This is a genomic window from Frankia sp. R43 (genome assembly GCF_001306465.1).
In the GTDB taxonomy this organism is placed as follows: Bacteria; Actinomycetota; Actinomycetes; order Frankiales; family Frankiaceae; genus Parafrankia; species Parafrankia irregularis.
Genome location: NZ_LFCW01000015.1, coordinates 1 through 115343 on the forward strand (window position 1 = coordinate 1; position 115343 = coordinate 115343).

Consider the following 115343-nt stretch of genomic DNA (forward strand, 5'->3'; position numbering starts at 1 on the left):
CCCGCCGCCCGACCAACTATTGCCGTCGCCAGATGATGGAACGGCCCGAGCCGGTTCCCGTTCAATTCGTCAATTGGTGACCCTTAACCGCCGGGAGAATCAGACAAACCAAGATTGAAAAGGCTCATCGTTCTGCGGGCGATGGACGTCATCGTTCACAAATTCGGCCGCAAGGACGTGAGTGCCGCCCTGCTCGGCTTCGGCGACTGCCTGGAGGAGCTGCGCAGGTTGTGCACCGAGCTCGATCTCGACGACTACGTCACGTTCACCGGCAGGGCTGACGCGAACATGATTCGGGACTATCTGTCCACCGCCGCGGTCGGTCTCAGCCCTGATCCATACAACGAGCTGAACGACATTTCCACGATGAACAAGACCATGGAATACATGGCGCACCAGCTCCCGGTCGTGACCTTTGACCTCGCGGAGACCCGGGTCTCCGCGGCGGACTCCGCCGTGTACGTCGAACCGGGTGACATCACCGCGTTCGCCACCGCCGTCTGTGAGCTCCTCGACGACGCGGACCGGCGCAGCGAGCTGGGCGAACGCGGCCGCCGCCGGGCAGTCGAAGTGCTGGACTGGGCCGCCCAGGCCAGGGCCTACGTCAGCGTGTACGACCGGCTGCACGGCATCACCCGCTCCGACGGGACGTCCGCCGTGCCGGCGCCATCCGTGCGGGTTCCCACCCCGGCCCGCGTGTCGAAGGGCTCCGAGGTCGAGGCGGCCGGAAGCTCCGCCGGGCAGGCGCTGCGCCCATGAGCATGGCGAGGAACGTCCGCCGACTCATGGTGGAGTCGCCGAACTCGCTCGGCGCGCGCAGCCGCGGCCGCCGCTGGGAGCGAGTGCGTGAGTTCTTCCCGAGCATCGATGACATGCGGGTCATCGATCTCGGTGGGACCGTCGACTTCTGGCTGCGGCTCGACCGCCGGCCGGCGCACGTCGTGGTGATCAACCTCGACAAGCCCGCCGAGCCCGCGCCACCCGACATCACGGTGATCGTCGGCGACGCGTGCAACCCACCGCCCGAAGCCCTCGTCGGGGACTTCGACCTGGTCTTCTCGAACTCGGTGATCGAGCACGTGGGCGGGCATGCCAACCGGCTCGCCTTCGCGGACGTGGCCCGGCGGGTCGCGCCGATGCACTGGGTGCAGACACCGAACCGCTACTTCCCGCTCGAGCCGCACTGGCTCTTCCCGGGCTTCCAGTTCCTGCCCGTGGCGGCGCGGGCCTCCGTCGCGCAGCACTGGCCGCTCGCGCACACGAAGTCGCGGACCAGGCAGGACGCGCTGAGCGCGACCATGTCGACCGAGCTGATCGGCCGGACCGAGCTGAAGGCGTACTTCCCCGACTCCGACATCGTCGAGGAGCGGACGGGGCCGCTCACGAAATCGATCATCGCAGTCCGCCCGGAGGTTCCCGGAACCGGCAGCGCCACGCGCACGACGGCAGACCCTGGTGGAGGCCCGGCGCGGTGAGACTGCCGGAAGGACGAGCTCGGCGTGGTGCGGCCATCGGCGCCGTGCTCTGCGTCGTGCTCGTGGGTGTCCTGATCGGCGCGCGTCTCGCGGGCGTCGGAACGGGCGATGACAACGAGGGCGCCTCGAGCCGACCACAGCTGGTGGTCGGCTCGACCGGCGCGCTCGACGACGCGCTGGTCGCCGACCTGTACGCGCGGGAGCTCAACGACCACGGGCACAACGCGGTCGTCCGCACCTTCGAGAGCCGTGACCAGCTGATGTGGGCTCTGGAGGAGGGGACCGTCGACCTCGCGCCGACCTATCTCGACGAGCTGCGCGACGGCCTCGCCGAACAGGCCGGCAGCGGGGTGCAGACGACCCCCGCCCTCGGCTCGAACGTCGCCGAGGTCACCGGCCTGATGCAGGCCCTGACCCAGCGGAAGCTGATCGCCTACCCCACCGCCCCCGGCGGGCGTACGCCAGCGTTCGCGGTAACCGCGGCGACCGCCGAGCAGGCCCACCTGAGCACCCTGTCGGACCTGGCCGCACCGGGCGTGGCGAGCGGACTGACCCTCGGCGCGCCGGCAGCCTGCCAGGCCTGGGCGGGATGCCTGCCGGCGCTGCGGGACTCCTACGGCGTCGGCTTCGGGCAGGCGAAGGAGCTTGACGACGGTGGGCCCGGCACGATCCGCGCCCTGCTCGACGGAACCGTGCAGGTGGCACTCGTCTACGGCTCGGATCCCGCGGTCGCCGCGAACAAGCTGGTCCTGCTGCAGGACGACCGGCACCTGCTCCCCGCCAACAACCTGCTGCCGCTGGTGCGCATGGACGTCGCCAACCTCGAGCTCCAGGGCCTGCTGTACCAGGTCACCCAGACCGTCACCACCGCGAACCTGCTGGAGCTTCAGCAGCAGGTGAACGCGGCACCCGACGGTCGCGCCCGCGCCATCGAGAGCTATCTCGACAAACACGTCCAGACTGGTTGATCGCCAGATGACCAGCGGCAGGGAACCAGTCATTCTGGTCGCGGCCTCCGGGCTGGCCAGGGAGACCGCCGAGGCCGTCCACGCGGCGGGCGGCTACGAGCTCGCCGGGTTCGTCGACGACAATCCGCAGCGGTGGGGCACCGAGGTCGATGGGCTGCCGGTCCTCGGCGGCCTGGAGGCCATCTCGGCACGGCCGTCGGCCCGGATAGTGCTCTGCCCCGGGCCCGGGTGGGCTCGCCGACGGCTGGCGCACCGGCTCGCCGCGGCGGGCGTCCCCGAGGAGCGCTACGCGACGATCATCCATCCGACGGCGGCCGTGGCGAGATCCTCGGAGATCAGCCCCGGATGTGTCCTGCTCGCCGGGGTCGTGCTGACGGCGTCCGTGCGGCTGGGCCGACACGTGGTGATCATGCCGAACACCGTTCTCACCCACGACGACGTCGTCGACGACTACGCCACGCTGTGCGCGTCGGTCTCGCTGGCCGGGTCGGCGCGAGTGGGATCAGGCGCCTATGTCGGGGCCGGGGCGCTGGTGCGGGAGGGCGTCGCCATCGGGGCCTGGTCGACGCTGGGCATGGGCGCCGTCGCCCTGCGGGATGTTCCGGATGGCGAGGTCTGGGTCGGGAATCCGGCCCGCTTCCTGCGGCGGGCGGCGCTCCCGGGCGACCAGCCCTCGGCGACCAGCCCCTCCTAGCCCTCCAGCAGGCCCTGCAGATAGACGCCGTAGCCGCTCTTCGCCAGCGGCGCCGTCAGCGCCCGCAGCTCCTCGTCGGTGATGAATCCCTCACGCCAGGCGACCTCCTCGACACAGCCGATCTTCAGGCCCTGCCGTTCCTCGATGACCTGGACGAACTGGGCGGCCTGCATCAGGGAGTTGAACGTGCCGGTGTCGAGCCAGGCGGTACCCCGGTCGAGCAGGTGCACGTTGAGCTTGCCGCGGCGCAGGTACTCCTGGTTGACCGCGGTGATCTCCAGCTCGCCCCGCTCGCTCGGCTTCGTCTCCTCGGCGATCTCCAGCACCGAGTTGTCATAGAAATAGAGACCGGTGACGGCGTACCTGGACTTCGGTGCCACCGGCTTCTCCTCGATGGAGATCGCACGCCGCCGGCCATCGAACTCGACGACGCCATAACGCTCTGGATCCGAGACGTGATAGGCGAAGACCACGCCGCCGTCCGGATCGGTGTAGCGCTTCAGCTGGTCACCGAGGCCGACCCCGTAGAAGATGTTGTCGCCGAGAACGAGGGCGACCTTGTCGCGGCCCACGAAATCCGCGCCGATAATGAAGGCCTCGGCCAGGCCTCTCGGCTCGTCCTGGATCGCGTACTCGAACTGGCAGCCGATCCTCGACCCGTCGCCGAGCAGCCGCTGGAACTGAGCCTGGTCCTGCGGAGTGGTTATGACCAGGATCTCACGGATCCCCGCGGCCATCAGCGTCGAGAGCGGATAGTAGATCATGGGTTTGTCGTACACCGGCATGAGCTGCTTGCTGACCGCGTGGGTGATGGGATACAGCCGGGATCCGGTGCCGCCCGCGAGAATTATTCCCTTCATACCAGCTGCCGCCCGCCTTTCGGCGCCGATCCCCACTGATCGGCGCGAGGTCCTCCGCGCATTACCCGCACCTTCACGCCGACGCCTCGAACGGACGCGCGTCCGCCAGCGGCACGTGCCCGCGGTCCCGCTCCGAGATCACGGCCTTGTCCAGCGGGATCGGCCAGTGCACGCCGACCTCCGGATCCGCCAGGTTGACAAACACGTACTCGTCGTACTGATCGGCACTCCAGTGGCGGTTCACACTGTAGAGGTAGTAGGTGTCGTCCACCAGTGTCTGGAACGAGTTGGCCACCCCCCGCGGCAGGAAGACCGCACGGCCGTTATCGATCTCCACCGTGACGACCCGCCCGAAGTTCTCGCCCCGCCGCAGGTCGAGAAAGGCGCAGAAGACCTGGCCGGCGACCACCGAGATATATTTGTCCCACGGCTCGGCGTGAAAGCCTCGGGTAACCCCGGCCTGCCGGTTGTACGAGACGCTGGTCTGGACCACCTCGAAGGATTCCGGCAGCCCGGCGGCGACGAGTTTGGCCCGATGGAACTTCTCCTGAAACCAGCCACGCTCGTCACCGATGCTCGTGATATCGAAGACGAGCAGCCCCGGAATCTCCGTCTCCCGGGCAGTGAACTCGGTTGTTGCCACGGCCATGCGAAACTCCCCCTCGCGTCGTCGGTCGCACCACGAGAGCAGCCTGCCTGGCCGAGACTCTCCGGGTGCGAACCGTCCCCCTGACGCTTGCCTGGCGAATCATAAACCGGCTCGCCAGCCGGATGCCGGCGGGACGACGCACCGGTGGGACCATCGGTTCTTCCGGGACCGCTCCTTTGTTCGGACGTACCTGATGGGACCGAGCCTGGTGGGACGGACCTCGGTGCCCACCGCTCCAGTGTCCCGTGCGGGGCCGCTGCCGCCGGGTGTTTCGCCCTGGCGCGTCTGGCCACCGGTTACCGCTCAGCTCTCGACAGCCGCCTCGGCCTCGGCCTCGGCATCGGAGTCACGCGTCGCGATGACCGCGTCGTAGACCTGGCGGGGTGTGACGCCGTTCTCGGCGGCGACGGCCTTGCGCGCCTCCTTCGGCGCCATGCCACCGGCGATGAGACGCGCGACGGCGGCGGCCAGGGCCGCAGGCCCCACCGCACCCCCGCCCGCGCCTTCCTCCACCGCACCCGCACCCGCGACCCCGGCCGCTCCGCCGGCGCCACGTCCACCGCCACCGCCGCCTGCACCGGCACCTGCGATCACCAGAGTGAACTCACCGCGGATCACCCGACCGTCGGTCGCCCACTCCACCAGGCCGGCCAGATCGGTCCGGACGATCTCCTCCCAGGTCTTGGTCAGCTCCCGGCACAGCGCCGCACGCCGGCCACCACCGAGGACGTCCGCGAGGTCGCGCAGCGCCGCCAGCAGGCGGTGCGGGGACTCCAGGAAGACCATCGTCCGGGGTTCCGCGGCCAGTCCACGCAGCCGGGCACGGCGCTCACCGGCCTTGCGGGGCAGGAATCCCTCGAACGTCCACCGGTCCGAGGGCAGCCCGCTGACCGCCAGCGCCGCCGTCACCGCGGACGGGCCGGCGACGACCGTGACCGCGACCCCGGCCCGCGCCGCCGCGGCCACCAGGCGGTACCCGGGGTCCGAGACACCCGGCATGCCCGCGTCGGTGATCAGCGCGACGGTGCGGCCGGCGAGCAGCTGCTCGGTGAGCATCTCGGCGCGTGCGCCCTCGACCGCGTCATAGCAGGAGACCACCCGCCCCCCGATGGTGATCCCGAGCGTGTGCGCGAGGCGGCGCAGCCGCCGTGTGTCCTCGGCGGCGACGATGTCCGCGCTCGCGAGCACCTCGCCGAGGCGTGGACTGGCATCCCGAGGGTCGCCGATCGGGGCACCGCACAGCACCAGGGTCCCGGACACCCGACCAGTCTGCCAGGACCCAGGACCTAGGCTGATCGCGTGACGGCGACGACGGCGCAGCTTCCCCGACCCGAGACCGGGCCGTCCGGGTCGCCCGGCCCGGGGGGACCGGCCGGGCGCGCGCGGGTCACACCCGATGGCTCCGCGACGCCCGGTGTCACCGCGCGCGAGCGGCTGTACCGACCGATGCCGACCGACCGGTTCGTCGGCTGGCTCGCGCCGGTGCTGCTCGCGGTGGCCGCCGGCGTCCTGCGCTTCTGGCGCCTCACCGAGCCCCGCGGGATGTACTTCGACGAGATCTACTACGTCAAGGACGCCTGGGGTCTGATGACCGCCGGCTACGAGATCGACTCGAACACCTGCAACGGGCCCGCGTACGTCGTCCATCCACCGTTCGGCAAGTGGCTGATGGCCGCGTCGCAGTGGCTGTTCGGCTACGTCGACTGCGGCGGCGCCGCGCACGGCAGCCCCGAGCTGGGCTGGCGCTTCTCGTCCGCGCTCGCCGGGACGCTGGCCGTCCTGGTGCTCGCCCGCACCGCCCGCCGGATGTTCCGCTCGACGGTGCTCGGGTGCTTCGCGGGGCTGCTGCTGGCGCTGGACGGGCTCGAGTTCGTCCAGAGCCGGATCGGCATCCTCGACATCTTCCTGATGACGGGCATCGTCGTGGCCCTGGCGTGTCTGGTGCTCGATCGCGACCACGGCCGCCGGCGGCTGGCCGACCGGCTCGACCGGGTGGCGGCCGGCGCGGCCGGCGCGGGCTCGGCGGCCGATGCCCGGTACGGGCCCAGACTCGGCCTGCGCCCCTGGCGAGTGGCCATGGGGGTGGCGCTCGGGGCCTCGCTCGGGGTCAAGTGGAGTGCCCTCTACACCGTGATCGGTTTCGCCGCGCTCGCCCTGGCGTGGGACATCGGTGCCCGACGCACGGCCGGGGTGCGCTCACCCGTTCTGGGCGCGCTGCGCCGCGACCTGCCCGGCTGGCTGGTGGGCTTCGTCATCCTGCCGATAGTGACCTTCCTGGCAACCTGGACGGGCTGGTTCGTCACCGACGGCGGCTGGAACCGCCACGAGCACGGTGACGGCTTCGTCAACGCCTGGTGGAGCTGGTGGGACTACCAGCGGGACGTGCTCAGGTTCCACGAGGGGCTCTCGGACAGCCACCCGTTCCGCTCGACGCCGATGAGCTGGCTCGTGCTCGGCCGCCCGATCGCCTACTTCTACAGCTCCCCCGCGTTCGGGGCCGAGGGCTGCACGGCGCCCGGCGGCTGCTCACGTGAGGTCATCGCCCTGGGGAACCCGGCGATCTGGTGGGGCGGCACCGCGGCCCTGGTCGGCTCGCTGGCGCTGTGGGTGCGCCGCCGCGACTGGCGGGCGGCGCTGGTGCTCGTCGGCTTCGGTTCGGCGTTCCTGCCCTGGCTGCTGCTCCCCAGCCGGACGATGTTCTTCTTCTACGCGCTGCCGAGCCTTCCGTTCCTGGTGCTGGGGCTCACCGCGATGGCAGGCCTGGCCCTTGGGCCGCGGGACGCCACCGAGGCCAGGCGGCTCGGCGGCGCGCTCTCGGTCGGCGTGTACACGGTCATCGTGGTCCTGTTGTTCGCCTACTTCTACCCGATCCTGGCGGCAGAGGTGATTCCTTATTCATCCTGGCGAATGCGTATGTGGTTCCCGGGGTGGATCTGACCCGGTTTCGGCAGCGTTGCGTTCCAGGCCCGGCACGCAGCGCCCCGGACACCCCCGCACGGGCGGCGCCACCCGGCCGCATTACGCGCCAGATCGACCGGAACAGACCACAGCCGTGTCCCAAGTCACCTTTACCGAAAACTCGCCGCCGTGCTGACAACGCCCCGAAGTGGGAGCATCACCCAGAGATGACACCGGCTGAATCGGGTCGACACGGGGGAGACACTTTCAACCATGGGAAGTCACCGAAAGTCCATGCCGTCCGCGACTAGCAGCATCGCCTCACCCGAGAAAGAGGGGGGTCACGAACGAGCCGACAACCCGATCAGGGATCGTGGATCGGTCACCACGTCCCTTGGCCGCAAGGACGGGGATGCCCAGACGGGTCCCCGCGGCACGATCGGCCACCGGCCACGGGTGTCCGGGGGACCCGAACTGGGAGGAAAGACCATGGCGGATGTGTCGGTACGCTTCGCAATGACCGATGACAGCGAGATCGTCCTGAACCTCTCGCTCACCCAGGCGATCCGGCTCACCGAAGCCATCGCGTCGAAGGTCAGCCAGGCCATGACCGAGCAGCCGCGCGCGGGCATGAACGGCAACGCCTACGGCCCGGGAGTGCGCCCGGGGCCGTACTCGACGTCCTGATTTCTCCTGGCGCCGTCGGGGCGCCCGAAAACCGCGTCCGGTCGCAGCTCCGGGCGACGCTCCGGCACACCCGGCACACCTGGCCCGCCCGCCGACGCCACGACGACGGCGTCGGAGCCTGGCGGGCCCGGCATGGTGTGCCGGGCCGCTGACCCGACCGTGAAGTCGGAGCCGACGACCGCGATCCCGTTTCCGGCCAGCGGTGCGCCGGCCGGTCGGCCGGGGCGGGCCGGTACGGGCGGGCTCTGGATCGGCGAACTCTGATTCGGCCTCACCTGGCCTGGCTGTACCTGGCCGGGCTGGGTCTGGCCGGGCTGGGTCTGGCCGGGCTGCGCCGACGGCCCGGGCTGCGCCGACGCCGATGCCTTCGTGTGGTCGGGCCCGGTGAGCTCCGCGATCAGCGCGTTGAGCAGCTGGAGATCCCGGCGGCGCAGCTCGGCCAGCGAGGCCGCGTCGGAGTGGCCTGGCGTGAGAGCGGCCCGCACCCTGCTGAGCGCGCTGCGCAGCGCCCCCAGTGCCTCGGGGGCGAGCAGCCCCTCCCGCAGCACCAGCACCACCTGCCCGCCGTGATCGACGACGTCGCAGGGCTGGCTCATCTGCATCGTGACGACACGCAGGCCCATCGGCGCCTCCTGGTCATAGACCAGGCAGAGCTTGTCCTCCGCCAGCACCTCCGCGGATCCGTCGTCCCACAGCACGGTCGCGCGGGCACACGGCGACGTGGCCACCGGCATGGCGTCGACACGAACGCCGTCCTGGGCCGCCGGCGCCTCCTGCCGCTGCACCGGATGAACCGACAGCACGGTCCCACGCCGGGACCACACTCCACCGCCAAGGTCATCCACCGGGAAGACCCGGTCGCCGCGAGCGAACATGACAAGGCCGGCTCGACCGTCCTCGATGGTCGGCCACTGCTTGGTCATGCGGCGATCGTAGGGCGCGCGCTCCGGGCCTGGATACCCGAGACCCCGGGCAACACCGCCACGCCGGCGTGACACCACATCGCACCAAGATCGACCAAGGGCGACTTCACTGTCAGAACAGGTATTTCAGGTGATTCCGCGCAGTTGCGCGACCCGGCCGCGCGCCGGCACCGCCGACAACCCCATCGGGTAGTCGGCGGCACCTTCGGCGCCCCCATCCGTCCCGGCATGCGGGGTGGTTCGGCCGCCCGGGCGAGGTACCTTCGGCTGACCCCGCCGATGTGGACCGAGGACCTCCCGCACCCGCCCGCCGCTCCGGCCACGCCCGGACCTCCCACGCGCGGAGAACTGCATGCCCGGATCCGACCATCCACCGAGCAGCTACCCATCGAACGGTTACCCGCCGATCGAGGAACACGCGGTCATCGGCGACCTGCGCACCGTGGCCCTCGTCGCCACGGACGGCACGATCGACTGGTACTGCCCGCAGCGTTTCGACGGTGCCTCCGTCTTCGCGAGCCTGCTCGACGCCGACCGCGGCGGATCCTTCCGCATCCACTGCTCCCGGTCCAAGGCCAAGCAGCTCTACCTGCCCGACTCCAACATCCTGATGACCCGCTTCCTCACCCCCCATTCGGTGGGCGAGGTGGTGGACTTCATGGTCCCGGTCGACAACGACCTCACCGAGACGCCTCACGTGATCGTCCGGCAGGCACGCGCCGTGCGCGGCACCGCCGGGTTCAACCTGCGCTGCGACCCCCGTTTCGACTATGGACGGGCGTCGCACACGGTGACCCTGGTGCCCGGGGCCGGGGCGGTCTTCGAGTCGGCCGCCGGCACCCTCGTCCTGCGTACGGCTCTGCCGCTGCAGGTGGAGGGCACCGCGGTCACCTGCGCGTTCGAGCTGGCCATGGGCGAGACGTCCGAAATCGTGCTGGAGTGGAACTCGCGGATCCGGCCGCTCGCGCCCGGCGAGGCGGACGAGATGTTCGCCCGGACGCTGTCGTACTGGCAGACCTGGCTGCGCAGGGGCCGCTACCAGGGCCGCTGGCGGGAGATGGTGCTGCGGTCCGCCCTGGTCCTGAAGCTGCTCGTGTACCGCCCGACCGGGGCACTCATCGCGGCCCCGACCACCTCCCTGCCGGAGGAGCTCGGCGGGGTGCGCAACTGGGACTACCGCTACACCTGGATCCGCGACGCCGCGTTCACGACCTACGCGCTGATGGCCCTCGGTTTCACCGACGAGGCCGCGGCCTTCATGGACTGGCTGGAACAACGCTGCAAGGAGGCACCTCCGGGCCGCGGGCTGCGCGTGCTCTACAGCGTCGACGGCAACGCCGACCTGGACGAGATCGTGCTGGACCACCTCGCGGGCTACCGCGGATCCAAGCCGGTCCGGATCGGGAACGGCGCCGCCGACCAGCTCCAGCTGGACATCTACGGCGAGCTGATGGACTCGGTCTACCTGTACAACAAGCGGGTCCCGATCTCCTTCCAGCTCTGGGAGGCGCTCGGGCGCCAGCTCGACTGGCTCGGCCGGCACTGGGAGCAGCCCGACGAGGGGATCTGGGAGACCCGTGGCGGGCGGCAACGGTTCACCTACTCCGCCGTCATGACCTGGGTGGCGTTCGAGCGGGCATGCCGGATCTCCCGGCAGCGCGGCCTGCCCGGCCCCACCAACGACTGGAAGGAGCACGCCGGCCGGGCCTACCGCTTCGTCCAGAACGAGGCCTGGGACCCGCGCAACGGCGCCTACATGGAGTTCCCAGGCTCACCACGGCTGGACGCCTCGCTGCTGTGCATGCCGCTGGTGAAGTTCTCCGGCCCCACCGACCCCCGGTTCCTCTCGACGCTGGACCGGGTCGGCACCGAGCTCGTCAGCGACAGCCTGGTCCGGCGCTACGCCGCGGACGGCAGCGACGGCATCACCGGTGACGAGGGCACGTTCAACCTGTGCTCGTTCTGGTACGTGGAGGCGCTGACCAGGGCCGGGCGCATCACCGAGGCCCGCATGGTCTTCGAGAAGATGCTCACCTACGCCAACCATGTGGGCCTCTACGCCGAGGAGATCGGCCCGTCCGGCGAGGCCCTGGGCAACTTCCCGCAGGCGTTCACCCACCTGGCGCTGATCAGCGCGGCGATCCATCTGGACCGCGCACTCCCCTAGCCGCCCACCACCGCGCCTGGCGGTTGCCACCGGGCAAGATCATGGAATTTTGGTCGTCAGGACGACCAAAATCCCTTGATCTTCCGATTCTTCAGCGCCTCCAGCTCCCCATGGTCGCCGGGCGACATCGGATGGTGGCCAAATCCCGTCAATGCCCCCATGGTCCGTGGCCACGCCAGTAGTTGGCCGAGACCGGGCCTCGCGGGATGGACCGCGCGGGCGGCGTGCGCGGGCGGCGCGGGCCCGTGTGTTGTCTTACCACGGACATCTCGCCGGATTCCGCGGTGAGGTCACCTATCGTGACATCCCGATCGGGCAGTGCGCTCATGCCCGGCAGGCGCCGGTCCGCCGGCTGGACGCGTCGGACCGAGGAGGCCCAAGGGTGAACCGCGCGCACTTTCCCGGCGACCGGGATCCGCGCCACGGCGGTTTCGGCAGCGGCAGCGGTTTCGGCAGCGGCAGCGGCAGCGGTCCAGGCGATGGTTCCCACGGCGGCTCCGACGAGGCTGTCGACGGGCCCACGACCGTGCTCGGCGGCTCGGCGACGCCCGGGGCTCCGCCGGACCATGCCCGCCCCGCCCAGCCGCCCGGCCGGGCCGCACGACCCTCAGCCCGCCCAGCCCGGCCCGGGCCGGCTCCAGCTCCGGCTCGGCCAGGGCCGCCACCGGCTCTGGCTCCGGCTCGGCCAGGGCCGCCGTCGGCTCCGGCGCGGCCGGTGCCACCTCCGCCCCGCCCGGCCGCGCCGCCGGCACCGGCACCCGCCGCGGCCGGGTCTGCACGAGTCGGCGAGCCGCCCGTCCGCGGTGACCTCACTCCCCAGCTGCTCGAGACGTCGGTGTGGACGGATCGCATGCTGGCCGAGGCGGGCATCCCCGTCCACGACACGTCACTGGTCACGGTCGGTGGCGGGATCGGCTCGTTCGTACTCGTGGACTATCTGCGTATCGCGGGGGCTCCGACCTCGGCGATCCGGGTGCTCTCCAACATCGACCACCCGTGGCAGACCTACCGTTACCTGACCCGGGTGTCCCAGATCCCCGACCACGAGCGGATTCGTTCGGATTCGGGGTCGACCCCGGACAACATCTGGGCCTTCCCGTCCTACGCCGTGCGCGAGGCGTTCGCCGCCCGCAGCCTGCGGGGCTTTCTCGCGCCGCTGTGGCAGGTGGCCACCGAGCCGGTGTTCTCGGACTACTTCACCCCGAGAATCGGCTCGGTCTTCGAAAGCATGGCGCGGGAGGCGGACCGGATCTCCTACCGGGAGATGCTGGTCTCCGGTCAGGTGCGCATGGTGCGCCGCCGTGCCGATGGCGGCTACCTGACGATCATCACACCGCCCAAGGGCCACGCCTCGACCCGCCGGGTGGCGTTCCGCAGCCAGCACGTCCATCTGGGCGTCGGCTACCCGGGCCTGAAGTTCCTTCCGGACCTGCAGGAGTACCGGTCCCGCTACGGGGACGTCCGGCGGGTCGTCAACGCCTATGAGCCCCACGAGCATGTCTACGACGAGCTCATCCGGCGGCCGGCGACGGTGGTCGTCCGCGGGGCCGGCATCGTCGCCTCGCGCATTCTGGACCGGCTGATCACCGACCGCGACCGACACCAGGCCGGGACGCACATCGTGCACCTGTTCCGGACCTACGTCCGGGGCTCCCACGGCCCGAGCGTGTTCATGCGCCGCCGCGGCGGCGACGGGTGGGCCTACCAGGGCTTCAACTATCCGAAGTCGGTCTGGGGCGGCCAGCTCAAGGCCCGCATGCGAACGCTCGAAGGCGACGAGCGCAAGGCGCTCTACGACACGATCGGCGGGACGAACACCCCCCGGCGGCGCCGGTGGCAGGCACAGCTCGCCCGCGGCCGGCACGAGGGCTGGTACGTCACCAGGGTCGGCGAGGTGGAACGGCTCGCCCCCGGAACGGACGGGACGGTCGTCACCCGCGTCCGCACCGCCGACGGGATGCTGGAGATCCCGGCGGCCTACGTCATCGACGCCACCGGCCTCGTCGCCGACATCCGGGAGCACCGGGTCCTGGCGGACCTGCTCGACCACTCCGGCGCCGGCCACAACCCGCTCGGGCGCCTCGATGTGGAACGGACCTTCGAGGTCCGCGGCACACGCAGCGGCCCGGGGCGGCTCTACGCGTCGGGCGCGGCGACCCTCGGCGGCTACTTCCCGGGCGTGGACACCTTCCTGGGACTGCAGATCGCCGCCCAGGAAATCTGTGACGACCTGGCTTCGCAGGGATTCGTACCCCACCTGGGGGTAGCACGTTCGGTGTCCCAATGGGCGCGCTGGATGCGCAACCAGCCGGTCTGACGTCGTACCCGATCGGAGAAATCGAACCATGGTGCCGACACTGGCCGGACGACTTCAGACCCGGCTGTTCCTGCTCGCCACTGTCGGCGTTGTTCTGACAGTCCTGGTCACTCCTTTGCTGCCCGTCGACGCACCGCTCGGCACCGCCTACCGGGCGAGTTTCGGTGTGCTGTTCGCTGTCGCCCTGCTCGGGCTGGGCTGGGAGCTCGCCTACCACGGCCTGCAGCAGTTCCGGTGGGAGAAGGACTGGCCGACGATGTTCGGCCTGCTCACAGCCCTGAACGAGGGACTGCTGGTCTGGCTGGCGGTGCGGGCGGACGCGGTACCGGGCGCGGCCGGGCTGGCGGGCAGCGCCTTCGTGATCCATTTCGGGGTCGTCTGGGTCGGCGTGTGGCTCTGTGCGAACGGCCCGATGCGCGTCCCGTTCCTGCGGTGGCGCTTCCACGGCGGGCGCCTGCTCTGACCACCGTCCCGTCGACATCCACAAATGTGGCCCTTCAGGTGCTCTGGCGATTACGTCGCGCCCGGCCAGGTCGCGCTACCACGGCGGCCCGCCGGGCCGCACAGACGGCCCGACCGAGCGTGCAGAAGAGACATATCGGGTTCCCGCGGCGGTCAACGCGGCAGGATAAGTACCGTACGACGCGCGCGGGTGCCGCTAGTCTGAAGATCGGTACCGTTTGCACCACGCGGGTAAGCGGCGAAGGGCGAGGCAATGGCGGGACTAGACCGTTTCCGGGTCGTGGTCGGGGCAGGCAACAGTGGGCAGCCGGGCGTGGTCGTAAGGCTGCCCGGTGTGCTTGTCGTGGCCTCCGTGGCCCGGCCCGAGACCATCGAGACGACCAAGCGGCTGCTCGCCCTGTGCGCGGACGCCGCCGGTGAGGCCAGCGCGACGGGTACCGCGCTCGTCCGTCAGGCCGGCGCGCTGCTGTTCAACACCGAAGCCGAGCGGGTGCCCGCCTTCGGCCTGCTCACGACGTCCAACAACCGCATCCTCGTGCTCATCCACGGAGCCATGGACGTCGTCGCCACCGGCCCCACACCGGTCGCCCTCTCCGGCATGGACTCCGCGATCTGGGTCGACCGCCTGCTGCCAGCCGAGATCTCCCGGGTGGACATCGGCCCCACCGACACGCTGCACGGCGCGCCCCGCTCCGGCTTCACCGGTCTCGACGACCTCGGCTTCCCGCTGGATCTGCGGATCGGCGCGGTGCCCGGCATCGGGGTCAGCCTGATCTCGGCCGACGCCAGCCCGCTGACCGCGTCCTCCGCCGCCGCGGGCGCCGACGGGTTCCTCGCCGGGTTCGACTCACCGCGCGAGCCGATGACGGGGGCCGCCCCCATCCCCACTCCGGGCACTCGGCTGCCCGACCCGCTGTCGACCGCACCGCCCCCGCTGATCCCGCTGCGCAGCCAGGACGACGAGGTCCACCGCAGGCTCGTGGCGGCGGCCGAGCCGACGCAGGCGGCGGACTTCGACGAGCTCGACGAGGATCCCCCGACCGCGCTCGCGGAACACGAACTGCTCGCGCGCCGGCAGCGGCACGACGATCTCACCGACGACCTGGACGACGACCAGGACGCCGTCACCCAGCTGCCCGGCGACCAGAGCTTCACGGTGTCGGATCTGATCGAGGACGACGACGCCGCGACGATGCTGCCCGACGCGGCGCAGCCGCAGGTCGAGGGCATCCTGTGCGCCCACGGTCATTTCAACCATCCGCTGGCCCCGTACTGCGCCGAATGCGGTATCTCCCTGGCTCAGCAGACGAACCGGACGGTCCTCGGCCCGCGCCCGCCGGTCGGCGTCCTGGTGTTCGACGACGGGCAGACCGTCAACGTCGACATGGACCTGGTCATCGGGCGCCAGCCCGACCGGGACGAGGCGGTGCGCGCGGGCAACGCCCGGCCGCTGCCCGTGGAGGACGGTGAGAGCGCGGTCTCCCGGGTGCACGCCGTCATCACGCTGAACGGGTGGGACGCCGTGATCACCGACCGTGGATCGGCGAACGGGACCTACATCGCCCCGCCGGAGGCGACGGTGTGGACTCCGCTGAGCCCGCACCAGCCCGCGCCCCTCGTGCCCGGCACCCGGGTGCAGGTCGGCAAGCGGACGTTCGTCTTCAACTCGCACATTCAGATCTGAGGGCCGTCCGGCCCGTGGCAGGCAGGCCGTCGGCCCGCCCGCCACGGGCCGGGTGACCTGCCGCGCTCCTGGCGCTTCGCCCGTCACCCATGCCCGCCCATGGGTCACACTGGATGGCGATGAACCGAGCCGACGAGGACCGAGGCGCGTCCGCCATGCCACCAGCGAGCAAGACCACCGACGGAGCGACCGAGGGTTCCGAGGTCACCGATGCCGAAGGGCCGGCGGCTGACCTGCCGGCCGATCCCGCGGCTGGCTCCACGGCCGACACCGCGGCTGGTTCCACCGCCGGCACCGCGGCTGGTTCCACGGGCGGCACCGCTGCTGGTTCCGCGGTCGCCGACTACCGCGCACCCGTCTGGGTCCGGCTTTGGTGGACTCCGCTCGTCCTCTTCGCGGTCGTCGGTCTGCTCGCCGCCGGTGCCGGCATCCGCGCGCTGATCGACCGGCCGCCGGCCGACAGCTCGGTTGACGTCGGCTTCGCCCGGGACATGTCCGAGCACCACTCGCAGGCCGTGCAGATGGCGATGGTCGAGTTCAGCCACGGCGGCGACGCCGCGATCCGCAGCGTGGCGCAGGACATCGCCCTGGGCCAGCAGCGGGAGATCGGCATCATGGCCACCTGGCTGTCAGGCTGGGGCCGTACCGAGACCGCCGCCCGCGAGCCCATGGCCTGGATGGCCGGTGACAGCGGCGACGGCGGCCACAGCGCGCACGAGGGCATGGACATGGGCGCCGGCGCCGAGGCTGACGCCGGTTCCGCGGACATGTCGGTCCGGATGCCGGGGATGGCGAGCGAGGCCGAGCTCGCCCGGCTGGCGGGCGCGAGCGGCCGGGATCTCGACATCCAGTTCCTGACCCTGATGATCCGCCACCACCGCGGTGGCATCGAGATGGCCCAGTACGCCTGGTTGCACGCGGACAGCGACAAGGTGCGCGCACTGGCTCGGGCGATGGTCGGCAACCAGGACAGGGAGATCACCCAGATGCAGGCCGACCTCGAGCGTCTCGGCGCTCCCCGGGCCTGAGTGGCCTGAGCGGCCTGAGCGGAGGGCCCGTCCACCCGTTTTGCGGGCACTTTGTATCGTCATATCTGACCTACCGGAAGAGTTGGGCACCCGCTTCCGATCCGGGCGCGCCGCCGCACGGACCGACGCCCGGCGACCGGTCCCTCCTCCCCAACGGTGTGAGACCTCAGCGTGCCTGACATGTCCCTGGGCCAGCCCTCGCCGGCGACCCGTCTCCCGCTTCTCGCGCGGGCACGGTCGCGGGCAGGGTCACGCCCGCGGGCACGGTTTTCCGGGATCGCCTGGCCCGGGTCGCGCGTGATCCGGATCGAGCTGCTCGCCGGCCTGGTCACGGCGCTGGCGCTCATCCCGGAGACGATCTCGTTCTCCGTCGTCGCCGGGGTGGACCCCAAGGTCGGCCTGTTCGCCTCCTTCACGATCTCGGTGGTCATCGCGGTGACCGGCGGGCGGCCCGCGATGATCTCGGCGGCGGCCGGGTCGATGGCGCTGGTCGCGGCTCCGCTGGTGCGCGACCACGGCCTGGACTACCTGCTGGCGACCACGATCTGTGTCGGTGTGACGATGTTCGTCCTCGGCCGCCTGGGCGTCGCGCGGCTGATGCGCTTCGTGCCCCGCACCGTGATGATCGGTTTCGTCAACGCGCTCGCGATCCTGATCTTCACTGCGCAGATGCCTCATGTGCTCGGCGAGTCCCCCGCGGTGTACGCGCTGGTGGCCGCGGGTCTGGCCATCCTGCTCGTCGTTCCCCGCCTGACCCGGGCCGTCCCGCCGCCGCTGGTGGCGGTGGCGCTGCTGACGCTGACCACGGTCGCCTTCGACCTCTCCGTGCCCACGGTCGGGGACGAGGGCAGCCTGCCCAGCTCGCTGCCCGTGCCAGGGCTCCCGTCGGTGCCGATGACCTGGGAGACGCTGCGGATCATCGGCCCGTATGTCGTCACGCTCACCGCCGTCGGCCTGTTGGAGACCCTGCTCACGGCGCAGATCGTCGACCGGATGACCGACAGCACCCACGACGCGAACCGGGAGTCCTGGGGCCTCGGGATCGCCAACATCGTCAACGGGTTCTTCGGGGGCATGGCCGGCTGCGCCATGATCGGCCAGACGATGGTCAACGTCTCCTCCGGCGGACGGACCAGGCTTTCCACGTTCTCCGCTGGTGCGTTCCTGCTCCTGCTGGTGGTCCCGCTGCGGGCGATCGTCGGTGTGATCCCGATGTCGGCTCTCGTCGCGGTCATGATCCTGGTCTCGGTGATGACCTTCGAATGGCGCAGCGTGGCCCCGGCCACCCTGCGGCGGATGCCACGCTCCGAGACCCTGGTGATGGTGGCGACCGTGGCGGTGGTCGTACCGACCCACAACCTCGCCTACGGCGTGCTGGTCGGGGTGGTGCTGTCGGCGTTGTTGTTCACGCGCCGGGTCGCCCACCTCGCCAAGGTCACGAGCGTCCTGGACCCGGAGGGCGGCGAACGGATCTACGCCGTCAGCGGCCCGCTGTTCTTCGCGTCCTCGAACGACCTGGTGACGGCCTTCGACTACGCCCACGACCCGGCGCGGGTCGCCATCGACCTGTCCGAGGTGCAGATCCTGGACTCCGCCGGCGTCGCCGCGCTGGACGACGTCCGGCAGAAGTTCGGCGACCGCGGGATCACGGTCCGGTTCGCGGGTGCGAGCGGAGCGACGGCGACCATGCTCACCCGCTTCTCGGCGACGGAACCCGCCGCGCTCGCCACCGCACCCGGCCGCACCGAGGGCGCTGAGGCCGCCTCCACGGCAGCGGCCGCGCCCGCGCCCGCGCCCGAAATGACATCCGACGCGAACAGGGACGTCCCGGACGGCGGGCCGGATCCGGGCTCCGCGCGCAGGTAGGCCGATCCCGAACCGCCGCGCCCTCGACACGCCCCCGACGCGGCGCCATCAGGTTTTACTCAGGTTGTATGTGCAACATTGCCGCCAGCGACAGTCGGACCTGACAAGGCGGGTGCTCGGTGGCAGAAAGTACGCCCCACAGAAAGCGGCGCTGGCCGCTTCTCATCGTCGGCGCGGTGGTGGCCGTGGCCGTTCTGGTCGTTGGCGGCACCGCGTTCTACATCAACGTCATCAAGGAGGACGCGCCGGAGGAGTTCTCGCTCGATGACCAGTCCGCCGGCACCTCGACCGGCAGCGGCTCGGCGTCCACCGGAGGCGGCACCGCCGTCTCGACCGCACCCGGCGCCGCCGACGGCACCTGGAAGGTGACCGACGGATCCGAGGCCGGCTACCGCGTCGAGGAGGTCCTCTTCGGCCAGAAGACCACGGCTGCGGGCCGCACCTCGGACGTCTCCGGAACGATGACCATCGCCGACGACGAGCTCACCGAGGCGGCGTTCGAGGTCAAGATGGCCACGGTGCGCAGTGACGAGGACCGCCGCGACAACCAGTTCCGCAACCGGATCATGGATGTCGACGCCTACCCGACCTCGGAGTTCACCCTGACCAGCCCGGTCGATCTCGGCTCGCTGCCGGCCGCGGGCGAGAAGCGCACATACAAGGCCACCGGAACCCTGACGCTGCGCGGCAAGCCGCGCGAGGTGACCATGGACCTGCAGGCCCAGCGCTCCGGCGAGCAGATCCAGATCGTCGGCCAGATCCCGGTGACCTTCGCGGACTGGGACATCCCGAACCCGAGCGTTCCGGGCATCTCGACCGAGGACCACGGAATCATGGAGGTCTCGCTGAAGCTCGCGCGCGACGAGGCGACCCAGTAAGTCCTACGCGAGCACGCCTCACCCGATTACCGACCTCACGGCACCTGACAGCACAGCACCTGGCCGCACAGCACCTGGCCGGGCCGCACGGCTCACGCCTCGGCGGCGATCGCCGTCCGCTCGGGCTCGGCGCGGCGCTGCTCGGAGACGGCCAGGGCGGCTGCCGCCTGGCGGTTCGGCAGGAGCACCGCGATCAGGCAGGCGAGAATCAGCAGTCCGGCAGCGATCCAGAATCCAAGCGCATACCCCGAGGTCAGCGCCTCGGCCGGCGTCACACCGGCGGCAAGGCGGCCGTCGGTGTGATGGTCGGCGATGGTCGTCAGCGCCGCCAGGCCGACCGCGGCACCGATCTGCCTGCCGGTGTTGAGCAGCCCCGAGGCCAGGCCGGCGATCTGCGGCGGCACACCGGACGTCGCCGCGGTGGTCACCGCGACCATGTTCACGCCCATGCCGAGGCCGATCAGCACGAGTGGCCCGAAGACCTCCGCCCAGTAGGAGCCGCCGGCGGACAGGTTGCCGAGCCAACCCATGCTCAGCGCACCGATCGCCGAACCCATGATGATCAGTGGCCGTGGGCCGACGCGCCCGATGATCCGTGAGCTGAGCTGCGAACCACAGATGATCATGATCGGCATCGGCAGCATCGCCAGGCCGGCCTCCAGCGGGCCCATGTTCTGGATCCGCTGGAGATACAGGGTGAGGAAGAAGAACAGCCCGAACATGACGGTCCCGATCACCATGATGATCAGGTTCGCGTAGCGCAGGGCCCGCCGGCGGAAGACCCCCAGCGGAACCAGTGGGTTCGCCGTCCGCGCCTCGATGGCCACGAAGACGGCGAGCAGGACAGCGGCGGCGATCAGGCAACCGACGGTGACCGGCGAGCCCCAGCTGCTGGACTCGGTGCGCACGATGCCGTAGACCAACGCCACCAGACCCGCCGTGACGGTGATGGTGCCGGGAATGTCGAGATCCTTCGCTCCGCGGGCCTGGCCGCGGGACTCGGTGAGCGCCACCCGCGCCCCGACGACCAGCGCCACCCCGATCGGGACGTTGACGAAGAAGACCCAGCGCCAGTCCGCGATCTCGGTCAGCACTCCCCCGGCCAACGCACCGAGGGCACCACCACCCGCCGCGGTCGTGCTCCACATGCCTAGGGCGCGGGTCCGCTCCCGCGGATCCGGGAACGAGGTCATCAGCACGCTCAGGGTGGCCGGCGCCAGCACCGCCCCACCCAGCCCCTGCACCGCACGCGCGACGATCAGCGTGACCTCGCTGGTGGCGAGACCACCCGCGAGGCTCGCGAGAGTGAACACCGCGAGCCCGGTGATGAACGTCCTGCGCCGCCCGAACAGGTCCGCGGCACGCCCGCCGAACAGCAGCAGACCCGCGAACGCGAGGGTGTACGTGTTTAGAACGTCGTAGCATCATGGTATGGAATTTCCCCCGCTGGCCCCCTTGCCCCAATGGCCCGATGCCGACCCCGCCCTGTGGTACGGACGGATGTCTGACCTCGACAAGGACGCCCGTATTCCGGACCAGTTCGCCCGAGGCCAGAAGTACGCCGCCGTGACTGGCGAATACTGGATCGCCGGGGCGTGGGCCGATGACGGCATCTCAGCGTGGCGGGAAGACGTGGTCCGGCCCGAGTTCGAGCGGTTCCTGTCCGTCCTACGCGCCGGGAAGTATCAGCTGGTCGTGGCGTGGGAGGAAAGCCGGATCACCCGCGATCCGGTCGTCGGAGCCGAGTTCGGCAAGATCATGCAACGGGTCGGTGGCCGCCTCATCGTGACCGATGGGGAGAAGGCCACGACCTACGATTTCCGCAGGCAACGCGACCGTGACTCATGGCACGGCGCCGTGGGGAAGTCCGTCAGTGATTCGGGGCTGAAGTCCGAGCTGATCAAGCGGAAGTTGGACGCGAAGCGCGAAGCCCTGGAGTTCATGGGTGGCCCCGTGGGGTTCGGGTGGTCCCAGACGATCACCCGGAAAGGCAAGAAGATCGTCACGGTGTGGTCCGTCGATGAGGAGCAGGCCCGCTGGCTACGTGAGGCCGCGCAGCGTATCCGTGAAGGTGAGGCCGTTCTCAAGGTCTCGGATGACTTCTACGATCGTGGACTACGGATCCCGCACCGGCGCACACGCCCGGATGACACGATGGAAGCCGGCAGCCTGACGCGCGCCAGCCTCTCCGCGATGCTGCGTAACCCGAGGATCGCTGGTCTGTTCGCGACGGGAAACGTTCACACAGGGTGGACCGTGGTGGGCCCGATGGTGAATTTCCCCGCGATCCTCACCGAGGAGGAGTGGCGGGAGACGTGCGCGGCGTTGGAAGCGGTCACGACCCGCAAGGGCACCGGTACGGCCGTCAAGCACACGTTCGCCGGGTACTACGTGTGCCACAAGTGCAGGCGTTCGCTGGTCAGGAACTCACCCCGCGCGTACGCACTGTGGCGGCATCGTCTCGGGAAGAGCCGTGAACACTTCGAGTGTGACCAGTCGTTCCACATCAACGCCGCTGATGCCGACGACCTGATGACCCGTCTGGTTGACGAGTACCTACGCCGCCGCGTGTGGGAGAAGACAGGCGACGTCGCGGACGGCGACGAGTTGAAGGCCGAGCGGACCGAGAAGGAACGCGAACTGGCCGACCTTCCCCGCGCGATCGCCGCCAAGGAGATCAGTCTGCGGTTGGGTGGCCAGCTCGAAGCCCAGTACGAGACCCGGCTACGGGAGATCGACGCCGAGCTGGCCCGCCGTGCGCGTCTCGTGACCGTGCTGGACGGAGCGGAAGCGCTCCGGTTGTGGCGCGGCGGCACGCTCACGGAGAAACGCCGCGTGCTGTCGACGATCATCGTGAAGATCGTTGTCATTCCCGGGAAGGAGCTTCCGTTGCGGGAACGGCTGGACCCGCAATGGCGCTATCCCGGACCCGCCTGAGGGCCACCGTCGATGTTCCGCGCGGGTTTCGGTGCGAGTGCGGTCACGATCGCCGCCGCCATCAGCGCCGATGGTTCCGGAGCCCGCGCGAGTTGAGCCGCGATCCACCGCGCATCCGCCTCAGCCTCAGCGTCACGGTCGGTATCTGGAGTACCGGCCGAGGGCCTGGAGACCGACCGGCCCGAGGACCGACCACGCCGCCGCCCAGCAGCACCAGGCCCACGACCACCATCCGTCCCCGACTCACACGACGTCACCCGCTCAGCCCCGATATCCCGCCGACCGCCCTGCGACGACGCCCGTCGACGTACAGCCCACCCACCCACCCCCGCCACCACCGTGTCCGTCGTCTCACTCGCACCCCCACCGGTCGTGAGCAACGACGAAGAACAATCGGCACCTTCGGTGCTCGTCTCCTGGCCAGCCACCAGCCCACCCGGGACCACCGGCCCCGAACACGCATCGTCGAGGTCATCGAACAGCGACGGCTGAACAGAACCTCCGGAACTCATCGTTCGGCCCGCCACGTGCCCACCGGGCCAGCAGCCGCCCGTGACGATGGCAACTCGGGAGGGTCAGCCCCGTACCCGCCGAGATGCAGCCCCCGACCGGCATACGTCCACGCCCCGAGAACGATCGTGTTCTCATCACCCTCCAACCGGCCGAAAGCGTCCACCGGGATCCGGCCCGCCATCGCCGCGCCGATCGTGCGCGACCACACCCGCCGCACCGTCCGCAACGCGGTGAACGTCGTCGAGTACCGCCGGGACTTGGTCAGCCAGTGGCCGCCGAACCCGAAGCTGTGCGACCAGCGGACCAGCCGGGGCACATCGCCGGATTCCCGACCCAACGCCGCGTCCAACGCAGCCGCGAACACCGCGTCACGACCCAGCCGCCAGCAGGTCTCCACCAGCCGCCGCAGGTGCGGGGGCAGCGTCAGCCGTGCCAGCGCGGCGAGCGACCGTACCGGACGATCCAGAGCGCCGCCGGCAGCCGCCGACTTGGTGATGTACTTCGCCAGATAGTTCGCCACCGCACCGCCGGCCGCCGCCCCGTCCAGCGTGATCCGACGGATGTCGACCTGCGCCCCCCAGCGCACCGCCCACCCATCGGCACGCCCGTCGAACGTCCCGGCGTCCGGATCGGGAGCCGGTACCGCAACCGACCCGACGACGCCCCGCAGAGCATCCGCGACCAGCTCACCGGCCGCCCACCCCGGAGGAGCAGAGCCGGGCCCGCCGGGACCGTCGACCCGGACGACCACATGCAGGTGCACCACACCCCGCGCCTGCATTTCCGCGACCTTCACGAAGCTCATCCGGGCCGAGCGGCGTAGCCCCGCCACGGTCAGACCGGCCGCCGCCGCCACCGCGGATTCCGTCGCGTCCCGCGTGACCTTCCACAGCTTCGGAACCAGCGCGTTCCACACCACCGACCGGCCGTAGCCGTAGCAGTCGCCGCACAACGGCGACCCGAGCCGGGAATCCGCCTCATGATGCCGCTCATGACAGCCCGCCGGACGCCCGTGCGGGCACAGGCCCCGCCGGGGGTGACACGCCCGCACCGGCCCGGCCTTACCGCCCTTCTGACGGCGGGAATGCACCGGCCCGAAGGACGGCGCCGTCAACGTCACGAACCACGCCGGATGCCCAGTGACCGTGTCCGGCACGCCCTTGCCACCCGCGAGCCCGGCCAGGACCAGCCGCCGGGCGTCCCGCTTGTACACCGCCGAACAAGCCGGGCACGCGGACTCCCGCCGGTTGCCGCACCGCACATGCAGCACCCCGCCGGGTTGATCCGAGCTGGTGAACGACCGGCGGATCTCACCGGTAGCGGTATCGACATGGTCGACATGTCCCGACAGGCGAATCGGACGGGAACAGCCACCCGCGACCGGCCGGTTTTCGGGCAGGCTCACGCCCACATCCACGGAAAACACACCGCGCCCTTTCGCCCGCACAGCCCCCACCAGCCCAGACCCGGAAACCTCACAGGTCAGGCCAGCCGGAGACACACGGAAAGAAAGCAGGAACGAGAACAGGGGAAACCAGAACGGAAACCGAACCCGGCGGGCTTTCCGCCGTACACCCATCCCACACCGAAACGCCGGCACCATGCCACACACACAAACGTGCTAATAGTCGGCACACGAATGGCACACGAAAAGGCATTCCGACCGGCACCAGACCGGCACCGGCACGGGGAAACAGGCGAACGCGCGGACAAGCCCGCGCAGGCTCAGCCGCCCCCGGCTACCCGCTCACCCCACAGGCAGCAGCAACCCAGGACAGCAGCAGAACACGGCACATGCGCACCCCAGACGGAACATCAACACGACTGGACGCAGGCCACCGACGGTGACCCACGGTGCAGCAGCCCGAGCCCGGTCCGTGCCGCTCCCAGGCGGCGCAAGGTGGACAGCCCGACAATGTGGCGTACTGCCGTACAAGAGAAAGATCATCGCGGCGCAGGGTTCAGAACCCCCGAATGCCGTCATTTACGATACCACCCCGGCGCATTGGATGCCAGGGGGCATGGCGACGACCCCGGGGCACCTCCACCCGAGGGAAGGATCGGGAAGGCCGCGGGGTCGCCTGGCGGGGGTGGGACGGGTAGGGATAGTTCCGCGAGAATCGTTGCTCTACCGGTCCGGCTCGACGGCCTGCCGTACCGCAGACGGCCCCGGGAAGTCGGCGGGTATCGCGTCCATTAGCGTTTCGTTGGCAAGCTTACCCAGCCAATATCCGGAGTTTCGACGCTCCCCGATCCTGCGGAAACCAGCCTTCTCGTAGGCCCGGATCGCAGCCAGGTTCGGAGAGAGTACCGATAGGTGGACGCATCGCAGGTTCGTCACGTGAAAGGCGTAGTCGAGTGTGAGCCTCGTCGCTTCGGTACCGATACCGTTGCCACGGCTGGCCGGGCCGAGCTGGATCACGAACTCCCCGGTTCGCACGTGATGGTCGATGAGAACGGCAGTGGTGCCAGCGGGGGTCGGCGGATCCGTGGTCACGTCGTAGACGGTGAACCTCAGCTGATCGTCCGTGCCGCGCGCCTGATGCTGGAACCCCTCTCGCCGGTTTTCCAGCGAGTCCGGTGTCTGCCGACCGTAGCCGACCAGGACGCCAGGATCCTGCTCCCACTGCCAGTAAAGATCGACGAGGTTACTGGAGAACGGGCCGAGCCCAGCGCGTTCGCCGCGGATCCACACGATCGGTTCATGCACGCCTGTTCTCGCTTCCGTCGTCGCGTTCGGGTACGGCGCGCAGGACGCCGAACCGTGCGGTTGACGACGGTTCGGCAACCCGCTGTCCGTCGTCAGTCTCCACCCAGGCATGGAGCCGAACAGGGTCGGCTGCTGCACCGTGGCACCACGTCACCCGCTTCCGGCCCATGGCCAGCAGGAGGAACGCCGCTGATGATTCTTCGAGGCAGGCAACACGACCCGGCATGACCGTTCCTGCCCGCCGGACGGCGTTGACCGCCTCCATGAGGTGATCAGCTGAGGCATCGACCCTGGCGCGTCGCGTGGCCCACGTCAGCAGACGAAGTAGCCGCGCCATCCGGCTGCGACCTTGTCCGGCCGCGAGGGCGCCGAGCACGACGAGTAGGGCCACACCCGCACGTAGGGTCATCCCGCAGGATGCGGATCCGACCGTCGTGCGCCCGGCCTGCATCTCCTGTGTTCCCCAACTTGGCACCCACGACGGCCCGACCGCCGTCGGTTGGCCCGCTCGATGTCGGGGGGTCTGCATGATCAGTTCTGCCGTAAGGAGCTGTTCACGCAGGGCCCGCGCGGACTGGGTGTCCAGCAGCCCCGACGGGTCGCCGTACCCGCTGGTCGTTGCCGCCTCCCACCAGCGCGCGGCCGGCCCGGTCAGTACATCAGCACGGCCGTTGCGGTAGTTGACGATCACGGTGGCAGGGCCAACATCGAGCGCACGAACGTGTTCGGGGACAATGATGTACTCACATGACATCATCTATCGCTCTCCGTGGTTCATTGGAATCCACGCCACATCGGATGTGTCACTCAGGGCCCGTAGCCATACCTCCGCAGCCAAAGCCGGCTCCACGGTGGCGAACGGGACAGGGAGCCCCGCAGCCGTCATCGTCAACGTCTGTCGGAACTCGCCGGGCTCGACGAGACCTAGGGCGGCCAACCGGCCGTCAGCCAGGGCATGGAGCGAAGCCAGGTTCGTGCGCATCCCCTGGTAGTGGTCAGGATTGAAATCGCCCTTGGTAGTGCGCTCTGCCAGCCTGGCAGGGAACAGGTCCGCCATCGCAGCCCGCAACACGGGCTTGTAGTCGGCGGGGCCGGGACGGTCACCCAAGGAAAGCGACAGATAGGCATCCACCACGCGAGAATCCGTGAATGGGTTGTGCAGTGATACCCCGGCCGCTTCGGCAAGCTGAATATCGGCGCGCGCGGAGCGCCCCACCTCCGCCATTCCTTCACCGGTCATGACCGTGGCAAACGAACCGGGGGTGGGATCATCCGCGCATTCAGCCACCGCCGCGGCGACAGCCCGTGCCCGTTCCCGTGCCTGCAACGTCGCCCATGAGGGAAGAGGCTCGATCCCGCACCAGCCGATATCGCCATCGGCGGTACTTCGTGAGGAACCTCCACCCAACTCCGTGGCCAGCGCCGCCAGCGCTGCCGCGCGACGTCCTCGCGAGACACGGTGAGCCGACCGCAGCAGCGGCCACACGGGAAGCCTACGCAACCGCGCCCATCGGATCGTTTCGACCACTGCCCGCCGGCTATGCCCGATCGCGAACAAATCTGCCAGAATTATTGGTGGAGAACACAGCAGGCTATCCCCACCATCGCCAGTCAAATGACAATCAGTGCCGAAGGTGCTCCGCATCCAGGTGAGCTGACCGGAAAAGCGGGCATGCGCGATCGTGGACGGCGCCGGTTCGTCTGTTACCGGGACAACATCCAGCGCCGAATACGGCGCGTGCTCCGCGCCCAGCGGCATGAGGCGGTGAACGATTCCGGAATGCCTGGCCGCGAGCCGCGCATAGTCCACGTCTCCGCCCGTGGCATGGCCGACTGGATGCACCGTCACCCCGGTCACCGGCCGCGCAGTGCCGGACGACGCATGGGCCAGTAAAGCAAGAGATGTCGAATCGAACCCGCCTGACATATCCGCTGTCAGCGCTGTCGCGTTGACTGCCCGCACCGCCACCGCCGCTGCCAGTTCCGCCCGCAGTCGCCTGCCGGGTGAATCTACGCATGGCCGAGGCGACCACATCCGTTCCGACCGCACCGCCCCCGACCGGATCAGGGTCAGGCGATGCCCGGCGGGTACAAGCCCTACGCCCTTGAATGCGGATCGCCCCGCAAACAGGACAGGTACCGACGGAGCCAAAAGCCACATGGCCAACCGATCCAGATCCGGCCCGGCACCGGTCAGCGCAGCCAAAGCGCGTGAGCTGGAAGACCAGTACACCCCGCCGTCCAGCGAGGCTGTGTAGATGGGCCATGCTCCACCGAGGTCGGTCCAGATGCGGGTAAGGCTGTCGGTGACTTCCACAGTGGTGTAACTACCCGCCCACCGCCAGGCCACGTCGTCCGGAACCCCGTGCGTTCCGAGTCGCGCCAAAGAATTCCGAGTGATGGCGCAGGGACCGATCACCGCAACCATTCGATGGTCGCTGTACGTCGCGCGGACCTCGTTCCCGTCCCATCGTCCGACCGTCCAGCATCCGGAAATGGTCGGCCACACCTCCGCGCTGTTAACAGGGGTCCGCGGTGGCTTTGCGGCGCTACTGAAGCCCCCGAACCAGCGCATGTCTCCCATCCCTTTCGCCCCTTCCTGAACGTACTGGTGCCTGGCCCCATGCAGAACCAGGCACCAGCAGGACGCGGACTAGCTGTTGTACGCCTTCCGCTTGTCCTCCGCGCTGCCCTTGCCCTGGCCGAGCGTCACCATCGACGCCTCACCGAGGCTCACCAGCAGCACCGGAGCCTTTTCCGTCGGGCCGTCGTGCGGCTGGAAGTCAACCGTCACCATTTTTCCGCCCTACCTTTCCTGGTGTTTGCGCGGCCAACACCGCGCCTGGGTACCCGACAGCGGCCGATTCCGCATCGGGGGATCTGGGTGAAGGCTCACCGGAGCGTCATTCTTGACTATGACGCAGCGTCGACCTTCAAATCAGAGCAGGGAAATGGATCTCCCACACGTCGATCGGCAACACCACTTCGTGGTCGCGCAGGCGCACCCGATGCAAACTGAACGTCACTCCGTCCGGTGTCACATCCGGGTTCGGTCTCGATCCCGCCATCACGATCCGGGGCAGCTCACCTGCCATGATCCTCTGTCGCCGCAGCCGGATACCGACCGCCCACGCCACCCGGGATTCCATCAGCGACGTGAACCTGCGGTGCATCAGCACGAGCCCCACCGGAGCAAGCTGGGCAATCCCAATACTTGCCCCCACCATGATTTCCTCGTCCACCGCCAACTGGTCGGACAGCAGCATCTCCTGTGCCTCGCTGTCCGCCCGCAACGGCTCTGGAAGCATGCCGATGATCAAACCGTCGCGGTGCCAGGGAACGAACTCCGGGAGCTGGCCCGTGTGAAATTCCCACCCGGTGGCCGTGACCGCCCCACTCACCATTGCTCGGGCCCCGGACGAAGAGCCCGATCCCTCAAAGGCTCGCGATCATCCTCAAGTCCAGGAACGGAAGCGCACGGTATCCCGGAATCGTGATCCCGTGCCGGTGGGCATAGTTCGCCATCGACCGCAGATCCGCGAATGGGGCGACCACCTGAGCGCCCGGCACTACCAGCGCGAAGGCTCCCGACGGGGTCATCACGTCCCGGAGATTCACCATTCGCGCGAGCCCCGTAGGAATACCCGTTCTCGTCATCCCACTCCCAGTCGTCGTCGACGTCGTACCTGTCCTCGTCCTTCATCGCTCCCACCTCCACCGACCGCATCCGTCAGACCGCGAACTCCCGGTACCTGTCCGGACCCGGAATGCTGCGCACTCCAGCCACGGCACCCCAGGCCCCCAACGGCACCGGCCGGGGGGACGGCCCCAAGCCCGGCCAGGGCCGCTACGAGAAGTTCAACGCGGATTCCGCACGCGCCCAAGGACAGATGCCACGTCAAGTAACCGGCTGTCACCGACGGCCCGTCCGGCGATCAGAGCCGTTGTCCGGTTGACGTGACCAGTCGAATCGCAGGTCAAATGATCAGTCGACCAGCCGAATCCACGGTGACTTCCCGGCCGTCCGGTCCGCCACCGAACATGGGCCGCTACGCTTCGTGCAACCCCTTGTTCTGGGAGGCACCCGTGACGCCACATCGCGCGACAGAGCACCCCGGATGGAACCCCTCTGTGCTCCGCCGGCATCGGCTTCAGTACGGGCTCACCCTCCCCACGCTCGCCGAACGCATCCGCAATATCGACGTCGACAGCGCCCGTGAACGAAGCTTCACCCCGCCACTGGCGACTGCCGAAGTCATCGGCAAGCACGAACGCGGACAGACCTACCCCGGCGCCGACTACCGCGCCAGCTACCGGCACATCTTCGGCACTGGAGACGCCGACCTGGGATTCCGCCACCGGCTCCCCGCCGAGCAGGCCCAGACGACTCCGCAGCAGGCCGACTCTCCCAGTGACCGGGCCGCGTCCTCTCCGCCGCCTTACTCTGGAGACATCGGCGGGTACACCGCTTCACGCCCGCCCGATACCGACGGGCCGGAGAGGCGGATCATGACCGAATCAGAAGAGGCGTTTAACTTCCTGGTCAACGCCGAACGGGCCGCGGCTCGACCGGAAGTTCTCGACTTCCTCCACCAACAGGTACGCAGCCTCGCCATCGCGTTCCCGACCGAGGCGACGAACCTTGTGGGCCCGCTACTCGACGCACAGCGCGTCGCCTTCAGACTCCTGGACGGCCCAACTCCGCCAGACCAGGCCCGGGACCTCTACTTTCTCGCAGCAATCACCTCCGGCCTCCTCGCCCGCGCAGGAGTCGACCTCAGCCAGCACACAACCGCCGACATCTACGCCCGCGTCGCCTACCTGTGCGCCGACCGGGCAGATCATCCCGGCCTGCGCATCTGGGTACGCACCGAACAGGCCCGCGCCGCCTACTGGACAGGGGCACCACACGAGGCACTGCGCTACATCGAAGCAGCCGAAGCAGACCTCCACCTCGTTCACGGCACGGCAGCGATAGAGACCGCCGTACAGGCAGCCCGTGCCCATGCGGCACTCGGCGACAGCGCACGGGCCCACGCCGCCATCACGCGAGCCGTAGACCTCCGCGAGCGGACCCGTCCCGACGACCTGGACGAGATCGGGGGTGAACTCTCCACCCCGGTAGCCGTCCAACTGTTCATCGCATCCGATGCCCTTACCCGACTCCCCGAGGACCCACGCGCCGAGCAGGCGGCCATGGACGCCGTGGAAGCGTTCGCCGCCGCAGGTAGCGCCAGCTACGGCAGCCGAGCTGGGGCCCACATCAACCTCGCTCTGGCTCGCACCCGCCGGGGTGACGTCGACGGCGCCCAAGACGCCCTCCGGCCCGTCCTAGCCATCCCAGCCCAGCGCCGCAACCACGGGATCCGCACCCTCATGCAGCGCATTCAAGGTGCGCTGACCGACCAGCGGTACGGACGATCGCCGCAGGCACTCGACATTGCAGCCGAGGTCGAGAACTACTGCCAGGTGACCCCGACAACCCGGATTCCCGAGTAGTTCAAGATCGTCGCTAATCGTCTGTACGGGTTCAAGGCGCGCCGACGGCGCGCGCGTGTGACCTGCCGCACACGCCGCGCGCGCCGCACTCGCCCCGCCCGGCAGGCTCGCCGCACGCGGTGGGGCCCCGCCTCCCTTCGGTCGGCTCCCCACCGGTGCGTCGGCCTGCCGGGTGTGTCGGATGCGTCGGCCCGTCGGAGCGTCAGACCACCCGCTGTACACCAGCTAGGCCGCGCATCCGGTTGGCGATAGAGAGGGACGCCCTTCGGGCGACTCATTTCCGGGGCTACGCCCCATGTTGTTGGGGCTCTGCCCCAAACCCCGGCCCACGCTCTGGAGGAGGGGGAGGGGCCGCGAACGTCCGCTGATCGCCTCCGCCGACGGACACCCCAGGGGGTTACTCCGGAACCCCCGACCGCGCAAGAGCGCACAGCACCCAGCAGTGTACGGAGCGTGGGCGCTCATGCACGGCCGGAGAACCCGGAGTAAGGCCCAGCCTGCCCGCCGACGGAGGAGATCAGCTCAGCCCGAGGACTGTGAAGAACAAAGAGCGGTCCGGCAAGCCCACAGGCCACCGGACCGCCTCAGCCCGCTACAACCCGACGAACGGTCGCGGCCCCGGAGGACTGATCAGATCGTCGACCAGGGCACGCCCGACCGCATCGCCCGTATCGACGCCATCGCGTTCCGCCACCAGGCGTACGCCCTCACGGCGCAGCAGGGCCAGGACCGCGTTACGGCCAACGTCGCTTGACGCCAGCCGATCCACCGTGTCGACGATCACCACCTGGCAGCCCCCGCCGTTGATCTGCCGCAGGACCCGCGACCAGGCCCACAGCCCCTCACGCTGCTGATGCTCTGTCGGGCCCGCCTCCCAGCCCCGCGTACGGCAGGACCACAGGAACACCGACCTTTGAATCATCCGGTCCAACGCCGAGACGTCATCCCGGACGAAGCTCACCGCCCGCACCGCCGCCATCTCACCGGCCCCCGTTCCGCCGGAGCCGAGCCCGCACCGAAGCGACCCGCAGCCGAGCCACGAGCACCGCCGCTCCGACCCACCGCAGCCTCTCCCGGACCTCAGCCACCTCCCGACCGGCATCCTCCCCGACCGGAAGGAACATGTCCGCCGCCGCCAGACATGCGTTCGCCAGCTCCACCAGGAAACCGGCCGTTCCCGGACCGTCGCCGTGATCATCGATCCGCAGCACAACGCCGTCGGGAAGGATCAGCGCCGCGCGGGGGTCCTCCGCGCCGACCACACCGACCGCAGGCACCCCCGAGGGACGCACCGGCACTACGTTCTGTGGCACCATGGACATACGTTCGACTCCTGTTCGTGCAGGTTTCGGACGAGGCCCGGAGCCGGTGTTCCCGCACCGACCGGGCCGCTTTGTTCTGTAGATCAATTGTCGCAACTTCGCTATACGTTGTGAACGCAGTCGATCAACGCCGAGCGGCCGGCACCCCGGGTACGGGATACCGGCCGCAGGGCCGACGGTCGAGGGCTACATGCGCGCGCGCCGACGGTTGCGGACCATGTCCGCCAGCGCCACCACGCTCCGTGGGTCGAGCGTCAGAAGCTCACCCCACAACCGCTCTCCGGTCGGACCTTCCGGCACGGCGACCATGAGCGTCTGCAGCCCTTCCTGATAGGGGGTCCACCCCCCGTTGCCCGGGACATCCAGGGTTGGCACCCACCCGCCGGCTGCCGCCGTTGTGCCGTCACCCAGGGTCCGGAACCGCATCCTCACGTCGGTACCACCCGGAGCCACCGAGCGATGGTCGAGGTACACCACCGATGGCAGCGTCGCCGTCACGTCGACGAGGTCCCGCAGCATCGCACCCGACCGCACCGTCACGTCGAACACGCCACGTGGCCGAGGATTGACCGTGACGAACGGTCGGCCCCGGTACGGGTCCCGGCTACCACGGTCACCCGAAGGCGGAATACTGGTCACGGGTCATCTCCTGTCACCGCAGGTGAGGATCAAGGTTCCGGGGGGTGCGCCAACACCCACCGGAACCGCCAACACCATCAACTATAAGACGAAGCGTCCCAAAGTTCAGGCGAACAAGGAGATACGTGGCGGAGGAAGATCCGTTGATCGGCTATCGCGAGATGGCCGAGCGCGCTGGCATCAAGCCGGGAACGCTACGTAACTACCGCAACAAAGGGCTACTACCTGAGCCGGACGATCTTTCCGTGCCCGACCGGCCGAGATGGAAGACGTCGACTTTCGAAGCGTGGATGGCCAGCCGCCCAGGACGAGGAGCGCGAACAGACCTCCAGCCGCCGGACCCCGCCGGCTAGCCGGCAGACCCAAAGACACAGGTCAGACGTTGCTACGACGTACTACTTGCGTAGGCGTTGACCACCCACTGCATACCGGACGCACTCAGCCCCAGGTCCGTCTGCATCGACGGCAGTGCCACGTTCACGATCGAGACGTCCAGCACGACCATGAACTGGGCCAGGCAGCACACAGCGAGCACAGCCCAGGCCGGCGCCCGGCGACCGCTGCCACCGGTGCGCTCCGCCGCCACCACGCCCGCGCCGGCATCGTCGCCAGCGCCGGCATCGTCGCCAGCGCCGGCATCGTCGCCAGCGCCGGCATCCTCCACCGCACCGCCGGCATCCTCCACCGCACCGGCATCGCCCACGGCCACACCGGCATCGCCCTGCGCCGCTTCGAGGTCGCCTTCCGCAGCAACTGCAACCGCGATGGCAGCCTCCACGGCTCCGGTGTCCTCGCCAGCGACGGCGCCCTCACCCGCGCTGGCACCGCCAGCCGCTCCCGCGACCTCGGCCGCACCGACACCCTCGGACGCCGCCGTACCCTTGGCCACGCCAACACCCTCGGCCGCGTCCGCCACGGGCTCCGCGTCCGCCACGAGCTCCGCGTCCGCCACGAGCTCCGCAGGCTCGCCGCCCGAGGACGAATCCCCGCCTTCGGGCTCGTCACCGATCACGGTGCTCCGAGTCGCCGCCTCGTGGTCCTGCGTCATTGCGCCTCCCGCCCGCCGCTTGTGCCCGTACACCGTACGGTGCACCGGTCGAGCCTACGTCGTACGCTGTACGTCCACAAATGAATTCCGGACAGCGTCGAGGCGGGATGGGGATGAGCACCGCAGAGGTCGGTTCGACCAGGCCCGCCTGCCCACGGCAGGCCTCGCAACGCGGCACCCTCTCCCCGGAGCGGATCGTCGCCGTGGCGCTGGAGATAGCCGACTCCGACGGGCTCGACGCGGTGTCCATGCGGAATGTGGCCGCTGCCCTCGGCGTCGGCACGATGTCGCTCTACACCCACGTCCAGGACAAGGACACGCTGCTGGTGCTGATGCGTGACGCACAGTTCGCCGAGTGCCTCGTCGAGGACACCGGCCCCGACTGGCGCACCGGCTTCACCCGCGTCGCGCGGCAGACCCGCGAATCCCTGCTGCGCCATCCCTGGGCGGTCGCGCTCGGGCTGCGCCCCGCCCTCGGGCCCAACCGGCTCCGCCACATGGAGCAGGTACTGACGATCGCGGCCGAGATCACCGACGATCCCACCGCCCAGCGCACCATCATCCACGCGGTGGACGACCTGGTCATCGGGTGCGCCACGCAGGAGCTGGCGGCCCGGGCCATCGGGGCCGACGTTCCGCGGCCACACTGTGGTCTGCGTCGCCGGATCAACGCCGACCCCACGCTGCGCGCGCTCCTCGCCTCCGGCGAGTTCCCCCACCTCGCCCGGGTGCTGGCCGAGAGCTCCCCCTTCGCGGCGAAGCGGTTCGAGCAGGCGCTGACCTGGCTGCTCGACGGAATCGAACGGACCTACCAGCCCGACGCCTGAACCCGGTACCTGAATCCGGCGGTCTCCCTGACCGGCAGCCCCGCGAGCGGTTGTGTTCGCGGCGACTTAGCCGGGGCGTCATCTTGATCGGCCTAATCTGGTCCTTGTGCCTGCCTGGGCGTTGTTACCGGCACGCTCCGTGTCATCGATGCGCGCCGCGCGCCGGGCGCAGGCGCGCGGCGGCGCCCGCGGGCGACCCGAGCGACTCGTGCGCCCCCGGCTGGCCGGCGTGGCGTTCCTCGGCCTGGTCGGTTCCTGCCTGGTCGTGGCCACCGGCGGGCGCCTGGCCCGGCAGCCGCTGGCCGAACCGCCGACGACCTGGGGCGGGCTGCTCAACCCGGTGAGCACCGACTCGATGTCGGTACTGCCGGCTCTGCTCATCAGCGGGATCGCGCTCACGCTCGCGGCCTGGGTACGGGCGTACGTCCTCGCCGAGTCGCACCGCCTGTCCCCGCGGGCCGGCCTGATGCTCCTCGCCCTCTGGATGGTGCCGGTCACCTTCGGCCCACCCATCCTCAGCCTGGACGTCTACAGCTATGCGGCGCACGGAATGATGCTCGCCACCAGCCTCGATCCCTACAGCACGGCACCGGTCGCGCTGCCGCTCGGCAGTCCTCAGATCACGGCGGTCGACCCGCTGTGGCGATCGTCGCTGGCGCCGTACGGGCCGTTGGCACTGGCCGTGTTCCGGGCGGTGCACACCCTCACCGGAGGAAGTCTGATCGGTGCGGTGGTGGTGCTGCGCCTGCTCACCCTGGCCGGCGTCGCGCTGGTCGCCGCGGGTGTGCTCGCGCTCGCGGCACCCCAGCGGCGAGCGGAGAGCCTGGTGCTGGCGGTCGGGAACCCCATCGTGCTGTTCCAGCTTCTCGGCGCCATCCACCTTGAAGCGATCATGATGGCCCTGGTGGTGATCGGCCTGGTGGCCATCCGGCGCGGCCGGCGCACCCTGGGCCTGGTGCTGCTGGCCGCGGCCGCGGCCGTGAAATGGCCGGCGGCGCTGGCAGCCGCGGCGGTGGTCGCCTGGCAGCTCGCCCCCGAGCCGCGCCTGCGCCGCCACCCACCCGCCGCACCCACGGCACTCGCAACACCCGCGGCAACCGACACACCTGCGGCAGCCGACGCACTGGCGCCACCGGCGACACCCACAGCCGGCGAGGCGACGGAGGCACCGCCGCTGGCGCGGCGGCTTCGCACCGCGCTGTGCGACGTCGCCGTGGTCCTGCTCGCGACGGCGGGCTTCGCGGCTCTCGTGCCCGACGGTCTCGGCTGGCTTCGATCGGCCGCGACACCTACGACCGTGCCCACCGGGTACTCGCCCACCAGCATCCTCGCCCACATCCTCGGCCGGATCCTGGATGCCGCCGGTGCCCCACGGACACCGGACCACCTGCTGAGCCTCTCCCAGGCTCTCGCTCTCGCCGCCTGCGCCGTGATCATCGTCAGGCTGTTCGTCACCATCTCGTCCCGGCCCGTGGCCGACACCGCGGGCTGGGCGATGCTCACCCTCGCCCTGCTCGGACCGGTGCTTCATCCCTGGTATCTGGTGTGGGGCCTCATTCTGCTGGCCATCGCGCCGACCGGGCGGAACCGTCTGGTCGTGCTGGGCACGACCCTCGCCGGCTCGTTCCTCGCGCTCCAGCAATGCTCACTGCTACTGGCCGACCACCCCGAGATGCTGAGATGGGTGCGCTCCAACGGACCCGTCGTGGCGGTCACGGGCTATGTCACGGCAGCGGCGCTCGTCATCGCGTTCAGGCAGCGGGCCGCGGGCACCGCGCGCTGGCTGGCTGCCCCGGGGCGGTCAGTCCCGGGTCACCCCGGCGGGCCAGACGACATGGACCGTCTTGTTTCTGCTCCGCGCGTAGGCGACGACGTCACCCGTGCCCGCGTAGCCTCGCGCGGGCTCACCGTCCCAGACCGCGATGAGCTCGTCCACCTCGTCGACCAGCGCCCTGCTGGCGCTCATCAACGCCTCCAGGTCCACCTCCGGCGCCAGCGGCTTCCCGACCCGGCTGGCCGCGACGCACAGCCGGTCGTACACGGGTCGGTGCTCCGGGGGCAGGAAGTCGCGGTAGTTTCCGGCGGGCACGACCACGACGAGCTGACCGCCGAGGCTGAGCACCAGATCGGCGAACATGCTGTCGGTCCCCTCGGCCAGGCAGCTCACCCCGACGAGGTCCCCGGACGGATAGCGACTGAGCAGCCGACGGGTCCGCGCGACCGTGTACTTCTCGACGGCGGGCGAAAGGGCACGGTGGCCGGTGATTCCCACGACTGCCATCATCGAGAACGGTTCCTTTCGGCGATCAGGCGAACAGACCGCGGGCGGCCGGCAGGCAACGGGCAGATCCCACCAGCCTGATCGACGTGGCGGATGGATTCGCCCTCGTTCGCAGCGTATGTGTGATCTGCCCGTGGTCTGCCCGATTGATCAGGCAGGCAGCCTGAAACGCGCCACAAAGCGCCAGATCTCGTCGTTCGCGTCCAGGTCACCGGTATCGCGCCCGAGGACCGCCGCCGAGAACATCGGGACTCCGCCAGGCCAGACGTGACCGCCGCCCACCACCTCGAAGAGAACCACCGGAGCGGCCGGCGAACAGCCCGTGAAGTCATGCCGGACCACCGTCGTGCCGTCGCCGGGACGCCGGTCGGCGAGCGGGGTGTCGACGGTGGTGTCAGCGCAGCCGTCCACCAGCGCCCAGTACCGGGCTCCGGCCTCGGCCTGGGAATACTTTATGATCTTGTCGTCCCGGCCGTGGATGACCAGCATCGGGGTCCGGGGCGGCTGGCCGGTGGACCCGGCCGGGCAGCCCACCCGGGGCGCCGACCCGGCCACGACGGCGAACGCCGCGAACCGAGTGGGCCGCTGGCAGGCCAGGGCCTGGGCAAACAGCCCGCCGTTACTCATCCCCGAGGCGTACAACCGGGACGGATCGGCGCCGTAGCCGTCGACCACAAGATCGGTCAGCGCACGGATGAAGCCGGGATCATCCGCGGTCGCCGTGTTCTCGCCGCCCGGCACGCCCTGCCAGCCGACCCCCTCGTGCGCGGGGATCACCAGCAGGTACCCCGCCTTGTCCGCGAAGGACGTCAGCCGAGCGGAGTCGTCCGCTGTCCGCGGGGTCTCGAACATGCCGGGAAAATGGAACAGCGCCGGCCGTGGACCGCCGCCAGCCGTGGGCGGAACGTGCACCACGGCCCACCGTTCGATGCCCGCATGCCACAGCCGGACGACATGATCTCCGGGTGCGCCCCGGGTGGGACCGTCGGCCCGGGCCGACGGCGGCGGAAGGCAGCCGGCGACCAGCGCCATCGCGGCCAGCAAGGCCGCGATCAGCACCGGCGTGATCAGCGCAGCCGCGACCGGCGTGGTCGCGGCCCGCGACCAGCGCGCGGCAGTCACCGTGCCGGCCCGTTCGCTGTCCACTGCCCGCTGCCTGCGAGCAGGGCCCGGACGGCGTCGTCGAGCAGCCCGACCTCCTCCACCCACAGGCGGGCGAGGTCGCCGGCCCCAGGAAGGCCGGCGTCCGCCGCGGTGCCCACGCTGACGGCGTCACCGAGGCCGCTGAGGTGGCAGGCGAGCCGCTGCCCCGGGAACAGCGTCGGAATGGGGACCGCCGTCGTGATCGACTGGCCGGCGAGGGCGAGCGGGCCGGGCGCGCCGGCCTGGTTCGAGACCGACAGCAGGGAGGAGCGTCCACTCAGCCCGGCGTCGAAGAGGCGGGGCCGGATCCGGGCCGGCAGGAACTCGAAGAGCAGCCGCTCGCCCACCCCGAGCGTTCCGCCTTGTTTGAGGCGATCCGTCCTGTCTCGGACGGCCAGCAGCCGATCAAGAGGCAGCTCCTCGGCACACGGCAGGACGATCCGCGCGCCCGCCACGAAGTTCGCCAGCATCGCGCGCTCCCCAGGCTGGCGGGTGCTGACCGCCATCGCCACCGGCAGGCCGACGGTGGCCCTGCCGGTACCCGGCCAGCGCCGCAGCGCACCGGCCAGTGCCGCGAGGAACACGTCGTTGACCGTCCCGCCGACGGGGGTCCCGATCGAACGGAGGAGCGACAGGGAGGTCGTCTCCCAGCCGTGGATCGTCCGCCCGAGCCAGGGCGCGGCGAACGAGGCCGGCCCAGCCGTCGGCGCCAGCCACTGCAACGAGCGGGCGACCGCGGCGCCGACCTCCCTCGACCGGGTCCGCCCCGCCTCCCGACGCTGCGGCGGCACGAACGCCATCGGATCGGAGCCGACCCCGAACAGCGCCGACAGAACGAGGTTCTTCGCGGTGCCGTCCTGTTGGATGTGGCTCGCCCGGTAGAGCAGGGCGAACTCGGTGTCGTCGGCGGACCGCAGCAGCCAGAGCTGCCAGGGCGGACCAGCCATCGACACGACCTCGTCACTGCGTCGCGCCACGAAGTCATGCAGCGCGGTTCCGCTGAACCCCGGCCCGGCGCCCAGGCCCCACACGCCGCCTACTGAGGCCGGGGACGCCGGGGAGGCCGCGGAGGCGGGCGGGAGCACCGGGTGTTCCCGGACAAGGTGGTTCAGATCGACATCCGGGTCGGCCCGCCAGCCGTAGCGGGCCCGGCGACCGGGCAGGCAGACCAGCCGCTCGGTGAGCAGCGGGAACCGGCGCAGCCGCTCGGCCACCCAGCCCCGCACCACCTCGATATCAGGCGCCGGGCCCTTCCCCAGCAGCAGGCAGTTGACGTTTATCGGCACATCCGCGTGCAGCAGCTGGTATTCGAGCAGTGCGGTGTCGAAAGCATTGAGAAGGCGAATGCGGTCCATCGGCTTCACGCTCGCTCTCCGCGGGCGAACTCGCGATCCGGGTGACAGGAGACCATCCGGAAAGGTAACCCGCCCCACCGTGCCGGGCGAGCCGACAAACCCTTCCGGCCCCGCTCGGGCGAAAAGCTCCCGCCTGCCCACCAGCGGATCTCGGAGCACCGCCCGCCCCTCCCCGAATCAGGCCTCGAGGAGATGGGGATGTTTGTCGCGCCAGTGGATACCTCAGACCGGCTCGAAAGTACTCACGGCGAGCTGATGGACCGCCGGATCACGACAGGTCTGGACGCCTCCGGGAACCTCCGCCAGCAGGCTGGCCCGGTTTTCGGGCGGGTAGACGCGCAGCCGGGTTCCCCGGGTCGTCTCGTCGGCGCTCTCGCAGCCGGGGAGCAGGCCGGGCTGGGTGATGGCCAGGGTCGCGCCGGCGCGCCCGCCCGGGGCCAGGGTGACGGGGGCACCTGACGGCCCGTTCCGGTCAGCCGCCGCGCCGATCTGGCGTCCCGCCTCGTCCACCACGGAGACGCCTGGGAACCCGGCGACGACGCACGGGGCCGAACCCGTGTTCGTGAGCACGATCCGGCCGTAGATGTGGCCCGCCGCTCCCTGAAGATCGTCCACGGCGGCGGTGAGACCTGCCGCGGCACACGCCGCCACATCACCCGAAGCGGCGGTCGAGGGTGCCGTACCGGCCACGCTCGACGTCGGCGGCGGGGTCAGTGCCGGCACCGACACCGCGGCGGAGGCACCCGGGGAGGTCGGTACGGAGGCGCTCGCGCTGTCGGTCGAGTCACCCGCGTCCCCGCAACCGGCGACGGACGCGGCAATCGACACAGCCAGCGACATCATGGCGACGAGGCGGAGACGGGCAGGCCTGCCTGGTGTGGTGCGCATGCAGACCTGCCTACCCTGCTCGTGGACCGCCGAGTCCGCGCGTGACCATCCGGGCGTGACGGTCAGCGCCTGGCGGTCGGAGCCTGATGTTCAGTGCGTGGCGTCGGCCAGCTCGCGGACGCCCAGCTCGGCCAGCAGCCGGGAGCGCAGCGCGGCGAAGGCCGGATCCGTCCGCAGCCGCGGCGCAGCCAGCTCGACCGAGGCCTCGAACGACAGCCGGCCCTCGGAAAGGACCAGGATCCGGTCGGCCAGCAGGACCGCCTCGTCGACGTCGTGCGTCACGAACAGCACGGCGGGCTGATGCCGGGTGCACAGCTCGTGCAGCAGAGCGTGCATCCGGATCCGGGTGAGGGCGTCCAGGGCGCCGAACGGCTCGTCCAGCATGACCAGATCCGGTTCACGGACCAGCGCACGGGCGAGCGCCACCCGCTGCGCCTCACCGCCGGACAGCGTCACCGGCCACGAGCGTTCTCGGCCGCCCAGGCCCACCTCCTCGAGCGCGGCCCGCCCGCGCTCGGCCGCGCCGGGCCCCTTCAGGCCCAGGATGACGTTGGCGAGCACTCGGGTCCACGGCAGCAGCCGGGGCTCCTGGAAGACCACCGCCCGCCGGCGCGCGACCAGCACCTCGCCGGTGACCTCGTCGTCGAAGCCGCCGAGAACCCGCAACAGCGTGCTCTTGCCCGACCCGCTGCGCCCCAGCAGGGCGACGAACTCGCCGGGTGCGATGGTGAGGTCGAGGCTGTCGAGGACCGCACGGGAACCGAACGCCCGGGTCAGCCCGCGTACCCGCACCGCCGCGCCGGCGCCGTCCGCGACCCCCAGGTCGGTGTGGGTGCCGGTGCCGGGGTCGGTGTCCTCGGCCGCGGTCAGGTCCCCGTGAATCCGCGTCGCCATGACAACAGGCTCCTTTCCAGGACACGGACGATGCCGTCGCAGAGCAGGCCGAGAATTCCGTAGATGACCAGGCAGAGAACCATGATGTCGGTCCGGTTCCAGCCCTGGGCGCGGTTGAGCAGATAGCCGATTCCAGAGTCGGTGTTGACCTGTTCCGCGAACACCACGAGCAGCCAGGCGACACCCATCGACCAGCGAAGGCCGACCAGGAAACCCGGGAGGGCACCCGGGATGATCACCCGCCGGATCAGGCCGGTGCGGCTGAGCCCGAAGGCACTTCCCGCCTCGACAAGCTTGATGTCCACACCACGGATCGCAGCGAAGGTGTTCATATAGATCGGGAAGGTCACACCAACTGTGATCAGGAAGATTTTCGCCTCTTCGCCGATCCCGATCCAGACGATGATCAGGGGCAGCAGCGCGATGACCGGAATCGCGCGCAGGAAGTTCATCGCGGAGTCGACGACATCCTCGCCGAACCGGAAGAATCCGGCGACCACGGCGAGCGCGAGCCCGAGACCCACTCCGATCAGCAGACCCCAGGCCACCCGGAACAGGGAGGTGGCGAGGTTGTCCGCGAGCTCGCCCGAGCTCCACAGCTCGCGCGCCGCGCCGACCACGGCGCCTGGTGGGGCCAGCTCACGGTCACCGACCAGGTTCAGACCGGTCGCGAGCGACCAGGCGACGAGCAGCAGCGCCGGGCCGGCGAGCCGGCGGGTCCAGGGCGGAATCCTCCGCGCGCGCCGCGCACGGTGGCGCTTTCCGGTCGGATCCTCCAACGCGGAGACCAGCCGCACCGCCGCGACCGTGGCCCCGTCCGCGGCGGTGGCCCCGCCCGCGCCCGTGGCCGCCACGTCCGCGATCGTCGCCCCCGGGGCCGTAACCCCGATGCCGCCGATGTCGCGGGCACCGTCGCCAGCCCGGTCACGGTCCGCGGATCCGGCAGACCGGTCGACCACGCGCGGGACGGCCTCGCTGATCACTTCGGTCACGGAATCCTCCATCCGGTGTTCGCCGGCGCCCGGGTACCCGGGCGATCGCCGTTCACAGCGGCAGGCTCGCGGCGGTGAACGCGTCCCGCAGCTCCAGGTTGAAATCCTTGTCGATCTCGTTGTCGACGCTCAGCGAGGTCGGCAGCTCACCGACTGCGGAAAGCAGCTTCGCCTGCACCCGCTGGCTCTCGATGAAGGAGTCGGAGACAGGGGTGTACCTGGTTCTGGGCAGGCTGTCGAAGAAGGTGCGCGAAGCCTTCGGGTCCTGCTTGAGCGTCTCGACGTAGTACTTCTGCACCCACTCGTCCGGATGCTCCTTGGGCCAGGTCGAGGCGCGGGAGAGGCGGAGCACGAAGTCCGTCACCGCGGCGCGGCGGGCCGGGTCGGCGAGTGCGTCCTTGGCCGCGAGCAGCACTGAGTACTGCGGAAGCGGGCTGGTCTTCAGCTCACGTGCGTCTGGACCGAGTGCGGCGCCGAACTGGCGGACGTAGACCACCGCGTCCGCCTCGCCGGAGGCGAACGTGGCACCAATGCTCGCGGCCGGAACGTTCACGACCTTGACGTCGTCCTGGTCCAGTCCGACCGAGGCGAGCTGGTTGAGCAGATAGCCGTGCAGCGACGTGCCCTGGGTGAACGCGATCCGCTTCCCCTTCAGGCCGGCGAGGTCTCGGATGTCCGAGTCCTTCGGCACGAAGATGGTCTGGGAGTTTACGGACGACTCCGAGACGGCCACGGCGACCACGCCGGCATCCGAGGCGTTCGCGAACAGCACCGGGGTGTCGCCCATGAAACCGACATCGAGTCGGTCCGCGCTGAAGGCGGCGTTCATGTGCGGCCCGTCCGCGAAGTTGTTCCAGTTCAGCTTGTAGGACGTCCCCTGCCCCTGGCCGGACAGGGTGATCGGCAGCTCCAGCGACTTGCTCTGGTCACCGATACGCAGCGTTCCGGCGGTTCCGCCGGCGGACCCGCTGGAACCGGTGGAACCGCTGTCGTCCCCACCGCAGGCGGCGAAGCCGAAGGCGAGAACGGCGACCAGGCCGGCCTGGGCCAGCACCGGCCACCGCCAGCGGATCCGTCGATGGCGCATGAATGTCTCCAGGTGAAAGGAGCCGTCGGCATCTGTTCGATACCGACAGCCAGGCAGACGATGCAGTGAGATGAAGGGCGGGAGGACGGGAGGAAGAGGCGCCGAAGGAAAGCAGCCGAGAAAGGCGCCGAGGAAACAGAGGAAAAGGGGCGGAGGGGCGGAGGGTGGCAGTGGCGCACGGGTCAGGCGCCAACGGCGCAGGCCGCACCCGTTGCGGGTACGGCCTGCGGCGGTTCAGCTGCCGAGGAACGGCTGCCCGGCGACCAGTTCGGACTCCTGCCCGTCGACGCCGACCGGAACATCACCTTCGATGGTCACCCGGTAGAGAACACGGTCGAACTCGAGGTGGCTGAGGTCGGACGGACCGAGATGGGCCGTGGCCCGATTGTCCCAGAACGCGACATCGCCGGGGTTCCACTTGAATCGCACGGTGAACTCCGGCCGCGAGATCTGCTCGTAGAACAACTCGAGAACACGGTGGCTCTGGCGGGGCGAAAGACCGATGATGTCGTTGTCGCGGGCGGTGAAGCTCGGGCTCACGAAAAGCGCGCGCTCACCGGTCTCCGGATGCACTCGCACCACCGGGTGTATCGCCACCAGGGGGTTCGACTGGATCCGCCGTCCGTACTCGCCACCCTCGAAGATCGGCAGGCTGAAGCTGTGCCGGGCCCGCAGGCTGTCGGCCAGCACCCGCAGCGGCTCCGGAAGCGACTGGTAGGCCGCGACCAGGTTCGTCCACGCCGTGTCTCCGCCGTAGGGCGGCACGATGTCGGCACGCAGGATCGAGCCGGCCGGCGGGTTGACCAGCGCGGTGACGTCGGTGTGCCACCCGTTGTCGTAGGTGGCCTTCCGCCGGTCGCCGAAGAGCTTCGCGTACCGCCGACTGTCGATCGGAAGGATCTCCGGGTGATCCGCGGGCGGCTCGGTCTCGTGCGGGTGCGCCGCGGTGAGCCGGCCGAACCGCCGGCCGAAGGCCACCTGCTGCGCGTGGTCCAGGTGCTGGTCGCGGAAGAAGACCACCTTCCAGGTCAGCAGGGCGGAACGGATCTCGGCGATGGTCGCGTCATCGAGATCCTCCCGCAGATCGACCCCGTGGATCTCCGCTCCGGTGTACCCCGACAACGGCCTGACATCGATACCGATGCTCTGGACGGCTCCAGCCATCTGCACATTCACCCTCTCGGCGAGCGGAAGCTAACACGGAATTCCAGTGGAACGCACACAGAAAAGGCGCGTCACATCACCCGGCCAGATCCCCGGAAAGAAACCCAGAAATTATCGGCCGGCACCCTGGAGCGGGCCTGACAACCCCTTCCGGGGCGAACCATCCCGCCTATTCATCATCAGATGACCAGACAACCCTGGTCAATGTTTTCTGATCGAATGGAATTATTTCAGCGCCGCTTCCGGGAAACGACCGGGTACAGCCCCACCAGACACCCCGGCCGCCCCGGCCGCCCCGGCCGCGAGAACTGGATTACGCGAGAATGCGTCCAGCGTCCGCGGGCTTCGGTGCACGGAGTTGAGCACGGCCGCCGTCGCCGCGACCGCGAGCACGTCCGCCCCGAAGCTGCTGGGCCGCACGACCGGCTCCGGATCCCGGCACGAACGGGAATGCGCGGCGATCTCCTCGAACAGGTCCGGCAGCAGCGCGGGCTGGAAAAGCACTCCCAGCTCGGTCAGCACCAGCAGCTCCGGGTCGAGCATGTCCAGCAGAGTCGCGACCACCTTGGCGATGTCACCGAGCCGGCGGCGTACCAGCTCGACCGCCGCCGGTTCGCCCGCCGCGACCGCCTGTTGGAGCAGCATCGGGTCCGGCCGCGGCAGGATCCCGCGCTCGACCGCCCTCGCCAGCAGCGCACGGTCGGAAAGCGACGCCTGCGCGCAGCCACGCTCCCCGCATGGGCAGGGCTGTCGCGCACCGGGAACCGGCAGGTGCGCCACTCCCCCGGCGGCCGAGCGCAGGCCACGGTGGACCACGCCCTCGGTCGCGATCGCGGCGTCCACCACGTTGCCCACGAACAGGTGGACGAGGCTGGACCGGGCACGAGGCTCACCGAAGAGGATCTCGGCCTCGGCCAGTGCGTGCGCGTGGCTGTCGACCCGGACCGGCAGACCGGTTCGGGCCGCCAGCAGCGGCCCCAGCTGGAGGTTGCGCCAGCCCAGCGGCTCATGCTCGACGACGGTGCCGGTCCGGCCATCGACGTGCCCTCCGGTCACCACACCGAGACCCAGCACCCGGCGGCGGCCGGCATGCCGCTGAAGGAACCGCGGCAGACCACGCGCGATGAGGTTGATCAGCTCGGCGGCGTCACCGCTGTGCGGTAGCTCCTCCCTGGCCACGGTCCGGCCTCGCAGGTCCACCAGGCCGAAGGTGAGGATGGGGACGGCGATGTGAACACCGCAGGCGAGATGCGTGTCGGTGTCGACGTCGATCGGCACGCTCGGCCGGCCCGCACGTGGCCCGCAGGCCGCGGCGGGCAGCTCCCGCAGCACACCCAGCGAGATCAGGTCCGCCGTCTGCCGGGACACCGCCGCGGGGCTGAGCCCGGTCGCCGCGCCGATGAAGCTCCGGGCAACCGGGCCGTGGTCGAGCACCGCACGCAGGACGGCCGCGGCCGAGCCCGACCCCCGCGGCCGGTCGCGTGACCGTTGGCCGTCGCGGCCGGCGTCCGGGATGTCGGGCCTGGCAACGGGCGGATTCGTGGCGGGTGAGCTCGTGCGCGGACCGGGCACGGGAACCTCCTACGCGCGTGTCGTCCACTGCAGAGACGGTCGCCCGCCCAGACGGGTGACGGGTGACGGGTGACGAGCGGTTCGCGGGCGCGAAGCGTCGCCGTCAGCGCGTGGTCTGACAGAGCGCGCTGGCGACGCGCCGGAGATCGATATGAGCACGACAGACGAGATGCGAGTGCTCACCCATGAGAGGAGAAGCTAGGCCACCGACCTCATATTGTCAACAAGTTCGGTGTAGATATGGGCAAATCTCCGGGGTGTGCGGTCAGCCCCGCGCCGGTGCCAGCGGCGCCGCGCCCAGGCCCGCGACCGGCCCGTCCGCGGGGAGAGCGCCGGCCCGCCGGCGGTAGGACGACGGCTTCTCCCCACAGTGCTGGGCGAAGGCCCGCGCGAACGCGCTCGGGTTCTCGAAGCCCACAGCCGTGGACACCTCGAGCACCGACAGGTCCGGGTTCGCCAGCAGCGCCATCGAACGCAACAGCCTCGCCTGCAGGACGTAGTGCCGCCACGACATGCCGAGCGTGGCCTGGAACTGCCGGCGCAACGTCCGCTCCGACACGCCGACCGCACGGCTGACCGCGCCGACGGAGGCGGAGTCGAGATGCGTCTGGGTGTAGGCGATCGCCGCCGCGACGACGGGGTCGGACGTCGTGGGCAGGCTCAGCGGAGCCTCATGGTCCAGCGCCTCCGCGACGAGATGACCGAGGGTCCGGAAGAAACCCTGTGCCACCGGGTCGTCGCCGGCACGGGCGATCGGCCAGCGCAACGCATAGATCATCATCTCGCGGATGAGGGTCGGCACGGCGATGATGCGCGCACGGTCACCCGGCCGCGGAACCAGCCCGGGATCGAACAGGACGGAGATCGTCCGGGCGGTCGGGTTGAGCGTCGCCTGATGTTCCAGGCCCGCGGGAATCCAGGCGGCCTGCTGCGGCGGGAGCAGATAGTGTGCGCTCTCCGTCTCCACCTCGACGACGCCGGCGACGGCGTACTCGATCTGGTGCAGGCTGTGCGAATGCCAGCCGGTTACCAGGGCGGTGCCGTCGTGCAGGTAGCTGCCGGCCAGCGCGTGGCCCCCTCGGCGCATGTCGATGACGCCGATCCTGGCCGGTTCAGCAGCTCTGTCAGCCGAATAGACGGTAGCGGCCACCCGGGTAAGAATAGGCGACCCGGGCCGGTGGTGAAGGCCGAATTCCCGGCCACGCGGGTCTGCCGGGCCCGCCGGGCCGGCGCCCCGGGCCGGCCGAAGTCCGTCGGCCACCCACGGCACCGATCAACACCGGCCTTTCCGTCGTCGACTCGGGCCGGCGGCATCCCTGATCATGTAGCGAGAGCCGGAAGAGGCTCACTATGCTGGGCGGATGCCTGGCCTGCCAGCATCCAGAAATCAAGCGATCAGGCATCGCGTTCGATGCGTCCGGCGGATCGGAGCGCGCCCGGCACCATCGGCGGACGCGTGCGGATCGCCGGCATGAGTTCAGGACAACGCCGCCAGGGGAGCGAGGAGTCCGGGACCCGTACAGCCCTGCTCGACGCGACTGCCCAGATCATGCTGGATGAGGGGTACGCCGCCGTCAGCTCCCGGCGGGTCGCGGCCCAGGCCGGGATCAAGCCCGCCCTCGTGCATTACTACTTCCGGTCGATGGACGATCTCTTTCTGGCCGTGTTCCGGCGCGGTGCGGAGGCGAACCTGGCTCGGCAGCAGGCGGCCCTGCGCGAGCCGCGCCACCTGTGGGCCCTGTGGGAGATCGACATCGATCCGCGTGGGACCGCGCTGCTCACCGAGTTCATGGCACTCGCCAACCATCGCAAGGCCATCCGCGCGGAGATCGCGGCCTACGCGGAGCGGTTCCGCGAGACGGAACGCGCCGCGCTGGCAGCGGCCCTCGAGGCGCGGGGCGGTGCTCCGGCCGAGATCGACCCGCTGGTGGCGACCCTCTTCATGACCGGCATATCGCGCATCCTGGTCATGGAACGTGCACTGGGAATCACCATGGGCCACCAGGAGACCCTGGAACTGGTGAACCTGTGGCTGGAGGCGCTGGATCCGGCCGAGGAGCACTGACCGGGCCGTTCCCGCCGTCCCGGCGCTCCTGACGGTCCCGGCGCTCCTGACGGAAGCGGAGCACGGTGGTCAGGGCCAGTGCCACGGCTGCGCCGAGGAACGGGAAGGACGGCGGGACGTAGCGGTAGTCGAAGCCCGCGGTGGCCGGCGGCAGCAGCAGCGCGAGCAGCGCGACCCCGGCCAGCAGCAGCAGTGGTGCGCGCCTGGTCCGATCGCGGACCGACAGGACCAGGCCGGCGAACGCGGCCAGCAGCGCGATGCCGATCGCCGGCGCGGGCACCCGGACGTCACGCTGATACGAGACCAGCCAGCGGGCGGCCGGGGAATGCACCGTGGTGGCGAATTCGCCGCGCTCGTAGGCGCGCATGTCGACTGCCTCCCGGTCCTTGCCCTGCAGGGGAATCGTCGCGGAGGCGAAGAGGTACCGCTGGGCCACCATCCGGCTCGGATAGTCCGCCAGACGTGATTCGAAGGTGCGCCTGAAGTCGTGGGCGACGGTGCGAAGGTAGTCCAACGGCTGCCGGGTGATCGCCGCGGTGGCGAACTGGCGCGCCAGTTCCTCCTTCTCCGGGCTGAAGGTCTCGCCGGGGACGTCGAACAGCGGTGTGTCGCCGTGCCAGATGTAGTTCGACGGCTGCTGCCGCTCGCCCACCGGCTCGGCCGGGCAGAGAACCCGTAGCTTCTGCGGCGGGTCGATCACGGCGCAGTCGGCGAACGTCGCCGTCCGGGAGTAGAGGAAGATCCCGGTGCTGCCCGAGATCGCGAATGTTCCGTGCTCGGCCTTGTACCAGCCGCTGTAGGCGGCCAGCGGCAGTGTCAGGGCCACCGCGAAGACGCCGACGGACCGCCAGCCGGGCCATCTGGCCACCAGCCACAGCGCCGCGACCAGCGCCAGGGGCAGGCCGACGGACCTGGTCACCGAGGCGGCGCTCAGCGCGAGGCCGGCGCCGAGCGCTCCCAGCACACCCACCCGGCGGTTCCAGAGCAGGCACATGACAGCGCCGAACAACAGCGCGGTGAAAAGCGTCTCGGACAGCACCATGTGTTCCAGCGCGATCTGGTAGGCATCGAACAGCTGCGGCACGGCACCGCCCGCGGCGAGCCAGGCCGGGCTGCGCAGCCGCAGCAGCAGCAGGTAGATTCCGACCCCGACGGCAAGCCCGATCAGATGCTGCGCCAGCACCACCAGCTCAAAGCTGTGAAACGGGAGGAAAGCCCGCAGGAACATGCTGTAACCGGCTGGCCGGACGACATAGGGCTCGGGGCGCAGGGCCACGCCGACATAGTCGTAGCTGTCGTTGAACCAAAGCGCCGGTCGATATCCGAAAACCGCGGCCAACCGCACGGCGAGAGCACCGAGAAAGAGCGCTGCAAACAGGCAGTGCCACCAGCCGCCGGTGCGGCCCCAGACACCCTTTGACGCGCCCCCGCGGCGCACCGCGCGGTGCTTTGGACGATGGGTGGAGGCGTGCCCGGGCACGGTCCGGAGCGTAGCGTTCCCGGCCAAAGACAGCAAATCCGGGCGAGACTGCCACCAACCGACACCGACTACCGTCAGCTACCCGGCCCAGCACGCTCCGTTTTGCACCATTCCACACCGTTGTGCACCGTTGCGCACCCGAGGTATCGGCTCCGCACCGAGGCACCGGCCCGGAGCGGGCGCGCCGGACACCCGACGACCGCCCCCCAGGCATGAATCGTGGTGCGCGACCAGACCACGCCAGGCATCGGACAGATGACGGATCAGCTGGCGAGGATTGGGCCCCGGATCGGGCGAACCAACGGCGCGTGAACATTTTCGGACCGCGCCACCCCTTTCCCGGGCGGCCAATAAAAACCCTCCCATGACCCAACTCAACCGACGCACCGTCATCCTCGGCGGGATGGCGGGAGTGGGAACTGCGCTGGCGGGTGTCTCGATCGCCCGGGCCGCGTCCTACCCCTTCACTCTCGGTGTCGCCTCCGGCGAGCCCACCGCGGACGGATTCGTTCTGTGGACCCGTCTCGCGCCCAGTCCTCTCAACGCGGACGGACTCGGCGGAATGTCGAGCGCCAATGTCACCGTGGAGTGGCAGGTGGCGACCGACCAGTACTTCACCACGCTCGCCGCCAGCGGATCGACGACCGCCGTCCAGGCCTGGGCGCACAGCGTCCACGTCGAGGTCAGCGGTCTGCAGCCGAACAGCGAGTACTGGTACCGGTTCCGCGCGTCGGGCCAGATCTCCCCGGTGGGCCGCGCCCGCACCGCGCCGGCCGTCGGCACCAGCCCCACGCTGAAGATGCTGTTCGCCTCCTGCTCGCACTACGAGGCCGGCTACTTCACCGCCTACCGCCGGATGGCCGAGGAGACCCCGGACCTGATCCTGCACCTCGGCGACTACATCTACGAGGGTGGCGCCGGCAGCTCCGGCGTGCGCACGCACCAGCCGAGCGCGGAGATCACCTCGCTGGCGAACTACCGGGTGCGGCACGCCCTCTACAAGACCGACGTCGACCTGCAGGCCGCGCACGCCGTCGCACCCTGGATCCCGGTGTGGGACGACCATGAGGTCGAGAACAACTACGCGAACCTCGTCCGGGAGAACTCCACCCCCGCCGGGGACTTCACGGCCCGGCGGGCCGCCGCGTACAAGGCGTACTACGAGCACATGCCGCTGCGCTCGGCGCAGATCCCCGTCAGCCAGAACATGCAGCTCTACCGGCGGCTGCGCTGGGGCAGCCTGGCCACCTTCCACATGCTCGACACCCGGCAGTACCGCGACGACCAGGCCTGCGGCGACGGCACGCAGGTCTGCGCGGACGCCGATCTCGCGAGCCGCACGCTGACCGGGGCCACGCAGGAGACGTGGCTGCTCAACGGCCTCGGCCAGCACCTAGGCACCTGGGACATCATCGGCCAGCAGGTCTTCTTCGCGCAGCGGCTGAGCTCCGCCGCCGGCGCGAAGAGCATGGACGCCTGGGACGGCTACACCGCCAACCGCGGCCGCATCCAGGCCGGCTGGCAGGCCACCGGCAACGACAGCGTCGTCGTGCTCACCGGGGACGTCCACCAGCACTGGGCCGCGAACATCATGGACAACTACACGACGCAGAACCAGGTGATCGGCACCGAGCTGGTGACCACCTCGATCACCTCCGGCGGTGACGGCACCGGCGCCGGCACCGGCCTGTCCACCCTGAACCCGCACGTGAAGTTCAACTGGAACCGCCGCGGCTACGTACGCACCGTCACCACCCCCGCCCAGATGACGGTGGACTTCCGCGTGCTCAACCAGGTCACCGTGCGCGGCCTGGCGGTCAGCACGGCGCAGAGCTACGTGATCCAGGCCGGGAACCCCGGCCTCCAGACGGTCTGAAGGGGGCAGCGATGCACAGGCGCAACACGCGCAACAGGCGCATCACCCGGGTCGCGGTCATCGGCACCGCGGCGACGGCCGCCCTCGCCGGCATGCTCGCCGGCCCGCTCACCGGCACCGCGCTCGCGGACGGGACCACGACGGCCGACGTCACCTGGACGGTCGCCAACACCGACGCCACCGGCGACCAGGACACCTCGGAGGTGTCCGCGACCCGCAACGGCTACACGGCCGTCGTCTGGGAGGACGACCGCGACACGACCGCCCCCGAGGACACCCTGCACACCGAGGTCTACCTCCGTCTTTACAAGGACGGGACGTCCCTGTACGAGAAGCAGCTGTCGACGGGTGGCAGCGGGAACTGGCGGCACGTCCAGCCCGACGTCGCCCTGCACGACGACGGCACCGCGGTGGTCATCTGGGCGGAGGACCCGGACGGCAACGGCTACTACAACATCACGGTCCGCGCGGTGAACACCGCCGGCACGGTGACCGGATCCGCGCAGGCGAACGCCGACTCCACCGGGCAGCAGCTCAACGCGCACGTCGCCGCGGACCCGGACACCGCCGGCTTCGCGGTCGCCTTCGAGGACGTCCAGACCGGCACGGAACCGACGGTGCGCCTGTCCGGGTACGCGTCGATCTCGTCCAAGACCTACGAGGTCCAGGTGAACACGGCCGGCGGCACCCACCACCGGCCGGACGTCGCCCAGGACGCCGTCGGCAACGCGATCGTGGTCTGGGACGAGGACGGCGACGGCAACGGCTCGTACAACGTCGGGCGCAAGGTGTACACGCCGTCGGGCGGGGTGAAGGTCGCCCAGACCATCGCCAACGTGGCGACCGCCGGGGACCAGGACCGCCCGTCGGTGGCGGCGAACTTCAACGGTGACTACGTCGTCGCCTGGGAGACCACGCAGAACGGCACCGCGCAGGTCGGTGCCCGGTCGTTCAGCGCGGCGAACGTGGCGGGCCCGGAGGTCATCCTGCCCGGCGCGGACCCGCAGGCCGGCATCGACGACCAGCGGCGCGCCGTGGTCGCCTGGGCCCAGGGCGCCGACGTCTACGCCCAGGGCCTCAACGTGGACGGCACCAGCACCGGCCGGCTCCCGCAGCTGCGGGTGCACACCACCATCGCCGGCAAGCAGGACGAGCCGGCGCTGGGCGTCAACGCGTGGGGCCAGATCGTGATCGCCTACACCGACGACCACGACGGCAACACCTTCGACCAGGTGTACCTGGGCACCGGGCTGGTCAACAGCACCTGGTAGCGGCTGGCCGGGGCGATCAGCTCAGCCAGGCACGGTTCGGCTCCGGTGGGTCGTCGCGTACGGCCCACCGGAGCCCGCACCGCCGCTCGGCGCACCGCCGCTCGACCCGCGTCACCGCTCGACCCGCATCACCGCACGACCCGCATCACCGCACGGTGGCGAAGGCCCGCCGGCAGTAGCCGATCAACTCGCCGGCCGCGGGATTTCGCTCCGCACGCCAGACCAGCGCGAGCACCGCCGGGACCGTCATATCCGTGATCGTCACGGCGGTGAGCCGGGCGCGGTGCCCCGCGATCATCGATTCGGCCATGACCGCCACCGCGAGACCCCGGATGGCCAGCGCGGCCAGTGCGTCCGGCGCGCTGGCCTCCAGGGCGATCGTCGGCCGGATCTCCTGGGCCGCACAGTGCTGGTCGATCATCGTTCGCAGGCCGGTACCGGCGGGCAGGCACACCAGCGGGTGTTCGCACACCTCGCGCAGCAGGACACCGCCGCCCCGGAGGGCCAGCGGGTGCCCGGCGGGGACCGCCGCGACGAGACGGTCCCGCACGACCACGCAGGCGTCGAGCCCGTCCGGCGCCGGCGCGGCGCCGGCCAGGCCCACCAGCGCCGCGTCCAGCGCCCCGGCGCGCGTCTGCTCGATCAGATGGTCGGAACGGTCCTCCCGCACGGTCAGCTCGATCCCCGGACGCGCCTGATGGAAGGCGGCCAGCGCGTCGAAGAGCGGCTCCAGGGTGCAGCCGGAGATCATGCCGAGGGCCAGCCGGCCGCGGACCAGGCCGGTCACCTCACCGACCGTGTGGCCCACCGCGCTGGCCGCGGCCAGGGTGGCGCGAGCATGCTCCAGCGCGGCCCGGCCGGCCGCGGTGAGAGCGGTCACCCGCCCTGACCGGTCGAAGAGGTCAGCGCCGAGCTCCCGCTCGAGCTGCCGGATCTGCGCACTCACCCCCGACTGGCTGATCCGCACCCGCTCGGCCGCGCGGGTGAAGCTCCGTTCCTCGGCGACCGCGACGAAGTACTCCAGCTGCCGCAACTCCATAACCAAGGATTCTAGATCCTAGAAGAATCATCCGTTGGACTTCTGATTCCCAGCACGAGAACGTTACGGCCAGGGGCTCCGATCCCCGACTCGCCGACGAGGAACGCAGGTACCGCCATGCGCAAGTGGTTGCCGCTGCTGACAGTCTGTCTCGGAACGTTCATGCTGCTGATCGACGTCACGATCGTGAACGTCGCCCTGCCCGACCTCGTGACCGACCTCGGTGCCTCGCTCAGCGCGCTGCAGTGGGTCATCGACGCCTACGCGCTGTCCCTGGCGGCGCTGCTGCTCGGGGTCGGCTCGATCGCCGACATCGTCGGGCATCGCCGGATGTACATCGCGGGGCTGGGGCTGTTCGCCGTCTCCTCCCTGCTCTGTGGCCTCGCGCCCGGGCCCGGCACCCTGGTCGCCGCGCGCGCGGTCCAGGGTGTCGGTGCGGCGGCGATGTTCGCCACGACCTTCGCCCTGCTGAACAGCTCCTACACCGGGCGTGACCGCGGCACCGCCTACGGGGTCTGGGGGGCGGTGTCCGGCGCGTCCAGCGCGGTCGGGCCGATCCTCGGCGGGCTGCTCACCGAGGGCGTCTCCTGGCGCTGGATCTTCTTCGTGAACCTGCCGGTCAGCGTGATCGCGATCGGCCTCTGTCTGACGGCGCTGAGTGACACCCACCCGCCGCGGCGGGTCCGCGTCGATCTCGGTGGCATCGCGACGTTCACCGGCGCGGCCGGTGCCCTGACCTACGCGCTCATCCGGGCGAACGAGGACGGCTGGTCCGACGCCGTGGTCTGGTCACTGCTCGCCGCATCCGCCGTGCTGCTCGCCGGATTCGTCGCCGTCGAGGCCCGGGTACGCGAGCCGCTCTTCGACCTGGCGCTGCTGCGCGACCGGCGGTTCGTCGCGGTACTGCTCACCGGCCTGCTGCTGACCTTCGCCGCCTTCGCGGCCTTCACCTACTCCTCCATCTGGCTGCAGTCCGTGCTGGGCATGGGCCCGCTCGGCGCCGGGCTCACCGGGATTCCGCTCTCGGTCGCCGCGTTCGCCGTGTCCGCCGGCCTCGGCCGCATCCTGCACGAACGGCGACCCGACCGGGTGATCTCCCTGGGTCTGCTGCTCATCGGCCTCGGCGCGCTGCTCGTCGCCGCGCTCGTCCACGGATCGGCACGTTGGCCGGCGCTGCTGCCCGGCTTCGCCGTCATCGGCCTCGGCGTCGGCCTGGTCATCCCGATTCTCGGCTCGGTGTCGATGTCCTTCGTTCCGCCGCAGCGTGGCGGCATGGCCGCCGGCGCGGTCAACACCGCCCGCCAGCTCGGGTACGCCATCGGGATCGCGGTGCTCGGCAACGTCTTCGCCGCACGCGCCCACGCCATCCTGGCCGAGCGGGACGTCCCGGCCGCGGCGCAGGTCGCGCACACCGTCGCCGGTGGGGGAAGCCGCCAGCTTCTGGGCGCGAGCGAGCCCACCGCGCGGCAGGCGCTGGACGGGGCCCTGCACGCGGCCTCCGTCGGCGCGCTCCAGATGACCTTCGTCGTCGCGGGCACCGTCGGCGTCGTCGCCAGCCTCGCCGTCGCCTACCTGATGCGTCCGCACGGCGGCGGTGGCGGCGGTGGCGGCGCGGGGTCCGTCCCGGCTCAGGACCACGCAGCCGCGATCGGGCCCGCGGCGACGCCGGCCACGTCCTGACTTGCCCCGTTAGCTGCGCTTACACTCTTGTCTCGCCAATGGGGGTAGACGGCGGGGGGTGTCGGCCATGCGCCGGCTCGGTTCGCATTACGTTCTGAGCGAGCGGCTCGGCCGCGGCGCTACGGGTGAGGTCTGGCGCGGCGAGCGGGAGGCGGACGGCACGCCGGTCGCCGTCAAGATCCTGCGCGCCGAGCTGGCGGACGACGACGAGGTCGTCGACCGGTTCCTGCGGGAACGCAGGGTCCTGCTCGCCTTCGACCATCCGCATCTGGTCAAGGTCCGCGATCTCGTCGCCGAGGGCGGGACGCTGGCGATCGTCATGGACCTGGTCGACGGGGTCGACCTGCGTGGGCACCTTCGCCGCCACGGTCCGCTGGAGCCGGCAGAAGCGGTGCGGCTGACCGCCGAGGTGCTCGACGCGCTGGGCGCCGTGCACCGCCAGGGGGTGGTGCACCGCGACGTCAAACCGGAGAACATCCTGGTCGACACCACCGACCCGGGCCGCCCGCGGGCCATGCTGACCGACTTCGGGATCGCCCGGCTCGCCCACGGGCCGGCGATGACCCGGCTCACCGGGCTGATCGGCACCCCCCGTTACATGGCACCGGAGCTCTCGGACGGCACCCGCGCCACCCCCTCAGCGGATCTCTACAGCCTCGGGGTCGTCCTGTACGAGCTGCTCAGCGGCCGGCCCCCGTTCGACGCGGAACACCCGATCGCGATGCTGCGCGCGCACCTGGAGCAGACGCCCGCGCCCCTCGACGAGCTGCCGGGCACGCTCTGGCCCACCCTCGCCCGCCTGCTCGCCAAGACGCCGGCCGACCGGCCGGGCACCGCCGGCCAGGCCCGGCTGGAACTCACGACCGCGCTGCCGGGGGCACCGACCACCACCACTGATCCGAACAGTTCGGATGAACCGGTCAGACCAGACAGCCTGAACGATCCGGACGCGACGATGATCTCCACTGGCGGATCGGGCCCAGCCGGGAAGACGGCAGCCGACGCAGCCAGGGCAACCGACGCAGGCAGGGCAACCGAAGCAGCCGGGGCAACCGAGCCGCCCATCTCGGACGAAACGATCATCTCGCCGCGGCTGACCACCCCCCTGCCCGCCACGTCCCCACCCACCACCGCCCAGCCCGCCACGGCCCTGCCCGCCACCGCCGATCCCACGCTCAACACTCTTCTCTCCCCAGTGATCGGCAGCGGCTCCCCGGCGCCGACCGACAGGCCGGCGGACGGCGGCGCGGCCCCGATCGGCGCGGACGCGGAGTCGAAGGACGCCTCCCCCGCCCCGGTTCCAGTCGCAACCTCGGGCCGTACCCGTCCCGGATGGCCGGTATGGGTCGGGGTCGCCGCCGCGGCGGCGGTGCTCATTTCGGCCGGGTCATGGGCCCTGGCCGCGGCCGGTGGCGGGGGCGGCGACCAGGGCAGCAGCACCGCCGCCGTGGTGAACCCCCTGGCGTCGGCAGGGCCCGGCAAGCCAGCGACAGCGACCGGTACAGCGGCGACGACGACAGCCACGTCGGCGGCAGCGAACGGTTCGGGGACCGCCTCGCCATCCGGGGCGCCGTCTCCGTCCGCGACGACGGACGTCGCGACCGCCGGTCCGGGTCCGACCAGGGAAGCGGTCCCCCAGCCTGCTCACCAGACCCAGCCGAACCAGGCCAACCAGCCCACCGCGCAGCCGCCGGCCCAGCCCACCGACGACGGGCGCGGCACCGTCCCGGGGGTGGTCGGCCAGACGCTCGACGGCGCCGCGGCCACCCTGAAACAGGCCGGCTTCAACAACCTTCCATACCTGTACAACTGCTACGGAGGCTCCGCCGGGCGGGTGGTGAGCCAGAATCCGTCCGGCGGCACGCGCCTGGACCGCTCCGCGCCGGTGCGCCTGCAGGTCGAGGCGAACAACTGCGCGAAGGTGCCCGACGTCCGAGGGCTGTCCCTCAGCGCGGCCGCCGCCGCGATCAAGCAACGAGGCTTCAACAACATCCCTTACATATACGAATGCCTCGGCTCGACAGCCCTGCTGACGGTCATCACCCAGTCCCCGGCCCCCGGGACCGACCTGGTCATCTCCCAGCCCGTCGAGCTCCACCTGCAGGCCAACAACTGCTGATCCCGGCCCTTTGCCTGACCGAGCCGGTCGTCGCCGACCCGTCAGTCCGCCTGGCAGCTGAGTGACCGCAACGGCTGCGCCGCCGTTGCCGCTTCCGAGAAAGAAGTGAGGATTCTGGCTGCCACAGCAACCGAAATCCTCACTTCTTGCGGATCGTAAAGCGACCCGCGCGTCCCATTTGTCGCTATTGACGGGAATTGCTGGCGCTTTCCGGCGCAGGATTCCAATCGGGGCCGGTCGATCCAGCCGACCGGGCCGGCGTTGGCGAGCCAGTCGAGCCGTCAGCCGGCGTGGCAGCAGACCTCGAGCTCCATGCCGTCCGGGTCGCGGAAGAACAGTGACCACTCGGCGCCGAGGCGCTGGATCTCCCCGATGTCGGCGCCCAGCTCGCGCAGCCGGTCACGGGTCGCCTCCAGGGTGGCCAGGGAGTCCACCGCCAGGCCGAAATGGTCGATGGGCCCCCGCCCGCCGATGCGGCGCCGCTCTCCGATGATCTCCTCGGCCGGCACCTCGAAGACGTTGAGCGCGGCACCCCCGCCGAGGTCGAGAATCGCCATCCGAGGGTGGCCTTCTCGCGCCGCCATCTCGAAGGTCACCACGGCTTCGAACGCGTCGGAATAGAACTTCACAATATTGTCAAGATCGGCTGTAAGCGTGGCGACGTGGTTGAATCCCGCGGTGGTTGGCACTGCGTCCTCGATTCACTCGGAACACCGGCTTCACCACAGTCTGACATCGACCCGTCAGGTGTTGGTGCGGGCCACCAGACCGGCCAGCGCAGACCGGTCGATCTTGTGAAGCGGGGTGAGGGGCAGCGCGTCGACCAGGACCAGATCCTCGGGCAGCTTGTAGGTGGCCAGCTGGCCACGCAGGTGGGCGGTGAGATCGGCGAGCGTCGGCGGCCGGTCCGGGTCGCGCGCCACGACCACCGCCACCCCACGCTCACCGAGGATCTCGTCGGCCCGCGGCTGCACCGCGCACTCGGCGACCAGTGGATGGGTGCTCAGCAGCGCCTCCACCTCAGCCGGGATCACGTTGTAGCCGCCGCGGATGTACATCTCCTTCTTCCGGCCACGCAACCGGACCAGGCCCCGCCCGTCGACGAGGGCCAGATCCCCGCTGCAGACCCAGCCGTCGACCAGCGCCTCGGCGGTGGCCTGCGGGTTACGCCAATAGCCGGCCATCGCGCTCGGGGTGCGCAGCCAGAGCTCACCGACCTCACCCGTCGGCAGCGGCCGGCCGTCGTCGTCCCGGATCTCGGCCCTGATCCCCGGTCGTGGGCGGCCGACCGAGTGCATCGCCTCGTCGTCGTCGGCGTCCGGGGCGGTGCCCAGGCCGCAGCCACCGGTCTCGGTGGACGAGTACCGCACGCAGTAGGGCGCCCCGAACCGGCGCCGGGCCTCGGCGACGAGCGCCGGCGGCGAGGCAGCGGCCCCCGCGACCAGCATCTGGACCGCCGACAGGTCGAAACCGTCGAAGTCCGGATGGCGCAGCATGAGCGCCAGCTGCGGCGCGACGGCGTTGACCACCGGCACCCGCTGCGCCGCCAGCAGGGCCAGGGTCCGCCCAGCATCCCAGCGGTCCTGGAGATGGATGCGCAGGCCCCGGCGCAGATACCAGGGCAGCTTCGTCATGAAGCCGACGTGGGCGAACTGCGTGGAGCTGAGCATCGGCTCGCCGGGCGTCCCCGCCCACTCCCGGCCCGTGTCGATCAGGGCCACCGCGTCCAGCTGGGCTTCGGTGAACACCGCGGCCTTGGGCGTTCCGGTGGTGCCGGACGTGAACACGATCGCGACCGGGCGGGCCGGGTCAGCCGGCGGCGTGGCCGGAACCGGCGTACGCGCGCCGCTCCCGCGCGCCCAGCGCAGCAGTTCGTCCACCTCACCGGACTCGCTCAGCACGAGCTTCGGATCGACGGACTCGGTCAGCCGCTCCTGCTCGGGCGGTGCGAGGGCCGGGTTGACCCCGGCGGTGACGGCGCCCAGCTTCGCCGCGGCCAGGTAGGCGAGCACGTACTGGCCGCGTGACGGCAGCCGGAGCACGATCCGGTCACCGGGGCCGAGCCCGCGGGCAGCGAGGCCGGCGGCGACGCTGTCGGAGCGCTGGTCGAGGTCGGCGAAGCTGAGCCGGGCTCCGTCCGGCTCGACGAGGGCGGTGGCCGCGCCGAACCTCCGGCCGGCCTCCCGGACGGTGTCGGGCAGCCGCACCGGTGATGACGACGGCGCGGGCAGCACGGGCACCGCAGCCGCAGCCGGACCGGCCGGAACGGCTTGCCCGGACGGCACCGGGCTGTTCGCCGCGGCCGGAGTGGGGGGACCGTTCACGGGTGACGCGGGATGTCCGTCCACGGGTGAATCGTCTCCTCACAGGTGTCGCCGACGCCATCAACCGCGGTGACCCGCTGAAAGCGCCCGCCGGTGACCTATGACATCCCGGCCGGCGCGACGTCGGTCATGCTGGTTCGTCGTCCGGTCTACGAGATCGCCAGGTCGCCCGGTCGTCCAGCCATCCGGCGAGCGAGGAGGCCCGGTCGATGCCGATGGACGCGCATCTGGTCATCGGGCTCGGCTGCCTGGTCGCGGTGGCAGCCGGGTGCCTGCTGTGGGCCCGGGTCGACCGGGCTCCGGCGGTGGCGACCGCGGTGGTGCGGGCCGTCATCCAGCTCACTCTGGTCAGCCTCGCGCTACGTGGCGTGTTCGCGGCCCCACCGGCCGCCGTGGCGGCGCTGGCCGTGATGCTGACCGCCGCCGTGATCACCGCCGCGCGCAGGCTGACGGCCTTCCACCGTCCGCTGCCGGCCGTGGCCGGCTCGTGCGTGGCCGGCGCCGCGGTGACCCTGGGCATCGTGTTCGCCGTGCCGGTTCTCGACCCGTCGACCCGGCACCTGATCGCCCTGTCCGGCAGCGTCTTCGGCGGCACCATGACGGCCTGCACCCTGGTCGGCCGCCGACTGGCCGACGGGCTCGTCCGCCGCCGCGACGAGGTCGAAGGATGGCTCGCCCTCGGCGCCACCCCGCGGCAGGCCTGCGCGCAGATCGCCCGGCAGGCCGTCGGCGAGGCGCTGGTGCCCGCTCTGGACCAGACCCGCACCACCGGACTGGTGACCCTGCCCGGCGCGTTCGTCGGAGCACTGCTGGGCGGCGCGAGCCCGGCCGACGCGGCCCGCTTCCAGATCGTCATCCTGACCGGCCTGCTCACCGCTGAGACGGTCGCCGCCGTGACCCTCGCCCACCTGCTCGGAGCGCCCCGGGTACTTCCCTCCACCGGCGACAAGCGGCCCGGCCACCACAGTGATCCGTAACACTCGCGGACCGGCGAGGTGCCAATGGCCCACCTCCGCCGCGGTCCCCCACAGCATCCGCAGCGAGGTCTGTTCGGATCATTGATCCACCACACCACCGCCAGGCGCCGCACCGACCCGGTCAGCGCCCATCGCGTCCATGACCACACCGCGTTCGGTTGCGGTGTCGCCCTGATGTGTGGCCGGTGAACAGGGGCACGGTGGTTTCGGGGTCCAGGATCTCCTCGGTCACGACCGGCCTGGGCCGCATCGGATGATCCTTCTGACGGCGGTGAACGAGGTGTGTGGCCGCCGGCAGCACCGCCGTGCGGAGCACAAGCGCGTCGACGGCCAGGCCGGCGGCCATCCCGAACCCGATCATCTTGAGGGTCCGAGGTGGTTGGGCGGCGATAGCGGCGAACGTGAATATCATGATCGTGTTCATGGTGAGGATGACGTGGCCGAGGGCTGCGTGCCCACGTCGGATGTGGTCACTGCCGTGGTCACGGTCGATTCCGGACAGGTCGCGTAGCGCACCGCGGCGTCGCGAGAGGTCACGGCTTCCGCGGAGACTGCCGGGATCGGCTTGACCGGCCTCGCGAAGTCGGCCGAGCAGGGCGAGGTTCATTCCGAGGGACAGCCCGAAGACCGAGACCATGACCGGCACGAGCACGAAGGGCTCGACCGGGCTGGTGGTGACCCCGAGCATGTCGGCGAACCGCTGATCCTGGAAGAGAACCCGCAGCATGCCCGCGGCGGCCAGGACCGACAGCGTGCTGGAGGCGCCGAGAACCACGGCCAGCACGATCGAACGTGCCAGCAGAAACGTCGCCAGGGCACTGGTGGCCAGCACGATCGCCAGAAATGTCGGAAGGCTGGCACGGAAGGTGGCGGCGCCGTCGTCGAACAGGGCGGTGGGGCCACCGATGTGGGCGGTTGCCGCCGTTCCGCCCAGCAGTGGAGGGAGGGTGTCGTCGCGCAGCCTGCTGACGAGTTCGCTGGCCTGGGAGGTACGAGGGCCGGTCGTCGGCAGCACCCGGATGATCGCGGTCCCCCGGCTGTCGTCAGCCAGCGATACTTCGGCGCTCCTCACTCCGGGTACGCCTGCGATGACGGCAGCGATCCTCGAAGGTGTGACGGCGTCCCCGACGCCCGGGGCTGCGGCACGGACCCCATCGACGGCCACCAGGACCGGTCCGTTCGCCCCCGCGCCGAAGTTCTGGCTGATCAGGTCATAGGCGCGTCGTGACGTCAGCGAGGTCGTCTCGCTGCCGGCGTCACCGCCACCGACACGAAGCCCCATGCTCTGGGCGGCCAGCCCCACCAGGAGAACGCCGGCCGCGGCGGTGATGACGGCGGGATGCCGTCCGGCCTGGGCAGCCCACCACGACCGTAGCCCTGGGCGACGCCCGAGCCCGGTCCCGACGGTCGCGAGATGATGACGCTCGGCCCAGCCCAGCAGCCTCAGGCCGCCGACCACGAGCAGCGCCGGCAGCATCGTCACGATCACCAGGACGGTCACCAAGGCCGCGGCCGCTGCGGCAGACGCGACCTGCTCGAAACCGCCAGCCTGAGGCCGCCGACGACGAGCATGGCGATACTCAGCCCAAGGCCTCCGACGATCACGGCCCCACCCGACGTGGCCATGACGATCAGGACCGCCTCGACGCGGTCCTCGCCGCGCAGCAGCTCGGACTGCGTCCGGTAGACGATGACGACCGCGCCGCCCAGGCAGGTGCCGAAGGCGAGCACCGCGGCGATGACAGGCGCGAAGGACGTCAGCGCCGCCGAGCGGGCCAGCCAGGACACGACGGCGACCGCCAGCACGGCCGACGTCGCCGCCGGCACCAGGCAGACCAGGACTCCCACCCGGGACCGCAACGTCACGCCTACCAGGAGGATCGAGGCGAGCACGGCGAGGGCCAGGGGCACCGGCGAGACGTCCGCCGACTCGAGCATCGTGACGCCCGGTCCCGACATCTCGATCTGCAGTTGCGGATCATCGTAGGCGCGGGCCACCTCGAGCAGACGATGTACCGCGTCGAGATCGGGCGCGAGCGCGTCCGCTTTCATCATCACCGCGATCAGAGCGGTTCGCCGGTCGGCGGAGACGGGATCGAGGCCCAGCATCGCCCGCCCCAGCGGCCCCGCGGGGTCGCCGACCAGAGCCACACCAGGCAGCCTGGCCAGCTCGGCAACGATCACGGCCATCCGGTCCCGCACCGGAGGTTCGTCGAGGGTCCCGCGCCGCGCCCTGAGCACCAGCGTCTCGGTGTCCGGGAGTTTGCCCCCGGTGGCGGCCGCGACCCGGTCCATCGCCTGCGCGGAATCCGAGTCAGCCGGAGCCACCTCCTGGGTGTACCGAGTATCGGAGTCGCGGAGGAAAAGGGCCGACGCCAGGACGACAGCTGTCCAGCCCAGCAGAACCAGCCAGCGGCAGCGCACGAGAACGCGCACGCGGAAACGGGGCCGCGCAGAGCCGAATCCTTCGTCGTACCCGTCATACATACGAGGGTTCCGACGGCCAAAGGTCTGAGGGAAAACGTCTACAGGAACCTCCGTGGACGTCTTTCAGACATCATCTCGTCGACCGCGGTACGTCGTGACACGCAGGTCGGCCGGCGAGCAGCTGACAGCTGGTCTTCGCGGTCACCCCGCGGAGAGCGGATTGTCCGACAGGGCCCAGCCCTCGACCACTCGCGCGCCCATCGGCTCCGGGTTGTCCTTGAACTGCACGAACTCCATGGTCTTCAGCTCCGACCGCGCACCGGTCGTCTTGTCAAGAATGTAGACCGAGTACCGAATTGCGCCCCATTCACCCTCGATCAGGACGTTGTCCAGCTGTCCCAGCTCGATGTCGTACACCGCGAACAGCTGCCCCATCATGTCCTTGTATTCCTGCAGGGTCAGTCGCTCGCTGTATACGTTGTAGTGGGCATCCGGCTCGTACAGTGTGTCGCACCATTTCAGCCACGCCTCATAGCCGTGGTTCCACTGGTCGAAACCCTCCTGGAACCGCCCCCTGATACGGGTCTCGAAATCAGCACTCATTCCGGTCGTCCGCCACCTTCCGTCTCGGGAAATCCGCTCCCGTACCGCTCACCGGGTTGCGGGCTGCTCGTGGCGCTCGCGACGCTCGCGGGTGCGGTGATCGGGATGTTCCACACGATCAGCATGTTCGCGCGCCAGGCTTGCCGGTACCTGAACGTTGGTTGCGGGTTTGCTGGCGATGCCGTTGCGGTGGGCGGCTCCGGCGGATCGTCGCGGAACCAGCTCGGACGAGACCGTGGGGGCGACCGCCGCGCCCATCCTGGCCGGAAGATCGGCACTCGCGGGGGCACAGGCACGGCCAGCGATCAGCCACTGCGCCGTAGCGGCCTATCACGCCAGGTCACAACGAGCGGGCCGACCTACGCCGCCCGGCGAGCCCGTCGTCATGATGGGCGAATGGTGCCCGTTCCCGTGATGGTGGTCGAAGACGAGGAGAACGTCTCCTACGTTGTCGCCATGGCGCTGCGGCTGGCGGACTTCGAGGTGATCGAGGTCTCCACCGGGCGCGAGGCGCTACGCGTTGCCGGCGGCGACACCCCGATCGCACTCGTCATCATGGATGTGATGTTGCCCGACCTCGACGGTTTCGAGGTCTGCCGGCGGATGCGTGCCGCCGGGATGGACGTGCCCATCATCTTCCTGTCGGCTCGTGGTGACCTCGATGACCGGGTGCGGGGGCTCACTCTCGGGGGCGACGACTACCTGCCCAAGCCGTTCAGCGTCGAGGAACTCGTCGCCAGAGGCCGGGCGATCCTGCGCCGCCACGGCGCGGTCACGAAGGCATCCGTCCTGACCTGCGGCGAGCTGAGCCTCGACGAGGACGCCCACCGGGTCACCGTCGGGGGCCGGCCTGTCGTGTTGTCGCCGACCGAGTACAAGCTGCTGCATTTCCTGCTACGGAACGCGGGGCGGGTGATGACCAGGGGACAGATTCTTGACCACGTCTGGGACTTCGGCTTCGACGGTGAGTCCACGGTCGTCGAGACCTTCGTCTCGTCACTGCGGAAGAAGGTCGAAGCCTTTTCTCCGCGCCTTATTCACACCGTGCGCGGCGTGGGCTACCGGCTCAGCGATGAATGACATGGAATGACGCTCAGGCTACGGTTGGCAGTCGCCGGCGGGGTGGTGCTCGGGGTTCTCGCGATCGCCGGCTTTCTCATGATCCAGTCGGTGTGGACGGCCCAGGTCGCCCAGATCGACCAGCAGCTCACCACCGGCGCGGCCGCAGCAGTGTCCCTGGGCGAGGCGGGGCCGTTGCCCGACCTGCCGGCACCTGCCGGGCCGGCCGAGGCGCTTCCCGACGCGGTCTCGGCCATCCGGAGCGTGCAGAACGGTCTGAACTACTTCTACGTGGCGGTGCTCTCGGGCGACCGGCGCACGGTGATACTCGAGCCGGCGGTCGCTGCGGGGCAGGCACCCCAGGTGCCGGCGGGGGGAGCACGGCCGCTGACCTCGCTGCACGCGGTGACCGTGAGCTCGTCGTCCGGACCGCAACGGTGGCGAGTGGTCTTCGTCGCCGGCACCGGTGACCGGGATGTGCTGCTGGCCCAGTCGCTGGCGGGAGTGGAGGCCGCGACCGGACGGATCCGGTCAGCGATGTTCGCCGTCAGCGCGTTCGTACTGACCGTGCTGACTGCCGCCGGCTACTGGGTGGAACGGCTGGGCCTGCGTCCCATCGCCCGCGTGACGCAGGTCTCCGACGCGATCTCCACCGGTGATCGTTCGCGGCGGGTGGACACAATGGGATCACGCCGGTCGGAGGCCGGTCACCTGGCTCGCGCCTTCAACGTCATGTTGGACGAACAGCAGGAGAGCCGGGATCGCCTCCAGCGCTTCGCCGCCGACGCCTCACACGAACTACGCACGCCCGTCTCGGTGGTCCGAGGGCTCGTCGAACTGTGGGGGCAGGGGCACCTGCGTGAACGCGAAGATCTTGACGAGACGATGCGCCGGATCGGGCGGGAGGGCCGCCGGATGGCGGACCTCGTGGAGGACCTGATGCTCCTCGCGCGGCTGGACGAGAACGCAGCCGGGCAGCACGGGCAGGTCGACCTCGCCACGATGGTCCGCAACACCGAACGCGAGGTGTCGGAGCGGTATCCGTCCCGCAGGCTGCGATGCCACGTGTGCGACCCGGTCGGCGTGCCGGGGGACGAGGTGGCGCTGCGGCAGGTGCTCACCAACCTGCTGGAGAACGCGCTTGTGCACACCCCGCCCACTGCCTCGGTGTCGGTGTCGGTGCGGGCAGGCGAAGCCGGCGGCACGGCGGTTCTCCAGGTGAGCGACACCGGGCCGGGGATGAGCCCGCGGGATGCCGAGCGGGCGTTCGACCGGTTCTGGCGGGCCGACGCGAGCCGCTCCCGGCCCGGCTCGGGACTCGGCCTGCCGATCGTGGCGGCGATCGTCGCCGCCCACGACGGCAAGCTCGCCTTCGACACCTCACCGGAGCACGGAACCACCGTCCGCATCGAACTGCCCATAGCCGAAGATCTCCAGCAGACCCGCATCTAGCCCTCAAGTAAGGGCAAGCCTGGCACGGGAACATACCGGCACTCGCCAGCTGAACCGGATTCCTCCCTGTGCCCACGAGAGCGACGGGCAGAAAGGCGTCCGGCGGGACACAACCGGAGTCAGAATGTCCGACCAAGCTTCCAGCAGGTCTCCCCTGAGCCGGAAGACAACAGCGGGTCTCACCCGCCGGAAAATACTCGGAGCGGCTTTCGGGACGGCCGCCTTCGGCGCGGCCGCGGCCGGCGGGCTGACCGCGTGCTCCGACGACACACATTCGCAGAGCTCCGGCGGCGCCGGCGCCGGCGGGACCGAGGTGCGGGAGCGGGCTGTCGTCGTCGGCAGTGGCTTCGGCGGGGGTGTGACAGCACTGCGGCTGGCCGAGGCCGGCGTCCCGACGCTGGTCCTGGAACGCGGCATCCGGTGGCCGAGCGGGCCCAATTCGACGACCTTCAGCCGTTTCGCCACCGTCGACAACCGATCCTCCTGGCTGACCGACCACAGCATGCTCCGAGGTGTCGACAGGACCTGGAAGCCGTTCACCGGAGTCATCGAGACCGTCGTGGGTGACGGTATGGACATCAACTGCGGGGCCGGGGTCGGCGGCGGCTCCCTGGCCTACCACGGCATGACGTTGCAGCCGACCAGGGAGAACTTCGCCGCGTCCATGCCGACGGCAGCCGGCCTCTACGACGAGCTGAACCAGTGGGCCTACCCGACCGTTGCCAGGATGCTGGGCATCTCCACAATCCCCGACGACATCCTGAATACCGACCCCTACCGCTCGTCCCGACTGTTCCTGAAAACCGCGCCGGACGCCGGCCTACAGCCGTTCCGGGTTCCCCTGCCCGTCGACTGGAATTTCGTCCGGGGTGAGCTCACGGGCGAGTACCAGCCCACCTACACCACCAGTGACCTCGCATTCGGTGTCAACAACGGCGGCAAGCACTCCATCGACGCCACCTACCTGGCCGCCGCGGAGAAGACCGGCCGGGTGCGGGTGGAGCCGCTGCACGTCGTCCGCGACATCTCACTCGACCGGAAGAAGCGCTGGGTACTGGCCATAGACCGGATCGCCACCGACGGCACAGTCCAGGAACGGAAAAGGATCGTCGCGGACGCGGTGTTCCTCAACGCCGGCTCCGCCGGCACGACACGGCTCCTGGTCAGGGCGCGGGCCAAGAACCTCGTGCCGGACCTGCCGGACTCCATCGGTACCCAGTGGGGCAACAACGGCGACCGCATCTACGCCTGGACCGGGATGAACGGCGACATCGGAACCCAGCAGGGCGGCCCGGCCTGCGTGGGGGGCCGCGACCCGCTCAGCCCCATCCCGTTCACCTTCATCCACGCCGGGTCGCCCATGCAGATCCCCGGGGTCAAGATGATGACCGTCGTCGGATTCGGGATCGTCCAGGCGGCCGGCACCTGGACCTACGATCCAGACAAGGACGACGCCGCACTCACCTGGCCGGCATCCGCCGAGGCCGACCTGCAGAAGCTGATCGGCGAACGCATGCAGCGGCTGGCCGCAGCGGGCGGCGGAACAGTGATCGACACCGACCAGGCCGCACCGTCGACCTGGCACCCGCTGGGCGGAGTTCCCATGGGCGCCGCAGTCGACCAGTACGGCCGAATGCTCGCCCACCGCGGCCTCTACGTACTCGACGGCGCACGGATCCCCGGCTCCACCGGTGCCTGCAACCCGTCCATGACCATCGCCGCCCTGGCCGAACACAGCATGGCCACGATCATCCGCCAGGACGTCGGACAAGTTTTCTAGCGCCGCGACCGGCGGCCGCTCCCCATCCGGATTTCAGCTCGACCACGCCCACGAGCGCGGCCGGTCGTCGCTCATCCGCCAGTGATTTCCTGACGCCAGGTGTGGAAAAAGTGGCGCAGCCGGTCGGCAGCCGGCTGAGGCAGTCCCAGGTCGTCGTCGGTGAACCGGCCGATGGTTCCGATCATGTCGGCGAACACCTGCAGGTCGAAGCCGTCGTCCTGGGTCTGGGCGAGGTGGACGAGTTCATCCTTGGTGAAGACGTTCGCCAGGTCGTGCACGTCGGTGAAATCGCGTGCCTCGGCTCGGCCGAACAGGGCGAGGGTCTTGCGGGCGGCCAGGTCATGGGCGCTGAGTGTCGGGCCGAGTTCGGTGAGGGTGGGTGGTTCGTCCGGCGGGCTGTCGACGCCGAGATCCACGATCAATGCCTCATCGCCTGCCTCGACGACAGGTCTGGCGAAGCTCCCCGTGAGCATGACCCGCCGGATGGCCCAGCCCTGCGAAGCCGCCGCGCGTTCGAACGCCACTGCCGTGTCGGGGATCGATGCCGTGGGCGGGAGAGCGGTGAACAGATCGACGTCGCGGGTCTCGCGGTCGACCAGATCACGTGCGATGAGCGCGGCGCCACCCGCGACCGCGAAGCCCGCGCTTTCGGGCAGCCCGAAGAAGATCCGCGCAACTGCCCGCTGCAACGATGTGATCATCCGAAAGCGGTCCGTTCCCAGGCGCGCCGGATCTGGACGGGAAGGACAAGCTCCGGCCAGGCGTCGACGAGCAGTGCCCCGTCGATGTAAGTGAGGATGTCCTCCGCCGTCCCCTCGCGCAGGACAATCTCGTACAAGCGGTGGCGCTGCCGGCGGTCCGTAAGGTCGTAGGTCCGATCAGGGTCGGACCAGTTCAGATGGACGGGCAAACGTACTCGCGCCAAGGCCTGCCGGATCGGAAGCCGAGGCAGCCGATCCGGCACGGTGAACGGTCGTCCTCGGCTGTCCACCACGACCTCGAACGAGGGCACCGGCACCGCGTCGAGCCGGAAGCCGGCCGCCGCCAGCAGACGCGTCGCGGTCTCCAACGTCGGCGACTTCACCCCGTGCTCATAGGCCGCCAACGTCGGCCGCGACGTGCGCGCCCGCCGCGCCAGCTCGGCCCCGGACAAGCCCGCCTCCAGCCGCGCCGATTCGATCAGCCGGCCTGCCAGCGAATCCACCACTCCCCCTCCGCCACGACGACAAACGTATCCGATGAGATACGCTACTCGCCCTTCGATCCGTTCGCCGGCCCAGCCGGCGCGTGCCGCGATCGGTTCTGCTTTCGCTGCCCTCCGGGCTGTCATCGCCGTCAGCCGCTGCGCGTCAACGGACGTCACGTGGTGGCGCCGACGGTGGGAACGCGCCGGGTCGTGATGATCTCGGTGTAGTCCATGATGGTCGGGACATCGGGAAGGTGCAGGCCGGGGGGCGGTGGCGTGCCGACCAGTTCGATGGTCAGGGGCGCACCGGTGTCGGAGAAGATCACATACTCGATGCCGAGACTGAGGCTGGACTTGTCGGAGACCACGAGGCCCACCGCATGGCCGGGCCGGCCGGCGTGGTCACGGGTCGGCCCGAGGTCGAAGACGGTGGGGATCTGCGCGAGGACCTCGTAGAGCGCGGCGTTCTGTGCCGGGCTTGTCAGGCCAGTACGCAGGAACCTCAGGACCTCAACCGCGACCCAGTGGTCGACGGGGTAACCCTGCGCCAGGGCATAGGCCTTCAGCCTCGCCAGGATCTGCGCGGGGTCGGTGGGGGTCAGGGCCGGATCGTACTCGGGGGGCACCGGTGGACTGTCGGACCTGCCCTCGAACTGGTCGTCGTAGTCGGGTGTCGGCCCGCCGATGTCCGCGCCGGCGCGGTCGACCTGCTGGATGTATCGGTCGCTGTGCACCGCCCCGTCGCTGCCACGCCACAGGTCCGTGATTGTCGTACGAGCGGTGGTCGTCGACTTGTGGCCGCCGACGGCAACGTCGAGCCCGTAGCTCTGGGTGCGGACATACAGGACGGGACCACTCCCGGCCTGCGCGCTCTCCCGCTGCCGGCGGGCCGCCTCCGACAGCGCTGCCACCGCACTGTCGTGATCACCCGCGGTGACGGTGAGGAGAGGTTCCGGCAGCAGGGGCATGGCCGTGGCCTGGTCATGTGTCCGTACGACCGTGAGCCCCAGGAGCGCGCTCGCGAGCACCAGGACCGCGGCCGCCGCCGTCAGGACGCCCCGGCGGCCCCGGACCACGGCTCGACCACGTCTGCGCCCAGGCCGGTGGGACCGGGCGGACGAATCGGCGAGCAGAAGGGCCAGCAGATCCTCCCCTCGCCGCTCCTCGACGGCACTGAGGGGGTCATCCGCCACCGGGTTGGAGGCGCTCAGGAGTGCACGCACAACGACGAGATCGTCGATGTCGCCACGATCATCGCGGTCGGACATCATGACCCTTCCTTAAGAGTCATCGAAGCTGGGGCTTCGGTGACGGTCGGCGTCGAGGCAGCTTCTGCCAGGGCCGCCTCGAGACGGCGCCGGGCACGGTGCAGACGCACCTTCGCCGTGGCGGCGGAAACCGCCAGAGCAACCGACAGGCCGTGAAGATCCAGCCCCTCCCAGCCAGCGAGCTGCAGGATCTCCCGGTCCTCCGGAGAAAGCCGCTCCAACGCCTGCCAGGCCACGTCTCTGCGTACCGCCTCGTCGGCGATGTCCTCACCGGTCAGGGCGGTCGGGTCGGTGGCCAGCCCGAACCCGACCATCCGGACTTCGAGCCGCAGCCGCCGGATCCCCGCGCGGCGCTGGTTACGCACGACATTGCCGGCGATTCCGTACAGCCACGCCCGGATCTCGTCCGAGGCGGCGGGGCGTCGCTGCCAATGCCGCCAAGCCGCGAGGAAGGTCTCCGACACGACGTCCCAGGCGGCCTCGTCACTTTCAAGGCGTCGCTGCGCGAACCGCAGGACCGCCCCGCAGTGCTCCCGGAACAGCGCCTCGAACGAGGGCACGGCCAGACTGGCAGGCACAGGGACAGTCCTTCCTCGAGGCGTCATCCCCTTCATGTCCAGCACCCCCCACCCGGTTACATCCACCGTCCATCCCACCGAGATGTCGTCGGGACATCCGGGACCCCGGACGGCGCCCACCGACGCAATCACCGCCGCGACGACGAAGGACTCCCCCCTCAGCTGGCATGAGGCAGGAACGGTTTCCCCCACCGAGGGGCCACAAAGGCCGCCCGCACAGCGATGACCCGTCCGGCGGGGTGGTGCTGACTCCGACCCGTACCGGTGCGCTTCCAGGGGTGGCGCTGGGTTGGCGGACGCATCCACGGATGGCCTGTGGGGTCGTGTTCGACGGGGCGGCGCGGCCGGTGATGGCTGAGCGCACGGCGGAGGTTCTGGCCGCGATGGGGTTCACGTTGAACCGCCGCCGTAGAGCCGACACACATCGGCGATCCGGCTATCTCGAAGATCGACGGTCACATCGCTAATATCGCCGCCGGACCGCCGCAACGCGGTGTGGGTTCACCGAGAAAGATCGCGAAAACACGGCTCCGAGAGCACCTCACGGCACCCCGTCATGAACCAGCCGACGCCACGATCCGACCACCACCACGCCTGCGAGGCCAGAGGCCCGGCCCGGGGATTCCGACCCCAGCCTGCCCTGGAAGCCCACCCAACCGCCCCGGGCCAAATCCACGCCGGCCGGCCGGGGGGCTTCGGGGGTCGCCCCCCGAAAGACATCGCGGCCCGCCGCGAAGCTGACCAAAAGTCAGCGAGCACGACGGGCCGGCTCGTGGAGGTGAGGGGACTCGAACCCCTGGCCTCCTCCGTGCGAGGGAGGCGCTCTACCAGGCTGAGCTACACCCCCTGGAAGCAACTGAAGCTTACAGGACGCGGGACGAAAGTGGGTGGGCGCCCCCTCCGGTAGTTGTCTCGTCTGGTGGGTGGGCTTCTGACGGCGGTGTGCCGCCGGCGGCGAGCCCCGGCTGGTCAACGCCGGTGGCTCTGGCTGTCGCGAGCACGGAGTACGTCCGCTCGGTGAAGGCCATCGCGGGTTCGGCCGACTGGACGTCTATGGCCGGTCTGGCTGGCCTCGCTTGACGGGGTGACTGGCCCTGGGCCGGTACCAGGCGTGGGGAGGCCGCCTGGTGGCCGCTGGCGGTGGCAGTGACGGTGACGAGGCCGGCCAGCACGAGCATGGATTCGAAGATGGCGGCGGCTTCGGCGACGGCGAGCAGGCCTGCCTCGTGGCCGCGCCAGCCGCGGGACCGGGCTCCGTCGAGCACGATCCTGGTGTCGGGCCGCGGTTCGGGTCCGTCGCCGTCCCTGCCGCTGCCGCTGGGGCTGCCGCTGCCGCTGGGGCTGCCGCTGCGGCTGGGACCGGAGTCGGGTCCGGGGCCGACGAAGACCAGCCGTCCGCCGGTGGGCACTGTCCGGTCCTGTACCGGGCGGTTCTCCCACAGTTCGAGGGTTTCCTCCGGGCTCCAGGCGTCGTCGCGCAGCGGCGTCTGCCAGGCCGCGCGCCCGGGCCGGTAGACGTGGAGATGCACCCGGACGCCCCGGCAGCGGAAGTGCAGCCCGGTGCCATCGGCGGTGACGGCCTTCAGGTCGATGGGGACGGCGCTGCTACCCGGGCAGGTGACGAATCCGCGGTCCCGCAGCCGGGCGAGCCAAGATTCGAATGTCAAGACAGGAACTCTCCTCCTGCCGCTGTCCGCTCCGGCTCCGGTGGCCTGCACCAGCCGGCTCCGATCACCGGCTGGCGGTGATCGGGGCGGGCGGTGCGGCGGACCGGACTACGGGCGGATCCGACGGCACGACATCGAGACACGCAGTGACCGAACCGGAGGGCTGGTGCCATGCGGAGCAGGCGGCCATCGATGGCCGCGCGGCTCGGCGCTGGCACGTGATCACGTTTCTGGCGGTCCCGACCGGCTGTGATGACCGGTGGGCGGGTTCGGTGCGCGGATTGGCCCGATACCGAACGTGATCCGGAGGCCCCTCACGCCCTGGCCCGTCAGGCTGAGCCTGACCGGGCGACGCCGGGTGGCCGTTGTCGGCGTGGAGGCGGCGTCAGCGGGCGCGAGGGCAGGGACAACACCGCGTACAGGCAGCCGACAGCTCCGTGCGCCGGGAACCGGCGGCGGAGGCGAGCTGCGAGCGGAGTGTCACCAGGCCATTATGCACGCGGACGGCGCCGGGCGTCGGCTGCGCCCGGCTCAGGACGTCCGGCTGCGCGGCGATGCCGGGCCGCCGCGCGGGCGCTCCGGCACGCTGGCCTGGTAGTGCGGGACTTCGCGGCTGCCCGCTCGACCGCGGGATGTTGTCAGGCTCACGGCACGGGTCAGCTGCCGACCGCGTGGCGGCGCAGCAGTGTCTCCAGTTCGTCCGGGGTCTGCCCCTGGGCCTGGTCCGCCGGCGCCGCGGCGGCCGCGGCCCCGCTCGCCGCCCCCGCGCCGCTTCCGCCCGCCGCAGTACCACCGGCCGCGGCGGGCGGGATCAGACCGCCGTGGGTGCCCGGTGGATTGACCTGGACCCGCCCCGGACGCGAGGTGTTCGGGCGTGCACCGGGCCGCGGGACGGGCCGTTGCGCGCCGCCGGTGCGATACCCGGAGGAGCCGGAGCCGGCCGTTCCGGTGGCGACACCGGGCGCGGGCGCCCCTGAGCCGCTGTCGGCCGCCTCGGCGTACTGGTGACTGTTCTCGTAGCCCTGGACGTCGTGGCCCTGGACGTCGTAGCCCTGGCCTTCGCCCTGGGGCGCGTACTCGTAGTACGCGGCCTGGTCGACGTCCGCGGGCTGATCCGGGTGGCCGCCGTAGGCGACCTGCTCCGCATGCTCCGCCGGGTAGCTCGCCTGGGCCGTGTACTCAACCTGTTCGGCCTGGACGTACTCGACGTACTCGACCGGCCCCAGGTGGTCACCGTGCCCTGAGTGCTCGCCGTAGGCCGTGTAGGCGGTACGGGTCACCGTCCGACCGGTGTAGTGGATTCCAGCCGCCGGCTGCGCCACCGCGCCGTCGGCCTCGCCCTCGTAGCCGTCGGCCACGTAACCGCCAGCCGCGTGGCCGTCGGCCGCGTAACCGTCGGCGTCGTAGCGGTCGTCCTCGTAGCCGTCGGCCGGGTACTCGTCGGTGTCGTAGTCACCGGCAGAGGAGTCGCCTTCCGCGTCGTCGTCGGAGCCCTCGGGCGAACCGGCCTGGTAGGAGCCGTCTCCGGCGTGGCCGCGGCTGGCGGTGCCGGCGAGATCCACCGTGTCGGCCCGGGCGTGCGCGAGGTCCGCCTCGGTCAGATCGCCGCCGCTGTCGGTGGACAGCCGCACCGGCGCGTAGTCACCGCCGCGCGTCGCCGAGCCCGCCGACCCCGCCCTGGCCGGCGTGGCCTGCCCCACCGCTCCCGCGCCGCCGGACCAGCCCCGGATGCCGCCACGAGCCCGTGCGGCCCGGTCGGCGGCGATGCGCCGGTCCAGCTCCGCCCTGGACCGCAGCAGCCGCCGGTGAGCCTGCGCGGACCGGCGCAGGTGGGCCACATAGCCGAACGTTCCGGCGTCCACGATGAGCTGGACGACGATCCACATGCCACCGAGACTGGCCGCGAGGACGACGCTGATCGGCATCGCGACGAGCAGCACGAGCAGCCGCTGCCGGCGCAGTCGGATGAGTGCGGTGTGCTCCGCCTGCACGGCACGCACGGCCCGGTCGGCGGAGACGTTGCGCAACGCGCCGGACCGCGGCCCGAACAGGTGAGGAGCCGGCTGGGCGTCATCGAACGCGGCCGTCGCCGCCGTCGCCGCCGTCGTCGCCGTCGCCGTCGGATTCCCGGAGTCCGCGGTGGCGTGGGAATCCGCCGAGCCGCGGGAATCCGCCGAGCCGGAGGATTCCACCGAGCCGGCGCCTGCGTCCGAGCCGGCGCTTCGGTCCGAGCTGGGGCCCGATGGAACGCCTGCGCGCGAATGCGCCATCCCTGAAGCCTCCTGTGCCCCCGTCACCGGGCTCTGGGACGTGGCCCTGGTGAGCGGGTCCACCCCGCCGCGTGGCGAGACGCGCCGGGAGAGCACCCGCATTGCGGTGGAGAAACGGTCCGCGGACCGCTGCTCCACCGCCGAGTCATGGTGCCGCAGCCACATGGGGATGAGCACGAAGCCCCACACCGCGACGATCGCGAGCCAGATGATCGCACTCATTCGATCACGATCCGTGACAGCCCGAGGACGTCGTTGGGTGGCCTGACGTCGCCAACCCAGTGCGGAACGCCCACACCGGCGGAGCGCCCTTCACCATTGCCGGCGCCTTCACCGTCGCCGGTGAGAGTGGAGCCGGCCCGCACCCGCAGGTCGCGAGCCGGGCGCGGACCGGATGCGCCGGGCGCGTGCCGCGCGAGCGAGCGGACCACCGGGATGCCTCTTCTCGATGTCGTCGTTTACGATTTCGTGCCCGACGCTAGTGAGCGCAATGCGCGCGGTCACCGACCGGAACCCCGCGTGTCGCACACGTCGGCGAGGTTCACCGGATGGTCGTCCGCTGTCAATCCGAGGTGGCACCGATGTGGCCCGGGCGACGACCCCACCACCGGGCACACCGGTAGCACGATGATCACCCAACGTAAGAAGTCATGCCCGCGAGGCCTTTCCCGCCGGGGAACGGGCCGTGGACGCCTTCCACGGCCACCTCCCGGTGACCCCGAACAGGGTTGCCGCCAGTGCCCGGCGCAAGGCACCGCGACCGGGTGGAACGGTTTCAGGGGCGATTCGCGACGGTAGAGAAAACCTCAGGGGAGCCCGCCGAGCGAGACCATCCCCACCTTGGAAGGTGCGGACGAGGCTCCGCCGTGCGCCCCCTTCAGGAGTGGGCCGAACGGGCGCGGCTCCAGCGCGCCAGCAATCCGTCCGGGACGTCCTCGGTCGTCAGCGCGAAGCAGATGTGGTCGCGGTACTCGCCGTCGATCGCGAGAAACCTGCGGTGCAGGCCCTCCTCGCGGAAGCCGAGCTTCGTCAGCATCCGGCGGCTCGCCGCGTTCTCCGGGCGGACGTTCGCCTCCAGCCGATGCAGACCCACCGGCCCGAAGCAATGGTCGGTCACCAGGGCCAGCGCGGTCGGTGTGATTCCCCGGCCGGCGCGGGCGCCGTCGAGCCAGTAGCCGACCTGGGCGCTGTTGAAGGCGCCCCGCACAATCGTCGACACGGTGAGCTGGCCCGCCAGCCGCCCGTCGATCGCGATGACGAACGCGAGCGCCGCACCGGCCCTGGACTGCGCCCGCAGGCGGTGCATCATCTGCGAGTACACGCTGAAGGTCTGGTGCTCGTTCCAGGTCTCGCGCACCGATGGGGCCCCCGGCCGGGTCGCCTCCCACGGCGCGAGCCAGTCCGCGTTGCGGCTGCGCACCTCGACCCAGGCTCCGGCGTCACGAAGCCGCATGGGCCGCACGACGACGTCGCCGTGGCGCAGCACAGCCGGCCATCCGGGTGCGCTCACCCGCGACTCCCCCCGCCGCTGTCGCCGGCGTGACCGGTGCTGGCGGCGTGACCGGTGCTGGCGGCGTGATCGGTGTCGCCGCGCAGCTGGGCGAGGGCGTGCGCGACGACCGGGCCGAGCACGGCCAGCCCGTCACGGACTCCGCCGGTCGAGCCGGGCAGGTTCACGATCAGGGTCGTCGCGCGGGTGCCGGCCAGGCCCCGGGAGAGGACAGCGGTGGGCACCTTGTCCCGCCCGGCGGCCCGCAGTGCCTCGGCGAGCCCCGGCAGCTCACGTTCGAGCAGGCCCCGGGTCGCCTCCGGGGTGACGTCACGTGGCCCGAGACCGGTGCCGCCGGTGGTCACGACCAGGGCTGTGCCAGCGTCGACGGCCGCGCGGATGACGGCGGTGATCTCGTCCTGCTCATCCGGCACCACGACCGGTGCCGGCACGTCGAACCCGAGCCCGGCGAGGCCCTCGACGAGCAGCGGGCCCGACCGGTCGGTGTAGATACCGCGGTGGGCACGGTCCGAGACCGTCACGACCAGCGCCCGGGCACCCGGCGGCGGACCTGGCATGCCGCTCACCCGCTCCCGCTCTGGCGCTGGCTCCCACTCGGGCTCTGGCTCAGGCCCTGGCTTCGGTGCCAGTCTCCGGATCTGCCGCCGGTCTTGGACACGACCCGCACCCCGGTGAGCTCGGCCTCGGGATCGACCGCCTTGACCATGTCGTGCAGCGTCAGCCCGGCGACCGCGACGGCGGTCAGCGCCTCCATCTCCACCCCGGTCCGGTCGGTGGTGCGCACCGTCGCCGTGATGTCGACCGCGTCGTCGAGCACCGCCAGCTCGACCTTCACTCCCGAGATCGCGATCGGGTGGCAGAGCGGGACCAGGTCCGGGGTGCGCTTGGCACCCATGATCCCGGCGATGCGCGCGACGGCCAGCGCGTCGCCCTTCGGCATCCCCTCGCCACGCAGCAGCTCGATCACGGCCGGCGAGGTCAGCAGCCGCCCGACAGCGGTGGCCGTCCGCGTCGTGACGTCCTTGGCGGAGACGTCGACCATCCGCGCCGCACCCTGGTCGTCCACATGGGTGAGCCGCACCGGGTCACTCACCGGCGGTCCCACCCGTCGGCGCCGAACCCGCCGAACCCGCGGAACCCGCCGAGGCAGCCGACGCGGTTGACGCCGTTGACGCGGGGACCTGGGGCCCGGCGCACTCGGGCTCGGCCAGCAGCAGCGCGGGCAGCACCATACCGGGGGACACCTCGACGACCTCCTCGGGAACGACGAGCAGCGCGTGCGCCGAGGCGAGCCCGGACATCTGATGGGCGCCCTGGCCGCCCGCGGACGTCGCGACGAGCTCTCCGCCGGCATCGCGCTCAAGACGGACCCGGGGAAACGTACGCTTCCCAGGCTGCGACCGCACAACCTCACCCACCTTTACGGCGAGGGTGTTCCAGATCGCCGCCGCGTCCTGGCCCCCGGCGGCCGGCTCGGAGAACGGCGCCGATCCCGGGGACGTCACCGATGTCGGCAGGCCACGCATCCTCCGCAGCGCCGGCCGGACGAACAGCTCGAACGACACCAGGGCGCTGACCGGGTTTCCGGGCAGGGTGAAGACCGGCACTCCGCCCACCACCCCGAATCCCTGCGGCTTGCCCGGCTGCATGGCGATGCGCTCGAACCGGATCTCGCCCGACTTGCTCAGAACCTCCTTGACCACGTCACGCGCGCCGACGCTGATTCCGCCGGTGGTGATGACGACGTCGGCGTCCTTGAGCACCTGCTCGAACGCGTCGGCGAACGCGTCGGGATCGTCCGAAACCCCGGCGAACCTGCGGACGACCGCTCCCGCCTCATGGGCCGCCGCGGCGATGGCGTGGCTGTTCGAGTCGACGATCTGCCCCGGCCCGAGCGGGGTGCCGACCTCGACGAGCTCACTGCCGGTCGACAGCACCGCGACCCGCGGCCTCGGATGGACGGCGGGCCGGGCGATGTTCACCGCGGCCAGCAGCCCGATCTGGGCGGAGCCCAGCACGGTTCCCGCGGCCAGCACGAGATTCCCGGGCGCGATGTCCTCACCGGCGCGCCGGATGTGCAGCCCGCGCCGGGGTGCCTGGTGGATCCGCACGCTCTCGGTGCCGCCGTCGGTCCATTCGAGCTGGACGATGGTGTCGGCGCCTTCCGGCAGCGGAGCGCCGGTCATGATTCTTGCGACGGTGCCGGGTACGAGCGGCTCCGGGCGCACCGGTCCGGCCATGATCTCGCTGGAGACTGCCAGCGTGACCGGGTTGGCCTCACTGGCGGCGGCCACCTCCGCGGCTCGGGCCGCGTATCCGTCCATCGCCGAGTTGTCGAAGCCGGGGACAGCCACCGTTGCTCGGACGTCTGCCGCCAGCACACACCCGTGTGCCTCGCGCAGCGCGGTCCGACGCGGGGACATTGGCCCGATTGCTGACAGAATGTCCGATGCGTGCTGATCTACCGTTTTCACGTACACCGTCCGTTCTTGACACTTCTGTTCTGGCCGTTCGTCCTTCGCGTCAGCAGTGAGCGGTACCACGGCAACACGGCCGTCGGAGCGGTTCCGGTTCCGGTTCCGTCAGACGTTCACCAGGGGTGCATTTCCACCCCGGCGGGGACTCTGGATCGACTGTGCTTCCAGCGCCCCGCACATTTGCGCACGAAGATGTCCCGACAGTCTGCTCGCCAACACCAATGCGGCGGAGCAAGGGTCCGGACAAGTGGCCGGGTATCGCATAATCGGAAGTGCCTGGTCACGGCTCGTCAGCACACGATGCGACCCATTCGCCGCCGGTGCGGGCACCCTCGGCGGCGACCGGACCGGCGCTGTTCGACGGCCGCCGGGCGCGGCCACGACGCTCCCGGCGAGGGTTCATCGCAGCGATCCGTCCGACCGTCACCAGCCGGCCGCCGGCTGTCACCGGCGGCCGTTCTGCCGGCGGCCATTCCGCCGGCAGCGCCCTGCCGCCGCCGGCAGCTCCCTGCCGCCGCCGGCGCCCGTCGGCCGGCCACGCCGATCCGGCGCGGGCCGCACCGTCAGGCGTCGGCCTTGGGCCCACCGGAGGCGACGTACTCCTCCAGCCACGGGTAGAAGTCGGGGCCGAGGTCCTGACGCTCACTCGCCAGCCGGACGATGGCCTTCAGGTAGTCCAGCCGGTCACCCGTGTCGTAGCGGCGGCCGGTGAACACGACACCGTGCACGGGGAGCTGGGCTCCCGGGTCGTCACCGGCCCGGGTCGCCAGCGTCCGCAGCGCGTCGGTGAGCTGGATCTCGTTGCCCCTGCCAGGCGGCGTCGACCGCAGGATGTCGAACGTCTCCGGCGGCAGCACATAGCGCCCGATGACCGCCAGGTTGCTGGGCGCCTCCTCGACCGGCGGCTTCTCGACCAGATCCGTGATCCGGACCGCCCGGTAGCGGCCCGTGGGCTCGCTCGCCGCATCCGCCGACACGGCCAGCGGCGCGACGGTGGCCACGCCGTACATCGACACGGACTCCTCGGGCACCTCCATCAGCGCCACCACCGCACCGCCGTACCGCGCCTGCACGGCGAGCATCTCGGCCAGCAGCGGGTCACGTTCGTCGATGAGGTCGTCACCGAGCAGCACGGCGAAGGGCTCGTCGCCGACGTGGGCGGCGGCGCAGAGCACGGCATGCCCGAGGCCACGCGGCGAGGCCTGGCGGACGGAGTGGACCTCGGCCAGCGCCGCGGACGCGCGGACACGCTCGAGCCGGGCTTTGTCACCCTTGCGCTCAAGGGCGAGCTCCAGCTCCGCCTCACGGTCGAAGTGATCCTCGATGGCCTTCTTGGAGCGGCTGGTCACCAGCAGCACGTCTCGAAGGCCAGCCCGTGAGGCTTCTTCGACAACATATTCGATCGCCGGTCTGTCAACGACAGGAAGCATCTCTTTGGGAACCGACTTCGTCGCGGGCAGGAACCGGGTTCCCAGTCCCGCGGCAGGAATGACCGCCTTCGTCACCAGCATGGGCGAAACCTTAGTCTGGCAGGGCGTCCCGGAGCACCACGGCACCGATACACAGGACATTCACAACGAGCCGTGGGCCCGGTCCAGCACGATACCGGGCCCGGCCACGGTAGTGGCGGGTGTCCGACAGCCCGGCCACCATCGAAGGCCCGGCCACCCGACACCCACCGTCCGGCACTGCGATCAACCATCCGCAGTCAGTTCGTCACGCTCGCCGGACGCGTACCGGAAGCCGCCCGCCGCCCCGGCGGGTCAGCGTCGGGCAGGTCTCCACGTGCGGGTCGATCACGGTACCGTGAGGCCTCGCCAGTGGGATGTCAGGCCGGTGTCGTCTTTGTGACCGTCACCGACAGCATGAAGGCGCACGACGCGGGAAGTCCGAGCAGTCGGGAGGCGGGGCCCGACATATCGAGGGCGGCCACGCTCGAGCGCGCTGAGGGTGGGGATGGCTGTGACCGGAGGAACCGTCACCGGCAGTGACGTGGTAGGCCGGGCTGGCTCTGGCCAGGCCTCGGCACCCTCCCCCGGCCCGTCACCGACGGATCCCGGCACGGCCACGGGAACAGACTCCGGCGGCGCAGCGTCCAGTGGCACGGTGCCCGGTGGCGCCACATCCGGTGGCACGGCGTCCGGCGGCGCAGTGTCCGGTGGCGCAGTGCCTGGTGGTACTTCGGCGACGGCACCCCCGGCGCCGTCGCCCGTGCTTTCCCCGTCGGCCGAGTGGCCCGGCCCCAAGAGCGAGATCCGCCGGCGCCTGCTGGCGCTGCGGCGCGCGGGCGTCACGCCGGACTCGGCGGTCCTCACCGAACGGGTGCTGGCGCTGCCCGAGGTCGCCCGGGCCAGGTGCGTGGCCGCCTACGTCGGGATGGCGGACGAGCCCGACACCGCCGAGCTGCTCGCCCGGCTGCGGGCGCGCGGGGTCCGGATCCTGTTGCCCGTCGTACGCCCCGATCTCGATCTGGACTTCCGCGAGTACGGGACCACGCTCGTGCCCGGGGCCATGGGCACCCGCGAGCCACCGCCGAGCGCCCCCCTGGTCGAGCTCGCCCGCGCGGATGCGGTCATCGTTCCCGCCCTCGCGGTCGACCAGGCGGGCAACCGGCTGGGGCGTGGCGGTGGCTCCTATGACCGGGCGCTGGCCCGCACCGCCCCCTCCACCCCGGTGATAGCGTTGGTGCACGATCGGGAGATTCTGACCGACGTCCCTGCGGAGGAGCACGACAGGCGGGTGACAGTGATCGTCACACCGTCAAGAACGCTTCGCCCAGCATCGTCATGAAGCCCACGTCGTCATTCGGGAAGCCATCGGCCGCCTTCAGGCGTTAGAGTTGGCAGTCCCTACCGCCGAGTGCCAACTTCGGGAGGAGTCCGTGCCGACCTACCAGTACCGCTGCACCGCCTGCGGGCATGATCTTGAAGCCGTGCAGAGCTTCAGTGACGCGGCGCTGACCGAGTGTCCTGCTTGCACGGGCCAACTTCGGAAGGTGTTCAGCTCCGTCGGTCTCGTCTTCAAGGGCAGCGGTTTCTACAAGACCGACAGCCGTTCGGGCTCCTCCTCCGGGGTTCCGGCGCGCATGAAGGAGTCGTCCGCCACTTCGTCGGACGGCGACTCGTCCGGCAAGAGCTCCGCTGCGGCCGAAAGCGGCACGGCGGCGTCCGCCGGGTCCTCGAGCAGCAGCACCAGCTCGTCGACGAGCGCTGCGTCTGCCGCATCCAGCACGGCTGCTGCCTGACCCGTCAGGAAAGAACAGCATTCAACGAACAGCCCCCGGCGGCCCTTCCGCCGGGGGCTGTTCGTTTGCCAGCGCCGCTCGTTTGCCAGCGCTGCTCCGTAGTCGGCGCTGCACTGCAGTCAGCACTGGCACCACAGTGGGAATGCCTCGTGCCCGGCTTCTTGCCGCCGACCACTTCCGGTGTTCGCTACTTGTGGTAGCCGTTTAGGTAGACGAGGGTAACGCCAAGGCCCGCCTTGGCGGGTGTCGCGGTCTGCCTGCCGGCGGTCAGCACGGCCCGAGGGCCGCCATCCGAAGCGTTGAGGATCGTGGTCGTCCCAACGACCACGATCCTCAGGTCCCGCTCGGTGGCAGCGGCAGCCCGAAGCGCGGGATGTGGCGGCACGCCTTCCGAGGCCCGAGATCCGCAAACTCCTCGTCACGGCTGGCCCCAACCAGGCCAGGACCCCCGGATTCCGGCACCCGGCCGACGCCCTGCCCGTGGCAGCACGGCACCGAAGCGGAGCACACCCGCTACCTCGACCGGTCACCCCGCCCAGCCGGAACCCGACCACGAGGGCCGACCAGCGGCCATCCGACATCACGCGTCATGACCGGGTGCGGAAAGGCACCACTGAGACGTCCCACCAGCACCACCAGCAGGCACAGCCGGGGCAAGCGGCCATGGCAGGCCTGGGGCGAACCGGCCGATTCTGACAGCAGCTCCTCGATCGATGTGCGGGCTGTCCGCTATCGGACCAAGCGCAGCCGCTATTCCACGGCACGGGCACAGACGCGAAGACAATCGACTGAACGAATCGACCTGTCTCGGTGATTCAGTCGACAATTTCGACCACGGCGTCGGCCCAGGAAGCGCGCGCGGGAACAGGGGTAGCAGGCCACACGGAGGTTCAACAAGAACCACGACTCGCACCACAGGCACGCCACGAACCGTCATGTGGCCCGGATACACCAGACCTCGAATACCGTCAACCTACGGGATCAGACCGCGAACCCCTCCCCGCAAGGACGGATTCACGTGCATCCGCAGGTGCGTAGATGTGGGCCATATCGCGCACATTGCCCGATTCACGATTCCCGCACCCCCGGGCCCGCCCAGGATGCCCGTACCCACAAGGCATCCTGGACAGCTCGGGCACCCAGGCAGTCACGGAGCCCGAGGCGCCCGCGGGGCGGGCATGCCTACTGTTTACGCCGCCGATAGTGCTCCACGATCCAGGCGTCGACCTCGCGCTTACGCCAAACCCTGGTCCCTTTGGCTCCGCTACCCGCAGGCGCGTTGATGACCTGCAGAGGCTCCGGAAACTTGGCGTCCTTGCGAGTCCAGTAGTCCACAGCCTGTCGCGTGATCTTGAGTTGGAACGCGATGTCCCCGATGCCAACCAACTGCTCACCGTCGTCCACGACAACATCGTAACCACTTTGCTCTTGCTCAAGAACCTCGCTAGGGTCGTTTTTGCTTATCGACAAATAAAGGCTGTGGAGGAAACATGCCAGCGACCCCCGGTGGACAGGACGCGATCAGTGAGCTGATTGACCGCGACGAGGCCTACGACTCGGACCCGTCCGGAGACCCTCCACTCCTGGTGGCGAGGTATCGAGCCGCATTGCGGGCGGCGCTGCGCGCCCGGCAGCCGGCGCCGGACGGCCAGGCACAGGCCTGGACGCAGCGGGAACGCGACGCCTACCTGGCCGGCGGGGAGGCCGCCCGCCAGGCGGTCGTCAGTGCGATGGCCACGGCGATCCTGGGCACCGAGCCGGAACCGCCCGGGACCGAACGCGCCGCGCCCGAACCACCCGACCGGCCCACCGGCGCAGGCCAGGTCGACTGATCACGAGACACCGACCATCGGCGTTCGTGTCGTCACGCACTCCCGGCCACGGATGGCCGGTAGATTGGCCGCGCCGGCACCGGACGCGCCCAGCCAGGCGCGGCCCGTGGCCCGGCTCGATGGACGGACCGACGGACGGCCCCTTGCCGGCTGCCACCGCGCAGGGGCCGCACGCCGATCAAAGGAGATCACCATGGGGCACACGCCGCTGCCCGGCGACGAGATCCCGAGCGACGAGCGCGAGATCGGCTGGGGCGACGAAGGCCTGTTCGACGACGAGGTCGACACCGACCTCGCGCGGCTCATGGAAGACCTGCCACCACACCACGTCGATCGCTGACCGCCACCAACCTCACCGCGCCGGCGCACCCCGCCGGCTCGTCCACCCGTCCACTCACCCGCTCGCACCGCGGTCCCGACCGGCTTCGCCGGCGGACCTCCCGCCCGGCGTGACATTCCTCGCGCCGTGGCGGGCCGGCGCGCGCCTCGCGGATCCGGCCGAGTTCCCACAGTTCCCACAGCGCCCACAGTGCCCACAGTGCCCAGCGCCCTCGGCAGCCCGCCGACGGGTGACCGCACCCACCAGCTCGGGCGCGGCCGACGCCAGCCGACACGGGGACTTCACGCCCGGGTCGGACGACGTTCACGCCAGCGACTGTGACGTGCGATACACCCGGCCCGGACGGAACACAAGGTGACCTTTGGCATTGGATTCCGTCACCCAAAGGCGCAATACTGATCGAGCCTCGCATCTGCGGTAACCCTCATGCGCCTACCGCCACATCGTTCCCCTCGGAGACGACGTGATGCTCACCATCGGCGAAGAAGCCGACACACTCATCGCAGGCCCCGAAACGGCCTCCCCGCCATCGAAAGCGGCGTCCACGCCGACGTTGCTACCGCTCGGAGCTCCGTCCAGCCCGCCAGTCATGACGAGCCTGCTCGCGACCGTCCGCCCCAGTCCCAGTCCCAGTCCCAGTCCCAGCCCCAACACCGGCACCGGCACCGGCACCGGCACCGGCATGGGGATCGAGATCGGAGCGGCGGCCGGACTGGCCGTGAGCCCGCCGGCGGCCGTGGCCGGGCATCGTCCCGACCGCCCGCTCCGGGCCCGGGTCGAGCAGCGCGCCGAGGGCGCCGTGATCCATCTGAGCGGTCTCCTCGCCGCTGGGGCGATCGGCTCGGCGAGGGCGGCGGTGGACGACGCGGCCACCCCGGGGCCGCGGGAAATAGTCGTCGATCTCGCCGGCGTCCACGGTGCGGACCCGCTCGGCGCGGTCCTGCTGGGAGCGATGAGCCGCCATGCGGCCCGCCGTGGCTGCCGGTTACGCCTACGTGCCGTCGGGCCGCCGGTACTGCAGGTGCTGGCAGAACGGGGCGTGCGGGTCGAGTTTGTGGACCCGACCAGCTGACCTCGACGGCCGCCCCTGTTCGCCCGTACCGTAGGGGGGTATTTCGCGGCGACGGCGCGGGGGCAGGTGATGCGGGTGAAGGCCGAGACCGACCAGATGACCCAGGTCCAGCCCCAGGGCGACCAGCAGGAGCACACCGAGTCACAGCACGGGTACACCTCCGGCAAGGACGAGTACACCGCGCGGCTGCGGCGGATCGAGGGCCAGGTGCGGGGCCTTCAGCGAATGATCGCCGAGGACAAGTACTGCATCGACATCCTCACCCAGGTCTCCGCGGCGACCCGGGCCCTGCAGTCCGTCGCGCTCGGCCTGCTGTCGGATCACCTCGCCCACTGCGTGGCTCAGGCCGTCGCGGATGGTGGGCCGGCGGCCGACGAGAAGCTCCGCGAGGCGACCGCCGCGATCGCTCGTCTCGTCCGCTCCTGACCCGCGGAAAGTGGCGAACAGCGACGACACCGGGCGCGCAGCCGTACCCGGCCCCGCAACCGAGCTCGGCCCCGGCCGGTCCGCGACCTTCGAGCGTGTGTGGCTCGACGCCCACTCGTGGGTGGATGTGGCCCGCGGCTGGATGCCGGCTGCGGACGCGCTCTACGAGGCCGTCCGCGACGGCACCCCATGGCGTCAGGGGACGATGTGGCGGTACGAACGCCACGTAACCGAACCGCGGCTGAGCGCCTTCATCCGCAGCGGAGCCCCCGTTCCGTTTCCACCGTTGCTGGCCGCCTACCGGGCGCTGCGCCAGCGGTACGGGGTCGACTTCGACGGGTTCGGCCTGTCCTGGTACCGCGACGGGAACGACGCTGTGGCCTTCCACCGCGACCGCGAGATGCGCTGGCTCGACGACACGATCATCGCGATCCTCACCCTCGGCGCCCGACGTCCCTTCATGGTGAAGTCGCGCCACCTCCCCGCCGGCCGCCGGATCCTCAACGATCCCCAGGACTGCGCCGGCCGCGACTTCTCCCCCGCGGGCGGTGACCTGCTCGTGCTCGGTGGGCGGGCGCAGGCCGACTGGCTGCACGCGGTGCCCCGGGTCACCGGCGCGGTGCCCGGGCGCATCTCCGTCCAGTGGCGTTGGACGTCCCGCTCGGGCCGCCCGGAGATCGGCCCCGGCTACGGAGCCGCGCGCACCTTCTCCTCCCGTTCCTCCCGCTGAGGAGCGCCTCCCGCTGACGAGCCCGCCCACGCTCCTGCCGGCGGCGCGGGCGGGCTCGTCAGGTCAGGATTCCTGGCAGGGCGGAGCGTAGTGGCGGTCGCCGACGTGGTTGCGCCAGTCCGCACGGCTGATCGTGGTCGCGGTCCGGGCGCAGATGTTCTCGGCCGCCGCGGCCGGATCAAGCTCCCAGACCCGCGCGGCGTTCCCGTCGGCCACGACGAGCGTCCGCGCCGGCCCGTCGGCGAGCGCAAGCCCGACCGGCGCGTCGAAACCGTCGGAACCATCGGTGGTGCCGCCTTCGGACCTACCGGGCAGCGACAGGCTCAGCCGGGGTGACGGGTGGCGCGGGCTCGTCAGGTCCCAGACGGAGACGTCACCACCGACGCGCGCCGGCCCCACCACGAGCGCGCGGCCGTCCGCGGAGAAGGCGACCTCGCCGGCCCCGCCGGCCGGCGAGAAGGAGGTCAGCCGATGGAGGCCCCGCGGATCGCGGGGGTGGTAGATCTCGACAATCGAGCGTGACCTCGGCGCGGACGTCGGGTCGGTGGCGTCGGCTGTGCCGTCGGCGGGCAGTCCGGTGGTGGTGACCGCCAGCGTGCGGCCGTCGGGCGAGTACGCGGCGCCGGCGACGACGCCGGCGCCGCGCAGATCGCCCGCCAGCCGAGGCTGGCGCGGGTCCTTCAGAGACCACATCGAAAGACGCCCGACGCCGCCGGCCAGCAGCTGGTCGCCTCCCGGCGCGAAGGCCAGCGCGGTGACCGGCCCGGCGATGCGAACCTGGGCGAGCCGGGCGGGCTTGCGGGGGTCGGCGACGTCCCACAGCCGCACCGTGCCGTCGGACGATCCCGTGGCCACCAGCCGGCCATCGGTGCTCACCACGATCTCGTCGACGGTGCCGCTGTGCCCGGCCAGGACCGCGAGCCGCTCGACCGCCCCGTCCGCCGTCACACGCCACAGCCCGACCGTGCTCGGGCCGCCGCTGAGCCCGGCCCCGGCCGCCGTGATCACAACTGTGCCGGCGGAGGCGGGCCGCCCCGGCTGGGACAGGTAGGCGACGGCGCTGACCGCCGGCCCGTCGACCGGAAGCGCGGTGATCTGGGTGCCGGCCGTCGGATCCGACAGGTCCCAGAAGGCGGCTCCGGTCGCGCTGGCGGTGAGCATGCTCCGCCCGTCCGGTGCGACGGCGAGGCCGACGACGTCGCTGGGAAGGTTGCCGACCCGCCGGACGGACGCGTCGACCAGTGCGGCGGCCGCGGTCGTGGTCGGAGAGATCCCGTAGGCCGCCAGGGCGAGCTGCCCGGCGAGATCCGGCTGGCGCTCGAACAGATCCCGCGCCTGGCGCGCGATCTTCTTGGACGCATTCGCCGCCGTGTGCGCCCGGACCAGACCGACGATCTCGATCGCCAGGGTGACCGCCGTCAGGCTGGCGATCAGGCTGAGGAACACCCGGAACCGTCGGTCGCCCCTGCTGTAATGGGTTCGGCTCCCGACCCGAGCGGGCGACTCCACCGGAGCCGGTGCCTCGACCGGAGCCGGTGCCTCGACCGGACCCGGTGCCTCGACCGCTTCCGGGGACTCGACCGGCTTGGCCCGGTCCGCGGGCTGGGTCGACGGTGCGTCGCCGCCTGCCTGCGGCACACCGGCCGCCGGCGCTTCGTCCACCGGCTCGCGCCCACCGGCCTCCCCCGTGCCGCCGACCGGCCCCGGCTCACCAACCAGCTGGGGCTCACTCGCCGGCTCGGACCCGCTCGCAGCCGTCGGCTCACCCACCGGCCGGGGCTCACTCGCCGGCTCGGACCCGCTCACCGGGGCTTCGGCCGCCGGAACCACCTCGGGCACCGGAATCACCTCGGCCGCCGGCACCACCTCGGGCACCGGCACCGTCTCGGGCACCGGCACGAGCGCAGGCGTCGGAACGTCCGGGCCAACGGAGCCGGGCTCGCCGCCGGGTCGAGCTATGAGCCGGGTGGTGGCCTGTGCCGGATCGGCTGAGGCTCCGCCGTCACCGCCCGCCCCGGCGTCGTCCACAGTGACGGGAGCGGGACGATCGGTGCCCGTGAGCCCGGTGCCGGGACGTCCGTCCAGCAGTTCCAGCAGTTCGGCTGCTGTCGGGCGGCGGGACGGATCCTTACGCATCGCGGCACTGACAAAATCACAGAGAGTAAGATCCAGGCCGCGCAGATCGGGCTCGGCGTAGACCGCCCGCTGCAACAGAACCTGTGGTGTTCCGTTACCGAACGGAAGCCGGCCGGTGGCCGCGAAGAGGACCACACCGCCCCAGGCGAAGATGTCCGACGCCGTTGTGAGGGGCCGCCGCAGAACATGTTCCGGGGTAATGAATGCCGGTGTGCCGAGGCCGGGTCCCGAGCCCGCCCGACCTGCGAGCGCGGCGGAGTTGAGGACGCGCACGAGGCCGAAGTCGAGCAGCCGGATTCCACTCGGAGAAAGCAACACATTAGCTGGTTTCAGGTCTCCGGAGACCAGACCGGCACCATGGAGCCCGGTCAGTGCGGACACAAGTGCCATCGCCATGGCCCGAACGTCGTCCGGAGGCAGCGGACCGGTGTGCGCGACCCGCTGGGCCAGCGTCGGAGCATCCACGAACTCCGTCACGACGTACGGCGGATGCGCCGTGGTGCCGGCGTCGACGATCTCCGCGAGTGACGGTGGCGCGAGCGCCCGAACAGTCTCAAGATCCGCCTGCAGCAGCCGGCGGAATTCGTGGTCGCGGGCGAACGCCGCACTGATCATCTTGATGACGACATGCCGGCCGGATGGATCTAGCGCGAGATAGACCGGCCCGGTTCCAGCCTCAGCCAGCTGCCTTTCCACGGTATACGGGCCGATTGAAACCGGCCGATTGCCGCGTGGTGCTTCGAGGTGTCGCCGGGCAACGACCACAGGTCGGCACCTCCGAAATATTCGTGAAACCCCGTAACGAGAACGCCGCAGTCACATCGGACGTGCTCGCATGTTATCTATACGGAGGCCGCCCGAACGGGCCGGTTACGCTTCGCGGTCGCCGAGGGCCGCGGCGACCGCGAGGAGCAACCCGGGATGCCGGTAGACCGCCCCGATCGTCAGCGGCCCGCCGCGGAGCGCCTGTAGCACCTCGTCGTGGCGCGGGACCTGTGCCCATCGGGCCCGCACCAGCCCGGCCAGGGCGAGCAACCCGCCCAGATGACGTTCCAGCGCGTCGCCAGCCGGCCCGAGCAGGCCCCCGAGCCAGGCCCGGTACTGGGCCGCGCTCATGATTTCCCACACCACCCGGTCTGTCACCCCCGCAGACCCTTTCGGACCACCCTGGGGACCACGCTCCCCATCCGGCCGGTGGTGCACCGCGACAATGTGCGGCAGGCGCACCAGGCTGCCGCTGGCAGCGGCGCCCACAGCGGTACCCGCGGCGGCGCCTGCGAGCTCGGGGCGATGATCCGCGACGACGACCCGGCTGGCCAGGCCACGCGCCGTGCGCGCGTCGTGCAGTCGGCCGGCGAAGCAGACCGCGAGCGCGGTGCTGACGACCGGTGCGAACCGCGCGTGCACCGCGACCGCGGTGAGGTCCGCCGTCTCCACCAGTGCGACAGCCGTGCGAGCCGCCTGGCCGGGATCAGCGGCGACGAACTCCACCCGGGTGACCTGGTGGCCCGCGGACGGGTCGCCGGCCGGTACCGGGCACACCGGGGAGCCCGGCGTACGGCGAACCCGGTCGATCGTGATCAGGCCGTCGACATAGGGCAGGCGCAGCCTGGGCAGGTCCGCGGCAGCAACGGCGTGCGGGTCACCGCCCGCCATCGCCCGCCCCCTCGTGCCCGCTCCAGGTACGGCCGACCTTACAAGCGCTGAGGTGGGCCGGAACCCGAATTCACGAGAAGATCGATCCGAAGGCAACTACCAGCCCCAGCAGGCCGAGCGGCCGCCTCCGGCACTGTTGTCCCGCAGGCTTTCCGGCCCCGCGGGCTCCCCCCGCGCCGCCGGCTCGGCCGGCCACCGACTACTCGGCCGGGCCGACTGCTCCGCTGGGCCGACTACTCCGCCGTGCCGCCGGACGACCGGGCGAAGGGCCGCAGGCGGGCGACCAGGCCCCGAACCTCGGCGCTGGCCGCGGCCAGCGTCTCCTCATAGGACGTCGCGGCCCCGTCGAGGAGCACGTCGAGCGCGATCAGGCGCTCGGCGACCTCGGTAATGAGGTCGAAGTCACGCACGTGCTGATGAGCCAGCTCAGCCAGCCGCTCATTTTTCTCAAACAGCTCGACAAACACGCTCACCTTGGCACGCAGGAGCCACGGGTCGAACGGCTTGGCGATGTAGTCGACCGCGCCGACCGCGTACCCACGGAAGGCGTGATGTGGCTCACGGTCAATCGCCGTCAGAAAGATGATAGGCGTGTCCCTCGTCCGCCCACGCTGCTTGATCCGGTGCGCGGTCTCGAAGCCATCCATCCCCGGCATCTGAACGTCCAGAAGGATGACCGCGAAGTCGTCGATGAGCAGACGCTTGAGTGCTTCCTCGCCCGAGGACGCCGTGACCAGATCCTGGTCCAGCGAGGCGAGGATCGCCTCCAGGGCCATGAGGTTGTCAGGCCGGTCATCCACAAGGAGGATCTTGCTTCGCGGGCGCTCCGAATTCGAAGCGCCCGCGGTTTCGACAGGTCCGCCGGTCCGCTCGGTCACCCGCCTGCCTCCTCCTTCGCCGGTCGGCCTGGATGTTCGTGGCGACGACACCACTGTTCCACCTTCGCCGATCGGCATGTGCGGGCCATCACCGGCCCGTCGACGCTTACCCGAATGCGCACCATACGCGATCTGATCATCACAGATGTGACCGCATCACTCCGAGGAGGTGATCGAGATCCACGGGCTTGGTGATGTAGTCCGTCGCCCCGGCCGAAATGCTCTTCTCCCGATCACCGGGCATCGCCTTCGCGGTCAGCACGAGAATCGGCAGCGGTGCGAAGGCGGGCATCGCGCGGATCGCGGATGTCGTCTCGTTGCCGTCCATGCCGGGGAGCATGACGTCCATCAACACGAGGTGCACCGGCGCGCTGTCCTGTTGGAGCGTCCGGATCGCGTCATGGCCGTTGTCAGCGTAGAGCACCCGCATCCCGTGCATCTCCAGTGCGCTGGTCAGCGCGAACACGTTGCGGACATCGTCATCTACCACCAGCACGGAGGCGCCCACGAGCGGATCGGAGCTGTCGAGGTTCGCGGAGGGCGGCCGAGCCACCGCCGACGGGTCGGTGAGGAACGGTGTGCCCTCGTCCGAGCGCGGGTCCACGGCGTTCCCCTCAGAAGCCCGGCTTGACCACAGCGTACGCTCCCCGACCCGCGACCTCCCGACCTGCCTCGAGCCCTCGGCGTTCGGCGCGGAACCCATCCCGGGCGCCGTCGGCCCGGCCGCCCCCGCCAACCCCACGCCGGTGCGCCCCGACCCCGACGCCGAGCCCAACCCCGACCGCGGCCCCGCCTCCGCCAAGGAGCCCGCCGTGACGAACCCCGAGCCCTGCCGGCGATCCGGCGCGGCCAGTTCGGCCCCGGCCAGCCCCGGGCCTCGTCCGTCACCGCCCGCCTCCAGGCGGGACCGGGCTCCACCCGCACCTTCGACGATCATGAGAACGCCGTCCGGCTCGCCGGGAATCACGACGGCCGGTACCTCGGCCGGCATCACCGACGGGACGAACAGCGTGAACGTGCTGCCCTGGCCGATCTGGCTGGACACCGCGATCGATCCGCCGAGCAGGCGGGCGATCTCCTTGCTGATCGACAGTCCCAGACCGGTGCCGCCGTAGCGGCGGGACGTCGTGCCGTCCGCCTGCTGGAAGGCCTCGAAGATCATCCTCAGTTTCTCGGCGGCGACGCCGATCCCGGTGTCGCTGACGGCGAAGGACAGCACCATCGGCGCCGACCGCAGGCTCGGCGCGACGAACGGGGTGTCGGGCGACGCGACGGACACGTCCAGGCGCACGGTGCCGGAGTCGGTGAACTTCACGGCGTTGGACAGCAGGTTCTTCAGCACCTGCTGGATGCGCTGCTCGTCCGTGACGAACTCCTCCGGGACGTCGCTCGCGACGCTGATCTCGAAGGTGAGGCCCTTCTCCTCCGCGGTGGGCCCGAACACTCCCGCGACGGCGTCACACAGGGCCGCGGTGCGCACCGGACCGGCGTCGACGTTCATCTTGCCGGCCTCGACCTTGGAGAGGTCGAGGATGTCGTTGATAAGACCGAGCAGCTCCGAGCCCGCGGAGTGGATCGTCTCGGCGAAGTCGATCTGCTTCTGGCTGAGGTTGTGGTCGGGGTTGTCGGCCAGCAGCTTCGCCAGGATGAGCAGGCTGTTCAGCGGGGTCCGCAGCTCGTGGCTCATGTTCGCCAGGAACTCGGACTTGTACTGCGACGACAGTGCCAGCTGCTCGGCCTTCTCCTCCAGGCCGATGCGGGCCATGTCGATCTCGGTGTTCTTCTCCTCCAGCAGCGCCGCCTTCTCCTCCAGCTCGTTGTTGGTGCGCTGGAGCTCGACGGACTGGGAGCGCAGCTCCTGGGTGAGGCGCTGCGACTGGGCGAGCAGCTCCTCCGTCCGGGCGTTCGCCATGATCGTGTTCAGGACGACGCCGATGGTGTCGACGAGCTGGTCGACGAGGGTGAGGTGCAGGTCGGAGAACGGGGTGAAGGACGCCAGCTCGATGACGCCGAGCACCTGGTTCTCGAAGATGACCGGGACCACCACGAGGTCACATGGTGGCGCCTCACCGAGGCCGCTGCGGATGTTGAGGTAGCCGGCCGGGACGTCCTCGACCCGGATGCGCTTCTTCTCCAGCGCGGCCTGGCCGATCAGCCCCTCGCCGAACAGGAACGTGCCGTCGGAGCGGCGCCGCGGCACCGACCCGTAGCCGGCGACGTAGCGCAGCTTGTCGCCCTCGATGAAGTCGAGCAGGTAGACGGTGCCCTGCTGGGCGTTCACCGCCGGGGTCATCTCACTGATGATCATCTGGCAGACCGTGTAGAGGTCGCGCTGGCCCTGCATCTTGCTGCCGATGAGGGCCAGGTTCGACTTCAGCCAGTCCTGCTGGGCGTTGACCTCGGTGGTCTCCCGCAGCCGGGCGATCATCTGGTTGATGTTGTCCTTGAGCTCGGCGACCTCGCCCTCGGCCTCGACCGTGATCGAGCGGGTCAGGTCACCGCGGGTCACCGCCGTGGAAACGTCGCCGATCGCGCGCAGCTGGATCGTCAGGGTCGTGGCGAGCTGGTTGACGTTGTCGGTGAGGTCCCGCCAGGTGCCGGCGACGCCGGCGACCGTGGCCTGGCCGCCCAGCTTGCCCTCGACGCCCACCTCCCGGCCGACCCGGGTGATCTCGATCGCGAACGAGGAGAGCTGGTCGACCATCGTGTTGACGGTGTCCTTCAGCTCGGCGATCTCGCCCTGCGCGGTCACCGTGATCTTCTGCGAGAGGTCGCCGCGGGCGACCGCCGTCGTCACCGCCGAGATGTTGCGGACCTGGGTGGTCAGGTTGCCGGCCATCGAGTTCACCGACTCGGTGAGATCCCGCCACACCCCCGACACACCCCGCACGTGCGCCTGGCCACCCAGGTTCCCCTCGGTACCCACCTCGCGGGCGACCCGGGTGACCTCGTCGGCGAACGACGACAGCTGGTCCACCATCGTGTTCAGGGTCTCCTTGAGCTCAAGGATCTCGCCCTGGGCGGTGACCGTGATCTTCTGCGAGAGGTCGCCGCGGGCCACCGCCGTCGCCACCAGGGCGATGTTGCGGACCTGGCTGGTCAGGTTGCCGGCCATCGAGTTCACCGACTCGGTGAGATCCCGCCACACCCCCGACACACCCCGCACGTGCGCCTGGCCACCCAGGTTCCCCTCGGTACCCACCTCCCAGGCGACCCGGGTCACCTCGTCCGCGAACGACGACAGCTGGTCCACCATCGTGTTCAGGGTGTGCGCCAGCCCCGCGACCTCGCCGCGGGCGTCCACGGTGATCTGCCGGGTCAGGTCACCCCGGGCCACCGCGGCCGCGACCTCGGCGATGCTGCGCACCTGGGTGGTCAGGTTGCCGGCCATGATGTTCACCGAGTCGGTGAGGTCGCGCCACACCCCGGAGACGCCCATGACCTTGGCCTGACCGCCGAGCTTGCCCTCGGTGCCGACCTCCTTCGCCACCCGGGTGACCTCGTCGGCGAACGCGGAGAGCTGGTCGACCATCGTGTTCACGGTCGACTTCAGCTCGTGGATCTCGCCGCGGGCGTCCACGGTGATCTTCTGCGAGAGGTCGCCCTGCGCGACGGCGGTCGTCACCTGGGCGATGTTGCGAACCTGGCTGGTCAGGTTGCCGGCCATCGAGTTCACCGACTCGGTGAGATCCCGCCACACCCCGGAGACACCCATGACCTTGGCCTGACCGCCGAGGTTGCCCTCGGTACCGACCTCGCGGGCCACCCGGGTGACCTCGTCCGCGAACGACGACAGCTGGTCGACCATCGTGTTCACGGTCGTGCCAATGCGGAGGAACTCACCGCGCACCGGCTGGCCGGCGATCTCCAGCGCCATCTGCTGGGAGAGATCACCCTCGGCCACCGCGGCGATGACCCGGGCGACCTCGTGGGTGGGCCGGGCCAGATCGTCGATGAGCGAGTTCACCGACTGGGTGAGCTCGTCCCAGCCACCGCTGCCACCCAGGTCGTCCATCCGCAGGGTGAGACGACCGTCACGTCGAATCACCTTGGAGACTCTGGAAACCTCACGTGCGTGCCGCTCCTGCATGCCGGCGAGCTCGTTGAACCGGCGGGCCACGTCGCCACCGACACCGTCACCGATCGGGAGCCGGACACCGAAGTCACCGTCGACCAGCCGGTCGAGCCCCGCGAGCAGGCCTGGCAGCAACGCCTCCACGCCCCCGGCGACGCTCCCGGAGCCACCTCCGACCGTGCCCGCGCCGTAGGCGGGGCCAGGAGGCGCCGGGGCGCTGTGGGCAGAGCCGTTGACCGACCCGTTGGTGGTGTCGCCCGTCGCGAGGGTGCCGGTGGCGCCCGCGGGCGGACCGCCGGCATCCCCGCCATGCTCGGACGACTGCTGGCGGTCGGGGCTCACGTCGGCGCTCATCAGTCTCCTACCTTGCCTGTGACGGTGGAATTATGAGGGCTACGAGCCACCCACGGGCGGCCTGGGGCAAGCGGTGGCGGCCGGGTGGCTCGGGCCGCGTGGCCGGTGCGCGGCAGCGGGTCCGCGATGCATGGCTGGTCTGGCGCCTGACGGGCGGGTGCATGGCCGGTCCGCGCACAGGTGGTGCCACCGGGCCCTGTCGGTGGCCCGTTCGGCCCAGCGGTCGACATCCGTTGGCCCGGGTTCCAGGGTGACTGACGATGGTGTGGTCGAGATCGGTGCGTGGGTAGGCGTGTAGCCGACGACGATGCGGAATGTGGCCATGGGACGGAGGTGTGCTGGTGTCGTCTGATCGGTCCGAACTGTGGTCCCGCTGTGGACTTTTGTCCCCGCCTGAGCAACTTCGGGCCAGGAACGCTCGAAGCAGGCACATCAGCCGCCAGTATCCGCCTTACCGAGGACGACGCAGGAGAGACTGAGCCACATGAACGCCGACCCAGCGGCCGGAGACCGGGTCGCGCCCCCGCGCTCTGTCGAACTGCCACCGACTGCTGACTCTCCGCGGTCGGCCCGGCGCTTCGTGCAGGACGTCCTGCGCGGCAATCTCGACGAGGACACCCTCGACTCGGCACTGCTCCTGGTCACCGAGCTGGTCACCAACGTGGTCGTGCACGCGGGGACGGTCGCGACGGTCGGCATCGCGCTGGAGTCCGCGGGCGTGCGCGTCAGCGTCAGCGACCGCCATCCGGTCCGCATCGGCGTCGGTCGCCGCGAGACGCAGGTGGTGCGGCCCCGGCCAGCCGGGCCCGACGACCTCGAAAGCCTCGACGGGCTGGGCCTGGAGGACCTTGACGGCAGGCCCGACGGGCTCGAGGGCCTGCGCGAGGACGGCCGCGGCCTCGCGCTGGTCGATGCGCTGGCCAGCTCCTGGGGCACCGAGCATGTCGCCGGTGGGAAGACCGTCTGGTTCCGGCTGACGGCCGCCGCCTCCGCACAGCCACCGGAACGCGTGCCACCCGGTGCCGCGCGCGGCGCGGAGGGCGCGGAAAGCACGGCAGACGCCGGGAACGCGCCGAGCGCGGAGGGCACGAGGACCACGGAGGGCGCGGAGGGCGCCAAGGCCACGGAGGGCGCCGCGGTCGTCGCGCCGTCCAACCCGGGTTCCGCAGGCGTCCCGCCCAGGCTGCCCCGGCTGATCGCCCGCGACACCGCCCGTGCGCTGAGCGCCGAGGGCGAGGTGTCCGAGTTGCTCGCCCAGCTTCTCGACGCCCTGCCCGCCAGCGGCGGCATGGTGCGGCGCCCCGCCGCGGACGGCGTTCGGGTGGAGACCGTCGCGGCGATGGGCCGCGCCGGCGCGGACGCACAGGCACGGGTGTTTCCCCTCGACCCGACCCAGGACAGCCTGGGCGAGCTGCTGCTCTGGCCCTCCGTCGACGGCACCGCCAGCGGCGCCGGTGGGCCTGCGGACAGCCACCCGGAAGGGCGCGCAGAAGGGCACTCGGAAGGGCACGACGGCTTCGACGTCGAGCGCGTCCAGCTCGTCTCGCGCTGGATGGCCCTCGCTCTCGGCGGCGGCGACATGCGGCGGGCCGAGGAACGCCGCATCGGGATGCTCTCCTTCCTCGCCGAGGCATCGGATCTGCTGGCGGGCAATCTGGACCTGGCCCGCTCGCTCGCGCTGCTGGCCCGGCTTCCGGTACCCCGGCTGGCGCAGTGGTGCGCGGTCTACCTCAACCACGAGGGCGCGAACCCCACGCTGGAGGCGTTCGGGCACGCCGAGGAGTCCCAGACGGCCGCGCTCACCCGGGCCGCGGTCGACCCGGACGGCGCGTTGATGGCCGCGGTGCGCGCCGCGCGCGGCGACCAGGTCCAGATGGTGACCGCGTTCGGCGGGCCCGCCCTGGTCGTCGTCCTGCAGGCGCGGCGGCGCGTGCTCGGCGTGCTCGCGCTCGGTCGCGCCCCCGGCCACGCGTTCCTCGCGGACGAGATGGATCTGCTGGCGGACCTGGCCCGCCGGGCCGCGTTCGCGGTCGACAACGCCAGGCTGTACAGCCGCCAGGTGGAGCTCGCCGGCACCCTGCAGGCCGGCCTGCGCCCGCCGGCGCTGCCGAACATCCCGGGGATCGATCTCGGCTCCGCCTACGGGGCCGCGCAGTCCGCCGGGCTCGACGTCGGTGGGGACTTCTTCGACCTGATCCACGGTCCGAACGGCTGGACCGTGGCCATCGGCGACGTCTGCGGCAAGGGAGCGGAGGCCGCGACCGTCACCGGGGTCGCCCGCGCCGTGCTGCGGCTGCTCACCGGCCGGGGCGCGGCGCTGGAGGAGCTGCTGCTCGAGCTCAACCGCGCGCTGCGGGACACCGCCACCGCCGGGAACGCCCGCTTCTGCACGATGGCCGCCGCCTCGATGCTTCCGCTGGCGGGCGGCAACGCCCGGTTCCACCTGCACCTGGCCGGTCATCCCCAGCCCGTGGTCCTGCACCAGGACGGATCAGCGTCCCTCGTCGGCCTGGCCGGCACCCTGCTGGGTGTGCTCGACGACGACGAGATCTCCTTCCCGGGCCTGGAGCTGCAGCTACAGGCGGGCGAGTCCCTCGTGCTTTACACGGATGGCGTCGTCGAGGCCAGGCAGGGGCGGGAGTTGTTCGGGGAGCAACGGCTGGTCGACGCGGTGGCCGGCTGCCACGGCCTTTCCGCACAGGGGGTGGCCGACCGGGTGCTGTCCGCGGCAGAACGGTTCGCGGGTGGCAATCTGCGCGATGATGTGGCGATTCTCGTCGCCCGGGTGGCCGACTGAGCCTTTGACCCCCGGGCACCTGGATTGCGCTGCCGCCTGATGGGTAAACAGTGCGAGATGTCCCCGTTCAAGACGTGGTGATCGATGAGTTCTACATCGGTTCCGATGAGTGTGGTCCAGCAGACGGGTCCGTGCCGTCCGCCGGCCACGCACATCGTCGCGGAGCTGCCCTACCTCCCGTCCGCCGTGCCGCAGGCACGGCGGGTGCTGCGGGAGTGCCTCGGGCTGACCGACCTGCCGGACGACAGCCGGGCCACGGCCGAGCTGCTGGTGAGCGAGCTCGTCACCAACGCGGTCAAGTACGGCAGTCCGCCGGTGTGGTTGCTCGTCGAGCTGCGGCCGGGCCTCGTCCACGCCTCGGTGTCCGACACGTCGACGACGCTGCCGCACCGCCGTGTGATCGACGCCGACTCCGAGGGGGGCCGCGGGCTGCTGGTCCTCGACGCGCTGGCCGGCAGCTGGGGCGCCGTCTCCGTGGAGTCCGGCAAGTACCTCTGGTTCGACCTGCCGGTCATCCGGTCGGAGTAGACGGATCGCGGGCCGACTGATCCGAGGCCGACCGATCCGGAGCTGGCGGCGGCAGGACGATGCGGGCCGCCCGGGGGTGGCCGAGGAACTCGTGCATGGCGAACTCGTAGCCGTAGGCACCGGCCATCGGGAAGACCACGACGTCGCCGGCCCGCAGGCGGTCGACGGTCACGTCCCGGGCCAGCGTGTCCTCGGGAGTGCACAGCTCGCCCACCACGGTGACCGGGCCGGCGGCCACCTCGGGCCGGGGCCAGCCCACCGGCCAGCTCTCGCGGGGCACCACGGCGAAGTTGTGCACGATCTCCCAGGAGGTCGGCAGCTGGAAATGGTTGATACCGCCCCGAAGCACCGCAAAAGCCTCACCGTGCACCTTTTTGACGTCGGTCACCTCGGCCGCGTACCAGCCACAGTCGGCCACCAGCATCCGGCCAGGCTCGAAGATCACTCGGACGTCCGTCGGCGGGCGCAGCCGGGCCAGGCCATCACCGAAAAGATCGAGGTCGAACGGACGCTCGCCCCGCCGGTCCGGTTCAAAGGGCACACCGAGACCACCGCCGACGTCCACCACCCGCAGGTCGAAGCGGCCCTCGTGCGCCTGCCGGACGGCGAAGTCGAGACACCACCGCACGTACTCCAGGTGCGCGGCCGCGTCGAGGTTTCCCGAGACGGCATGCACATGGAAGCCCACCAGATCGATCCCCGGCAGAGAGCGCGCCAGCTCGACCGCGCCCGGCACCTCCCGCTCCTCGATCCCGAAGGCACTCGGACGCCCACCCATCCGCAACGAGCCGGCGAGCCCGACCCGGGCGGGGTTCACCCGCAGCGCGACCGCGGCACGGCGGCCGGCCCGGGTGGCCACCGCATCGATCCGCAACAGCTCCAGAGGGCTCTCCACGTTGACGACGTCGACGGTTCCCGACGTCTCACCCGCGGCGGGGTCCAGGAGGGCCCGCAGCAGGCTCAGGGACTTTCCCGGGCCCGACGCCACCAGCCGGGGCAGGGGCGCCGGCAGCGGCTGGGGCGGCGGCTGCGGCTGGGGCTGGGGTGGCTGACCCGCGCGGCCCAGGGCATCGGTCGCGAGCGCGAGCTCACGCGCCGAGGAGATCTCGAACCCGTCGACCCCACGACCGCCGGCCAGCAGCGCGTCGAGCACCGGCGGGAAGGAGTTGGCCTTGACCGCGAAGTACAGCTGCGCCCACGGCGGCAGATGGCGACGCAGGTCGACGGCGGCCCGCTCCGCCACAGCCGGCGCGTAGAGGTACGCGCTGAGCTCGGGCTCCGCGTCAACACCGGACTCCGCGCCACCGCCGAGCTGCCGGCCGCCACCGGGCCAGGCCCGCACGTGCTCGATCACAGCCGGGGGCAACCGGTCCAGGCCGAGGGCGCGCAGTGGCGCCGCCGAGATCGGAAGATCCAGCACAGCCCGAAATGTACGACGCGGCGGCAAAGCATGCGCGTTGCCCGAGCCTCGCCCGACCCGGATCAGAAGCCAGCCGTCATGCCCAGGTCGAGTGCAGGCACGCCCGGCCACCCGACGGGGAGACGAGGTCACGAAACAGAAACCGCACCGAAACGATGCCGACATCCACGGAACCGCTCCACCTCGCCCATTTGCGATCGTAGTATCACGGTGGGCAACGATCGCGCGGGGAGTCGGACGGGAAGCCGCGGGCGAAGCCCATGCACGAAACCCACCGAGGAAGCCCAGCCGCAAAAAGCCCACATGGGGAGCACGGCCAGCGCCCCACCCCGACAGTCGGCAGCCGTAAGGGAGACAACACCCCGATGCGAGGGGTGCACCAGAGTTCAACAGTGAGGAAGAGCTCGGCGCGTCCACTGGCCGGAGATCGGGACTCATTGAGGTTAGGCTTCCCTGATCCGGTCCGCTCGAAGGGAAGTCGCCGTGACGACAATCTCACCGGCCGACATCGATGCCAGTACCGGCGGAGCAGGTCCCAACAATGCGGATCCCAAGGCCGCGGCGGCGATCCTGGCGCGGCAGGCCACCCGTGAATCCGCCGCCCGCACCTACGCACGATCGCTCCCGATCGTTCCGACAAGCGCCGCGGGGTCCTGGATCACCGGTGCCGACGGGCGGCGTTACCTGGATTTCCTCGCCGGAGCCGGCACCCTCGCCACCGGGCACAACCACCCGGCGGTCGTAGCCTCGATCGAGCGCGTCCTGCGTTCCGGAGCGCCCCTGCACGTCCTCGACATCGCCACCCCGCAGAAGGACGCCTTCACCGAGGAACTGGCGAACACGCTGCCCGCCGGGCTGCGCGAGGACCCGAAGCTGCTGTTCTGCGGGCCGACCGGCGCCGATGCCGTCGAAGCCGCGCTCAAGCTCGCCTACACCGTCACCGGGCGCCAGAACGTCCTGGCGTTCACCGGTGCGTACCACGGGATGACAGCCGGAGCACTCGCCGTGACCGGCAACGTGCCGGTGAAGGAGCCGCTGCCGACAGCAGCGTCGGTCGTCCGGCTGCCCTTCCCCTACCCGTACCGGTGCCCGTTCGGTGTGGGCGGCGCCGCCAGCGCGGAGATCTCCGCGCACTATGTCGAGCAGCTGCTCGACGACCCCTGCGGCGGCATCACCAGCCCGGCCGCGATGATCCTCGAGGTGGTGCAGGGGGAGGGCGGCGTCGTTCCGGCCCCTGACGGGTGGCTACGGGCGATGCGCGAGCTGACCAGCCGCCGCGGGATCCCGCTCATCGTGGACGAGGTCCAGACGGGTGTCGGGCGCACCGGCACCTTCTGGGCCTGCGAACGGGCCGGCGTGGTGCCCGACATGCTCGTGATGTCGAAGGCGATCGGCGGTGGGCTGCCGCTGGCCGTCGTCGCCTACCGCGCCGACCTGGACGTCTGGGCGCCGGGAGCGCACGCGGGCACCTTCCGCGGAAACCAGCTCGCGATGGCGGCGGGGCTGGCCACCCTGCGGCTGGTGCGGGACCACGGGCTCAGCGATCGCGCGGCCGTGGTCGGTGACCGGCTGCTGGCCGGTCTGAACCACATCGCCCGGAGCACCGAGATCGTCGGTGACGTGCGCGGCCGCGGCCTGATGCTCGGCGTCGAGATCGTCGACCCGCACCGGGAGCCGGACCGGACCGGCGCTCGGCCCCCGGATGCCGCTCGGGCCGCGGCGATCAGATCCGCGTGCCTCGACCGTGGCCTGATCATCGAGCTCGGCGGCCGCCATGACGCCGTGCTCCGTCTGCTGCCGCCGCTGACCATCACCGACGAGGAGGCGGACCTCGCGCTGGAGATCCTGGCCGACGCCATCGCACTGTCCGGCTCGCCCAAACTTTCCGGCGCAGCAGAGAGGATGGGATGACGGGGCCGGGTCACCAACCCGCGGACGATCTGCGCGCGCTGCTACGAGTCACGCTGGACGCCCTCGACGCCGGCCGCCGGGACCGCGGCGGCCCGCTGCCCGCCGGTGGGCCGGCCGCGGTCCGGCAGGCGACACTCGACGCGCTCGGGCCAGGGCCGCTTCTGCCCCGAACGGGCGACGGTGAGGCCGCGGCGCTCGGCGGGCTCACCCGCATGCTGACCGCGGGGTCGGCCGATCCCGCGGATCCGTTCTGCGCCGCCCATCTGCACTGCCCACCGTTGGCTGTGGCCGTGGCCGCCGACCTCGCGGTGAGCACGCTCAACCCGTCGCTGGACTCCTGGGACCAGGCCCCCGCCGGCACGACCATCGAGCTGGAGGTGGTCGCCGCGCTGGCCGAGCTCGTCGGGTTCGACCCGACGCACGCCGTGGGCACCGTGACCACCGGCGGCACCGAGTCCAACCTGATGGGCCTGCTGCTCGGCAGCCACACCACCGGGCAGGCGGCGGTCCGGTCACGAGCCCGGGGCCGGAGCGGGCCGAGAGCCCATCACGGCCGGCCCGGGCCACGGGCCCAGCTCGGGCGGGCCGGCCGCGGTGGCAGCGCGGGTCCGGTTCCCGTCCTGTGCTCGGCGGCCGGCCACCACTCGGTTCGGCGCGGTGCCGAGCTGCTCGGGCTCACGAAGGTCGTCCCGGTCGCGGTCGACGCCGCGTACCGCATGGACGTCCAGGTGCTGCGGGCCGCGCTGGCCCGGCACGACGGCCCCGTCCTCGTCGTCGCGACGGCGGGCACCACCGACGCCGGCGCGATCGACCCGCTGGCCGAGATAGCCGATCTGGTGCGCAGCCACCCGGCGCCGAGCTGGCTGCACGTGGACGCCGCGCACGGCGGCGGCGCCCTGTTCTCCCGCCGGCTCGCCGGCCGCCTCACGGGCCTGGACCAGGCCGACTCCGTCGCGCTCGACCTGCACAAGCTGGGCTGGCAGCCGGCACCCGCGGGAGTCTTCCTCACCCCGTCACGGCGCGGCTGGAGCCGGCTGGAAGCCGAGATCGCCTACCTCAACCCGGCCGATGAGACCACCGCGGGATACACCAGCCTGCTGGGGCGATCGCTGCGAACGACCCGCCGGCCGGACGCGTTCAAGATCGCGGTGACCTTCCGCGCGCTCGGCCGAGAGCGCCTCGGGGCGATGGTGGACGCCTGCCACGACCTCGCCGAGCACGCGGCGCACGTCATCGCCGACCACCCTCGGCTGGAGCTCGCCGCGCCGGTCACCCTCAGCACCGTGCTGTTCCGGTACGTCCCGGCCGGCACCGGCACCGGCACCGAGGAGGGCACCCGGCTCGACCGGTTGAACGCCGCGATCCGTAGCCGCCTGCTCGACGACGGCGCGGCGGTCGTGGGGCGGACGACCGCCGGCCCCGAGGCCGCCGTCCACCTCAAGCTCACCCTGCTGAACCCGGCGGCCACCGCCGCCGACGTCTCCGCGCTGCTCGCGCTCGTCGCCGCCACCGGAGACCGCATCGCGGCCGAGGCACCGCATTGACCATCGCGAAGCGGACGATCGCCGAAAGGACCGCCGAAGCCCCCGCCCCCGGCCCGATCCGCCCAGACCCGGCAAGCCCCGGTGTGGCCGGGGCCGGGGCCGGCCCCGCAGCCGCGGCCCCGGCAGTCATTGGCCCGGCAGACATGGGCCCGGCCGGTGCCGCGGCGGGTGAGGCGGACGAGGTCGTGACCGAGGTCCTGCTCCGGTGCTGGTTGAGGGAGCTCGGCGCCCAGGCGGGAGCGCCGACCGGCCCGGCGCTCCGGCTGCCGCTGCCCGCGACCGGCCTGGCACTGGACCTCGACATCACCTACCGGTCTCCGACCGGCTGGCACCGCTTCGGCCCGCCGCGTCTGCACGGCACGCCGATCGACGCGGGCCGGCCCGACGCGGGGCTGCTCGACGCTGGCCTGCTCGCCGCGCTCCTGACCCGGGAGGTGGCCGCCGGTGCGGCACTGCCCCCCGGCGCCGCGCGCGGTGCTCTGGCGCGCATCCTCGACTCGGCGGAGTGGATCACCCGGATCATCGCCTTCCGTCGCGGTGAGCCCGCCGCCGCGACGGCGGTCAGCGCGTCAGCGGCCAGCGCGTCAGCGGCCAGCGCGTCAGCGGCCAGCGCGTCGGCGCCCGGCGAGCCCGCGGATCGGTCGGCCCGCGAGCCCGCCCGCGTGCCGGCCGGGAACGCCGCGAACCGCGCACCGTTTCTCGTGGCCGAACGTGCTCTGATCACCGGCCATCCGTTTCACCCGGCCGCGAAGAACCGGGGCGAGGCCTCGGCCGCCGAGACGGCGCGGTACTCGCCCGAGCTGCACGGGGCGTTCCGGCTGCACTGGTTCGCGGCGCATCCGAACATCGTCCGCCACGGCGGACCCGACCCGGCCCGAACGCTCGCGTCGCTGCGGGCCGAGGCCGGGACGGAAACCGGGAACGGGAACGAGAGCGGGAGGGGGACGGGTACCGGCCCGGTGGCACCGCCGGGATACCTGCTGCTGCCCGCCCATCCCTGGCAGGCGCGCACCGTCGGCGACCGCCCGGAGCTCGCCCGGCTGCTCGACGACGGACAGCTGGTGGATCTCGGTCCGTCCGGGCGACCCTGGTTCCCCACATCGTCGCTGCGCACGGTGTGGCGGCCGGACGCGCCGGTCATGCTCAAGCTCTCCCTCGGTATGCGGATCACCAACTCCCGCCGGGAGCTGCACACCGACGAGCTCGCCCTCGGCGCGGAGATGGCCCGGTACGCCCGGCTGGCCCTGGACGAATGGCTTGGCCGCCACCATCCGGAATTCCGGCTCCTTTCCGAGCCGTCGTGGGCCGCGGTGCTGCCCGGTGGGCTGGAATGCGCGCTGCGGACCAACCCGTTCGGGGCCGGGGACCGGGCGGTGTGCGCCGCCGCGCTGATCGCCGACCGCCCCGACCTCGCCCCCGGGGCGCCCGACCGGTCACGGCGGTCGATGCTCGCCGAGATCATCACGAACCTCACCCGCCGCGGAACGGCCGCGACCCGCCCGGCCGCGGCCGGCTCGGAGCCGACCGGCTCGGCGGTGGCCAGCCACGCGACGACGACAGTGGCGGGCGAGTGGTACGGCCAGTACCTGCGGGTACTCATCCTGCCCGTGCTCGATCTTTACCTGCGCCGTGGCGTCGGCCTCGAGGCCCATCTGCAGAACACCGTCGTCACCCTTGACGACCAGGGCTGGCCGGTCACCGGATGGTTCCGGGACAGCCAGGGCTACTACCTGGCCGCCTCCCGCGCCGAGGCCGCGCGGCATGAGGTCCCCGGCCTCGGGGACGGGCTGCCCGCCGTCTTCGACGACGCCCTGGTCGAGCAGCGCCTCATCTACTACACAGTGGTGAACAACGCCCTAGCCGTCATCGGCGCGCTCGGCGCCGCCGGGATCGCGGACGAACGGGTACTGCTCGCACAGCTGCGCGCGGAGCTGGTCCGTGCCCGCTGCGGCCCGGGCGGGCGGGCACGGCGGGGCCGGGCGCTGCTGAACCGCCTGCTGGACGCCCCGACCCTGCCCTGCAAGGCGAACCTGCGCACCTGCGTCGACGGCCGCGACGAGCTGGTCGGCCCCGTGACCTCCCAGTCGATCTACGTGGAGATCCCCAATCCGATCGTGGAGGTCCGTCCCTGATGTCACCCTCCGCCACGGCCCCCGAGCCGTTCGACCTGCTCGGGGTGGGACTCGGCCCGTTCAACCTGTCGCTGGCGGCGCTCGCCGACGGCGTGCCGGGCGTGCGGGCCGTCTTCCTGGAACAGCAGGACGCCTTTCACTGGCATCCGGGGCTGCTGCTGGACGGCACCACGTTGCAGGTTCCCTTCCTCGCCGACCTGGTGACCCTGATCGACCCGACCAGCCGGTGGTCGTTCCTGTCCTACCTGCGCGAACACGACCGCCTGTTCCGTTTCTACTTCTACGAGCGGTTCCACCTGCCGCGGCGCGAGTACGACGACTACTGCCGGTGGGTCGCGCAGTCGCTCGGATCCACCCGGTTCGGGGCGCGGGTCGATGCGGTGCGCTGGCGGCCGGGCAGCGAGCTGTTCGAGGTGACGGTCAGCGGCCCGCACGCCGGCGGCCCGACAGCCGGCGGCCCGACAGCCGGCGGCCCGCGTGACCCCGCCAGCGGCCCGCGCGAGATCGCCGGCGGCCCGGACGAGTCCGCGCCCCGCGTGCTCACCGCCCGCAACCTCGTGCTCGGCCTCGGCACCGAGCCGGTCGTCCCGCCGGCCTTCGCCGGCGTGCGCGGCCGGCGGGTGTTCCACTCGGCCGACTTCCGCGGGCAACGCGACCAGCTGGCCGGGGCCCGGCACGTCACGGTCGTCGGTTCCGGGCAGTCCGGCGCCGAGGTGTTCGCGGAGCTGCTGCGCGCCCAGCCCTCGACCGGGCAGTCGCTGGCCTGGATCACCCGCACCCCCGCGTTCGCGCCGATGGAGTACTCCAAGCTGGGCCTGGAACAGTTCACCCCGGACTACGTGCGCTACTTCCACGGGCTCGACCAGCCGACGAAGGACGCCACCGTGCCCGGCCAGTGGCAGCTCTACAAGGGCATCGACGCGCAGACCATCGGCGAGATCTACGACCTGCTCTACGAGCGCAGCATCGGCGGCACCGACGCGGACGCGCTGCTGCTGCCGAACGTGTCCGTGGAGGCGGTGAGCCAGCCCGGCGCGGATCACGCGCACGCCCTGCGCCTGCGGTGCCGGCACCGCGCCCAGCACCGCGAGTTCACCGTCGACACCGACGCGGTCGTCCTCGCCACCGGCTACGCACCGCGCCGGCCGACGCTGCTCGACCCGGTCGGCGGGCTGCTGCACCTCGACCCCGGCGGCCGCTTCCGGGTGGACGACCGGTACCGCCTCGCGACCGCGGCCGAGGTCACGGGACGGATCTACGTCCAGAACGCCGAGCTGCACACGCACGGGGTGGGCGCGCCCGATCTGGGGCTGGGCGCCTGGCGGGCCGCGGTCATCCTCGACGACCTGACCGGCGGGCGGGCGCACCGGCTGCCTCCGCCCACCGCCTTCACCACGTTCGGCGCTCCCGAGCCACCGCGAGCCGCCGCGCCGGATGGAGCCCCGGACGCCGCGGCAGCCGGGGCAGCCGGGGCAGCCGGGGCAGCCGGGGTGGCCACGGGTTCCATCCCCGTCCAGCCCGCCGAGGCAGGCGGAGCGGGCCGGTGACGGGGCCGGAGCAGGTCGAGCCGACACAGGCCGAGCTGTGGCGCACCGCGGGCCGCGCGCTGCTGTCCCGGCTGATCGCCGAGCTGGCCTACGAGGAACTGCTCGTCCCCACCACACACGCCGTGCCGCCCACTGCCACGCCGCCGCCCGCAGCTGCTCCGCGCACGGTGGTCGCTGGACGGGGCGCACCCGCGCGTTACCGGATCGAGTGCGGTGCGGTGGCCTACACGTTCACGGCCCGGCGGGGCACCTTCGGCACCTGGTGGCCGGCGGCCTCGACCCTGCGCCGCGGCGGTGAGCCGGCCGACGACCCGGTCCGGTTCCTGCTCGACGCGCAGGCGTTGCTGGGGTGGTCCGGCGACGTCCTCGCCGATGTCGTACGCGAGGTGACGGCGACCCAGCGCGCGGATGTGGAGATCCTGCGCGGGGCGCTGCCCGCGGCGCGGCTGGCCGGGCTGTCCCACCTGGAGCTGGAGGGGCGCCAGGCCGGTCATCCCTGCCTGGCCGCGAACAAGGGCCGGCTCGGTTTCGGCGTGGCCGACGCGGCCCGCTACGCGCCGGAGTCGGGCGTCCCGTTCCGGCTGCGCTGGGTGGCCGCCGAGCCGGCTCTGGGGCTGCTCGTCACGCAGGCCGGGCTGACGCCGTCCGACCTGTACGACCGCGAGCTGTCGGCCGCGACCCGGGCGGAGTTCACCGCGGCGCTGACCGCGGCGCTGATCCGCGCCGGGTGCACCGGGGGAACCAGCTCCGCTGACGCGGACGCGCTGGCGGCGCGGTACGTGTGGCTGCCGGTCCATCCATGGCAGTGGGAGAACGTGGTGACCACTCTGTTCGCCGGCGAGCTGGCCACCGGGGCCCTCGTCGACCTGGGCGAGGCACCGGACCGCTACCTGCCACTGCAGTCCGTCCGCACGGTGGCGAACATCGACACGGTGGGCGGGCGCGACGTCAAGCTCGCCCTGATGATCCGCAACACCCTGGTGTGGCGGGGGATGTCCGCGGAGGACGCGAAGGCGGGTCCCGTGGTCTCCTCGTGGCTGACGTCACTGGCTCGGCAGGATCCGCAGCTGCGGGCCATGGGTGTGATCCCCCTGCCGGAGGTCGCCGGTGCGACCGTGGCGCATCCCGCCTTCGACGCGCTGGCGGACGCCCCCTACCGCCTGCACGAGCTGCTCGGCGTGCTCTGGCGGGAGCCGGTCATCGCCTTCCTCGCCCCGGGCGAACGAGCCCGGACGATGGCCGCGCTGCTCACCATCGGGTCGGACGGCCGCGCGCTGGCCGCCGAGCTGGTGCACCGGTCCGGGCTGACCGCCGCCCGGTGGCTCGCCGCGTTCCTGCACGCCCTGCTCCCACCGCTGCTGCACTACCTGTACGTGTACGGAGTGGCCTTCACCCCCCACGGCGAGAACGTGATCTGTGTGTTCGACGCCGACGACGTGCCGCGGCGCATCGCGGTGAAGGACTTCGGGGCCGACATCGACCTGGTCGAGGGTGACTTCCCGCAGCGCGCCGCCACAGACGGCGGCGCGAGCGCGCTGTGCCGCCACTGGCCGGCCCGGATGCTCGCCCACTCGGTGCTCTCCGCCGTGTTCGCCGGCCACTTCCGGTACTTCTCGGTGGTCGTCGAGGATCACCTCGGGATCGCCGAACCACAGTTCTGGGCGATGGTGCGGGATGCCGTGCTCGACTACCAGCAGGCGCATCCGGAGCTGGCCGACCGCTTCGCGCTGATCGACCTGCTGGCCCCGTCGTTCGACCGGGTCTGCCTGAACCGCGAGCAGCTGTCGGGGGCGGGCTTCCACGAGCGTGCCGGCCGGGACGCCCAGTTCGACGTCCTGCACGGCATGGTCGCCAACCCGCTCGTGGCCACCGGCACATCCGGCGACGGCGAGCCATCCGGCGGTGAGCCATCCGGCGACGGCGAACCGCTCGGAGATGGGCGTTGACAGCGGCCGGGAGTCCCCCGCCCCCTGCGCCGGAGGCGATGGCACTGCTTGCCGACGGCAGCGTCGACGAGGTGATCGTCGCCGCGCCCGACCTGCAGGGCAGGCTGCTCGGCACCACGCTGTCGCCGGAGTACTTCCGCGAGCGGCTGCTGGGCGGCGACGGCGTCGGCGCGTGCACCTATCTCTATGCGGTCGACGTCGAGATGGAGACCGGGCCCGGCTATGCCTACGACCCCTGGCAGGGCGGTTTCGGGGATCTGCGGCTGATCCCCGACCCGGCGACGCTGCGCCGCGCGCCGTGGCGGCCCCAGTCGGCGATCGTGATCGCGGACGCGCTCTGGCCGGACGGCTCCACCGTCGAGGTCGCGCCGCGGACGGTGCTGCGCCGGCAGCTGGACCGGCTGGCCGGCCTGGGCCTGTGTGCGCTGGCCGGCACCGAGCCGGAGTTCCTGGTGTTCGAGGAGAACTACCGCGACGCCGCCCGCCGGGACTACACCCGGCTCACGCCGGCCAGCACCTACAACATCGACTACGCGCTCGCCGGCACCGAGCGCCTGGACGATCTCGTCCGCTCGATCCGCACCGCGATGGCGGTGGCGGGCGCCCGGGTGGAATCCGCGCGTGCCGAGGTTCATCGCGGCCAGTACGAGATCGTCTTCGGCTATGACGAGGCGATGCGCACCTGCGACCAGCACGTGCTCTACAAGACCACCGCGAAGAAGATCGCCGGTGCGGCGGGCCGGGCGCTCACCTTCATGGCCAAGTACGACCAGGGCGAGGGGAACTCCTGCCATGTGCATCTGTCCCTGCGCACCTCGCAGGGCGGCCTCGTCCTCGCCGCCGCCACGGGCGAGAGCGAGAACTCGGGCGAACACGGAGGCGGCGGCAGCGGCGGGATGTCGGAGCTGATGCGCTGGTTCGTCGCGGGGCAGCTGGCCTGCCTGGCCGAGCTCACCCTCCTGTACGCGCCGACCGTCAACTCCTACAAGCGGCTGGCTCCCGGCGCCTTCGCGCCGACCGGAATCTCCTGGGGGTACGACAACCGCACGTGCGCGGTGCGGGTGGTGGGCTCCGGGGGCTCGTTGCGGATCGAGCACCGGGTGCCCGGCGGCGACGCGAACCCCTACCTCGCCGTCGCCGGGATGATCGCAGCCGGGCTGTACGGCATCGAGCATCGACTGCCGCTGGAGCCGCCGCGGGTCGGGAACGCCTTCGCGGCGAACGACGTCCCGAGGCTGCCCACCTCACTGCGCGAAGCGGCCCGGGCGTGGCGGGAAAGCGCCGTCGCCCGGGCCGCCTTCGGGCAGCCGGTGGTGGATCATCTCGCCTACGCGGCGCAGGTCGAGCTGGCCGGCTACGAACGAACCGTCACGGACTGGGAACGCCGGCGCTGCTTTGAGCGGTTCTGACACCCTCGCCACCTGACGGCGCCCGGTCGGCCGGGACCCGGCCGGAAGGTGTCCCGTCGGATGCTGGCCCGTCCGACGGTGTCCCGTCGGCGGGCACCGTGGCCGACGCCACCGTGGCCGACGCCACCGTGGCCGACGCCACCGTGGCCGACGGCACAGTGGCCGACGACACAGTGGCCGACGACACAGTGGCCGACGGCACCGCGACGGTGCTCCCGGCCGGGCCGGCCTCGCTCAGCCCGATGCGGGCGTGCAGGGCGCGCAGCGGCTTCGGTGCCCACCAGTTCGCCTGCCCGGCGACCCGCATGAACGCCGGCACCAGCACACCGCGGATCAGGGAGGCGTCCAGCAGGATCGCCAGCGCCGTGCCCAGCCCGAACATCTGCATGAAGCGGACCGAGGACGTGGAGAAGGCGATGAAGGTCACCGCGAGCAGGGCCGCCGCCGTCGTCACGAGACGCCCGGTGCGGGCCAGGCCGGCGGCGACCGCCTCGGTGTTCGACGCGCCCGCGTCGTACTCCTCCTTGATCCGGGAGAGCAGGAAGACCTCGTAGTCCATGCTCAGCCCGAACGCGATGCAGAACAGCAGCACCGGCATCGACGTGTCGAGCGTGCCCGGGGTGAAGTCCAGCCACGAGGCGAGATGGCCGTCCTGGAAGATCCAGACGGCGACGCCGAACACGGCGGTGAGCGTCAGCCCGTTCAGGACGATCGCCTTCAGCGGGAGCACCACACTGCCGGTGAACAGGAACAGCAGGACGAAGGTCGTCAGCGCGATGAGCCCGATGGCCAGCGGCAGGTGGCTGGCCATCGTGGCCTTGCCGTCGACGAGCACCGCCGGCGGGCCGCCGGCCAGCGCCTCGGTGCCGGCCGGAGCGGCGAGGTCCCTGACCTGGTGGACCAGCTCCTGTGCCTGCGCCGAATGCGGCTCCACCGAGGGCACCACCCGCAGGTAGGAGGCGTTCTCGGCCGAGTAGCGCTCGGTGGACGCACCGGGCGGCACCACGGTCCGGCCGTCGACCAGCACGCCGGCGGCGCTGTCGACCCGGGCGACACCGTCCATCTTCGAGATCGCGGCCGCGTAGTCGGCGATCTCGTCCGGACCGGTGGCCTCGGCCGGACCGGTCACCACCACCACGATCGCCCCGGCGTCGTTGGAGGAGAAGTCGCCGCGGATGACGTCTCCGACCGCGCGGCTGGAGTTGTCGGCGCGCAGCACCCGGTCGTCCGGCGTGCCGAACTCGACGTGCAGGAACGGGGCGCCGAGGACGAGGAGCAGGGCGATGACCGGCAGCCCGGCCAGCAGGGGCCGGCGCATCGTCATGGTGGCCACCCGCCGCCAGAACGGCGACTCGACGGTCTCCCGAGGCGCGTTCCCGGCGGCAGCGTCCGCGCCGCCCTCGGCACCCGCGGACGTCCCGGCCGCCCGGCGGCGGCGCAGGAAGCCGAGCAGGCCACCCACCCGCAGGGCGTTCACCTTCGGCCCGAGCAGCATCAGCACGGCTGGCAGGACGACCACGGCGGCGAAGACGGCGACCGCCGTGACCGCGATCCCCGCGTAGGCCATGGACTTGAGGAAGTAGGGCGGGAAGACCAGCATCACGGCGAGCGCGACGATCACCGTCGCGCCGCTGAAGAGGATGGTCCGCCCGGCGGTGCGGACCGTCACCGCGACAGCTTCGGCCCGGTCCCGGCCGGCGGCGAGCTCCTCACGGAAACGGCTGACCATGAGCAGGGCGTAGTCGATGCCGAGACCCATGCCGAGCGCCGTGGTGAGGTTCACCGCGAAGATCGACACGTCGGTGAGGCTGCCCACCACCGACAGCACGGCGAAGCCGCCCAGGATGCCCATGAGCCCGATGCCCAGCGGCAGGAGCGCGGCCACCAGGCCACCGAAGGCGATGATCATGAGCACGGTCGTGATCGGGATCGCGATCGCCTCGGCCACCGCGAGATCGGCGCCCACCTGGCCGTTGATGTCCTCGCCGACGGTGGCCGCACCGCCCGGGCGCACGGTGACCGGCGAGTCGGCGTCGCCCCCTGGCACCCGGCCGGCCTCGTAGGCGTCCTCGTAGCGGGCGACCAGGTCGCTGGCATGGTCCTCGTCCACGCTGGCGATGACCAGCGCGGAGCGGCCGTCGTCGGATTTAAGCGGTGGCGCGCCCGTCCAGTAGGACGACACGTTGGTGACCCCGGGCTGGGCGGCCAGATCGGCGGCCAGCTCGCGCCCGGCCACCGCCACCGCCGGGTCGTCGACGGCCTGCCCGGCCTGAGTCTGGCCGGTGATGTCGGGGCGGGCCGTGACGAGCAGGACGAGGTTCGGCTCCCCGCCGAAGCGCTCGTCGACGAGGTCGGCGGCTCGGCTGGAGGCGGACGCCGGATCGTCGAACCCGCCTGATTCGAGCTTGCCGAACGCGCCGAGGCCAAGCGCACCGGCGCCCAGCAGTGCGATGAGGGTGAGCAACAGGACGAGACGCGGCCGGCGAGTGACGATCTTCGCTACAGCGGTGAACACGGGACCCTCCCGAGAGAAGCGATCTCTTGAGAGAACAGTGTTCGCGAACACCGTTCTCTGTCAAGACCCTTGTTCTTGGAAGTTGACACCGATCGCAGTCTGGCCGCAGCATGGCGACTGTGACTCGTCCAGTCCCCCGTCGCGAGCGCCTCCGCCAGACAACGATCGAGGAGATCAAGAAGGCCGCCCACAAACAGCTGACCGAGCACGGTGCGGCCGGCCTCTCGCTGCGGGCCGTGGCACGCGAGATGGGGATGACGCCGTCCGCGATCTACCGGTACTTCGACAGCCGGGCCGCACTGATCCACGTGCTGGCGCAGGACGCCTACAGCTCCCTCGCCGACGTGCTGGAGGCGGCCTTCGACGCCGCGCCGACGGACGACCACATGGTGCGCTGGCTGCTGGTCGCCCGCTCCCACCGGCGCTGGGCGATGCTGAACCCGACGGAATACACGCTGATCTTCGGTCCGCAGCCCGACGACCTGACCGACCCGTCGACCGCAGTGCTCGACGAGCTCGAACGGTCCGTCGCCGTGCTCCTGCGGTGCATGGCCGAGGCGATCGAGGCCGGCGTCTTCGATCCGAGCGGGTTGGAGGCCGAGCTGTCACCCAACCTCCGCCGGCAGTTCGAGGCGTGGGACTGCGACGACTCCGGCCTCGGCCCGGTCGCCGATGCCGCCTGCATGCTGGTGTGGACCCAGCTGCACGGGCTGCTGGCGCTGGATCTGTTCGGTCACCTCCCGGAGCCGCTCCGGGGCTCGGGTGAGCTCTTCGACCAGCAGATGATCGGTGCGCTGGTGCGGGTCGGGTGCCAGATACCCGTCGACTTCGCCGAGGTGATCGACCGTGCCGACCGGGTCGCGGCCGGCATCGGTGAGGGCGTGTTCGAACTCGGCACCGGCGCGGCACCGCCCGGTGCCGGCGCGGCGCCGCCCGGTGCCGGCCGAGCGGCGCCGCGGTTTCTACCGCCCGCCTGACCACACCGCTCGCAGGAGCGGCGCGGGCGGCTCCGCTCCGGCGGTGTTGCCACCGTCTGGCGACGTTGCTACCCCCGCCGGGTCAGACCTGCCGCCATACGTTCAGGCAGATGTCCGCATCCTCCTACTCAGAGTGTCGAGGGCGGCACGGCGAGCACTCTTGATCTCACCCAGCCGCGCCTGGTAGGCCGGCGAGGTCGCCAGCGGCTGATAGAAGCCCAGCCGCGGGACGAAATCGGTCTCGTCGTACCCGGGTGGCCGGTACAGCGGATAGGTACGACCCGGAAATAGGAGGTCGTAGTTGTCGGCAATCTGCCAGACGGCGACATGCGGATCGAG

At 71.0% G+C, this 115343-nt stretch carries 93 protein-coding genes, 1 tRNA gene and 2 pseudogenes (1 of these 96 running past the window's edge); 43 read left to right on the forward strand and 53 right to left on the reverse strand.

The features are described from left to right. Nucleotides 1–141 precede the first annotated feature (141 nt). The 4 genes from ACG83_RS39410 to ACG83_RS39425 are packed head-to-tail and all read left to right on the forward strand — an operon-like array spanning nt 142 to nt 3137. Nucleotides 142–759 (forward strand): glycosyltransferase, encoded by a 618-nt coding sequence (locus ACG83_RS39410; protein WP_235498481.1) that lies wholly within the window; start codon nt 142–144, stop codon nt 757–759. Further along, nucleotides 756–1475, forward strand: a complete 720-nt coding sequence (locus ACG83_RS39415) for a class I SAM-dependent methyltransferase (protein WP_200931467.1) — start codon at nt 756–758, stop codon at nt 1473–1475. The genes ACG83_RS39410 and ACG83_RS39415 overlap by 4 nt, the downstream gene beginning before the upstream one ends. Further along, on the forward strand, nt 1472–2443 hold the full coding sequence (locus ACG83_RS43415; protein WP_158230808.1) for a glycine betaine ABC transporter substrate-binding protein: 972 nt from the start codon (nt 1472–1474) through the stop codon (nt 2441–2443). The genes ACG83_RS39415 and ACG83_RS43415 overlap by 4 nt, the downstream gene beginning before the upstream one ends. Before the next feature lie 7 nt (nt 2444–2450). Then, entirely contained in the window at nt 2451–3137 is a 687-nt protein-coding gene (locus tag ACG83_RS39425) for an acetyltransferase (protein ID WP_054571368.1), read from the forward strand. Here the strand turns inward: ACG83_RS39425 and rfbA are convergent. From rfbA to rsmI, 3 genes are all read right to left on the reverse strand, one after another. Beyond that, nucleotides 3134–3997, reverse strand: a complete 864-nt coding sequence (gene rfbA, locus ACG83_RS39430) for a glucose-1-phosphate thymidylyltransferase RfbA (RefSeq protein ID WP_054571369.1) — start codon at nt 3995–3997, stop codon at nt 3134–3136. The genes ACG83_RS39425 and rfbA overlap by 4 nt on opposite strands. Before the next feature lie 73 nt (nt 3998–4070). After that, a complete protein-coding gene (locus ACG83_RS39435) occupies nt 4071–4646 on the reverse strand; it encodes a dTDP-4-dehydrorhamnose 3,5-epimerase family protein (RefSeq protein ID WP_054571370.1) in 576 nt (191 codons plus the stop codon). Between the two features lie 303 nt (nt 4647–4949). Then, nucleotides 4950–5906 carry a 16S rRNA (cytidine(1402)-2'-O)-methyltransferase gene (rsmI, locus tag ACG83_RS39440; RefSeq protein WP_054571371.1) on the reverse strand — a complete coding sequence of 319 codons (957 nt, stop codon included), beginning with the start codon at nt 5904–5906 and terminating at the stop codon, nt 4950–4952. A 39-nt stretch (nt 5907–5945) separates the two neighbouring features. Here rsmI and ACG83_RS39445 point away from each other — a divergent pair, with 39 nt between their 5' ends. Next, nucleotides 5946–7583: a dolichyl-phosphate-mannose--protein mannosyltransferase gene (locus tag ACG83_RS39445; protein WP_054571372.1), complete on the forward strand. Its 1638-nt coding sequence runs from the start codon at nt 5946–5948 to the stop codon at nt 7581–7583. Nucleotides 7584–8033: 450 nt separating this feature from the next. After that, nucleotides 8034–8231, forward strand: a complete 198-nt coding sequence (locus ACG83_RS39450) for a hypothetical protein (RefSeq protein WP_006541195.1) — start codon at nt 8034–8036, stop codon at nt 8229–8231. Here ACG83_RS39450 and ACG83_RS39455 read toward each other — a convergent pair. Beyond that, on the reverse strand, nt 8189–9154 hold the full coding sequence (locus ACG83_RS39455; protein WP_054571373.1) for a hypothetical protein: 966 nt from the start codon (nt 9152–9154) through the stop codon (nt 8189–8191). The two genes, ACG83_RS39450 and ACG83_RS39455, sit on opposite strands and share 43 nt — an antisense overlap. 352 nt (nt 9155–9506) lie before the next feature. Here ACG83_RS39455 and ACG83_RS39460 point away from each other — a divergent pair, with 352 nt between their 5' ends. From ACG83_RS39460 to ACG83_RS39490, 7 genes are all read left to right on the forward strand, one after another. Then, a complete protein-coding gene (locus tag ACG83_RS39460; protein ID WP_054571374.1) occupies nt 9507–11321 on the forward strand; it encodes a glycoside hydrolase family 15 protein in 1815 nt (604 codons plus the stop codon). Between the two features lie 715 nt (nt 11322–12036). After that, nucleotides 12037–13638 (forward strand): hypothetical protein, encoded by a 1602-nt coding sequence (locus ACG83_RS39465; protein WP_235498482.1) that lies wholly within the window; start codon nt 12037–12039, stop codon nt 13636–13638. A gap of 28 nt (nt 13639–13666) precedes the next feature. Further along, nucleotides 13667–14101, forward strand: a complete 435-nt coding sequence (locus tag ACG83_RS45670; protein ID WP_006541190.1) for a hypothetical protein — start codon at nt 13667–13669, stop codon at nt 14099–14101. Nucleotides 14102–14353: 252 nt separating this feature from the next. Next, nucleotides 14354–15784, forward strand: a complete 1431-nt coding sequence (locus tag ACG83_RS39475; RefSeq protein WP_054571376.1) for an FHA domain-containing protein — start codon at nt 14354–14356, stop codon at nt 15782–15784. A 119-nt stretch (nt 15785–15903) separates the two neighbouring features. Continuing rightward, the gene (locus ACG83_RS39480) at nt 15904–16812 is read left to right on the forward strand and encodes a DUF305 domain-containing protein (protein ID WP_054571377.1); all 909 of its coding nucleotides are present in this window, start codon (nt 15904–15906) and stop codon (nt 16810–16812) included. Between the two features lie 297 nt (nt 16813–17109). Further along, the gene (locus ACG83_RS39485) at nt 17110–18678 is read left to right on the forward strand and encodes a SulP family inorganic anion transporter (RefSeq protein ID WP_054571378.1); all 1569 of its coding nucleotides are present in this window, start codon (nt 17110–17112) and stop codon (nt 18676–18678) included. Between the two features lie 119 nt (nt 18679–18797). Continuing rightward, nucleotides 18798–19556 carry a YceI family protein gene (locus ACG83_RS39490; protein WP_054571379.1) on the forward strand — a complete coding sequence of 253 codons (759 nt, stop codon included), beginning with the start codon at nt 18798–18800 and terminating at the stop codon, nt 19554–19556. Nucleotides 19557–19648: 92 nt separating this feature from the next. Here the strand turns inward: ACG83_RS39490 and ACG83_RS39495 are convergent. Next, nucleotides 19649–20971, reverse strand: a pseudogene (locus ACG83_RS39495) (MFS transporter); the annotation flags it as partial. Between the two features lie 85 nt (nt 20972–21056). Here ACG83_RS39495 and ACG83_RS39500 point away from each other — a divergent pair. Beyond that, on the forward strand, nt 21057–22493 hold the full coding sequence (locus ACG83_RS39500; protein WP_054564871.1) for a recombinase family protein: 1437 nt from the start codon (nt 21057–21059) through the stop codon (nt 22491–22493). 508 nt (nt 22494–23001) lie between these two features. Here ACG83_RS39500 and ACG83_RS39505 read toward each other — a convergent pair. The 6 genes from ACG83_RS39505 to ACG83_RS39525 form a co-directional block, all read right to left on the reverse strand. Further along, nucleotides 23002–24411, reverse strand: coding sequence for a replication initiator (locus tag ACG83_RS39505; RefSeq protein WP_369812849.1), 1410 nt, complete (start codon nt 24409–24411; stop codon nt 23002–23004). Between the two features lie 723 nt (nt 24412–25134). After that, nucleotides 25135–25716 (reverse strand): GNAT family N-acetyltransferase, encoded by a 582-nt coding sequence (locus ACG83_RS39510; RefSeq protein WP_054564873.1) that lies wholly within the window; start codon nt 25714–25716, stop codon nt 25135–25137. Beyond that, nucleotides 25709–26473, reverse strand: coding sequence for a lasso peptide biosynthesis B2 protein (locus tag ACG83_RS48285; protein WP_369812850.1), 765 nt, complete (start codon nt 26471–26473; stop codon nt 25709–25711). Before ACG83_RS48285 ends, ACG83_RS39510 begins: the two co-directional genes overlap by 8 nt. Further along, nucleotides 26474–28300 carry an albusnodin/ikarugamycin family macrolactam cyclase gene (locus ACG83_RS39520; protein ID WP_369812851.1) on the reverse strand — a complete coding sequence of 609 codons (1827 nt, stop codon included), beginning with the start codon at nt 28298–28300 and terminating at the stop codon, nt 26474–26476. Between the two features lie 69 nt (nt 28301–28369). Continuing rightward, nucleotides 28370–28513: an albusnodin family lasso peptide gene (locus ACG83_RS45030; protein WP_152991257.1), complete on the reverse strand. Its 144-nt coding sequence runs from the start codon at nt 28511–28513 to the stop codon at nt 28370–28372. A 136-nt stretch (nt 28514–28649) separates the two neighbouring features. Further along, a complete protein-coding gene (locus ACG83_RS39525) occupies nt 28650–29120 on the reverse strand; it encodes a hypothetical protein (RefSeq protein WP_054564874.1) in 471 nt (156 codons plus the stop codon). 727 nt (nt 29121–29847) lie between these two features. Here ACG83_RS39525 and ACG83_RS39535 point away from each other — a divergent pair. Beyond that, nucleotides 29848–31215, forward strand: a complete 1368-nt coding sequence (locus tag ACG83_RS39535; protein ID WP_054564876.1) for a hypothetical protein — start codon at nt 29848–29850, stop codon at nt 31213–31215. A gap of 592 nt (nt 31216–31807) precedes the next feature. Here ACG83_RS39535 and ACG83_RS39540 read toward each other — a convergent pair. The 3 genes from ACG83_RS39540 to ACG83_RS43425 form a co-directional block, all read right to left on the reverse strand. Then, nucleotides 31808–32176, reverse strand: coding sequence for a recombinase family protein (locus tag ACG83_RS39540; RefSeq protein WP_235497639.1), 369 nt, complete (start codon nt 32174–32176; stop codon nt 31808–31810). Between the two features lie 19 nt (nt 32177–32195). Beyond that, entirely contained in the window at nt 32196–32537 is a 342-nt protein-coding gene (locus ACG83_RS39545) for a hypothetical protein (RefSeq protein WP_054564878.1), read from the reverse strand. A gap of 186 nt (nt 32538–32723) precedes the next feature. Further along, nucleotides 32724–33176, reverse strand: coding sequence for a hypothetical protein (locus ACG83_RS43425; RefSeq protein ID WP_235497641.1), 453 nt, complete (start codon nt 33174–33176; stop codon nt 32724–32726). A 125-nt stretch (nt 33177–33301) separates the two neighbouring features. On the opposite strand from ACG83_RS43425, the gene ACG83_RS43430 reads away from it, so the two are divergent. After that, on the forward strand, nt 33302–33529 hold the full coding sequence (locus ACG83_RS43430; protein WP_083473018.1) for an AlpA family transcriptional regulator: 228 nt from the start codon (nt 33302–33304) through the stop codon (nt 33527–33529). 50 nt (nt 33530–33579) lie between these two features. On the opposite strand, the pseudogene ACG83_RS48290 reads toward ACG83_RS43430, so the two are convergent. Further along, nucleotides 33580–33765 (reverse strand): annotated as a pseudogene (locus tag ACG83_RS48290) (MFS transporter); the annotation flags it as partial. Between the two features lie 572 nt (nt 33766–34337). Between ACG83_RS48290 and ACG83_RS39565 the strand changes: the two are divergent. Together ACG83_RS39565 and mptB are read left to right on the forward strand one after the other, a co-directional pair. Then, a complete protein-coding gene (locus ACG83_RS39565; RefSeq protein ID WP_054571381.1) occupies nt 34338–35051 on the forward strand; it encodes a TetR/AcrR family transcriptional regulator in 714 nt (237 codons plus the stop codon). A gap of 148 nt (nt 35052–35199) precedes the next feature. Beyond that, nucleotides 35200–37413 carry a polyprenol phosphomannose-dependent alpha 1,6 mannosyltransferase MptB gene (mptB, locus tag ACG83_RS45675; protein WP_161934856.1) on the forward strand — a complete coding sequence of 738 codons (2214 nt, stop codon included), beginning with the start codon at nt 35200–35202 and terminating at the stop codon, nt 37411–37413. 69 nt (nt 37414–37482) lie between these two features. Here mptB and ACG83_RS39575 read toward each other — a convergent pair whose 3' ends face one another. The 9 genes from ACG83_RS39575 to ACG83_RS39615 form a co-directional block, all read right to left on the reverse strand. Beyond that, nucleotides 37483–38478, reverse strand: a complete 996-nt coding sequence (locus ACG83_RS39575; RefSeq protein ID WP_054571383.1) for a PHB depolymerase family esterase — start codon at nt 38476–38478, stop codon at nt 37483–37485. Beyond that, complete coding sequence (locus ACG83_RS39580; protein WP_054571453.1) at nt 38451–39830, reverse strand: WS/DGAT domain-containing protein; 1380 nt, start codon at nt 39828–39830, stop codon at nt 38451–38453. Before ACG83_RS39580 ends, ACG83_RS39575 begins: the two co-directional genes overlap by 28 nt. 222 nt (nt 39831–40052) lie before the next feature. Beyond that, complete coding sequence (locus ACG83_RS39585; RefSeq protein ID WP_054571384.1) at nt 40053–40718, reverse strand: DUF4232 domain-containing protein; 666 nt, start codon at nt 40716–40718, stop codon at nt 40053–40055. Between the two features lie 90 nt (nt 40719–40808). Next, nucleotides 40809–41612 carry an ABC transporter ATP-binding protein gene (locus ACG83_RS39590; RefSeq protein ID WP_054571385.1) on the reverse strand — a complete coding sequence of 268 codons (804 nt, stop codon included), beginning with the start codon at nt 41610–41612 and terminating at the stop codon, nt 40809–40811. After that, the gene (locus ACG83_RS39595) at nt 41585–42616 is read right to left on the reverse strand and encodes an ABC transporter permease (RefSeq protein WP_083473950.1); all 1032 of its coding nucleotides are present in this window, start codon (nt 42614–42616) and stop codon (nt 41585–41587) included. The genes ACG83_RS39590 and ACG83_RS39595 overlap by 28 nt, the downstream gene beginning before the upstream one ends. Before the next feature lie 40 nt (nt 42617–42656). Continuing rightward, nucleotides 42657–43691 (reverse strand): PhnD/SsuA/transferrin family substrate-binding protein, encoded by a 1035-nt coding sequence (locus ACG83_RS39600; protein ID WP_054571386.1) that lies wholly within the window; start codon nt 43689–43691, stop codon nt 42657–42659. Nucleotides 43692–43925: 234 nt separating this feature from the next. Further along, the gene (locus ACG83_RS39605) at nt 43926–44855 is read right to left on the reverse strand and encodes a TauD/TfdA family dioxygenase (RefSeq protein WP_054571387.1); all 930 of its coding nucleotides are present in this window, start codon (nt 44853–44855) and stop codon (nt 43926–43928) included. A 225-nt stretch (nt 44856–45080) separates the two neighbouring features. Beyond that, nucleotides 45081–46427, reverse strand: coding sequence for an ROK family protein (locus tag ACG83_RS39610; protein ID WP_083473951.1), 1347 nt, complete (start codon nt 46425–46427; stop codon nt 45081–45083). A gap of 265 nt (nt 46428–46692) precedes the next feature. Further along, nucleotides 46693–47514: a helix-turn-helix transcriptional regulator gene (locus ACG83_RS39615; protein ID WP_054571388.1), complete on the reverse strand. Its 822-nt coding sequence runs from the start codon at nt 47512–47514 to the stop codon at nt 46693–46695. Nucleotides 47515–47898: 384 nt separating this feature from the next. On the opposite strand from ACG83_RS39615, the gene ACG83_RS39620 reads away from it, so the two are divergent. Continuing rightward, nucleotides 47899–48492: a TetR/AcrR family transcriptional regulator gene (locus ACG83_RS39620; protein ID WP_054571456.1), complete on the forward strand. Its 594-nt coding sequence runs from the start codon at nt 47899–47901 to the stop codon at nt 48490–48492. Here ACG83_RS39620 and ACG83_RS39625 read toward each other — a convergent pair. Next, complete coding sequence (locus ACG83_RS39625; protein ID WP_235498484.1) at nt 48416–49930, reverse strand: hypothetical protein; 1515 nt, start codon at nt 49928–49930, stop codon at nt 48416–48418. The two genes, ACG83_RS39620 and ACG83_RS39625, sit on opposite strands and share 77 nt — an antisense overlap. 406 nt (nt 49931–50336) lie before the next feature. Between ACG83_RS39625 and ACG83_RS39630 the strand changes: the two genes are divergently transcribed. Continuing rightward, on the forward strand, nt 50337–51848 hold the full coding sequence (locus tag ACG83_RS39630) for an alkaline phosphatase (protein WP_054571390.1): 1512 nt from the start codon (nt 50337–50339) through the stop codon (nt 51846–51848). Between the two features lie 11 nt (nt 51849–51859). Beyond that, the gene (locus tag ACG83_RS39635; RefSeq protein WP_054571391.1) at nt 51860–53119 is read left to right on the forward strand and encodes a hypothetical protein; all 1260 of its coding nucleotides are present in this window, start codon (nt 51860–51862) and stop codon (nt 53117–53119) included. 145 nt (nt 53120–53264) lie between these two features. On the opposite strand, the gene ACG83_RS39640 is transcribed toward ACG83_RS39635, so the two are convergent. After that, the gene (locus ACG83_RS39640) at nt 53265–54158 is read right to left on the reverse strand and encodes a LysR family transcriptional regulator (RefSeq protein WP_054571392.1); all 894 of its coding nucleotides are present in this window, start codon (nt 54156–54158) and stop codon (nt 53265–53267) included. A 117-nt stretch (nt 54159–54275) separates the two neighbouring features. Between ACG83_RS39640 and ACG83_RS39645 the strand changes: the two genes are divergently transcribed. Both ACG83_RS39645 and ACG83_RS39650 read left to right on the forward strand, forming a co-directional pair. Continuing rightward, nucleotides 54276–55838 carry an MFS transporter gene (locus ACG83_RS39645; protein ID WP_054571393.1) on the forward strand — a complete coding sequence of 521 codons (1563 nt, stop codon included), beginning with the start codon at nt 54276–54278 and terminating at the stop codon, nt 55836–55838. Between the two features lie 67 nt (nt 55839–55905). Next, nucleotides 55906–57957 (forward strand): serine/threonine protein kinase, encoded by a 2052-nt coding sequence (locus ACG83_RS39650; protein WP_054571394.1) that lies wholly within the window; start codon nt 55906–55908, stop codon nt 57955–57957. Between the two features lie 281 nt (nt 57958–58238). Here the strand turns inward: ACG83_RS39650 and ACG83_RS39655 are convergent, their stop codons facing one another. Together ACG83_RS39655 and ACG83_RS39660 are read right to left on the reverse strand one after the other, a co-directional pair. Beyond that, nucleotides 58239–58646 carry a VOC family protein gene (locus ACG83_RS39655; RefSeq protein ID WP_054571395.1) on the reverse strand — a complete coding sequence of 136 codons (408 nt, stop codon included), beginning with the start codon at nt 58644–58646 and terminating at the stop codon, nt 58239–58241. 54 nt (nt 58647–58700) lie between these two features. After that, complete coding sequence (locus ACG83_RS39660; protein ID WP_054571396.1) at nt 58701–60305, reverse strand: class I adenylate-forming enzyme family protein; 1605 nt, start codon at nt 60303–60305, stop codon at nt 58701–58703. A gap of 185 nt (nt 60306–60490) precedes the next feature. On the opposite strand from ACG83_RS39660, the gene ACG83_RS39665 reads away from it, so the two are divergent. Next, entirely contained in the window at nt 60491–61258 is a 768-nt protein-coding gene (locus ACG83_RS39665) for an ABC transporter permease (protein ID WP_054571397.1), read from the forward strand. A gap of 121 nt (nt 61259–61379) precedes the next feature. On the opposite strand, the gene ACG83_RS39670 is transcribed toward ACG83_RS39665, so the two are convergent. The 3 genes from ACG83_RS39670 to ACG83_RS39680 all read right to left on the reverse strand — a co-directional run bounded on the left by ACG83_RS39670 (nt 61380) and on the right by ACG83_RS39680 (nt 64288). Then, nucleotides 61380–62759: an MMPL family transporter gene (locus ACG83_RS39670; RefSeq protein WP_054571398.1), complete on the reverse strand. Its 1380-nt coding sequence runs from the start codon at nt 62757–62759 to the stop codon at nt 61380–61382. Next, nucleotides 62756–63694, reverse strand: a complete 939-nt coding sequence (locus ACG83_RS39675; protein WP_054571399.1) for an MMPL family transporter — start codon at nt 63692–63694, stop codon at nt 62756–62758. The genes ACG83_RS39670 and ACG83_RS39675 overlap by 4 nt, the downstream gene beginning before the upstream one ends. Nucleotides 63695–63886: 192 nt before the next feature. Further along, nucleotides 63887–64288 carry a nuclear transport factor 2 family protein gene (locus ACG83_RS39680; protein WP_054571400.1) on the reverse strand — a complete coding sequence of 134 codons (402 nt, stop codon included), beginning with the start codon at nt 64286–64288 and terminating at the stop codon, nt 63887–63889. A 396-nt stretch (nt 64289–64684) separates the two neighbouring features. On the opposite strand from ACG83_RS39680, the gene ACG83_RS39685 reads away from it, so the two are divergent. From ACG83_RS39685 to ACG83_RS39695, 3 genes are all read left to right on the forward strand, one after another. Beyond that, entirely contained in the window at nt 64685–65368 is a 684-nt protein-coding gene (locus ACG83_RS39685) for a response regulator transcription factor (protein ID WP_054571401.1), read from the forward strand. A 6-nt stretch (nt 65369–65374) separates the two neighbouring features. Then, entirely contained in the window at nt 65375–66799 is a 1425-nt protein-coding gene (locus tag ACG83_RS39690; protein WP_054571402.1) for a HAMP domain-containing sensor histidine kinase, read from the forward strand. A 124-nt stretch (nt 66800–66923) separates the two neighbouring features. Further along, nucleotides 66924–68579, forward strand: a complete 1656-nt coding sequence (locus tag ACG83_RS39695) for a GMC oxidoreductase (protein ID WP_054571403.1) — start codon at nt 66924–66926, stop codon at nt 68577–68579. A 71-nt stretch (nt 68580–68650) separates the two neighbouring features. Here ACG83_RS39695 and ACG83_RS39700 read toward each other — a convergent pair whose 3' ends face one another. From ACG83_RS39700 to ACG83_RS39765, 13 genes are all read right to left on the reverse strand, one after another. Further along, nucleotides 68651–69280, reverse strand: coding sequence for a nucleotidyl transferase AbiEii/AbiGii toxin family protein (locus ACG83_RS39700; protein WP_152991656.1), 630 nt, complete (start codon nt 69278–69280; stop codon nt 68651–68653). After that, nucleotides 69277–69942 carry a helix-turn-helix transcriptional regulator gene (locus tag ACG83_RS39705; RefSeq protein WP_235498485.1) on the reverse strand — a complete coding sequence of 222 codons (666 nt, stop codon included), beginning with the start codon at nt 69940–69942 and terminating at the stop codon, nt 69277–69279. Before ACG83_RS39705 ends, ACG83_RS39700 begins: the two co-directional genes overlap by 4 nt. Continuing rightward, on the reverse strand, nt 69939–71036 hold the full coding sequence (locus ACG83_RS39710; protein WP_235498486.1) for a CU044_5270 family protein: 1098 nt from the start codon (nt 71034–71036) through the stop codon (nt 69939–69941). The genes ACG83_RS39705 and ACG83_RS39710 overlap by 4 nt, the downstream gene beginning before the upstream one ends. Then, on the reverse strand, nt 71033–71611 hold the full coding sequence (locus tag ACG83_RS39715) for an RNA polymerase sigma factor (protein ID WP_054571406.1): 579 nt from the start codon (nt 71609–71611) through the stop codon (nt 71033–71035). Before ACG83_RS39715 ends, ACG83_RS39710 begins: the two co-directional genes overlap by 4 nt. A 773-nt stretch (nt 71612–72384) precedes the next feature. Continuing rightward, nucleotides 72385–72458: transfer RNA gene (locus ACG83_RS39720), tRNA-Ala, on the reverse strand. 16 nt (nt 72459–72474) lie between these two features. Beyond that, entirely contained in the window at nt 72475–73278 is an 804-nt protein-coding gene (locus tag ACG83_RS47410) for a hypothetical protein (RefSeq protein WP_054571407.1), read from the reverse strand. Nucleotides 73279–73934: 656 nt separating this feature from the next. Further along, nucleotides 73935–75770: a gephyrin-like molybdotransferase receptor GlpR gene (gene glpR / locus ACG83_RS39730; protein WP_054571408.1), complete on the reverse strand. Its 1836-nt coding sequence runs from the start codon at nt 75768–75770 to the stop codon at nt 73935–73937. Next, nucleotides 75767–75979: a hypothetical protein gene (locus ACG83_RS39735; RefSeq protein WP_054571409.1), complete on the reverse strand. Its 213-nt coding sequence runs from the start codon at nt 75977–75979 to the stop codon at nt 75767–75769. The genes glpR and ACG83_RS39735 overlap by 4 nt, the downstream gene beginning before the upstream one ends. A 446-nt stretch (nt 75980–76425) precedes the next feature. Beyond that, a complete protein-coding gene (locus ACG83_RS39740) occupies nt 76426–77058 on the reverse strand; it encodes a GNAT family N-acetyltransferase (protein WP_054571410.1) in 633 nt (210 codons plus the stop codon). Continuing rightward, on the reverse strand, nt 77055–77615 hold the full coding sequence (locus tag ACG83_RS39745; RefSeq protein ID WP_054571458.1) for a molybdenum cofactor biosynthesis protein B: 561 nt from the start codon (nt 77613–77615) through the stop codon (nt 77055–77057). The genes ACG83_RS39740 and ACG83_RS39745 overlap by 4 nt, the downstream gene beginning before the upstream one ends. Before the next feature lie 5 nt (nt 77616–77620). Then, entirely contained in the window at nt 77621–78151 is a 531-nt protein-coding gene (moaC, locus tag ACG83_RS39750) for a cyclic pyranopterin monophosphate synthase MoaC (RefSeq protein WP_054571459.1), read from the reverse strand. Then, on the reverse strand, nt 78144–79481 hold the full coding sequence (gene glp, locus ACG83_RS39755) for a gephyrin-like molybdotransferase Glp (protein WP_054571411.1): 1338 nt from the start codon (nt 79479–79481) through the stop codon (nt 78144–78146). Before glp ends, moaC begins: the two co-directional genes overlap by 8 nt. A gap of 617 nt (nt 79482–80098) precedes the next feature. Further along, a complete protein-coding gene (locus tag ACG83_RS39765) occupies nt 80099–81046 on the reverse strand; it encodes a UTP--glucose-1-phosphate uridylyltransferase (protein WP_054571413.1) in 948 nt (315 codons plus the stop codon). A gap of 655 nt (nt 81047–81701) precedes the next feature. On the opposite strand from ACG83_RS39765, the gene ACG83_RS39770 reads away from it, so the two are divergent. Beyond that, nucleotides 81702–82325: a 5-formyltetrahydrofolate cyclo-ligase gene (locus ACG83_RS39770; RefSeq protein ID WP_054571414.1), complete on the forward strand. Its 624-nt coding sequence runs from the start codon at nt 81702–81704 to the stop codon at nt 82323–82325. 91 nt (nt 82326–82416) lie between these two features. After that, nucleotides 82417–82779 carry an FmdB family zinc ribbon protein gene (locus ACG83_RS48295; protein WP_083473953.1) on the forward strand — a complete coding sequence of 121 codons (363 nt, stop codon included), beginning with the start codon at nt 82417–82419 and terminating at the stop codon, nt 82777–82779. Nucleotides 82780–82966: 187 nt separating this feature from the next. Here the strand turns inward: ACG83_RS48295 and ACG83_RS45680 are convergent, their stop codons facing one another. Next, nucleotides 82967–83107, reverse strand: coding sequence for a hypothetical protein (locus tag ACG83_RS45680; RefSeq protein ID WP_161934857.1), 141 nt, complete (start codon nt 83105–83107; stop codon nt 82967–82969). 854 nt (nt 83108–83961) lie between these two features. After that, nucleotides 83962–84183, reverse strand: a complete 222-nt coding sequence (locus ACG83_RS39785; protein ID WP_006545578.1) for a hypothetical protein — start codon at nt 84181–84183, stop codon at nt 83962–83964. Nucleotides 84184–84269: 86 nt separating this feature from the next. Between ACG83_RS39785 and ACG83_RS39790 the strand changes: the two genes are divergently transcribed. The 5 genes from ACG83_RS39790 (at nt 84270) to ACG83_RS39805 (ending at nt 87179) form a co-directional block, all read left to right on the forward strand. Next, nucleotides 84270–84611 (forward strand): hypothetical protein, encoded by a 342-nt coding sequence (locus tag ACG83_RS39790; RefSeq protein WP_054571417.1) that lies wholly within the window; start codon nt 84270–84272, stop codon nt 84609–84611. 193 nt (nt 84612–84804) lie between these two features. After that, complete coding sequence (locus ACG83_RS46340) at nt 84805–84951, forward strand: hypothetical protein (RefSeq protein ID WP_198955620.1); 147 nt, start codon at nt 84805–84807, stop codon at nt 84949–84951. Nucleotides 84952–85417: 466 nt separating this feature from the next. Then, nucleotides 85418–86023 (forward strand): STAS domain-containing protein, encoded by a 606-nt coding sequence (locus tag ACG83_RS47425; protein WP_054571418.1) that lies wholly within the window; start codon nt 85418–85420, stop codon nt 86021–86023. Nucleotides 86024–86092: 69 nt separating this feature from the next. Next, complete coding sequence (locus tag ACG83_RS39800) at nt 86093–86449, forward strand: metal-sensitive transcriptional regulator (RefSeq protein ID WP_235498487.1); 357 nt, start codon at nt 86093–86095, stop codon at nt 86447–86449. 10 nt (nt 86450–86459) lie between these two features. Beyond that, nucleotides 86460–87179 carry an alpha-ketoglutarate-dependent dioxygenase AlkB gene (locus ACG83_RS39805; protein ID WP_054571419.1) on the forward strand — a complete coding sequence of 240 codons (720 nt, stop codon included), beginning with the start codon at nt 86460–86462 and terminating at the stop codon, nt 87177–87179. Between the two features lie 63 nt (nt 87180–87242). On the opposite strand, the gene ACG83_RS39810 is transcribed toward ACG83_RS39805, so the two are convergent. The 4 genes from ACG83_RS39810 to ACG83_RS39825 form a co-directional block, all read right to left on the reverse strand. Next, nucleotides 87243–90011: a serine/threonine-protein kinase gene (locus ACG83_RS39810; protein ID WP_235498488.1), complete on the reverse strand. Its 2769-nt coding sequence runs from the start codon at nt 90009–90011 to the stop codon at nt 87243–87245. 174 nt (nt 90012–90185) lie between these two features. Then, nucleotides 90186–90971 carry a hypothetical protein gene (locus ACG83_RS39815; protein WP_054571421.1) on the reverse strand — a complete coding sequence of 262 codons (786 nt, stop codon included), beginning with the start codon at nt 90969–90971 and terminating at the stop codon, nt 90186–90188. A 233-nt stretch (nt 90972–91204) separates the two neighbouring features. Beyond that, complete coding sequence (locus ACG83_RS39820; RefSeq protein WP_054571422.1) at nt 91205–91849, reverse strand: two-component system response regulator; 645 nt, start codon at nt 91847–91849, stop codon at nt 91205–91207. A gap of 139 nt (nt 91850–91988) precedes the next feature. Beyond that, nucleotides 91989–96278: a HAMP domain-containing protein gene (locus tag ACG83_RS39825; RefSeq protein ID WP_054571423.1), complete on the reverse strand. Its 4290-nt coding sequence runs from the start codon at nt 96276–96278 to the stop codon at nt 91989–91991. Between the two features lie 484 nt (nt 96279–96762). Here ACG83_RS39825 and ACG83_RS39830 point away from each other — a divergent pair, with 484 nt between their 5' ends. Both ACG83_RS39830 and ACG83_RS39835 read left to right on the forward strand, forming a co-directional pair. Beyond that, a complete protein-coding gene (locus tag ACG83_RS39830; RefSeq protein ID WP_054571424.1) occupies nt 96763–99075 on the forward strand; it encodes a SpoIIE family protein phosphatase in 2313 nt (770 codons plus the stop codon). An 84-nt stretch (nt 99076–99159) separates the two neighbouring features. Continuing rightward, nucleotides 99160–99603 carry an ATP-binding protein gene (locus ACG83_RS39835; RefSeq protein ID WP_054571425.1) on the forward strand — a complete coding sequence of 148 codons (444 nt, stop codon included), beginning with the start codon at nt 99160–99162 and terminating at the stop codon, nt 99601–99603. Here ACG83_RS39835 and ACG83_RS39840 read toward each other — a convergent pair. After that, complete coding sequence (locus ACG83_RS39840; protein ID WP_054571426.1) at nt 99587–101023, reverse strand: diaminopimelate decarboxylase; 1437 nt, start codon at nt 101021–101023, stop codon at nt 99587–99589. The genes ACG83_RS39835 and ACG83_RS39840 overlap by 17 nt on opposite strands. A gap of 483 nt (nt 101024–101506) precedes the next feature. Here ACG83_RS39840 and ACG83_RS39845 point away from each other — a divergent pair, with 483 nt between their 5' ends. The 6 genes from ACG83_RS39845 (at nt 101507) to ACG83_RS39870 (ending at nt 111512) form a co-directional block, all read left to right on the forward strand. Then, nucleotides 101507–102934 (forward strand): diaminobutyrate--2-oxoglutarate transaminase family protein, encoded by a 1428-nt coding sequence (locus ACG83_RS39845; RefSeq protein ID WP_054571427.1) that lies wholly within the window; start codon nt 101507–101509, stop codon nt 102932–102934. After that, entirely contained in the window at nt 102931–104478 is a 1548-nt protein-coding gene (locus ACG83_RS39850; RefSeq protein WP_054571428.1) for a pyridoxal-dependent decarboxylase, read from the forward strand. Before ACG83_RS39845 ends, ACG83_RS39850 begins: the two co-directional genes overlap by 4 nt. A 143-nt stretch (nt 104479–104621) precedes the next feature. Further along, nucleotides 104622–106610: an IucA/IucC family siderophore biosynthesis protein gene (locus ACG83_RS39855; RefSeq protein WP_054571461.1), complete on the forward strand. Its 1989-nt coding sequence runs from the start codon at nt 104622–104624 to the stop codon at nt 106608–106610. Next, nucleotides 106610–108157 carry a lysine N(6)-hydroxylase/L-ornithine N(5)-oxygenase family protein gene (locus tag ACG83_RS39860; RefSeq protein WP_054571429.1) on the forward strand — a complete coding sequence of 516 codons (1548 nt, stop codon included), beginning with the start codon at nt 106610–106612 and terminating at the stop codon, nt 108155–108157. The genes ACG83_RS39855 and ACG83_RS39860 overlap by 1 nt, the downstream gene beginning before the upstream one ends. Continuing rightward, nucleotides 108154–110103: an IucA/IucC family siderophore biosynthesis protein gene (locus ACG83_RS39865; RefSeq protein ID WP_054571430.1), complete on the forward strand. Its 1950-nt coding sequence runs from the start codon at nt 108154–108156 to the stop codon at nt 110101–110103. Before ACG83_RS39860 ends, ACG83_RS39865 begins: the two co-directional genes overlap by 4 nt. A 38-nt stretch (nt 110104–110141) precedes the next feature. Then, on the forward strand, nt 110142–111512 hold the full coding sequence (locus tag ACG83_RS39870) for a glutamine synthetase family protein (RefSeq protein WP_152991659.1): 1371 nt from the start codon (nt 110142–110144) through the stop codon (nt 111510–111512). On the opposite strand, the gene ACG83_RS39875 is transcribed toward ACG83_RS39870, so the two are convergent. Beyond that, nucleotides 111472–114027 carry an MMPL family transporter gene (locus tag ACG83_RS39875; protein ID WP_054571432.1) on the reverse strand — a complete coding sequence of 852 codons (2556 nt, stop codon included), beginning with the start codon at nt 114025–114027 and terminating at the stop codon, nt 111472–111474. The two genes, ACG83_RS39870 and ACG83_RS39875, sit on opposite strands and share 41 nt — an antisense overlap. 110 nt (nt 114028–114137) lie before the next feature. Between ACG83_RS39875 and ACG83_RS39880 the strand changes: the two genes are divergently transcribed. Continuing rightward, on the forward strand, nt 114138–115004 hold the full coding sequence (locus ACG83_RS39880) for a TetR/AcrR family transcriptional regulator (protein ID WP_054571433.1): 867 nt from the start codon (nt 114138–114140) through the stop codon (nt 115002–115004). A 102-nt stretch (nt 115005–115106) separates the two neighbouring features. Here the strand turns inward: ACG83_RS39880 and ACG83_RS39885 are convergent, their stop codons facing one another. Further along, nucleotides 115107–115343 carry the end of a hypothetical protein gene (locus ACG83_RS39885; protein ID WP_054571434.1) on the reverse strand. Its footprint extends 834 nt past the window's final position, so 237 of the gene's 1071 nt are visible here — the last part of the coding sequence; the start codon falls outside the window, past its right edge — the gene reads right to left on this strand; the stop codon is at nt 115107–115109.

Excerpts from the sequence above, each read along its gene's own strand:
- ACG83_RS48285 (WP_369812850.1), bottom strand. The coding sequence starts at position 26,473 with ATGATGTCATGTGAGTACATCATTGTCCCCGAACACGTTCGTGCGCTC.
- ACG83_RS39450 (WP_006541195.1), top strand. The coding sequence starts at position 8,034 with ATGGCGGATGTGTCGGTACGCTTCGCAATGACCGATGACAGCGAGATC.
- ACG83_RS39880 (WP_054571433.1), top strand. The coding sequence starts at position 114,138 with ATGGCGACTGTGACTCGTCCAGTCCCCCGTCGCGAGCGCCTCCGCCAG.
- ACG83_RS39830 (WP_054571424.1), top strand. The coding sequence starts at position 96,763 with ATGAACGCCGACCCAGCGGCCGGAGACCGGGTCGCGCCCCCGCGCTCT.
- ACG83_RS39870 (WP_152991659.1), top strand. The coding sequence starts at position 110,142 with ATGGCACTGCTTGCCGACGGCAGCGTCGACGAGGTGATCGTCGCCGCG.
- ACG83_RS39650 (WP_054571394.1), top strand. The coding sequence starts at position 55,906 with ATGCGCCGGCTCGGTTCGCATTACGTTCTGAGCGAGCGGCTCGGCCGC.
- ACG83_RS39710 (WP_235498486.1), bottom strand. The coding sequence starts at position 71,036 with ATGATGTCCGACCGCGATGATCGTGGCGACATCGACGATCTCGTCGTT.
- ACG83_RS39460 (WP_054571374.1), top strand. The coding sequence starts at position 9,507 with ATGCCCGGATCCGACCATCCACCGAGCAGCTACCCATCGAACGGTTAC.
- ACG83_RS39600 (WP_054571386.1), bottom strand. The coding sequence starts at position 43,691 with ATGCGCCATCGACGGATCCGCTGGCGGTGGCCGGTGCTGGCCCAGGCC.
- ACG83_RS39685 (WP_054571401.1), top strand. The coding sequence starts at position 64,685 with ATGGTGCCCGTTCCCGTGATGGTGGTCGAAGACGAGGAGAACGTCTCC.
- ACG83_RS39700 (WP_152991656.1), bottom strand. The coding sequence starts at position 69,280 with ATGATCACATCGTTGCAGCGGGCAGTTGCGCGGATCTTCTTCGGGCTG.
- ACG83_RS47425 (WP_054571418.1), top strand. The coding sequence starts at position 85,418 with ATGCTCACCATCGGCGAAGAAGCCGACACACTCATCGCAGGCCCCGAA.
- ACG83_RS39545 (WP_054564878.1), bottom strand. The coding sequence starts at position 32,537 with ATGTCCATGGTGCCACAGAACGTAGTGCCGGTGCGTCCCTCGGGGGTG.
- ACG83_RS39680 (WP_054571400.1), bottom strand. The coding sequence starts at position 64,288 with ATGAGTGCTGATTTCGAGACCCGTATCAGGGGGCGGTTCCAGGAGGGT.
- ACG83_RS39635 (WP_054571391.1), top strand. The coding sequence starts at position 51,860 with ATGCACAGGCGCAACACGCGCAACAGGCGCATCACCCGGGTCGCGGTC.
- ACG83_RS39480 (WP_054571377.1), top strand. The coding sequence starts at position 15,904 with ATGAACCGAGCCGACGAGGACCGAGGCGCGTCCGCCATGCCACCAGCG.
- ACG83_RS39455 (WP_054571373.1), bottom strand. The coding sequence starts at position 9,154 with ATGACCAAGCAGTGGCCGACCATCGAGGACGGTCGAGCCGGCCTTGTC.
- ACG83_RS39855 (WP_054571461.1), top strand. The coding sequence starts at position 104,622 with ATGGGCCCGGCCGGTGCCGCGGCGGGTGAGGCGGACGAGGTCGTGACC.
- ACG83_RS39800 (WP_235498487.1), top strand. The coding sequence starts at position 86,093 with ATGCGGGTGAAGGCCGAGACCGACCAGATGACCCAGGTCCAGCCCCAG.
- ACG83_RS39825 (WP_054571423.1), bottom strand. The coding sequence starts at position 96,278 with ATGAGCGCCGACGTGAGCCCCGACCGCCAGCAGTCGTCCGAGCATGGC.
- mptB (WP_161934856.1), top strand. The coding sequence starts at position 35,200 with ATGCGCGCCGCGCGCCGGGCGCAGGCGCGCGGCGGCGCCCGCGGGCGA.
- ACG83_RS39860 (WP_054571429.1), top strand. The coding sequence starts at position 106,610 with ATGTCACCCTCCGCCACGGCCCCCGAGCCGTTCGACCTGCTCGGGGTG.
- ACG83_RS39595 (WP_083473950.1), bottom strand. The coding sequence starts at position 42,616 with ATGGAGGATTCCGTGACCGAAGTGATCAGCGAGGCCGTCCCGCGCGTG.
- ACG83_RS39425 (WP_054571368.1), top strand. The coding sequence starts at position 2,451 with ATGACCAGCGGCAGGGAACCAGTCATTCTGGTCGCGGCCTCCGGGCTG.
- glpR (WP_054571408.1), bottom strand. The coding sequence starts at position 75,770 with ATGAGTGCGATCATCTGGCTCGCGATCGTCGCGGTGTGGGGCTTCGTG.
- ACG83_RS39665 (WP_054571397.1), top strand. The coding sequence starts at position 60,491 with ATGCCGATGGACGCGCATCTGGTCATCGGGCTCGGCTGCCTGGTCGCG.
- ACG83_RS39835 (WP_054571425.1), top strand. The coding sequence starts at position 99,160 with ATGAGTTCTACATCGGTTCCGATGAGTGTGGTCCAGCAGACGGGTCCG.
- ACG83_RS39525 (WP_054564874.1), bottom strand. The coding sequence starts at position 29,120 with ATGGTGAGTGGGGCGGTCACGGCCACCGGGTGGGAATTTCACACGGGC.
- ACG83_RS39640 (WP_054571392.1), bottom strand. The coding sequence starts at position 54,158 with ATGGAGTTGCGGCAGCTGGAGTACTTCGTCGCGGTCGCCGAGGAACGG.
- ACG83_RS39745 (WP_054571458.1), bottom strand. The coding sequence starts at position 77,615 with ATGCCAGGTCCGCCGCCGGGTGCCCGGGCGCTGGTCGTGACGGTCTCG.
- ACG83_RS45030 (WP_152991257.1), bottom strand. The coding sequence starts at position 28,513 with ATGGTGACGGTTGACTTCCAGCCGCACGACGGCCCGACGGAAAAGGCT.
- ACG83_RS39520 (WP_369812851.1), bottom strand. The coding sequence starts at position 28,300 with ATGGGAGACATGCGCTGGTTCGGGGGCTTCAGTAGCGCCGCAAAGCCA.
- ACG83_RS39590 (WP_054571385.1), bottom strand. The coding sequence starts at position 41,612 with ATGGCGACGCGGATTCACGGGGACCTGACCGCGGCCGAGGACACCGAC.
- ACG83_RS39690 (WP_054571402.1), top strand. The coding sequence starts at position 65,375 with ATGACGCTCAGGCTACGGTTGGCAGTCGCCGGCGGGGTGGTGCTCGGG.
- ACG83_RS39620 (WP_054571456.1), top strand. The coding sequence starts at position 47,899 with ATGAGTTCAGGACAACGCCGCCAGGGGAGCGAGGAGTCCGGGACCCGT.
- ACG83_RS39630 (WP_054571390.1), top strand. The coding sequence starts at position 50,337 with ATGACCCAACTCAACCGACGCACCGTCATCCTCGGCGGGATGGCGGGA.
- ACG83_RS39605 (WP_054571387.1), bottom strand. The coding sequence starts at position 44,855 with ATGGCTGGAGCCGTCCAGAGCATCGGTATCGATGTCAGGCCGTTGTCG.
- ACG83_RS39410 (WP_235498481.1), top strand. The coding sequence starts at position 142 with ATGGACGTCATCGTTCACAAATTCGGCCGCAAGGACGTGAGTGCCGCC.
- ACG83_RS39585 (WP_054571384.1), bottom strand. The coding sequence starts at position 40,718 with ATGCGCACCACACCAGGCAGGCCTGCCCGTCTCCGCCTCGTCGCCATG.
- ACG83_RS39765 (WP_054571413.1), bottom strand. The coding sequence starts at position 81,046 with ATGCTGGTGACGAAGGCGGTCATTCCTGCCGCGGGACTGGGAACCCGG.
- glp (WP_054571411.1), bottom strand. The coding sequence starts at position 79,481 with ATGTCCCCGCGTCGGACCGCGCTGCGCGAGGCACACGGGTGTGTGCTG.
- ACG83_RS46340 (WP_198955620.1), top strand. The coding sequence starts at position 84,805 with ATGGGGCACACGCCGCTGCCCGGCGACGAGATCCCGAGCGACGAGCGC.
- ACG83_RS39645 (WP_054571393.1), top strand. The coding sequence starts at position 54,276 with ATGCGCAAGTGGTTGCCGCTGCTGACAGTCTGTCTCGGAACGTTCATG.
- ACG83_RS39695 (WP_054571403.1), top strand. The coding sequence starts at position 66,924 with ATGTCCGACCAAGCTTCCAGCAGGTCTCCCCTGAGCCGGAAGACAACA.
- ACG83_RS45670 (WP_006541190.1), top strand. The coding sequence starts at position 13,667 with ATGGTGCCGACACTGGCCGGACGACTTCAGACCCGGCTGTTCCTGCTC.
- ACG83_RS39850 (WP_054571428.1), top strand. The coding sequence starts at position 102,931 with ATGACGGGGCCGGGTCACCAACCCGCGGACGATCTGCGCGCGCTGCTA.
- ACG83_RS39815 (WP_054571421.1), bottom strand. The coding sequence starts at position 90,971 with ATGGCGGGCGGTGACCCGCACGCCGTTGCTGCCGCGGACCTGCCCAGG.
- ACG83_RS39615 (WP_054571388.1), bottom strand. The coding sequence starts at position 47,514 with ATGCGCCGAGGGGGCCACGCGCTGGCCGGCAGCTACCTGCACGACGGC.
- ACG83_RS39415 (WP_200931467.1), top strand. The coding sequence starts at position 756 with ATGAGCATGGCGAGGAACGTCCGCCGACTCATGGTGGAGTCGCCGAAC.
- ACG83_RS39580 (WP_054571453.1), bottom strand. The coding sequence starts at position 39,830 with ATGGACCGCATTCGCCTTCTCAATGCTTTCGACACCGCACTGCTCGAA.
- rfbA (WP_054571369.1), bottom strand. The coding sequence starts at position 3,997 with ATGAAGGGAATAATTCTCGCGGGCGGCACCGGATCCCGGCTGTATCCC.
- ACG83_RS39500 (WP_054564871.1), top strand. The coding sequence starts at position 21,057 with ATGTCTGACCTCGACAAGGACGCCCGTATTCCGGACCAGTTCGCCCGA.
- ACG83_RS39790 (WP_054571417.1), top strand. The coding sequence starts at position 84,270 with ATGCCAGCGACCCCCGGTGGACAGGACGCGATCAGTGAGCTGATTGAC.
- ACG83_RS39565 (WP_054571381.1), top strand. The coding sequence starts at position 34,338 with ATGAGCACCGCAGAGGTCGGTTCGACCAGGCCCGCCTGCCCACGGCAG.
- ACG83_RS39475 (WP_054571376.1), top strand. The coding sequence starts at position 14,354 with ATGGCGGGACTAGACCGTTTCCGGGTCGTGGTCGGGGCAGGCAACAGT.
- ACG83_RS39435 (WP_054571370.1), bottom strand. The coding sequence starts at position 4,646 with ATGGCCGTGGCAACAACCGAGTTCACTGCCCGGGAGACGGAGATTCCG.